Raw genomic sequence first — 113217 nt, 5'->3', positions numbered from 1 at the left:
CCGCCGTCGGCACCCAGGTCGAGGAGACGCTCCGGGCCGCGATGGCCGACCCGGAGGCCGGTGAGGCGCTGCTCTCCGGACGGCTGACCTCGCCCATGTCCTACAGCGGGATGGGGGAGCTGACCGGCCGGCCGAAGCTGCGCCTCGTACCGCCGCCCGCCTCGACGCCCGAGCGTGCCCCCGCGACGAAGAATGCGGCCGCCGACGACGGCTCCGCGGAGCGACGACGCCGCGAGCAGGAGGAGCGACGCCGGGCGGCGGAGGAGAAGCGCCGACGTGCCCTGGCCGCGGCCCAGGAGGCGGCCGACCAGGCGACCGCCGCGTCCGAGGAGGCCGAGGCGGCGCTGGACGAGCACCGCCGTGCGGTCGAGGAGCTCGCCGCCCGCAGGGACGAGCTGCAGGCGCGGGTCGAGGAGCTGGCCGACCAGCTGGCGGAGGCCGAACGGGAGGCCGCCGGTGCGGTCACGGCCCTCAAGCGGGAGGAACGCCGCACGGCCTCCGCCGAACGAGCGGTGACCGAGGCGGCGGAGGCGCGCGACCGCGCCCTGGCCCGGGTGGCCGAGCTGTCGGGGCCGGCGGCCGACTGAGACGCGTACCGCGCGCGCGAGGCGGGAGGGGGACGGGTCCTCATCCCATCGTCTTCTGACCGTCGAGGGACTCCCGCAGGATGTCGGCGTGCCCGGCGTGCTGCGCGGTCTCCGAGATCACGTGCAGCAGCACCCGCCGGGCCGAGCGCACGGCGCCGGGAGGGAACCAGGGCGCCTCCGGGAGCGGGTGCGAGACGTCGATGTCGGGCAGCGTGCGGACCAGCTCGTCGGTGCGGGCGGCGACCTCCTCGTACTCCGCGAGCACGCCTGCCAGGGTCTCGCCCGGTAGCAGCCGGAACTCCTCGGCCCACTTCTCGAAGCCCGCGGCATCGGTCGGGGTGGCCATCGCCTCGGTGCTCTCGACGATGAACCGCACCCAGTTGGCCTCCTGGTGGGCGACGTGCTTGATCAACCCGCCGAGGGTCAGCTCGCTGGCGGTGGGCCGCTGCCGGGCCTGCTCGTCGGTGAGCCCGCGGACGGTGAACCGCAGGAAGTGCCGGTGCGCGGCGAGCGACTCCAGGAGGTCCGCCCGCTCTGGGGGGAGCGCCGTCGTGCCGCTGGAGGTGAGGGTGCCGGTCGTCATGGTGCCGCCTTTCGCCGTCGGGTCCCCGTCGTGGCGCGGACGCTAGCCCCGGGGAACGACATGACGGCGGCTCCCGGGCGCGGGGCTGCGGTGGGGGCTGCCGGTCGCTAGCGTTCCGCCATGGGCGAGGGCGGCGGACGCGCGGCCGGCGGGCTCGGGCCCGAGCCCGCCGGCTCGACCGTCGGCGTCGAGGAGGAGTTCCACCTCGTCGACCCGGAGACGTTCGCGCTCACTCCCAGCCCCGGGCTCGCCGCCGCCGCGGTCCGCCGTGAGCTGGGGGAGCGGGTGCACGCCGAGATCACCACGACCCAGCTGGAGACGGCGACGGGTGTCTGCCGGTCGATGGCCGAGCTCCGGGCGGGGCTGGCCGTCACCCGTGCCGAGGCACGCGCCGCAGCCGCCGAGTCCGGCGTCGCGCTGCTGGCCGCCTCGACCCACCCCTCCGCGACGTGGCGCGAGCAGGTGATCACCCCGTTCCCGCGGTACGAGGACATGGTCGGCCGGTGGAAGGGGCTGGCCCTGCAGCAGGACATCTGCGGCTGCCACGTGCACGTGGGCGTCCCCGACCTGGAGACGGCGGTCGCGGTGCTGGACCGGGCCCGGCCGTACCTGCCGGTGCTGCTGGCGATGACCGGGAGCTCGCCCTTCCACGAGGGGGTGGACACCGGCTACGAGAGCTACCGGACCCTGTGGTGGTCGCGCTGGCCGAACACCGGACCGCCGGAGCCGCTGGGCTCGGCGGACGCCTTCCAGGAGCTGGTCGCGGGGCTGGTCGCCTCGGGGGTGGTGGCCGACGCCAGCCATCTCTACTGGGACCTGCGGCCCACCTCCCACCTCCCGACGGTCGAGTTCCGGCTGGCCGACGTCTGCACCGACGTCGAGGACGCCGTCCTGCACGCGACGGTCTGCGCCTCGCTGGTCCGCGTGCTGGCCGACCGGGCCGAGCGCGACGTCGCGCCCGCGTCCGCGCGGCCGGAGCTCCTGCGCGCGGCCCGTTGGCGCGCCGCGCGCGACGGCATCGGCGGGCTGCTGTTCGACCCGGTTTCCGGGAACCTGGTCGAGGCGCGGGAGGCGGTGGAGCGGCTGCTCCGGGAGCTGGCCGACGACCTGGCCGAGCGCGGGGAGGAGGACGAGGTGCGCGACCTGGTCGACCGGCTGTTCGCCCGCGGCACCTCGGCGGCACGGCAGCGCGTGGTCTGGCGGGAGACCGGAGACCTGCGCGCCGTGGCCGCTGCCGTGGTCCGGGAGGGGAGCGGTGCCTGACGGACACCGGGCCGGGCGCCTGTCCGCCCGTCCGGGCGCCCACCCTGCGGGTGCCCCGTGGCCGCCCGGCGTCCACGAGCTGGATCCGGGCGGTGGCGCCGAGGTGCTGCTGGCCGTCCCAGCGGGGGAGCCCGGGCCGAAGCCGCTGCTGGTGTTCTTCCACGGCGCCGGTGGCCGGCCGCGCCAGAGCCTGGAGGGAGTCGGCCGGGTCGCCGCGCAGCGGGGTGTCGCGGTGCTCGCCCCCCGCTCGGGAGCGGCGACCTGGGACCTGATCGCCGGGAGCGTCGGGCGGGACGTCGCGGTCCTCGACGCCGCTCTCGCGCAGGTGGCCGAGCGGCTGCCGGTCAGCGGCTGCGCCATCGGCGGCTTCTCGGACGGCGCGTCGTACGCGCTCTCGCTCGGCGCGGCCAACGGCGACCTGTTCGGGGCGGTGCTGGCCTTCTCGCCCGGGTTCGCGGCCCCACCGGCGAGGGTGGGCCGGCCTCGTGTCCGCATCGTCCACGGGACGGAGGACCGGGTGCTGCCGGTGGAGCCCTGTGGCCGCCGGGTCGCGGCGACCTTCCGGGCCGCGGGGTACGAGGTCGCCTACGAGGAGTTCGCCGGCGGGCACGTCGTGCGCCCCGAGGACGTCGTGGACGCGCTGGAGTGGTGGTCGGGCCCGGCCTGAGCGGACCGGGCCCGACCTCCTACGCCGAGTCGCGCTGGGTGATGTCCTCGTCGGTCGCCGCGAGGTCCTTGGGACCACCGGTCTTGGAGATCTCCCAGCCGGTGCCGAGGTGCTCCAGCGCCAGGCGGCCGTAGACCTGCTGCTGGGTGGCCACCCGCTCGGACCGGCCGCGGCCGAGGAAGCTCACCATCCAGTGCAGGACGGTGGTCAGCCGGCTCTTGAAGCCGACGATGTACATCAGGTGGACGACGAGCCACAGCAGCCAGGCGATGAAGCCCTCGAACTTCAGCTTGCCGATGTCGGCGACGGCGGAGAACCGCGAGATCGTCGCCATCGAGCCCTTGTCGAAGTAGGTGAAGGGCTTCTCCTGCGGTGACTTGCCGGTCACCCGTCGCTTGATCGTCTGCGCGGCGTAGCGGCCCCCCTGGATGGCCACCTGGGCGACACCCGGCAGCTTGTCGAGCGCCATCATGTCGCCGACCACGTGGATCTCGGGGTGGCCGGGCAGGGTGAGGTCCGACTGCACCGAGATGCGGCCCGCACGGTCGACCTCGGCCCCGGTCTGCTCGCCGAGCAGCCGGCCGAGACCGCTGGCCTGCACGCCGGCCGCCCAGATCTTGGTGGCGGCCTGGATGCGGCGCACCTGCCCGTCGCTGTCCTTCACGTCCAGCCCGTCGGCGTCGACGTTGGTCACCATGGCGCCGAGCTGGACCTCGACGCCGATCCGGTTGAGCTGGCGGCGCGCGCGGTCACCGAGCTTTTGCCCGAACGACGGCAGGACGGCGGGGGCGGCGTCGAGGAGGATGATCCGCGCGCTGCCCGGGTTGATCCGGCGGAAGTCGCGCCGCAGCGTGCGGCGGGCCAGCTCGGCGATCTGGCCGGCCATCTCCACGCCGGTGGGGCCGGCGCCGACGACGACGAAGGTCAGCAACCGGTCGATCTCGGCCTGGTCCTCGGCGAGCTCGGCCAGCTCGAACGCACCGAAGATGCGACCGCGCAGCTCCAGGGCGTCGTCGATGCTCTTCATGCCGGGGGCGAACTCGGCGAACTGGTCGTTGCCGAAGTACGACTGGCCGGCGCCGGCGGCGACGATGAGCTCGTCGTAGGGGAACACCGATCGGCGGCCCAGGATCTCGGAGGTGACCGTGCGCGCCGCGACGTCGATGTCGGTGACCTCGCCGAGCACGACGCGGGCGTTCTTCTGCCGGCGCAGGACCTCGCGGGTGGCCGGCGCGATCTCGCCCTCGGAGAGGATGCCGGTGGCCACCTGGTAGAGCAGCGGCTGGAACAGGTGCTGGGCCGTCTTGCCGATCAGCGTGATGTCGACCGGCGCCTTGGCGAGCGCCTTGGTGGCGAAGAGGCCGCCGAACCCGCTGCCGATCACGACGACGCGCGGCCTGCCGCCGGTCGGGTTGCTCCGGACGTCTGCGTGCGCTGGTGATGTCGTCATGATGATTCATCCTCCCACTCGGCCGGTGCGCGATCCGGTGCACCCCGGCGAGATGCAGGTCACAGGGCGTGCCCGCTCGGCTCGCGGGAGCCGCGGCGGGCCGGTAGACCCCTCGGAGTGCCCTCCCCGGTCTCCCTCGTGCTGGTTCCCGGTCTGGGCCTGGATGAACGTTCCGCGCGCGGGTTGGCGGAGAAACTCCCGGTGCGCGTCGTGGTCCTGCCCGGGATGGGTCGTCCGGCGCCGGTCCCGTCCCTCGACGAGCTGGCCGGGTGGCTGCGGGCCGCGCTGCCGTCGGGACCGGTGCTCCTGATCGGTCACTCGCAGAGCTGCCAGGTGGTGGCGGCCGCCGCGGACGATCCGCGGGTGACCGGGGTCGTCCTCTGCGGCCCCACCACCGACCCGCGGATGCGACCACTGCCCGTGCTGGCCTGGCGCTGGCTGCGCACGGCGCTGGCCGAGCCGTGGTGGCAGGTGCCGCTGGTCCTGCGGCAGTGGTGGCACACCGGCCCCCGGGCCATGACGGCGCTGTGGCGCGCCGCCTCGCCCGAGCGGATCGACCTGCGGCTGGCGACCGTGCGGGTACCCGTCGTCGTCGTGCGCGGCAGCCGGGACGCGCTGTGCCCCGCCGACTGGGCCCGGCAGGTCGCGGGGGCGGCGCCGCGCGGGGAGCTCGTCGAGCTACCCGGCGCGGCGCACATGACCCCGCAGACGCACCCCGCCGCGATCGCCCACGTCGTCGGCTCTCTCGGATGAGCCGGCCGATCGACCGTCGAGCCGTGGCGCGGCTCTGCTACTGGCCGTCGGTGCGGCCACGCACCTCCGCGTAGCGCTCCCGGACGTGCGCCGCGGCCGGCGCGTCGAACTCCTGCAGTCCCGGCTGCGCCCATTCCGGCGCGGCGTCGGCACCGGAGAGCACCCACGCGGCCTGGCGGGCCGCACCGTCGGCGACGTACTCGCCGGGCGGGGGCACCAGCACGGGCCGGCCGAAGATGCCCGGCGCGAGCTGCTGGACGGCGGGGGAGCGGGCCGCGCCACCGATGAGCAGCACCCGCTCCACGGCGACGCCCTGCGCGACGACGGCCTCGATGCCGTCGGCGAGCCCGCACAGCAGCCCCTCGACGGCCGCTCGCGCCCAGTGCGCCGGCGTCGAGCTGCGCAGCGTCAGGCCGTGCACCGAGCCGGTGGCGTGGGGCAGGTTCGGCGTCCGCTCGCCCTCCAGGTAGGGCACCAGGACGAGGCCGTCGGCGCCGGACGGCGCCGAGAGCGCGAGGTCCGACAGCGTGGCGTGGTCGACCCCGAGGAGGGTCGCTGCGGCGTCGAGCACGCGCGCGGCGTTCATGGTCGCCACCAGCGGCAGGTGGTTGCCGGTGGCGTCGGCGAACCCGGCGACGGTGCCGGTCACGTCGGCGACGGCGGTCGGCGTCACGGCGGAGACGACGCCGGAGGTGCCGATCGAGACGACGACGTCGCCGGGCCGCGCGGCCAGTCCGAGCGCCGCGGCCGCGTTGTCGCCCGTGCCCGGGCCCAGCACCGCGCGCCCGCCGGCCAGGGTGCCGACCTGCTCGGCGGGCCCGGCCACCCGAGGGACAGCGGGGCGCCGGCCGCGCATCGCCCGCTCCAGCAGATCGAGGCGGTACTCACCGGTGCGCGCCGACCAGTAGGCGGTGCCGCTGGCGTCGCCGCGGTCGGTCACCAGGCTGCCGAGCCCGCGGTCGGCCGAGAGCCGCCACGTCAGCCAGTCGTGAGGGAGGCAGACAACGGCGGTGCGGTCGGCGTTGTCCGGCTCGGCGTCGGCCAGCCAGCGCAGCTTCGTAGCGGTGAACGAGGCGACCGGGACCAGCCCCACGGCGTCGGCCCACGCGCGCCGGCCCGCCGCCTCGTCGCCGTCGCCCAGCTCGCGGGTCAGCTCGGCGGCAGCCGGTGCGGAGCGGACGTCGTTCCACAGCAGGGCGTCGCGGACGACCTCCCCGGCCGCGTCGAGGCAGACCATGCCGTGCTGCTGACCGCCGACGGCGAGCGCGTCGACGTCGGCGAGCCCGCCGGCCTGCTCGGCCGCGGCCCGGAACGCCTCCTCCCAGGCCTGGGGGGCGACCTCGGTGCCGGCGGGGTGCGAGGCGCGGCCGGAGCGGACCAGCTCCCCGGTTGCGGCGTCGCGCACCACGACCTTGCACGCCTGCGTCGAGGTGTCGACGCCTGCGACGAGGCTCATCGGACGGGACCGGCGGCGGCCCGGAGGGCGCGCGGCGAGGACGAGGGGGTCATGGGTCCGGGACCTTAGGCGGCCCGCGCCCGCCCCGCGAGGGCGACTCGTCTTGACCGGGTGCGGGGGTGCCCCTAATTTGTTTGCGCAACCGACAAATATTCGCCGGGGTGGAGGAGGTGGGCATGGCCGAGGAGCCGCCGCAGTACGACGCGACCTCCGAGCGGCGCGCGCCCGCCGACCAGGCGACCGTCCGCCGCGCCAACCTCGGGCTGGTGCTGCGCCACCTGCGCGACCACGGTCCGCGCTCGCGCGCCCGCATCGCCCAGGAGACCGGCCTGAACAAGGCCACCGTGTCGAGCCTCGTCGCCGAGCTCGCCGAGCGGCGCCTGGTCACCACCGGCGAGGTGGACCGAGCCGGGTCGGTCGGCCGCCCCGGCCTGATCGTGCACCTGGACGGTCGCTGCGTGTGCGGCATCGGTGTCGAGCTCAACGTCGACTACGTCGCCGTCCTGGTCCTCGACCTGCGTGGCGAGGTGCTGTACGAGCACCGGCTGGCGCTGGACATCCCCTCGCTCAGCGCCGAGGAGACCCTCGACGCGGTCGCCGGCTCGGTCAGCGAGGCGGTCGCGGCGGCCGCCGGGGCGGGAGCGCGGCCGGCGGGACTGACCGTGGCGGTGGCCGGACTGGTCCGCAGCGTCGACGGCGTCGTCACCCTGGCCCCCAACATCGGCTGGCGCGACGTCGCGGTGCTCGACGGCCTGCGCGCGCGGCTCGACGTCGACTTCCCGATCCGCGTGGAGAACGACGCCAACCTGTCGGCGATCGCCGAGTGGGCGATGGGCGCCGAGGCGCGCACGCCCGACATGGTCTACCTGACCGGTGAGGTCGGTGTCGGTGGCGGCGTGATCGTCGCCGGGCGGCTGCTCCGCGGGGCGGGCGGGCTCTCCGGCGAGGTGGGGCACACGTCGCTGGGCGACCCCGACGTCGTCTGCGGCTGCGGCCGGAAGGGGTGCTGGGAGACCGTCGTCGGACTGGCCGCGCTGCTGCGCGCCGCCGCCGACCCCGGTGACCCGGTGCGCGACCCGGGCCGCGACCTGGAGACCCGGCTGGCCGAGGTGGGCCGCCGGGCCCGGGCCGGTGACGAGCGCACCCTGGCCGCGCTGCGGCAGGTCGGCACGTCGCTCGGCACCGGGGCCGCCGTGCTGATCAACCTGTTCAACCCGCGGGTGGTGCTCCTCGGCGGGTACTTCGCCGTCCTCGCCGAGTACCTGATGGAGCCGCTCCTGGCGGAGCTGGAGTCGCGGGTGCTCGGTCCGGGCATGGCCGGCGCCCGGGTGGTGCTCTCCACCCTCGGCTTCACCGCCGCGGTCCGCGGCGGTGCGCACGTCGCCCTCGAGTCGGTCTTCGACGACCCGACGCTGGTCTCCGAGCCGGAGCTCGCGCCGGTGGCCGCCCGATGACGGCGCCGGACCGCCCCCGGCTGCGGGTCGGCATGGTGGGCCACGCGTTCATGGGTGCCGCCCACTCGCACGCCTGGCGCACGGCCCCGCGCTTCTTCGACCTGCCGATGGAGCCGGAGCTCGCCGTCGTCGCCGGCCGCCACGCCGCTCGCGTCGCCGACGCCGCGGGCCGGCTGGGCTGGGCGGACACCGAGACCGACTGGCGGCGGGTGGTCGAGCGCGACGACGTCGACCTGGTCGACATCTGCACGCCGGGCGACACGCACGCCGAGATCGCGATCGCCGCGCTCGAGGCCGGCAAGCACGTGCTCTGCGAGAAGCCGCTGGCCAACACGGTGGCCGAGGCCGAGGCGATGGCGGAGGCCGCCGAGCGTGCGGCTGCACGCGGCGTGTTCGCGATGGTCGGCTACTCCTACCGGCGGGTCCCGGCGGTCGCCCTCGCCCGCCGTCTGGTCGCCCAGGGGCGGGTCGGCAGCGTCCGGCACGTGCGGGTGCAGTACCTGCAGGACTGGCTGACCGACCCCGCGACGCCGATGAGCTGGCGGCTGCGCCGCGAGCAGGCCGGTTCCGGGGCGCTCGGCGACATCGGCGCGCACGCCGTCGATCTCGCGCAGTTCGTCACGGGGGAGCGGCTCACCGGCGTCAGCGCGCTGACCGAGACGTTCGTGGGGGAGCGCCCGCTGCCCGGGGGCGGCACCGACCGGGTGACCGTCGACGACGCGGTGGCCTTCCTCGGCCGGCTCGACGGCGGGGCGCTGGCCACCTTCGAGGCGACCCGCTTCGCCGCCGGCCGGCGCAACGCCATCCGCCTGGAGGTCAACGGTTCCGCGGGCAGCCTGGCCTTCGACTTCGAGGACATGAACGTCCTGCAGTTCTTCGACGGCACCGAGCCGCCGGAGACGGCGGGCTTCCGCCGGGTGCTGGTCACCGACCCGGCCCACCCGTACACCGGCGCCTGGTGGCCCCCCGGCCACGGGCTCGGCTACGACCACACGTTCGTCCACCAGGTCGCCGACCTGGTGTCCGCGCTCGCCGCAGGCGAGCAGCCGGCACCGTCCTTCGCCGACGGGCTCGCGATCCAGCGGGTCCTCGACGCGGTGGAACGCAGTGCCGGTCACCGATCGATCTGGACGGAGATCCCCGCATGACCGACCGCTACACGCCCACCAAGGACGACAAGTTCAGCTTCGGTCTCTGGACCGTGGGCTGGCAGGGCGTCGACGTCTTCGGTGGCGCCGTGCGCCCGCCGCTGGACCCGGTCGAGACCGTGCACCGGCTCGCCGAGCTCGGTGCCGCCGCCGTGACCTTCCACGACGACGACCTGGTGCCCGACGACGCCACCCGCGAGAAGACCCTCGAGCGGTTCAAGCAGGCGCTGTCGGAGACCGGCGTCGGCGTCGAGATGGCCACGACCAACCTGTTCGGCGCCCCGGTCTTCAAGGACGGCGGGTTCACCGCCAACGACCGCGCCGTCCGCCGGTACGCCGTCGCCAAGGTGCTGCGCAACATCGACCTGGCCGCCGAGCTGGGCGCGAAGACCTACGTCCTCTGGGGCGGCCGCGAGGGCGCGGAGTCCGGTGGCAGCAAGGACGTCGCCGCTGCGCTGGACCGGTACAAGGAGGGTCTCGACGTCCTCTGCGCCTACGTGCGCGAGAAGGGCTACGACATCCGGTTCGCCCTGGAGCCCAAGCCCAACGAGCCCCGCGGCGACATCCTGCTGCCGACGATCGGCCACGCCATCGCCTTCATCAACGAGCTCGAGGAGCCCACGCGCGTGGGTCTGAACCCCGAGGTCGGGCACGAGGAGATGGCCGGGCTGAACTTCGCCCAGGGCATCGCCCAGGCGCTGTGGCACGACAAGCTCTTCCACGTCGACCTCAACGGCCAGCACGGCCCGCGCTTCGACCAGGACCTGCGCTTCGGCGCCGGTAACCTGCGCGGCGCGTTCTGGACCGTCGACACCCTGCTGGGTGCCGGCTCCGGCAAGGCCTACGACGGCTACCTGCACTTCGACTACAAGCCGCCGCGGACCGAGGACATCGACGGTGTCTGGGAGACCGCCCGTGCGTGCATGCGCAACTACCTGATCCTCAAGGAGAAGGCGCAGGCGTTCCGCGCCGACCCGGAGGTGGCCGAGGCGCTGCAGGCCGCGCGCGTCGCCGAGCTCGCCGTCCCGACGCTCGGAGAGGGCGAGTCCCTCGACGCCCTGCGCAACGAGGCCCACGACCCGGAGACCCTGGGCGCCCGGGGCCTGCAGTTCGAGCGGCTGGACCAGCTGGCGATGGAGCACCTGCTCGGCGTCCGCTGAGCATGCCGTGACCGGGGCCGGGGGGCGCTGCTCCCCGGCCTCCGTCATGTCCGGGACCGGAACTCAGGCCACCTGGACGGTGACCTCCATGCCCATCGCCCGGTGGTTGCCGATGGAGCAGTACAGGACGTACTCGCCCGGCTCGAGCGTCGCGGTCACCGTGGTGGACTGCCCGGGCCGGATGCCGTCGGACGCCGCGACGTCCTTGCCGTCGCGTTCCACGACCAGGTCGTGGGTGGCGCCGCCCTCGTTGGTCAGCGTGAACGCGTAGGTCCCCGGGCGGAAGCCGTCCTCGTCGAGCCGGAAGGCGAAGTCGACCGCCGTCACCGCGACCTGCTCGGCCTCCGACGCGTCGGCCGCGGAGGAGGACGCCGCGGCGGACGACGGGCTCGCCGTGGAGACGGACGCCTCGTCGGCCCCGGTGCCCGGGTCCCCACCGCAGGCGGTGAGCACCGTCAGCAGCAGTGCGGCTCCGGCCAGTGCCCGGAGTGGGGTGCGGACCGCCATGGCGTGCTCCTCGCGTCTCGGCGGCCCGGGGGCGGACCGCCTGCGGCCGAGATCGTCCAACTCTCAAGCAGAGGACGGAAGAGGTACCGGCCCGGTCAGACGGGGAGCCGGGCGGCGATCTCGGCGGCGTCGTCGGCTCCGACCAGCAGGGTGTCGTACCGCTGGCCGGCCAGCCGGAGGCGCAGCGCCGGCTGGTTGCGCCGGACCGACACGTAGGTCTTCTCGCCGCGCCGACGCCAGGTGCCGATGGCCCGGAGCCCCGGGACGCCGAGGCCGGGGGCCCGGACGCCGCGGAGTGCGGAGAGCCCGGAGGGCACCGCCTCGGCGGAGGTGACCGCCGAGAGCGGGACCTCGATGTCGCGCAGCAGCCCGAACACCTTCTCGGGGCCCGTCAGGGAGACCCGCAGGGCTCCGGGACCGGTCTCGATCGTCGCCATGCCCCGACGTTCTCACACCGGTGGCGGGGGAGAGCTCAGCCGAGCCTGCGCGCCGCCTTCGCCGCCTTCTTGTTCGCCTTGGCCAGCACCGTGGCCGCCTTGCGCACCCGGCGCGGCTCCCGGTCCACGGTGCCGCGGACCAGCAGCCCGATGCCGATACCCAGCAGCCAGCTGTCCTTGGCGATGGCCAGCCCCTGCTCGGTGGGCGCCAGGCTGCCTTCCTTCCGCATGCCCGGCGTCTTCAGGTAGAGACCCAGCAGCCCGCCGGAGAAGGCGGTGAGGGCGGCGCCTGCGACGGCGGTCGGCACGAACGGGGTCAGCAGCGCGGCGCCGACGACGATCTCGGCGGTGGCCAGGCCCTTCGCGAACTGCTGCGGCGGCACGTTCGCCAGGAACGGGTAGGTGCCGGCGGCGAAGCCCTGCATGCCGGCCGCCGCCTGCTCGTCGGCACCGCGCTTGCCGAGGCCGCTGTTGAGGATGAAGGCGCCGGCGGAGAGCCGGGGCGCGATCTCGGACAGGGTGATGGGCAGTCCCACGGGGACACCTCTCTCGTCGACGGGGCTGGTGGAGTGCTCAACCAGTGCCCCCGGGCCGACGCCCCCAACCCTGCCGCCGTCGTGATGATGATCAGGTCACCTGATCACCAGGGGTCCTCCCTCACGGTCGACCGCGAGGGAGGACCCCTCATGGTGAGGGAGGACGGTCAGCGGCCGCGGCGGGAGCGCGCGCTGAACGAGGCGGCCGAGGAGGTCCCGGCGCGCGCGGCGAGCTCGGCGCGGGTGCGCGCCGGTCCCGACGCGCGGCCCGACCCCCCGGACTTCGCGCCCCCACCGGCACCGCCGCGGCCCCCGGACGCCGAGCCGCCGGAGGCACCGCCGCGACCGGAACCGCCACCGCTGCGACGGCGACCACCGCCGCCACTGCCCTGGGGCTGCTCGACGACGGGGGCCGGCTCCACGTACGGCGCGGCCGGACCGGTGAGCGCCTCGATCTCCGGGGAACCCGGACGCACGATCGCGACCTTCGGGGTGATGCCGGCCTGGCGGGCCAGCGTGCGGACCTCGGACGCCTGGTCCGGGGTGGAGACGGTGACGACCGCGCCCTCGGCGCCGGCGCGGGCGGTACGGCCCGAGCGGTGCAGGTAGGCCTTGTGCTCGGCCGGCGGGTCGACGTGCACGACGAGCGTGACCTCGTCGACGTGGATGCCGCGGGCGGCGATGTCGGTCGCGCACAGCACCCGGCTGGCGCCGCTGCTGAACGCCTCGAGGTTGCGCTCGCGGGCGTTCTGGCTGAGGTTGCCGTGCAGGTCGACGGCGGGGATGCCGGCCGCGGTGAGCTGCTTGGCCAGCTTCTTGGCCTGGTGCTTGGTGCGGGTGAACAGCACGCTGCGGCCGAGCCCGGAGGCCAGCTGCCGCACGACCTCGGCCTTGTCGCCGTTGCCCACCTGGAACACGTGGTGGGTCATGGTGGACACCGGCGCGACGGCCGGGTCGACCGAGTGGGTGACCGGCTCGGTCAGGTAGCGCTTGACCAGCACGTCGACGCCGTTGTCCAGCGTGGCCGAGAAGAGCAGCCGCTGGCCGGTCTTCGGCGTCTTGTCCATGATCCGCTTCACGCCGGGCAGGAAGCCGAGGTCGGCCATGTGGTCGGCCTCGTCGAGGATGGTGATCTCGACGGCGGAGAGGTCGCAGTGACCCTGGCTGATCAGGTCCTCGAGGCGGCCGGGGCAGGCGATGACGACGTCCACGCCGTGGGCGAGCGCCTGCACCTGCGGGTTCTGGCCGACGCCGCCGAAGATCGTCGTCGCGTTCATGCCGAGGGCCCGCGCGAGCGGGTCGACGACGGCGAACACCTGGTTGGCCAGCTCGCGGGTCGGCACCAGCACCAGCGCGCGGGGACGGCGGGCCTGGCGACGGCTGTCGGAGGCGGCGAGCCGGGCGACCAGCGGGATGGAGAAGGCGAGGGTCTTGCCCGACCCGGTGCGGCCGCGGCCGAGCACGTCACGACCGCCGAGGCTGTCGGGCAGCGTCGCGACCTGGATGGGGAACGGCGCGGTGATGCCGCTGGCGCTGAGCACCTCGACCATGGGCGCGGGGACCCCGAGCGCGGCGAACGTGGTGTCGGTGGGGAGCACGGTGGCGTCGGCCCCGACGGGGACGACGGGCGGCGCCGGGACGGCGGACACCGGAGCCTGGGGGGTGGTCTGCTCGCTTGCGGGGCGGGGGCCGTTGCCCCGGCCGCGACCGCCGCGGCGGCGACGGGGCCGCCCGTCGGAGGCGGGGGTGGACGGTGTGGCGTTCTGCGAAGTCATCGGTTCCTCGACACTCGAGTGGCCGCACGAGATCTCGGCGCGGGCGAGCGCGGGCGCTCCTGCGCACGGGCAGGGAGGGCTCACATCGTCGGCGAGACGTCGGTCAGCCTGGCGCGCCAAGGTGGCGCAGCCTGGGCCCGACGTCGATTCCTGCCGCTCCGGATGAGCGAGGGCGGCGCCGGTAGGACCCACTCAACCAGACGGCGGCCGTGTCCGGTCCGATTGCGGGGGAGTGACAGGTCACATCGGGTGAGGCGCGATCGCTGCGGATTGCGGCAGCCCGGCGGCTGTCCGGTGCAGCAGCGGTCGACCATGCTCGGACCGTGACGACGACCGCCGCGCCGCCGACCCACCGGATCCACCCTGCGTGGTGGGTCGCCGCCGTGACCTTCTTGGCGCTGGTCGGAGCGGCCGCCTTCCGCGCGGTGCCCGGCGTCCTGATCGACCCGCTGCGGGACGAGTTCGGCTGGTCGGTCTCGACCATCTCGGCGGCCGTCGCCGTGAACATGGCGCTCTACGGGCTGACCGCCCCGTTCGCGGCCGCGCTGATGGAGCGCTTCGGCGTTCGGCGGGTGGTCGTCGCCGCGCTGCTGCTCACCGCCCTCGGCAGCGGGCTGACCGTCTTCATGACGGCGAGCTGGCAGCTGGTGGCGCTCTGGGGGTTCGCGGTCGGCCTGGGCACCGGGTCGATGGCCCTGTCTCTGGTCGCCACCGTGACCGGGCGCTGGTTCGTGGCCCGGCGGGGGCTGGTCTCCGGCATCCTCACCGCCGGCGGAGCGACCGGGCAGCTCGTCTTCCTGCCGCTCGTGGCGTGGGCGGACCAGCACTGGGGGTGGCGGTCGGCGTCGCTCGGCACCACCGCCGCGGCGCTCGCCGTCGTCCCGCTGGTGGCCTGGCTGCTGCGCGACCGGCCCCGCGACCTGGGCGTCACCCCGTACGGAGGCACGGCGGCCGACGACGTCCAGCCGGTGCGCGCCGGGGCCGGGCGGACCGCCGTCCGCGGGCTGGCCGAGGCGGTGCGCCGTCGTCCGTTCTGGCTGCTGGCCGGGGGCTTCTTCATCTGCGGGCTGTCGACCAACGGGCTGGTGCAGCCGCACTTCATCCCCGCGGCGCACGACCACGGCATGCCGGTGACCACCGCCGCCGGGCTGCTCGCCGTCGTCGGGATCTTCGACATCGCCGGCACCGTGTTCTCCGGCTGGCTCACCGACCGGGTCGACCCGCGGCTGCTGCTGCTCGCCTACTACGGGCTGCGCGGCTTCTCGCTGTTCCTGCTGCCGCCGCTGTTCGGGCCGGACCTGCAGGCCAGCATGATCGCGTTCATCGTCTTCTACGGCCTGGACTGGGTGGCCACGGTGCCGCCGACCCTGGCGCTGTGCCGGGAGCACTTCGGGGCGCGGGCGCCGGTGGTCTTCGGCTGGGTGTTCGCCGCGCACCAGCTGGGGTCTGCGTTCGCCGCGTACGGCGGTGGCGTGATCCGCGACGTCACCGGCTCCTACGACCTGGCCTGGTACCTCGCCGCCGGGCTGTGCATGGCGGCGGCGGCCATGTCGATCTCCATCCGCCGGAACCGCACGACCCCGACGGCGACGACGCTGCCGACCGACCGGGTGACCGCCGCCGCCGACCAGGCCCACGGCTGAGGGACGGCGCTCGAGGCGCTGTCGGCGGACCCGGGCGGCGGGTCCGATGAGTTCACCGCCGCCCGGCCGTCTCCCCTGCAGGTCACGCACCACGAGCGGGAGGATCCCCATGCTGACGCAGATCGCCGACGACGTGCTCGTCCACCGGAGCGAGCTGCTCCGGAACAACACGGTCGTCGTGCTGGGTGGGGACGGCGCGCTGCTCGTCGACGCCGGGATCACCGGCGACGAGATGGCCTGCCTCGCGCACGACCTGTCGGAGATGGGCCGAACCGTCGTGGCCGGCTTCTCGACCCATCCCGACTGGGACCACGTGCTCTGGGCCCACGCACTCGGCGACGCAGCCCGCTACGGCACCGCCCGCTGCGCTGCCGTCATGCGCGAGTTCCTGTCGCAGGCGGACTGGAGGACCCGGGCCGAGGAGGAGCTTCCGCCGGAGATGGCCGGCGCCGTTCCCCTGGACCTGTTCGGACGCCTCACCGGTCTGCCCGCGGGAACGACGCGGATCCCGTGGAACGGCCCGTTGGTGCGGATCGTCGAGCATCCGGCGCACGCCCCCGGTCACGCGGCGCTGGTGATCGAGGACAGCGGCGTCCTCGTGGCCGGCGACATGCTCTCCGACGTCTTCGTCCCCATGCTCGACCTCCACAGGGGCGACAACGACCCCGTGGCGGACTACCTCCTGGGGTTGGAGCGGCTGGCGGCAGTGGCCGACGCCGTCGACGTCGTCGTCCCGGGGCACGGGGCCGTCGGGTGGGCGGGTGACGTCCGTGACCGCATCGCGCTGAACCGCGCGTACGTCGAAGCCCTGCGGAACGGCGGTGCCTCCGACGACCCGCGGATCGGTGCGTCGGCCGAGCCCGGGTGGGAGTGGGTCAGCGACATCCACGCCGGTCAGCTCGCGCGCTTCGCCTGACCCCGCCCCCCGGCACCGGGTGCACAGTGCCGAGGGGGCGGGGTCAGCGGGCGGCGGCCAGCTGCGCCGCGGAGGCGCGCCCGAGGATCAGGTCGGCGGCCCGCTCGGCGATCATGATCGTCGGGGCGTTGGTGTTGCCGCGGACGAGCGTCGGCATCACCGAGGCGTCGACGACCCGCAGGCCCTCGATGCCGCGCACCCGCAGCTGGGAGTCGACCACCGCCTGCTCGTCGGTGCCCATCCGGCAGGAGCTCACCGGGTGGTACAGCGACTCGAGGGTGTCGCGGACCTTCTCGCGCAGTGCCCCACGGCCGCTCGCGCTGCTGCCCGGGGACCACTCGTCGGCGAGGATGCCGGACAGCGGGGCGGCGGAGGCGATCTGCCGCGCCTGCTCCACGCCCGAGATCAGCGCGTCGAGGTCGCGGTCGTCGGTGAGGTAGCCGGCGTCGATCGCGGGTGCCCAGGTGGGGTCGGCCGAGCGGAGCCGCACCGAGCCACGCGAGTGCACGTGCACCAGCACCACCGCGGAGGTGAACGCCTCGGCGTCGGGGTCGATCTCGGCCTGCTTCCAGAACTTGACCGGCAGGAAGTGCATCTGCAGGTCCGGCTCCGCCAGCGACGGGTCCGACGTGGTGAACAGGCCGGCCTCGGCGAGGTTGGAGGTGAGCGGCCCGCGGCCGGCTGCCTTCCACATCGCCATGTTGAGCGGCGTCTCGGCCAGCCGCAGGGACTTGCCGGAGCGGACGTTCCAGATCACCGGGACCAGCGGGTGGTCCTGCAGACCGCCGCCGACGCCGGGGAGGTCCTGGACGACGTCGACGCCGACCTCGCGCAGGTGGTCGGCGGGGCCGATGCCCGAGAGCATGAGCAGCTGCGGGGAGTTCACCGCGCCCCCGGAGAGGACGACCTCGCGCGTGGCCCGCACGGTGTGCAGCGAGCCCCCGGCGCGGTACTCGACCCCGGTCGCGCGCCCGTTCTCGACGAGGACGCGGGTGGTCAGCGCCCCGGTCTTCACCGTCAGGTTGGGCCGCCCGGCGGCCGGGTGCAGGTAGGCGTCGGCGGCCGACCACCGGCGGCCGCGTCGCTGCGTCACCTGGTACTGGCCGACACCCTCCTGCGTGGCGCCGTTGAAGTCGGTGTTGCGCGGGTAACCGGCGGCCACCGCCGACTCGACGACCGCCGTCGTCCACGGGTGCGGGCTGCGCAGGTCCTCGACCCGCAGCGGGCCGCCGACGCCGTGGTACTCGTCGGCGCCGCGTGCGTTGTCCTCCATGCGCTTGAACAGGGGGAGGACCTGGTCGTAGGACCAGGACGGGTCCCCGGTCAGCTCGGCCCACTCGTCGTAGTCGGCGCGGGCGCCGCGGATGTAGATCATCGCGTTGATCGACGAGGACCCGCCCAGCAGCTTGCCGCGCGGCCAGAAGAGCTTGCGGCCGCCCAGGCCGGGCTGCTCGTCGGTGGTGTAGTTCCAGTCGTGCCGGGTTCGCCACACCTTGTAGAGAGCCGCCGGGATCTGCACCTCGAGCGGCCTGTCCGCGCCGCCGGCCTCGAGCACGAGCACCCGCAGCGACGGGTCCTCGGTGAGCCGCCCGGCGACCGCGCTGCCGGCCGAACCGGCACCGACGACGACGACGTCGTACTCCTCCACGGAACCCTGCTTCGCCGAGTTCTGCGCGCCGCTCACCGGTGCCGCCCGTGGACCATGCCCATGACGCGGGCGAGCGCGTCGGCGGCCGAGGCGGGCCGGGCGAAGCTCATGAGGTTGACCGGCAGCGCGTACTTCTGCCGCGTGATGGCCTTGGCGCGGGTGAACTCCTTGAGCCCGTCCTCGCCGTGGATGCGGCCGAAGCCGGAGTCGCCGACGCCGCCGAAGGGCAGGGCGGGCACCGAGGCGAAGGTCAGCACCGAGTTCACCGACGTCATGCCGCTCTTCATCCGGCGGGCGAGGTCCATGCCCTTGGCCCGGGACTTCGAGAACACCGATCCGGCCAGGCCGTAGGTCGTCGCGTTGGTCCGCGCGAGGGCGTCCTCCGCGTCGCGCACCTTGGTGATGGTGATCGTCGGGCCGAACGTCTCCTCGGTCACCGCGGAGGAGTCCTCGGGGACGTCGAGCAGCACGGTGGGGGCCACGTAGCCCTCGGCCGGGAAGGCGTCGGGGTCGGTGCCGCCGGTGATGACCTGCGCGCCGGCGGCGGTGGCGTCGGCGACGTGCCGCTTCACGATGTCGATCTGCGAAGGCATGGTCATCGGGCCGTAGGTGGCCTCGCCGTCGGCACCCGGGCGCAGGTTGCGCACCTGGTTGGTGACCTCGGCGACGAACCGGTCGTACACGGCCTCGGTGGCGTAGACCCGCTCGATGCCGATGCAGGTCTGCCCACCGTTGCTCATGGCTCCCCAGACGGCGGCGTCGGCGGCGGCGACCACGTCGGCGTCGTCGTCGACGATCATCGCGTCCTTGCCGCCGAGCTCCATGAGCACGGGGGTGAGGGTCTCGGCGCAGGTGGCCATGACCTTCTTGCCGGTGGCGGCCGAGCCGGTGAAGGCGATCTTGCCCACGTGCGCGCGGCACAGGGCAGCGCCGGTCTCGCCGTAGCCGGTGACCAGCTGGAACGCGTCGGCGCAGTCGGGCACGGCGGCCCGCCAGGCGGCGGCCAGCCATGCCCCGACGGCCGGGGTGTACTCCGACGGCTTGAAGACGACGGCGTTGCCCGCGGCGAGGGCGTAGGCGATCGAGCCCATCGGCGTGAACACCGGGTAGTTCCACGGGCCGATGACGCCGACGACGCCGAGCGGCTGGTACTCCAGGTACGCGGTGTGGTTCGCCGCGAGCAGGCCGGTGGGCACCGTGCGGGGACCGAGGGTCTTGCGGGCGTGCCCGGCGGCCCACGCGAGGTGGTCGACGGCCAGCGTGATCTCGAGGATCGCGTCGGCGTGCGGCTTGCCGTTCTCCCGGTGCACCAGGTCGGCCAGCTCGTGCATCCGCCGCGCGAGGTAGCCGCGGTAGGCCGAGAGGCGCTGCTTGCGCCCGTCGAAGCCCAGCGCCGCCCACTGCTCGGCGGCCGTGCGGGCCCGCGCCACGGTCTCCTCGACCGCGGCCGCGTCGTGGATCGGGAACACGCCGACCACCGCGCCGCTGGCGGGGGAGGTCGACTCGAAGGTCTCGGTGGTGCGGTGGCGGTCGACGGTCCCTGCGGTCCCGGCGTCGACGGCGTCCAACTGCTCGGCGAGCGACATGGCTGCACGTTACCCGCGCCACACAGGCGCCGGGCCAGGGGTCGCCCGGTCGGGGTCAGCCGGGCGGCCGCTCGCCGTCGACCACGGCCCACGCGGTCTTGGCGCCGGGCTCGGTGAACCAGCCGTGGGCCACGGAGAGGTCGGCGACGAGGTAGAGACCGAAGCCGCCCAGCCCGGGGTCCCGCCCCTGGGCGGGGGTGGGCGCGACGTCGGCGGCGGAGTCGCGGACGGCGATCAGCCACTGGGAGTCGTGCCGGCCCAGCACGGCGGCGACCGGCGCGCCGCCGTGCCGGAGGGCGTTCGAGGTGAGCTCGTCGGCGATGAGCACCAGCCGCTCCGACCAGTGGTCCTGCTCCGGGTCACGGACGGTGGGGCTGCCGGTCATGGAGGCGCGGAGCCGCGCGCGGAGGGCGGCGAGCTGCCCCAGCGTGTGCAGCTCCTGGCACCAGACCTCGGTGAACGCGTGCGCAGGACGCGCGCACTGCCAGAGCGCCACCACGACCTGCCTCTCCGCGTGCCGGCACTGCTCGCCGGTCCTGGGCCACCCCTGCCCGTTCGGCGGGGAGGTGAACCCTCGACTCACCCGTCGGGGTGCCCGGCCTACTGGCCCCAGCGCGGGATCGCGGTGGCGCCCGGGGCGTGGCCGTGGGTGGAGGGCCGGCCACCCCTCGACCGGCCACCGCGCGCGCGGCCCTCCGGAGCGGGCTGGACCGCTGTCCAGGTGGAGAACAGGGACAGCCACTGGTCGGCGGTCAGCGCCGTCGGGCGGGCAGTGGGCGAGAGCTCCTCCCGGTGGAGCCAGCGGACGCCGGCCGTGCCGGGCAGACAGGAGCGCAGCAGCGGGCCGAGCGGCGCCGAGGGCGAGGCCAGCAGCGCGTGCACGAGCCGGTCGAACGCGACCGCGTCGGTCTCCGGGAGCGAGCTCCTCGCGTCGGCGGCGGCGGGGAGGATCGGGGCAGGGCGTGACACGGGGCACCTCCGTGCGGTGGGTACGAGGCGTCGGCGGGCGAGGAGCCCCACAGGGACGCGAGGGAGCGGGCGCCCGGTGGTCGGGGCGCGGACGGCGGGCGGAGGAACCGGCCCGCGGCACGTCGGCTCAGGAGGTGCGCATCCGCACGGAGTACCGCATGGCGACGACGGTAGGGGCGCCGCAGACGCACGTCGACCGGTTTTACGCAGACCGGTGTTACGCGGACCCGTCCCGGGCGGCCTTGCGCGCCTGGTGGGCCTCCCAGCGCGCGCGGTCCCTGGCGCGCGCGTCGGCGTTCCGGTCCCACTTCTCCTGCCGTCGCCGGGCGCGGGCCAGCTCCCGCTCCTCGAAGGTCTCGTGGCGCTCCCAGTCGCGTGCCGCGACCGTCATCCCCAGCCCGACCACGACGACGATCGCCACGAAGGCCGCCAGGATCGGGTCCAGCACGAAGAAGACTCCGCCCGCGACGACGAGGCCCAGTACGAGGCCCATCACCAGCCGCGGGGAGAACCGGCCGGGGGCGGGGCTGGGCTGGGTCACGCGCCCAGTATCCGCCTCCGGTCACCGCGATCGCGGGCAGGCGCCCGTAACACCCGTCCCACCTGCGGTGTTCCCGCCCGGATCCGGCCCCTGCCTCCCTTGCTTTCCACCCCCGCGGTCCCTACGGTCAGGGGAACGGTTCAACAGCAGCCGTGTTCTGCCAGTGCTGGTCGTCGTGTCGTTCGCGCCCCGCAGGCTCTCGCTGGTCCGGCATCCGCCCGAGAGGGGCCACGCCCGTGACCGCTTCGTCGCTCGACCGACCCACCACCACCGTCCCCACCACTGCCGTCCCCACCACCGAGACGATCGATCTCGGGCTGGTCACGCTCACGCTGACCGGCGCCACCGCGATGCCCTCCCTGGCCGCGACCGGTGAGGTCGACTGCACCACCGCCCCCCAGGTACGTGCCCTCGTCGAGCAGCTGCTCGACGACGGTGCCCGCGATCTCACCCTCGACCTGACCGCGGTGACCTTCCTCGACTCCGCCGGCCTGCAGGTCCTCGCTCTCCTGCACCGCCGCGCGGCGGCCGACCAGGTCCGGCTCCGGGTGCTGGCCGCGACCCGCGCGGTCATCCGCCCCATGCAGATCACCGGGCTCTGGGACCTGCTCGGTGGCCAGCGCGTGGAGCCGCTCGCCTCCTGAGCCGCCGCCCCGAGGTCGGGTCTCCCCGTGCGGGGGACCACTGCGCGCGCCGTTCCCCGGCGCGGGGCAGACTCGGGTCCGCAGTCCGGCCCGTCCGGGGCCGAAGGCGGACTTACGAGGAGGACCACCGTGCGGGATGCGGTCATCTGCGAGCCCCTGCGGACGCCGGTCGGCGGGTTCGGGGGCTCGCTGCGCGACGTCCCCGTCCAGGAGCTCGCCGCCACGGTGATCCGGGCGCTGATGGAGCGTTCGGGTCTGCCGCCGGAGTCGGTCGACGACGTGCTGCTGGGCCACTGCTACCCGACGATGGACGCCCCGGCCATCGGCCGCGTGGCCGCGCTCGACGCGGGCCTGCCGGTGACGGCGTCCGGCCTGCAGATCGACCGCCGCTGCGGCTCGGGTCTGCAGGCCGTCCTCTACGCGGCCATGCAGGTGCAGTCCGGGACGTCCGACGTCGTCCTGGCCGGTGGCGCGGAGTCGATGAGCAACGCGCCCTTCTACTCGACGGCCATGCGCTGGGGCGTGAAGGCCGGCCCCGGCGTCCTGCTGCAGGACGGGCTGGCCCGCGGCCGGGTCACCGCCGGCGGCCAGAACCACCCGGTGCCCGGCGGCATGCTGGAGACCGCGGAGAACCTGCGCCGGGAGTACAGGATCTCGCGCGAGGCGCAGGACGAGTACGCGGTGCGCAGCCACCAGCGCGCGGCCGCGGCCACCGAGGCCGGCCGGTTCGCCGACGAGATCGTCCCGGTCACGGTGAAGCAGCGGAAGAGCGAGGTCGTCGTCGACCGCGACGAGCACATCCGCCCCGACTCGAACGTGGAGACGCTCGCCAAGCTGCGTCCGATCATGGGCAAGGACGACGACGGGGCCACGGTCACCGCCGGCAACGCGTCCGGCCAGAACGACGGCGCCGCCGTCGCGATCGTCACGACCCCGGAGAAGGCCGCCGAGCTGGGCCTGCGCCCGCTGGCCCGCCTGGTCTCCTGGGGCGTCGGCGGGGTGCCGCCGAAGACCATGGGCATCGGCCCGGTCCCGGCCACGGCCAAGGCGCTCGACCTCGCCGGCCTGAAGCTCGCCGACATCGACCTGATCGAGCTGAACGAGGCCTTCGCCAGCCAGGTGCTCGCCGTCGCCCAGGAGTGGGGCTTCGCCGACTCCGACTGGGAGCGCACCAACGTCAACGGCTCCGGCATCTCGCTGGGGCACCCGGTGGGCGCCACCGGCGGCCGCATCCTCGCCACGCTGCTGCGGGAGATGGACCGCCGGGAGGCCCGCTACGGGCTGGAGACCATGTGCATCGGCGGAGGCCAGGGTCTGGCCGCGATCTTCGAGCGGGTCGGCCGGTGAGCGCCCGCGTCGCGATCGTGACCGGTGCCGCGCGCGGCATCGGCGCGGCGACCGCGCTCCGGCTCGCGGCCGACGGGTTCGCCGTCGCCGTCGTCGACCTGGAGGAGGACGACGCCCGCGGCACCGTGGAGGCGATCGAGGCCGCCGGCGGCCGCGGTCTGGCCGTGGGCGCCGACGTCGGCGACAGCGAGCAGGTGGAGGCCGCCGTGCAGCGGATCGCCACGGAGCTCGGCCCGCCGGTGGTGCTGGTGAACAACGCCGGCGTCACCCGGGACAACATGCTGTTCAAGATGAGCGACGCCGACTGGGACGTCGTCATGCACGTGCACCTGCGCGGGTCGTTCCTCATGACCCGTGCGGCGCAGAAGCACATGATCGAGGCCGGTTTCGGCCGGATCGTGAACCTGTCGTCGACCTCGGCGCTGGGCAACCGCGGCCAGGCCAACTACGCGACGGCGAAGGCGGGGCTGCAGGGCTTCACCAAGACCCTCGCCATCGAACTGGGCAAGTTCGGGGTGACCGCGAACGCGATCGCGCCGGGCTTCATCCAGACCGAGATGACCAAGGCCACCGCCGAGCGGATCGGCGAGGAGTGGGAGTCCTACGTGGCCAAGCGCGCGGCGGCGATCCCGGTCGCACGCGCCGGGGTGCCGGAGGACATCGCGCACACCGTGTCGTTCCTCGTGAGCGAGGGCGCGGGCTTCGTCTCCGGTCAGGTCGTCTACGTCGCCGGCGGCCCGCGGAACTGACGCCTCAGGTGCGCTCGGGGTAGCGCGCGCGGACGAGGCAGAACGCCCCGAACGCGGCTATCCCGAGCGCCACCGCGGTGAGCAGCACCCGTCCGGCTGGTGCCTGCAGCAGCGTGTGCAGCGCGCCGTCGAGACCGGAGGCCTTGGCGGGGTCGAACGTGACCGCCGACCACACGAGCAGCCCGCCCACGAGCGCGAGTGCCACCCCCTTGCCCGGGAAGCCGGCCTGGCCGATCCGGGTGACCAGCCGCTCGGCGGCCGGCGGGCAGTCGGCGAGGTCGAGCTCCTTGAGGAAGCGCTTCGTCACGCCCTTGTAGACGTGGTAGACGCCGACCCCGACCAGGACCAGCCCGGCAGCGGCGACGAGCCACCGCCCGGCCGGCCAGCCGAACACTCCGGCAACGGTCTGCTGCTGGGAGGAGCTGCTGTTCTGCCCACCGCCGGTGGCGAACCGGATCGCCAGCACCCCCAGCCCGGCGTAGACGGCCGCCTTGACCACCGCCTTGCCCGTCTTGCGCAGCGCCTTGGTGCGCGCCGTGCCCGACGCCGACCAGCCGTGCCGCCAGCGGAGCACCTCGGCGGCCTGCCAGAGGGCGAGTGCGAGCAGGCCGAGCCCCAGGATCCACAGCAGCGGCGCACCGAGGGGCTGCTGCGCGAGGGTGGACAGCGCTCCGGACTGGTCGGCGGGCCGGGACGTGCCGCCCCAGGCCAGCTGCAGCGCCAGCCAGGCGACCAGCAGGTGGACGACGCCGTAGGCGATCAGCCCGACGCGGGCCAGGTGCTCCAGGGCGTCGCTGTTGCCGGCACGCCCGGCCAGGCCTCCGGCCGACCGCACGCTCATGGTGCCTCCTGGTCTCGGGGGAGAACTGGTCTCGGGGGAGAAGATGATCAGCGTGGCACGGCCGCGCTCCTGGTGCCTCCCCGGTCCCCGCCCTGGGTGAGGGACACTGGAGCCGTGGCGAACGCAACCGGAATCCTGTCCGCGACCACCGCGGGGATGGCGACCCCCGCCGTCGCGCGGCGCACCTGGCCCCGCTGGGCGGCGCTGGGCGTCGCGATGATCGCGGTCGCCGTCGTGGCGGTCGCCTGGGAGGCCGCCGGCGCCCGCCTCCTGCTCGGTGCGCTGGGCCTGTTCCTCGCCGTCCGGGGTGCGCTGCTGCTCCGCGGCGCCGGCGTCGTCGAGCCGGAGCTGGCCGCCCGGGCGCGCCCGCTGGGTACCGCCGCGGTCGTGGCAGGGATCGCCGGCCAGGTCGTGGCGCTGGTCTCCGCGTCGTCGAGCGCCACGGTCCTCCTCGTCGGCGTCCCGCTGGCGCTGCTGGTCGCCTCGGCCGGTCTGCTCGCCCGCGGCGGGACCGCCCGGCGGGGCGGTCAGGCGCTGCTGGTGTGGTCGCTGCTGGTGACCGCGCTGCTCGTCGTCACCGGGCTGGCGCAGGGCTGGGACCGGGCCGAGGGGCTCGCCACCGTCGTCGCCGCGCTCGGGGTCGCGGTCCTCGGACTGCCCCTGCTCATCGGTGCGGCGAACCTGCGCACGATCGGTGCCCAGCCCGACCCGGCGCCGGTGCGCTCGGGCTGCGGTGGCTGCGCCTGCGGCGCCGGCGGCTGCGGCTCCTGAGCCCGGCGCTCCCCAGCGGGGCATAGCGGGCGGGCCGTGGGTATGGGCTCGCCGTGAGCGGACACGTCTTCGTCGTCGGGGCGGACCTGACCCGGTTGTCGTGCGACGACGTCCTCGTGCCCACGGACCGGTCCCTGCGGGTGGCGCGCAGCTGGCGGCCGCTGCTGCCCGCCGGGCTGGTCACCGAGGAGCAGGCCGACGCCGACTGCGTCGGGTTGTCCTGGTCGGGCGAGGAGCGGGTGCTCGAGGTCCCCGGGGACGACGGGCGTCGCACCTGGCTGGTCGACACCGTGGACGACGGCGGCCGTGGTCTGCCGTGGCTGCTCGACGGTGCGCGCGAGGCGCTCGCCGCGGTGGCCCGCCGCGAGGTGACCGACCCGGTGCACGGCCGGGCCCGCCGGCTGGTGGGGCTGCCCGCCCTGGGAACCGGCTGGGGCGGTGCGGCGGGGGAGCGGGGTGCGCTCCTCCAGCAGCTGCTGCCGGTGCTGCGCGAGGCCGCCGGAGAGCACGGGTTCGACGTCGCCCTGGTGCTGCGGGGGCCGAGCGACCTGGCGGCCGCCCAGCGCATCCGGCGGGGCGAGGACGGCGGCTGGGACCTGCCCGGCCACCTGCGCGAGCTCGCGCAGGACATGGGCGAGCGGGCCCGTCGCGGGCAGCTCGCACTGTTCATCGGCGCCGGGGTGAGCGCGGCGGCGGGGCTGCCGACGTGGGAGCAGCTGGTCGACGAGCTGGCCGCGCGGTCGGGGCTGGACGACGCGCTGCGCGAGGGCCTGTCGCGGTTGCCGGCGCAGGACTCGGCGGCGCTGCTGGCCCGCGAGCTGGGCGCCGACGAGCTGGAGGCGTTCGTCGAGGAGAGGTTCGGCCCGGGGAGCTACGCCCTGGCCCATGCGCTGATCGCCGATCTGCCGGTGCAGGAGTTCGTGACCACCAACTACGACCCCCTGGTCGAGCTGGCCGCCGCCGACATCGGGCGCGAGGTGCGGGTGCTGCCGTTCGACGTGGCCGAACCGGGCGCGCCCTGGCTGCTCAAGCTGCACGGTGACGCCGCGCATCCGCAGAGCGTGGTGCTGACCCGCGAGGAGTACCTGCAGTTCGGCAGCACCGGGGCGGCGCTGGCCGGCGTGCTGCACTCGCTGCTGCTCACCCGGCACGTGCTGTTCGTCGGCACCTCGATGCTCGACGACGACCTGATCCGGATCGCCCACCAGGTGCGCACCGCGCTGCAGACGCGTGGATCGGGCACCGCGCGACGGACCGGCACGGTGCTGGCGCTGCGGGAGGACCCGGCCCGGGCCCGGCTGTGGGAGCGCGACGTCGAGACGGTGTCCATGGCGCCCGCGGGCGCCCCGTCGGCGGAGGCCGCTCGCCGGCTCGAGGTGCTGCTGGACCTGATCGGCTGCCTGTCGACCCCGCCCACCGGCTATCTGCTCGACCCGGCCTACCGCGGGATGCTCGACGACGAGGAGCGAGCGCTGGCCGAGGTGCTGTGCGGGGTGGCCGACGTGCTCCGGCACGACACGGAGAGCACGGCGGCGATGGAGGTCGCCGGCCTGCTCCGCCGGCTGGGCCACGGCGGCTCCGCGGGTGAGGGGGACGACCGGCCGGTGGACACGGCGACCCGCGACCGCGACGACCGCCCGCAGGAGCAGCGGCCGGGCTGAGCGTGATTGCCCGACGCGAGGGCTGGGCAGGGCAGCGGGCATGCCTCGCACGGAGAACGGCCTGAAGCTGCTGACCAAGGGCTACGCCTGGCTGCCCGACGAGCGCCGCCGGTCCGGGAAGCGGGCCGTCGGGATGCTGCTGGGCGGTCTGCCGGCGGTCGGCATCGAGGGCCCGGACGCCGCGCGGTTCCTCTACGACGAGCAGCACGTCCGGCGCTCGCACGCCCTCCCGGAACCGGTGCAGGCCACCCTCTTCGGCAAGGGCGCGGTGCACACCCTCGACGGCGAGCTGCACCGGGTGCGCAAGGCCATGTTCGTGGCGCTGCTCATGCGGGAGGAGGGCATCGAGTCGCTGGTCCGCCTCACGACCGCCGCCTGGGACGCCGCGGTGCCGGAGTGGACGCGCCGTCCCGAGATCGTGCTGTTCGACGAGGCGAGCCGGGTGCTGGCCGGCTCGGTGACCCGCTGGACCGGCGTCCCGGTGAGCGACGACGAGGTACCCGACCTCGCCCGTGACCTGGTTTCGATGATCGACGGCTTCGCCTCCGGGGGGCCGCGGCACCTGCGGGCACGGCTCGCCCGGCGTCGCCGCGAGCGGTGGCTGGCGCGGCTGGTCTCCGACGTGCGCAGCGGCGCCACCCGGGTGGCCGAGGGATCGGCGGTCGACGTCGTCGCCCACCACCGGGACGCCGACGGGGAGCGCCTGTCGCCACGGGTGGCCGCGGTGGAGCTGCTCAACATCATCCGGCCGACCACGGCGGTCGCCTGGTTCATGGCGTTCTCGGGGCACGCGCTGATCCGCTGGCCCGAGAACCGCGTGCGGCTGGCGAGCGGCGACCCGGCGTTCGCCGAGGCGTGGGCGCACGAGGTGCGCCGGTTCTACCCGTTCGCGCCGTTCATCGGCGGCCGGGCGCCGCAGCGGCTGGAGTTCGACGGCGAGTCGATCCCGGAGAACGCGATGGTGCTGCTGGACCTCTACGGGCAGAACCACGACCCGGCGCTCTGGGACACCCCGTACGCGTTCCGCCCGGAGCGCTTCGTGGACCGGGAGATCGGCGAGTTCGAGCTGGTCCCGCAGGGCGGCGGCGACCCGCGCACCAACCACCGCTGCCCGGGCGAGCAGATCACCGTCGCGCTGCTGGGCGCACTGGCCGTGCGGCTGGCGAGACTGCGGGTCGAGGTGCCCGAGCAGGACCTCGACATCGCGCTGCACCGCATCCCGGCCAAGCCCGCGAGCGGCGTCGTCCTGCAGGTGCGTGGCACCGCATGACTGCGATGCTGGCCGCATGCGCCCGACCGTGATCTCGCTGGAGTGGGACTACGGCTACCCGTCGATCGTCGCGGACCGCTCGCCCGGCGTGCTCGGCATCGACCTGCTCGACCCGGCCGAGCTGGGCCTCTCCGCGGAGCTGGTCGCGCGGCTCGAGGCGTGGCGGGATGCCAGGGAGAGGCTCTCGGCCGTCTGGATCCGCGACGACCCCCTGGAGACCGAAGAGGAACGGGTCCTGCGGGAGCAGCAGCGACAGGAGCTGCTCGCCCTCGCCCACGACGTGCAGCACGAGCTGGGCCGCGACGTCGAGGTACTCCTCGAGCGACGGCCGCTGCGGGAGGCGCACCGCCGGCGCTGATCAGCGCGGGTCGAGGCCCTTGAGCTCCGGCGGCAGCTCGCCGGAGTGGATGACGCCGAGCCGCTGGGTGGCGCGGGTCAGCGCCACGTAGAGGTCGTTGTGGCCGCGCACCCCCTCCTCGATGATCCCGGCCGGGTCGCCGACCAGGACGGAGTCGAACTCCAGGCCCTTGCTCCCCTCGGGGGTCAGCACCACCGCGCCGGTGGTGAGGTCGCCGTCGGCCGAGGCGCTCGGCACGATCGCCCGCACGACGGCGGTGACCTCCTGCAGCCGGCTGAACGGCACGATCACGGCGAGGGTGCCCTCCTCGGGATCCAGCTCGGCGGCGGCCTCGGCGATCGCCGAGGTCAGGTTCGCCTCGGGCACCTGCCACGACCACGGCAGCTCGCCGGTCGAGCGCACCGACTCCGAGGGAGCGGTGACGGCGCCGCCCGCGAGCAGCACCTCGGCGGCGACGGCCATGATCTCGGCCGGCGTCCGGTAGTTGACGGTCAGCTCCTCCAGGCGCCACGAGCTGCCCAGGTGCGGCTCGAGCACCTCCTTCCAGCTGCTCGCGCCGGCGAGGGTGGCGGTCTGCGCGACGTCGCCGACCAGGGTCATCGACCGGGTGGGGATGCGGCGCAGCAGCACCCGCCAGGCCATCGCGGAGAGCTCTTGCGCCTCGTCGACGATCACGTGCCCGTAGGTCCAGGTGCGGTCGGCGGCGGCGCGCTGGGCGGTGGAGCGGGTGTCGCGCTCCTCGTGCCGGCCTGCCAGGCCCTCGGCGTCGAGCAGGTCTCCGGCGGAGAGCTCCTCGGACTCGTCCTCGGTCTCCCAGTCGGTGGAGTGCGAGCCGTGGAGGAGGTCCAGCGTCTCCTGCGCGTGCCGCAGCCGGCGTTGCCGCTCGCGGCGCTCGCGGTTCCGCTCGGCGGAGTCGTCGACGCCGAGCAGCTCGTCGGCCTCCTCCAGCAGCGGGACGTCGGCCGGCGTCCAGGGGGCGTTCGGCGGGCGGAGCAGCAGCTCGCGGTCGGCGTCGGACCAGCCGCGGGTGGCCGACTCCAGCCGCCGCCGGTTCGAGAACAGCTCGCCGACGAGCCGCTCGGCGGTGAGCCGGGGCCAGAGCCGGTCGGCCAGCGAGTGCACGGCGGGCTCGGCGGCGATCTCCCGGCGCAGCGCGGCGACGTCGCCCTCGCCGAGCAGGTTGGCCCCGCCCAGGACGTTCTCGCCGAGCTTGTCGGCGTACTTGCGCGCGACCAGGTCGATGACCGCGCGCACGGCGGCGGGTCGGGCCTCGTTGTGCAGTCGCGAGGCGGCGCGGGCGCGGCTGCGCACCTTGGCGGCGTCGCCCTTGGCGAAGCGCACCGGCGTGCCGTCGATGGTCAGGGTGACCGGCTTGTCGAGCACCGCCTGACGGTCGCGGACGGCGGCGGTGACGACGCGGACCATGTCGAGCCGGCCCTTGAGCTCTGCGACCTTCGGGGCCTCGGGGGCGTGCGCCTCCAGGCCCGGCCGCAGCCCGCCGAGGTCGGTGAGGACGACGCCGGTCTCGCCGAGCGAGGGCAGCACGTCGGCGATGTAGCTCAGGAAGGTGGGGGAGGGGCCGACGATGAGCAGGCCGCTGCGGGCCAGCCGCTCGCGGTGGGTGTAGAGCAGGTAGGCCGCACGGTGCAGGGCGACGGCGGTCTTGCCGGTGCCCGGGCCGCCCTGGACGACGAGCACGCCGCGGGAGTCGGCGCGGATGATCCGGTCCTGCTCGGCCTGGATGGTGCGCACGATGTCGCTCATCCGGCCGGTGCGGGTGGCGTTGAGCGCGGCGAGCAGCACCGACTCCCCGGCGAGACCGGAGCGCTGCGCGAGGTCGGGGTCGGAGAGGTCGAGGGTCTCGTCGGTGACCTGCACGACGGTGCGGCCGCGGGTCTTCAGGTGGCGTCGGCGCCGGATGCCGAGGTCGTGCAACGGGGTCGCGGTGTAGAAGGGCTGGGCGGCGGGCGCCCGCCAGTCGACCAGCAGCGGCTCCTCGCGGCCGTCCTCGGCGTTCAGGCCGATCCGGCCGATGTAGCGGGGGACGTCGCTCTCGTGCCGGTCGAGGCGACCGAAGCACAGGCCGTGGTCGGCGGCGTCGAGGGCGACGATCCGCTGGGAGTGCAGCTCGACGGCGGCCTCCCGCTCACCGACGGCCTGCGGGTTGTGCGGGACGAGCGCCAGCGCGTCGGCGAGCCGGGTCACCGTGCGGGCTCGGACCTCGTCCAGCCGGCGGTAGAGATCACCGACGTACCGCTGCTCGGTGGCGAGCTCTGGGTCGGGTCCGTCCGGGTCTCGCACTGTCGACAACGGCCATCGCTTTCCTGGGTCCCGGGTGGAGCACGCACTGCGCGCCTGGGGCGCGACCGTCCATCTTGCGCCGATCTTCCCGACCGTGCCCAGCGCGACGCCCGTGGCACCGGCCACGTCACCGCGGGACGGTCAGCGCCTCGGCCAGCTCGGCGGGGTGGCCGAGCGCGAGGCAGTGACCGCCGGGGAGCTCCTCGACGTCGAGCCCCAGCCGGTCGTGGGCGACCCGCCGCTGGAACTCCAGCGGGAAGAGCCGGTCGTCGCGCCCGGCCAGGACCCGCGTCGGGACGTCGGGCCAGGCGGCGAGCGGCCAGGGATCGGCGAAGGGGCGGCCGGACTGGGCGAGCGGCTGGGCCATGGCTTGGTCGGCGACGTCGTCCGGGACGTCGTGGAAGTACACGGTCCGGTCATCGGGTTCCTGGCCCAGCCCGAGCGCGGCCAGGTGCGCCGTCTGGGCCGCGTGCTGGCCGGTCGCCGTCCACCACTCGCCGCCGGTCTCGCCCGGGCGCGGCACCATCGCGTTGAGGAGGACCAGCGCCTCGACGGGGTGCCGAGCGCAGACCAGCGGGGCGGTCAGCCCGCCCATCGACTGGGCGACCAGGGTGACCGGGCCGTGGTCCCGCACCGCCGCGACGACGGCGTCGGTGTACGCGGCCAGCCCGGCCGTGTCGTCGCCGGCCGGCAGTTCCACGGCGACCGGCGTGTGCCCGCGCTGCCGCAGCTCGGGCACGAGGCGGTGCCAGAACCAGGTGTCGCCACCGGCGCCGGGGATGAGCGCGAACGTCGTCATGCACGTCGGACCGGGCTCGGACGGGGAAGTCATCGATCGTCGCCCCGACGTGCAACTCCGACGTCACTCCCCGGACACATCGGCTCCCTAGCGTTCCTCCATGGCCCGATACGAGGGGGAGCGATGAGCACAGCGACGAAGGAACGGACCACCTGGGTCTGCGAGAACTGCACGCAGGAGGTGTCGGCGCACCGCAAGCGCTGCCGCGAGTGCGGGACCTCGCGCTACTGACCGCTCAGCCGGCCGGCGGGGCACCGCGCAGCCGGACGACGGCGGCGCGGTAGCGGCCGCCACCCCACAGCCGCCAGGCCATGCGGGTGCGGCGGGGCAGCCCGTCGAGCACCCGCGCCCGGTCCGCGGCGCAGCAGTCCTCCAGCGCGAGGCCGAGCACGATCAGCCGCTGGCGGGCCGGGAGTCCGCACCGGGCCGAGCGGCTGATCGCCGTCCAGCCGGCGTCGGTCAGGAAGGCGTCGAGCAAGGGCAGGAGCGTGGCCTCCTCGTGTGCCGTCTGGGTGTCGACGTCGTCGGCCAGGTCCCGGCAGGCGCGGGCGAAGGCGTCGCGGGCCGTGCGGGTCGCGGCGACGGCCCACTGGCGGGCGGCGGTGTCGAGGTCGCGCAGACGCGCGTCGATCCGCGAGCAGGCGACCGTCCAGTCGGCGACGCCGGCCGCGGCGGTGTCGCGGGTGTGCTCCGGTACCGCGCGCAGCAGGGCCGGCCAGACCGTCTCCCGCTCGACGGCGTGGTGGTGCAGCAGGACGCGCGCGAGCAGGGCGGCGTGGGAGGTGAGCGTGCCGGTGCGCGCGCACTCGCCGTCGGGCGCCCAGCTGACGACGTCGGCCAGGGTGCGCAGCTCGCGGCGGACGAGCTGGTGCAGCACCCGCTGGTAGGCGGCGGCCCGCCCGGGGGCGACGACGGCGTCCTCGTCGTCGACCGGTCTCCGCGGGGAGGGGACGACGACCGTGCTCAGTGCTGCGGGGGTCATGGCGGCACCTCGTTCGGGAGCGGGATGCGGCGCAGGGTAGGACCGCGGGCGGCCGTCCGGGTACCGGATCCGGGTCGGAGCGGACCGGAACGGCCCCCGGTCGGCGGTCCGCGGCGCCTCGTCGAGAACCTGTGACGGTGGGTCACGAGGTGGGCGCCGAATCGTCCCGTGGTCGTTCCGGAGGTCGGGGACGGCGGCGGCCGGAGCCACTACGGTCGGCCGCGTGAGCAGCGTCGTGCCGCGCAACCGGGTGACCGTCACCGGCTCGTCGTCCGGGCGGCCGATGGTGTTCGCCCACGGGTTCGGCTGCGACCAGACCATGTGGCGGCTGGTGGCGCCGGCGTTCGAGCCCGACCACCGGGTGGTGCTGTTCGACCACGTGGGTTCCGGAGGGTCGGACCTGGGCGCCTACGACCCGGAGAAGTACGGATCGCTGAACGGCTACGCCGCCGACATCGTCGAGGTGTGCCGGGAGCTGGAGCTCCGGGACGTGGTGCTCGTCGGGCACTCGGTCGCCTCGATGATGGCGGTGCTGGCCTACCACCGGGCGCCGGAGCTGTTCGGCGCCCTCGTGCTGATCGGGCCCAGCCCCCGGTACGTCGACGACGGCGACTACGTGGGCGGGTTCAGCCGCACCGACATCGCCGGGCTGCTCGACGCCCTGGACAGCAACCACCTGGGCTGGTCGGCGGACATGGCCCCGGTGATCATGGGCAACGCCGACCGGCCGGAGCTCGCCGCCGAGCTGACCAACAGCTTCTGCCGCACCGTGCCCGACATCGCCCGGCAGTTCGCGCGGGTCACGTTCCTGTCCGACAACCGGGCGGACCTGCACGGGATCGACGTGCCGACGCTGATCCTGCAGTGCAGCGAGGACGCGATCGCGCCGGAGGGGGTGGGGGAGTTCGTGCACCGGCAGATCCCCGGGAGCCGGCTGGTCCACCTGCGGGCGACCGGTCACGTGCCGCAGCTGTCCGCGCCCGAGGAGACCGTGGCGGCGATCCGGGCGTTCCTCGCCAGCGGCGCCTGATGGGCGGCACGGGCGCGGCGGAGCCCTCCGGGCAGCTGGACCGGCTGCTGGAGGAGGATCCGGCCGACCTCTACGAGAACGCGCCGATGGGGTACCTCTCGACGCTGCCCGACGGTCGGATCGTCAAGGTGAACCGGACGTTCTGCGCATGGACGGGGCGGCTGCCCGAGGACCTGCTGGGCACCCGGTTCCAGGAGCTGCTCAGCGTGGGCGGGCGGGTGTTCCACGAGACGCACCTCGTGCCCCTGCTGCGGATGCAGGGTGCGGTGCGGGAGATCGCGATCGACGTCCAACGGCTGGACGGCTCGCTGCTGCCGTGCCTGCTCAACGCCGTCGAGCTGCGGGGGCCCGACGGTGAGCCGCAGCTGGTGCGGGCCACCCTGTTCGAGGCGACCGGACGACGCCGGTACGAGCGCGAGCTGCTGGCCGCGCAGCGGCTGGCCGAGGAGTCGGAGGCGCGGTCGCGGACCGTGCAGAAGGTCGTGTTCGACCTGGCGGCGGCCACCAGCGAGGGGGACGTCGCCTCGGTGATCGTGCAGCGCAGCCGCGCGGCGATGCGGGCCCGAGGGGCCGCGCTGGTGCTGGTGCAGGGCGAGGCGGGGGATCCGCAGCCGCCGGCGCTGCGGCCGGCGCACTCGGAGGGGCTGTCCCGGGAGCTGCTGCGCCGGCTGCGCGAGGCCGCCGGCAGCCGGCTGGCGCTGGAGCTGGCGCAGGGCGTGCGGTCGATCGTGCTGGACGAGCGGTTGCGCGGTGACCAGCCGGAGCTCGCGACGGCGATGGCCGAGACGGGGCTCACCGAGCTGGTGATCGTGCCCGTGTCGGCGGACAGCAAGCGCCTGGGGGTGCTGGTGATCGCGCTGGGCGACGCGGCGCCGGGGCAGCTGATCAGCCTGGTCGAGCCGGGGGAGCGGCGGGAGATCCCGGCCTCGGAGATCGACCTGCTCTACACGCTGGGACGGCAGGCGGGACAGGCGCTGGAGCGGGTGCGGCTGCACGACGAGACGGTGCGGCAGGCCGAACGCGCCGCGTTCCTGCTGGACGCGGCGCGGTTGATGGCCGACGCCGCCGACGTCGAGGACATGGTGGCGCGGCTGGCGGAGCTGACCGTGGCGCGGCTGGCCGACGTCTGCGTCATCGACCTGGTCGCCGAGCACGGGACGGCGCGGGCGGCGGTGCGGCACCGCGACCCGGCACGGCAGGCGCTGCTGGACCGGCTGCGCGAGCAGCACCTGCCGGCGCAGGCCGCCCGGCACCCGGGGCTGCGGGCGCTGCGGGAGGGGCGGACGCAGTGGGTGCGGGACGTCGCGGAGGCCGACGTCCGGACGATGACGCTCGACGGCGCGCAGCGGGAGACGGTGCGGGAGCTGGAGCTGGTCGGGGTGATCAGCGTGCCGATCGGCATCGACGGGCGGCGGCTCGGCGTCCTCACCGTGGCCGCGGACCGCCACCGGCCGCCGTTCACCGCTGCCGACGTGGAGGTGGCCGAGCAGCTGGCGCTGCAGCTGTCGCAGGTCGTGGACAAGGCGCAGCGGTACGAGCTGGAGTCGCAGACCTCGCACACGCTCCAGGAGAGCCTGCTGCCCCCGGCCCCGCCGGCGGTCCCGGGCCTGCGGACGGCGGTGCGGTACGTGGCCGCGACGCAGGGTGTGTCGGTGGGAGGTGACTTCTACGACGTGGTGGAGCTGCCCGGGGGTCTGCTCGGGCTGGCGGTGGGCGACGTCGTCGGGCACGACATCACCGCGGCGGCGACGATGGGCCAGCTGCGGGCGGTGTGCCGGACCCACCTGGCCGATCGGCCGTCGCCGAGCGCGCTGATCGAGCGGCTGCAGGCGAGCTGGTCGCTGCTGGGGGTGCAGCGGATGGCGACGGCGCTGTTCGGCACGCTGGACCCGGTGTCGGGGGAGCTGCGGGTGGCCTCGGCAGGGCACCTGCCGCCGCTGCTGTGCACCGCGGGGACGGCGTCGTTCCTGCCGGTGCGGCCCACCCGGATGCTGGGTGCGCCGCGCGCCGCGACGCCGGCCCTGGAGTGGGCCGGGGTGCTGCCGGCGGGGTCGACGTTGGTGCTCTACACCGACGGGCTGGTGGAGAGCCGGGACGCCGACGTCGACGTCGGGATGGACCGGCTGCTCGACGTGGCCGGCCGGGCGTGCTCGGCGGACCCCGACGCGTTGTGCGACCGGCTGCTGGAGGAGATGGTCGGGGAGCACCGGCCCGACGACATCGCGCTGCTCGCACTCACCCGTGTCTGAGCCGGCTCCCGCTTTCCGGTGGCGCCCATCGGGTCCACCATGGAGGCGACCTCGGCAGGAGGCGGTCATGGACTCTTCGGCTCACGTGAACCCTGTCGCCGACGCGATCGACGGTGCCACCGGGGACTGGTCGATGTCGGGCGATGCCATGCGCTGGTCACCCGAGCTCGCCGAGCGAGCGCCGGCCAGCGGTGAGCTCGGTGGGGAGCTCGGCGGCCTGGAGGCGGGCTCGGGCATGGGGTCCGCTCTCGGGCTGGACATCTTCGGGGTGCGGCGGCTGGTCAGCGAGGCGCTCACCTCTCTGGGGACGGTGGCGACCGACGTCGTCACCGAGCTCCGGGCCCTGACCCGCGGCCCGTCCGAGGAGGACTCCGCGCCGGAATGAGGGGGCGGCACCCCGGGCTGGTCGCCCGCCCGCCGCGCGGCGTTTCCGCGGCGCCCTGTACAACGGCGGGGAGCACGGCCACGTCGATGTGGGGAGTCGCATGAGCAACTCGTTGGTCCTGGCGCCTGCGCCGCGGTCCGAGGCCGCCGAGCGGGTGCGGGCGGAGGTGCGCGAGTTCCTCGCCGCCGAGCTGGCCGCCGGCAGCTTCCGGACGCACGTGGACACCTGGCTGTCCGGCGTCGACCCGGAGTTCTCCCGGAAGCTGGGGGAGCGCGGGTGGCTGGGCATGACCTGGCCGAAGAAGTACGGCGGCCACGAGCGGACGGCGATGGAGCGCTACGCCGTCACCGAGGAGCTGCTCGCGGCCGGGGCGCCGGTGGCTGCGCACTGGATCGCCGACCGGCAGTCCGGCCCGAACCTGCTGCGGTACGGCACCGAGAAGCAGCGCGAGGAGATCCTGCCGAGGATCGTGCGGGGCGAGTGCTTCTTCGTGATCGGCATGAGCGAGCCGGACTCGGGCTCCGACCTGGCCTCGATCCGGACCCGCGCGTCGCGCAACGAGTCCGGTGACTGGGTGGTCAACGGGGCGAAGGTGTGGACGTCGAACGCGCACGCCTCGCACTACGGGATCGTGCTGGTGCGTACCTCGCCGGCCGACCCGGCGAACCGGCACGCCGGGCTGTCGCAGCTCCTGGTCGACCTCTCGCTGCCGGGCATCACGGTGAACCCGATCCGCATCCTGGACGGCGGGCACCACTTCAACGAGGTGGTGTTCGAGGACGTCGTCGTCCCGGGCGACATGCTGCTGGGGACCGAGGGCGACGGTTGGCACCAGGTGACCGCGGAGCTCGCCTTCGAGCGGTCGGGGCCGGAGCGGTTCCTGTCGACATATCCACTGATCGCCGAGTTCGGACGTCGAGTCGTCGACACCGGCGACGCCGCGCAGCTGGCCGCGCTGGGGCGGTTGTCCGCGCGGGTGCTGGCGCTGCGGCAGATGTCGCTTCGCATCGCGGCGGCGCTGGACCGGGGGGAGCTGCCCAACATCCCGGCGGCACTGGTCAAGGACGTGGGGACGACCTTCGAGGCGGACGTGATCGAGGAGGTGCGGCGGGTGGTCGACGTGACGCCGTCGCTGGACTCGCCGGACACACTGGCACGGGCGCTGGCGGAGGCACAGCTGCACCAGCCGGGCTTCACGCTGCGGGGCGGGACGAACGAGATCCTTCGCGGGATCGTGGCGCGTGGACTGGGGCTGCGATGAGTGACCAGGACCTGGTGGTCGAGACCGTCCGGGACATCCTCTCCGGCTTCGAGCCGTTCGTGCTGACTGCCGAGCGGCGCTGGGACGCGGGTCTGTGGTCGGCGCTGGCCTCCTCCGGTCTGACCGGGGTGGGTCTGCCGGAGTCCGCGGGCGGCTCCGGTGGCGAGCTGGCCGACGCGGTGGCGATCGTGCGGACGCTGGCCGCGGGTGCGGCGGCGGTGCCGGTGGCCGAGCAGCTGCTGGTGGCCGGTCCCGCGGTGGTCGCGGCCGGTCTGCCGCTGCCGCCGGTGGAGGAGCCGCTGACGTTCGCCGTCGCCGACTCGGTCTCGGCGGTTCCGGCCGGTGAGGGCTTCACGCTGACCGGTTCCGTGGCCGACGTGCCGTGGGCGGGAGCGGCCGAGCACGCGGCGCTGCTCCTGCCGGGGCCTGCGCTGGCGTTGGTGTCGCTGGAGGGCGTGGCCGCGGGTGATGCCTTCAACCTGGCGGGGGAGCCGCGGGGCTCGCTGGCACTGGGCGGCGTCTCCGCGCTGGTGGCACCGCTGACAGAGGGGCAGGCGGAGGAGCTGCGGGCGGGGTTCGCGCTGGCGCGGTCGGTGCAGCTGGCGGCGGCGCTGGAGCGGGTGCTCGACTGGACGGTGCAGTACGCCGGGGAGCGGCACCAGTTCGGTCGTCCGTTGGGCAAGTTCCAGGCGATCCAGATGGAGCTGGCCGAGATGGCCGGCGAGGTGGTCGCGGTGACGGCGCTGGTCGACGCGGCCGTGCAGGCGCTGGCGCACGGTTCGTCGGACGTGGTGCTGGCTGCTGCGGCGGCGAAGGTGCGGGCCGGCGCGGCGGTGGAGGTCGTGGCGCGGCTGGCGCACCAGGTGCACGGGGCGATCGGGTTCACCCAGGAGCACAAGCTGCACCACCTGACGCGGCGGCTGTGGTCGTGGCGGGACGAGGCGGGGTCGGAGCTCGTGTGGTCGCGCGTGCTGGCGGCGGGGCTGCTGGCCGACGGCGGCGACGGCTTGTGGCCGGCGCTGACGCGGGTGGTCTGAGGGTTCCGCTCTGGGGACGGCGCCGGCCGGTGAGCTGTCGCCGTCCCCTTCGCTCGAGTCAGACGGTCTCGGGGACGCGCAGCTGGGCGACCACCAGGTCGTAGGTGGCGACCTCGACGACCTCGGCCCCGACGGCGCGGGTGAAGTCGCGGCGCAGTTCGGTGACCTGGTCGAGCGAGGCCTGCATGGCGTCGCGGGTGTCGTAGGTGACGGCGGCGGTGCTGCGGCCGTCGTCGTGGTTGGTGAGCATGCTGACGGCGCAGAAGCCGGGCAGGTCGGCGAGGCGCGGGACGATGCTCATCCCGAAGGCGTCGATCATGCCGTCGAGGTGCTGAGGGCGGTTGCGCATCCAGGTGACCCGGGTGCAGGCGCCGGGCCGGGTGGGGTGCAGCCGGTGGAGGACGTCGATGGTCCAGGCGTCGACGGTGGCCGGTCCGCCGAGGATGTCGGCGGCGCGGGCGCGCATGGCCTTCACCTCGGTGGCGCTCCGGTGGAGCGCGGCAGTGTCTTCCCACGCGCTGGTGATGATGCAGCGACCGGTGTGCCGGTCGGCGAGCATCGAGAGGCCGATGAAGCCGTCCATGCCCATGACGGCGGGCAGAACCCGGTCACTGACGTAGCGGATGCCCTTGTCCAGGTTCTTCGGGTCGCCCTGGACGGTGGTGGAGCGCGCACGCATAACGAGTCCCCCTCGCGAGCGGGCGAGCCACGGGCGGCGTCGCCGCAGCCATGACTGTCCTCGCTGTCGGACGATTTGGGAACCGGATCGGTCGCGGTGGTCGGCTCAGCAGCGCATCGGGTCGGGTGGGGCGGTCTCGTCGAGCCATGGTGGGTCGGGTTCGGCGTCGAGGTACCAGGCGGGTGGGTCGGTGTGGCGGGTGACTCCGGTGGGGGTGCGGACGATGAGTCGTCCGTCGTCGAGGAGCTCGAAGTGCCAGCCGGCGGCGAAGGTCTTGATGCGGTGGTGCTTTCGGCACAGGCAGCAGAGGTTGTCGCAGGAGGTCGCGCCGCCGTCGGCGTACGCGTCGGCGTGGTCGATGTCGAGGCGGCCGGGGCGGCGCCGGCAGCCGGGCATGCGGCAGTGGCGGTCGCGGACCTGGATGAAGCGACGGAGTTCGGCGGTGGGGCGGTAGCCGGGTGTGGCGCGGGGTGCGCGCAGTCCGGGGCCCTTGCAGTCGCAGCGGGCGGCGGCTCGGCGGAGTTCGCGGGGTGTGGCGAGCGCGCGCAGCCGGCCGGTGGTGGGGTCTTCGATGGCGAGGTGGACGGAGCCGCCCGTCGGGCCGTCGGCCACGCCGAGGAAGTCCAGTTCCTCGAGCAGTTCGCGGCATTCGGCGGCGGTGACGATCTCACCGTCGATCTCCGCACCGGGCTGCGGGGTGGTGCCGCGCTCGTGAAGGGAGGCCAGTGGTGCGTGGATGACCAGCTTCGCGGTGACCGGCGGTCGGGTGGTGTCCCAGGGGCGGAGGATGAGGTCTGCGGCCACGGCGGCGCGGATGACGCCGATGGGCCGGGTGTCGCCGTCGGCGCGGAGCATCTGCGCGTACTGGTCGATGGCGTCGACGCAGGCGGCGGATCGGGCGACGGGGAGGTCGATGACGACCTGACCGAGCCCGTCGCCGGTCGGGCGGTGGGTGACGTTGGCGGAGCGGGCGGCTTCCTCGCGGCGCTTGTCGAGGGCGTCGGCGTCGAGCTTGGCGAGCAGGCGGCGGACCCGCTGGCGCAGCAGGGGGACGGTGAGCGTCTCGGCGGCGGGCAGCACCTGCTGCTCGATCTGGTCGATGATCTCCTGGCGGACCCCGGCGAGCAGGTCGACCATGGCGCGCATCTTGCGGACGTCGAGGCGGCCCTCGTAGAGGGCGGTCCACGTGCCGCGGAGCTTGTTGACCAGCACGATCGACTCCGCGGCGAGGTTCTCGGCTTCGACCTCGGTGCAGTTGCGGACCAGGGCGAGCTCGGGGACGAAGGTCTCCGACACCTCCGCCAGCGCCTGGTGCCTCCGCAGACGCGAGTCGAGGCCGGGGCCGCCACGCGGACGGAACTCGGCGTCGCGCTGGATGTGCCGGCGGCGGGCGAAAGCGGCCACGGAGACCGCGAGTTCGGCGGCGTGGCGGGCGGCGTGGGAGTCGGCGGCCCAGATGTCGGCGACCAGCTCGATGTCGCTGCACGAGGGTGCGAGGTCCTCGGCGGTCACCAGCAGCGGCTCGCCCACGCTCGGCAGCTGCTCGATGTCCATAACCGCAGGCTAGAGGTGGGGTACGACAGTTTCGGATCAGTCGTAGGGGTTGGTGAGGACGGTCCTTGCTTGGCGGACGTCGAAGGTGACGGGTGGTCCGTCGGTGGTGGTGGTGCCTGGGACGTCGGCAGGGGCGCTGCCGTTGACGGTGAAGGTCGCGCCCCAGGTGACGGTGAGGTAGGCGGTGTAGGTGCCGGACCGGTAGTCGTGCTCGATGGTCTGGGCGGGGTAGGGCTGGCCGGGGTCGGTGGTGACGATCTGGCCGGTGGGGTCGCCGGTGTGCCAGGTGAACTGTTGTGCGGTGGCCTGGATGACGACGGTGAAGCCGCGGATGTCGACGGTGAAGGTCTGGGTGGTGGGGGAGTCGGTGTAGAAGATGACCGGCAGTCCGGCCAGGCCGTCACCCGGTGGCTGGTGCTGGGTGGTCAGTGTCGGCAGCGGGAGTCGCTGGAAGTAGCTGAACACCTCAGCCGGCGACGGCGGCGGATTCAGCGCCGTGATGTCGATGCATTGGCGTGCGCCAACAATCCATGGGCCGACAGGCGTGCCGACGGCGGCTCCGTTGGTGGGAAATCCGTCGATGGTTCGAGTTGTGCCGTCGGGGGTCGGGAGTGCTAATCGCCGGCGTTCCGGGACGAGGTCCTCGACAACTCGACCTGGGAAAGCCGGGCACTGCCGAAAGTCGCTGCTACGACACCCACCGTTTTCCCGATCATCCACGACGCAGGGGTGTGACAACTGATACGTGTACGGATGATCGACCGGAGCGGCGTTCGAGGCGATCATTAATCCACCCGACGCCTGCTCTAGGTATGCGGCAGTGAGCGACCCCTGGCCAATCGTGACGTCGGGACCGTCGCAGTCCAGTCCAACGCACGCCTGAGCCGGGACGATGCTCACCGCCATCCATGCCAGCAGAACGCTCATGATGACAAGCAACCTGCGCACTTCAACCCACCGTTAACCCGGTAATCACCCAGCTTTGGATGGAGTCTTTCCAAATCAAGGAGGCCCCGGATTGCAGCTCCGTGGGGGTGGCTGCCGACCGATCCGGCACAACCTGCCCAGCCGAGTCGACCGCGATGATGGGCCCCTGCACATACGCGAATCCGACCTCTGCCGTATCGCCGTGAATCAGGGCAGGGCCGTACTCCTCGAACTCGTACTCGTACTCCTGGTATGTGTAATTGGCCGCGAGGTCGGAGTCGAACGACTGGGCGACGCGTACACACGTGCGGCACTCGTCGCTCAGCTCGAGCAACGGATCGGGAGGAGTGGAAGTAACCGCTAGGTGCTGCGTAAGAGCTACGTAGTAGCGGACGAACTCGACCGCACCTTCGGGCGTTCTTTCGCGCGCTTCGTCGGGGACGGGGAAGTCGGCCGGACCGAGCTGTGGCCGTGACTCCGTCGTCAAGGACGCCGTCGTCGGCAGGGACTCGTTCGCTTCCTGCTTCTCCGAGCAGCCGCTCAGCACAACCGTCGCGAGGACGGCAGCGACCACGGTGCGACGGAGCCCACGAAGATCACGCACCGCCGCAGACTACTGATACGCGGCCACCAACCGTTCCGTATCTGTGGACAGCGGACGCCCGGTTCCCGGATCGGGTGAACGGCACCGGAGACCCCAGGCGCAGAATGCGGAACAGGTGACCGAACTGTGGCCGCCGGGACGGGGGAGTAGTGAGCGCGTCGGAGCAGGGTCCGTTCGACACCAGCGGCATCGAGGTCGGCGCGGACGGCATCAAGTGCTATACGGGCCTGACCGCGAACGCCGTCACGCTGCTGCAGGGGACCGTCGAGCGTCACGGCGACCGGACGGCGATCGTCGAGCTCGGCGGCCCGTCGACCACCTACACCGACCTGTGGGACCGCGCCCGCAGGGTCGCCGGCGGGCTCCGCGCGAACGGCGTCCGCCCCGGGGACCGCGTGGCGATCAACCTGCCCAACGGGCTGGACTGGGTCCTCGCCTTCTGGGGCGGCCACCTCGCCGGCGCCGTCGTCGTCCCGATGAACACCCGGCTGTCGGAGACCGAGGCCGAGTACATCCTCGGCGACTGCGGAGCCGCGTACGTCGTGAAGCCCGGGGAGCCGCTGCCCGACGACGACCCGGTCGAGCTGCCGAACCCGCACCGGACCGACGTCGCCGCGCTCTTCTACACATCCGGCACCACCGGCCGGCCGAAGGGCGCGATGGTCACCCACGAGAACCTCGTGACGACGGTCGAGAGCGTCATCCGCTGCCGCGAGCTGCCCCGGAGCCCCGAGCAGGCCACGCTGATCTCGGTGCCGCTGTTCCACGTCACCGGCTGCTGCTCGCAGTTCATGACGCAGATCGCCGTCGGCGGGACGTCGGTGATCATGCCGCGCTTCGAGGCGGCGGCCTTCCTCGCCGCGATCCCCGAGTACGGCATCACGCTGGTCACCAGCGTGCCGACCATCTACGAGCTCGTGCTACGCAATCCCGCCTTCGCGACGACGGACGTGAGCAGCATCCGCACCCTCAGCTACGGCGGTGCGCCCATCGCCCCCGAGCTGGTGCACCGTCTTCTCCAGGCCTTCCCGGGGGCTCGGCTCGGCAACGGGTTCGGTCTGTCGGAGACGACGGCGCTGGCCACCTTCCTCCCGCACGAGTACGCCGCCACGCACTCCGACGCGGTCGGCTTCCCGGCACCGGTGAACGACGTCCGCCTGCACCGCCCCGACCCGGAGACCGGCGTCGGCGAGCTGCTGGTGCGGGGGCCGAACGTCGTCGCCGGCTACTGGGGCGCCCCGGAGAAGACGGCGGAGACGATCGTCGACGGCTGGCTGCACACCGGCGACCTCGCGACCATCACCGACGGCATCGTGCGCATCGTCGACCGCGCCAAGGACATGATCAACCGCGGCGGCGAGAACGTGTACTCGGTCGAGGTCGAGAACGCACTCGCCGCGCACCCCGACATCGTCGAGGTCGCCGTCGTCGGCGTCCCGGACCCGGTGATGGGGGAGAAGGTGGGCGCGGTGATCCTGCCGCGGCCGGGCGCCGACCTCGAGGGCCTGGTCCCGTCGCTGTGCGACTTCGCCCGCGCGCGGCTGGCCGACTTCAAGACGCCGCAGTTCATCCGGCTCGTCGACGGCCCGCTGCCGCGCAACGCCGGCGGCAAGGTCCTGAAGACGGCGCTGCGCGACGCCGGGGGCTGGACCGAGGTGCCGCGACTGCGCTGACGGGCCGCCGACTTCGCTAGGTTGCGACGAACGTCCTCTCGGCGACTGGAGCCTCCGTGCGCATCGGCATGCCGATCTCCTACAGCAGCGGCTTCGCGGAGACCGCCGCGGTCATCGCCGAGTACGAGAGCGTGGGCCTGGACACGGTGTTCGTCGCCGAGGCCTACTCCTTCGACGCCGTCAGCCAGCTCGGCTACCTCGCCGCGCGCACGACGACGATCGAGATCGCCTCGGGGATCCTCAACATCTACTCGCGCACGCCGGCCCTGCTGGCCATGACCGCCGCCGGCCTGGACTTCGTCTCCGGCGGCCGGTTCACCCTGGGGATCGGTGCCTCCGGCCCGCAGGTGGTCGAGGGTTTCCACGGCATGCCCTACACCGCGCCGCTGGCCCGCACCCGCGAGGTCGTCGAGGTCTGCCGCACCGTGTGGCGCCGCGAGCGGCTGGACCACCACGGGACGTACATCGACGTCCCGCTCACCGCCGAGCGTGGGGGCAGCGGGCTCGGCAAGCCGCTCAAGCTGATCAACCAGCCGGTGCGGGAGCGCGTGCCGATGGTGCTGGCCGCGATCGGGCCCAAGAACGTCGCGCTCGCCGCCGAGCTCTTCGAGGGCTGGCAGCCGACCTTCTTCCTCCCCGAGGGCAGCGCGAAGGTGTTCGGGGAGCCGCTCGCCGAGGGCACGGCGCGGCGGGACCCGGAGCTGGGACAGCTCCAGATCGTCGTCGACACCCAGCTGCTCATCAGCGAGGACGCCGACGAGCAGGCCGCCGCACTCGACCGGGTGCGGGCGCAGCTGGCGCTGTACGTCGGCGGCATGGGCGCCCGCGGCAAGAACTTCTACAACGACCTCGCCGTCCGGTACGGCTACGAGGATGCCGCCACCACGGTGCAGGACCTCTACCTCGCCGGCCGCAAGGACGAGGCCGCCGCGGCGCTGCCCGACGATTTCGTGCGCGGGGTGTCGCTGATCGGCCCGCGGGGGCACGTCGCCGAGCGGGTGGCCGCCTTCCGCGAGGCCGGCGTCACCACGCTCAACGCCACGCCGCTGGCCGCCGAGCACGGCGACCGGCTGCGCTCGATCGAGGTGCTCAAGAGCCTCGGCTGATCGGCACCAGCGGCACGACGCTGCCGTCGGCGGCCAGGTGCAGGCTCCACGAGACGTCCTCCAGGAGACCGGAGAGCGCCTCCGCCCAGGCCTCGTCGTCCGCGGTGGGGACGGCGGAACCCGGTCGGCACAGCGCCAGCGCGAGGTGCCCCCGGCCGCCGAGCTGGTCGGCGAGCAGCGACTCGTGCACCTGACGGAGCCCTACCAGCAGCTGGAGATCCGGCACACGGGGCACGTCGTCGACCGGGATGACGATCGGAAGCTGGCGGCCGTAGGCGTCGAGCCAGAGCAGCCACAGGTGACGTTTGGCGAACTCCGGCGGGTCCAGCACCAGTTCCCAGCGGGCGGTGAGGTCGGCGTCCGAGCGGACGGGGGCGTCGGTCAGCGGGGGAGTGGTCATGCCCGGAACCGTGTCAGTTCCCGCCGACGCGCGTGAGCGTTGTCCACAGGCCGCTCATCCCAGGAGCTGGAGCACCCGCCGGGCAACCTCGCCGCGGTCGGAGTCCGGCTGGCGGAGCTGTTCGGACGCGAGCGCAGACCGGACGGCGTCCCTCAGCGTGTCCGTACCGGGCGGCGCAGGCTTCTGCTCCGCCAGCGCCTCGGCGGCACGAAGTGCGTAGTACTGCTCGAAGGCCGAGCGTGATGAGGTGATCGCCTCGGCGACGGTTCCCGGGTCGGCGAGGGCAGGATCGGCGTACATCATCCCGAGGGCCACGATGCGATAGCCGTCGTCGCCCGCCCTGAAGAGGCCACGCACGGCTTCGGGGGAGCTGAACGCCGTGGATAGGGCGCGCGACTCCTGCCGTACCAGGGCGTCGAGCTCCTCGGTCCGCCGCCAGCTCGAGGCCTGGCTGGCGCGGATCGTCTCGTACCGAGTGGCCACCGTGCGCGCGGCCTCGAGCAGTCGTGCCGCCTCGCCGCGCAGTCGTTGCGCCCCCTGCAGGTCGCCGGCGGCCTCGGCCTGCGTGGCCGCCTCCAGCTGAGACGCCGCCGCCTGCTGCAGCTGAATCTTGAGGCCTGCGCCCTCCATCGTCTCGATGCGGTCGCCGAAACTCGCGATCGCGACGAGAACGAGCCCGGCGGCGATGAGGGCACCGGTACCGGTCGCGTTGGTGGAGACGAAGACTGCGACCGCGCCGGTGACGAGCAGTGCGACCCCGGCCGCGGCGAGAGGCGCCCTCGGCAAGCCGTGCGACCCCGTCGGAGGACGCAGTCGCGAGAGCAACGCCATGGTCGACCCCCGTGCCGAGGTTCAGGAGCGACGACTATAGGACCGCTGCGCGTCCGGTGGGGTGGAGCGCGTCGTCACAGCCGGCTGGTCGTGGCGTCGTCCTCCTCGCCGCCGAAGTAGTGGTCGAGCACCTCGCGGAAGACAGGCTCATCAGAAGCACGCGCGAACAGGGTCATCGACGAGCGCAGCTTCACCGCGTCGATCGAACCCATGACGGCGACCGGGTCGTCGACGTCCAGGGCGGTGAGCGCGCGGGCGCACTCGACCAGCCGCCGGCCGAGCACCGGATGCGCCAGGTAGGCGCGGGCCTCGTCGAGGTCGGCGATCGCGAACCGCTGCGCCATGCCGCTGCGCCCGAGCCCGGCGATCTGCGGGAACACGAACCACATCCAGTGCGTGCGCTTCTGCCCTGCGCGCAGCTCGGAGAGGGCCTGGTCGTAGGTGTCGCGCTGGGCGTCGACGAACCGCTGCAGGGGATCGCTCACCGGTCGAGGCTCGGCGCTGAGCGGCGCGGCGGCAACCCGGTGTGAGATCCCGCACTACCCCGATCCGCCCCCGGACTGCCGATGAGGCAAGGGAGGCGACGGACCCTTCGCTACTCCCGTCGCCGGGGGGGATCGGAACGGCATGGCTCGACATCAGCGGATCGGCAACGCCCTGGCGGTGCTCGGTGGCGCTCGCCCCGACCTGTTGGCGGCGACGCCGGGAGCCCGTCCCAAGTTCGTGGCACTGGGCGGCGTCCTGCTGAGCACCGGCGGCCTCGCCGTCCTCTCCGCGGCCTTCGCCGTGCACATGGCCATCGGCGTCTGGTGGCCGTTCGCGCTGCTGCTGGGCATCGGCTGGGGCGCGGTCATCGTGAACCTGGACCGGATGCTGCTGGTCGGCATGGCGCACGACGCCTCGCTGAAGCGGAACATCGCCCTCGCCGTGCCGCGCGTCGGGCTCGCGCTGATCCTCGGCGTCGTCGTCGCCACCCCCCTGACGCTGCAGATCTTCCACAAGGAGATCGACACCGAGATCGTGACCATGCAGGCCGAGGCGGCCGACCAGTATCGGACGTCGCTGGCCTCCGACGCCCGGTTCGCCGGCATGCCGGAGCTCGAGGAGAGGATCGCCACCGAGCGGTCGATCGTCGCCAGCGGTGGGCGCACCGACCCCCAGCTCGCCGTCGTTCAGGGCACGGTGGCGGCCAAGCAGGCCGCCTACGAGCAGGCCGCGGCCACGGCGCGCGACCTCGAGACGCGCGCCCAGTGCGAGCTCGACGGCACCTGCGGCACCGGTGACGCCGGCCCCGGCACGGCCTACCAGTCCGCGCGGGCCAATGCCGACGCGCAGACCACCGCCGTCGCCGCCGCCAAGGCGGAGCTCGACGCCGCCCTGGACCAGGCCGCGAACGCGCAGGAGCGCAGCGCCGCCCAGGCGACGGGCGCACTGGCGACCGACGAGGCGGAATTCGAGCGGCTGACCGCGGAGCAGGACCGGCTGCAGGCCGCGTTCGACTCCGCCAACGAGGGCTCCGGCGGCATCCTGCTGAGACTGGAGGCGCTCGACCGGCTCAGCGACAAGAACGGCACCCTCTGGGCCGCGAAGACGATGCTCTCGCTGATGTTCATGTGCATCGAGCTGCTGCCCGTGATCATGAAGCTCCTGCTGAACTTCGGCCCGCCGAGCGCCTACGACAAGCTCGCCGCGATCCGGGACGCCAGCGACGTCGCGGTCGAGGAGCTGCAGCAGGAGTCGCGGCGCACCGTCGTCGAGGCGCAGGAGGAGCTGCTGGTCCTCGCCGAGAAGGAGCGCGTCGACCGGCAGAAGGAGGCCATCCTGGCCCGCCGCCGGGCGGCGCTGGCCGCGGCCGCCGCGCAGACGCTGGCCCCGCAGGTCGAGACGCCGGCCGAGGCGGTCGAGCGGCGCCCGGGCTGGGACACCGGTCCGATCATCGGCCTCGCCCGTGAGGCGGCGGCGCGGACCGTCCGCACGGTGCGCCGTCGCCCGACCGACCGGATGCCGACCGGCGTCTGACCCCGCCTCACCCCCGGGCGGTCGGCTCCTCGCAGAGGAACCCGAGGGCGTCCTGCGCGTCCCGGCGCGCGCTCTCCGGCAGGGCCAGCCACGCAGGGGCGGTCGGGTCGGCCAGGTGCCGCTTCAGGTGCAGCAGCCGGGAGCGGTCACTCGACGAGCGGGCCCGCTCCTCGAACGGGTCGACGCAGGCGAGCAGGACGGCGGCGTCGGTCAGGTGCCGGTCGGGGTCGCGCGTGTCCGTCCTGTGCGCGGCCGCCTTGAGGATCAGCGCGCCGAAGGCGTCGGGCACGCTCAGCCGGGTCGGACCGCCGTCGCCGATCTGCAGCTCCGTCGCGACCGTGCGCCGGCGTGCCTGGGTGCCGCCGGGCACCGTCACCAGTTCGTAGCCGCGGAACCGCTCGAGCGTGCGGGCCGGCGCGTGGTCGGGGGCGACCATGTCGACGACGGAGCGCGGTGAGCCCACCAGGTCGACGGTCGCCGACCCCCGGACGAACCGGTGCGCGGTGCCCACGCGGGAGTCGATGCTCGGGGCCAGCTCGTAGCCCAGCTGCTCCAGCCCACGGGCCACCTGGGCGGCCCGACCGCGCTCGGTCTCCACGTGCAGCAGGACGTCGACGTCGTTCGTGGGGCGGACCACCGGCAGTCCGGCCGCGACGGCGTGCAGCTGCACCATCAGCCCGCCGATCAGCGTCCAGGACGACGCGGGGACGACGGCGGCCAGCTCGGCGACGTCGGGCCATGGGCGGCCCCAGCCGCCCGGCGGGGTGCCCGGCCGCAGGGGCTCAGCCACGCAGGGCCGCGACGGCGCGGTCCAGGATGCGGCGGCCGGCCGAGCGCTCCCGGGGGTCGGTGGAGGCGGCGAGGTCGAGGCCGGCCAGCGCGTGGCGGTCGCCGTCGGCCAGCTCCCGGACGACGTCCATGGGCATGTGGGTGCCGCGCAGGGTGATGTCGCCGCCCGGGTCGATCTCCATGCGGTAGCGGATGACCAGGTCGAGGATCTCGGCCTCGGCGATGTAGCCGTCGGGCCGGTCGGGCATCGGGGTCAGCCCGCCGATGCCCAGGTTGATCCCCGAGGGGGCGAGGGCACGGAGGAGGTGCATCCCGGCGCGCGGGTGGGCGCGGTAGCGGCGGACCGTGGCGCGGTTGCGGGTGCGGGCCACCAGCTCGTCTGCGGTGGCGGCGGCCAGTGCCGAGCGCAGGCGCGACCGCTGGGCCTGGCCGAGCCACGGCGCCGGCCGCCCCTCCAGCAGGGCGACGGCGGCCCAGGCTGTCGGCTCCTCCCACGCGCGCAGGCGGCTGCCGTCGCGCTGGGCCATCCACTGGGCGACGGACTCGGCGTCGATGCGGTCGGGCCCGATCGCGACCAGCTGACCACCCGAGACCAGCCGCTGGACGTGGCGGAGCGAGACCCCGATCCGGTCGGCGGCCTGCTGGTTGCTCAGAAGAGCCATACAGACAGTGTCGCCAGCGCGACACTGTCCATCAAGCCGAATCGGCGACGTTACCGACCCGATCGGACGGGAACGGAGTCTGATCGGTTAGACAGTCCCCATGACCGAGGTGACGACGGCGACCGGTGGGGGCTGGCTGGCCCGCGAGGAGATGGACGCGGCCCGCGAGCGGCTGCCCATCCTGTACGTGGACGTGATCCCCGTGCGGGTGGACGAGCAGGGCGTCGTCACCGCGGTCGGGCTGCTGCTGCGCGCCGGCGAGGACGGGCAGATCAAGCGCGCCCTGGTCTCGGGCCGCGTGCTGTACCACGAGCGGATCCGCACGGCCCTGCTCCGGCACATGGAGAAGGACCTCGGCCCGCTCGCGCTGCCGCGGGTACCACCGGCGCCGCAGCCGTTCACCGTGGCCGAGTACTTCCCCACTCCGGGGGTGACGCCGTTCCACGACCCGCGGCAGCACGCGGTGTCGCTGGCCTACGTCGTCCCGGTCGAGGGCGACTGCGCCCCGCAGCAGGACGCGCTGGAGCTGACCTGGTTCTCGCCGCTCGAGGCGCGGGACCCGGCAGTGCTGGGTGAGCTGATGAACGGCCAGGCGACGCTGCTGCTCCAGGCACTGGCGCACCTCGGCGTCTAGGCCTGGATCAGCCGGTCGGGCGCTGCCGGTCGTCAGCCGTCGAACCCCGGGGGCCTCGGGTCCCCGTCACGTCGGTGCCGGTACTGGTGGCGCCGGGTGCGTGCGAGTGCCCGCTCGGTCGTCGTCCCCGGGTGGGTGAGGGCCGCGATGGCGACGAGGAGCACCGCGAGCACGCCGACCGCCGTCCATCCTTGGCCGGTGTTGTTCAGGAAGTACCCCAGCGTGGCCGTCCAGGCGATGGCGAGCGCGACGTAGAACCAGCGCCAGGGCGGGGTGAGGCCGTCGCCCCAGTACCGGCGAGACCTGGCAGCGGCCCTCTTCGGCACGGGCTCTCCTCTTTGGATCAGCCCGCGACGTCGTCAACAACGCTCATGGGCACTACAGCTAGGCGATGAATCGAGCGATCAGGTAGGCGACGCAGCCGACGAACAAGGCATACGCCCCAGCCCAGGCGACAGCCACGGAGCGGAACGTCCGCTGCGTATCGACGTCGCCCGACTGCCAGGCTCTGGGCGTCGAGAGATCCTGGCCCAGGAACTCCTCGATGGTGCGGATCGCCCGCCTGGCGCTTGGGTAACGGGCGATCGTGCCGATGAGGGACGTGGCGATCGCCGAGGAGCTCTCTTTTCGACCTGATCGCAGGACGACTTGGAATCCGTCCTCGGCCGACAGGTGGGACACGTCCTCCCAGGGGATGGTCACAGCCACCCAGAGATTGACCAAGGTGAGGTAGCCGTCCCGTCCCACCACGATGGCGGTGGTGCCGAGCAGAAGTGCCGGGGCCGCCAGCACTCCCGTCAGCGTGGCCACCAGAGCACACCGGAGGCTCGACTGCTCCGCGAACGGTGCGGCCAACCAGCCCCACATCAACATGAAGAGCAGGTACAACACCAGGGCGACGCGCAGGCCCGGATTCGCCCGGATGACCAGTCTCGACGAGCTCGTCGGCATCGGCCTCACCTCCTGCGCTTGACGTGCCAGGCGTTGCTGTAGCCCATCAGGGCGAGCGAGCCGTTCGTCAACATGTTGAAGCCGATCTGTTGCGCTCGCGGCTGGCGGGCGAGACCGCCGGCCGCGTGCCTGCCCATCCTCGCGAAGGCACTGTTGCGCCAGGCTCCGCTGATCGCTCGGCCCGCACCCCCGCCGACCAGAGCCAGGCCGGCGTTGAAGGCGAACGCCTTCCCGTCGAACGGCCGTTCAGTCGAACCCACGGACAATCACTGCGTAGTCGCAGGCGCATCAGAGGTATCGCTCTACACCATTTGATCTTGCACAACGCGTCTCTTCATCGTGAGAAGTCCAGGAGGTGAGATCTGCACTATCGGGGAGCAGGGGCGCGCGACGGCGCCGTCGGGTGTCGCCGTTCTGACGGCGTCAGACCAGCTCGGGGACGCGGAGCTGGTGCAGGACGAGGTCGAACTCGGCCACCTCGGTGGCCGACATGTGCAGCGCCCGGCGGAACTCGTCGCGGATGTACATGGCCCGCTGCCGCGAGGCCTCCAGCGCTCGGCGGTCGGCGTAGACGGCGGTGAGCGAGTTGTCACCGCTCCGCGGGTCGAGCAGCAGGCTGAGGCTGCAGAAGCCCGGCATCTCGTCCATGCGCGGGATGAGGTCGGTGCGGAAGACCTCGAGCACGCGCTCGATCGTCGCGGGGTCGACGCGGGACCAGGTGACCCGGGCGCAGGCGTCGTCCCCGGCGGGGTGCAGCCGGTGCACGGCACCGATCTCCCACTCGCGGACCTCGGCGTCGGTGGCGCCGAACTGCCGCGTCGCCCGGTCGCGCAGCGCACGCACCCGCTCGCGGGTGCCGGCGATCGCGTCCTCGGACTGCCAGGCGGTGGTGACGATGACGCGCCCGGAGTCGCGGTCGCAGAGCATCGACAGGCCGATGCAGCCGTCCATGTCGCTCACCGCGGGAAGCACGCTGTCGCGGACGTCGGCGATGCCGTCGTCCATCCGCGTCGGGTCGGCCGTGATCGTGGTGGTCCGGGCGTGCATGACGCCCTCCCTTCCGCGAGGACTCGCGACGTCTCGCGGCGACCATGCTGCTCGGCTGCCGCCCGCTGTCAACGGGTGTGCGCGCGGCTCCGCGTCAGGCGGGGACGAGCTCCCGGTCGGAGTCGTGACGGCGGGTCGAGACGGCGTACGCCACCGCGGCGGCGACCACGAGGCCCGCACAGAGGGCGGGGGCGGCCAGCGCGGTCGTGACGCCCAGCCGGTCGACGACGAGCCCGGTCAGCGCCGACGTGACGGACTGGCCGACGACGATCGCGGACCCGAGCATCGTCATGACGGTCGCGGAGCGGCCGGTGGGGCTGAGTTGCGCGGCGAGGCTGTAGAGGGTCACCAGGGTCGGGCCGATGCCGAGGCCGAGGACCGCCAGGGCGACGACGAGGCCGGTGACCGACCGCGCGCCGGCGAAGGCGATGGCGGCGGCGAGCAGCAGGGAGCCGAAGGTGAGCCAGCGGGCTTTGAGCGTGAACCGGGCCGGCAGGGCCGCCGAGCCGAGCGCCAGCGCGGCGGAGCCGATGCCCATGACGCCGTAGAGCAGGCCCGCGCGGTCGCCGTCGCCGTCGGCGGCGAGGAAGCCGGTGAGGCTGGTCAGGGTGGCGCCGAAGAAGAAGCCGACGCCGAGCGTGCCGATGACGACCGACATCAGCGGGACGCGGAGGAGGTCGCGGACGGGCGCCGGCTCGACCGGAGTGGAGTCGGTGCCCGGATCGACCTGCCCGGTGTGGTGCAGGGCGAACGCGGTGACGAAGACGAACGTGAGCGCCGAGGCGCCGGCGATCGCCACCCAGGGCGCGACGGCGCTGGCGAGGATGCCGACGAGGAACGGGCCGACGATGAAGACCGTCTCGTCGGCGGCGGACTCGTAGGCCATGGTGCCGCTGAGGGTCTTCTCGCGGCGGTCCGGCTCCACCCAGCGCTTGATGATGGCGACCAGGCGGGTGCGGGAGAGCGGGGCGACCTGCGGCGCGCTGGCGCCGATCAGGACCGACAGCGCGAGGACGACGACGTCGGCAGCGCTGCTGGAGACGACGAGGATGAAGGCACCGAGCAGGGTGGCGTTGAGCAGCCCGACGGGGACCAGGACCCGGCGCTGGCCCCACCGGTCGACGGCGGCACCGAGCAGCGGGCCGGCGAGGGCGGTGCCGAGGCCGGCGGCGGCGGAGTTCAGCCCGCCGAGGGTGACCGAGCCGCGCTCGGCGACGACGAGCGTGAGGACGCCGACGACCATCATCGCGAACGGCAGGCGCGCGACGAAGGCGAGCGGGAAGTAGGAGAGCCCGGCGTGCCGGAGAACAGGGGACTGCGTCATGACCTCGGTGCTTATACGGATCAGGCGTGCCGCCTTGATCCGTCAGCAGGGCCGACGGCAGGTAGTTACACACGGAACGTTCAGGAACGGCGTCGATCCTATCCCGCCGAGAACCACTGTTCGCAGCCGTCGATCAAGCGTGGCGTGTGTTCCGATGATTCCGGCGCTGATGAGCGTGCCCGCCCCGGGGCAGCGGTGGGGCGGGGCTCCCGATCACAATCCGGTCGGACGACTGGGTAACGGAACCGAGCTCACCTAGTGTGCGGGCGTGGCCTTTCCACCGGATCCTGACCACGGGCGACCGCCGAAGCAGATCGCTGCCGTGATGCGGCTCTTCGACAAGCCACTGCACCGTGACGGGTTCGCCTGGTGGACCGGCGTGTGGGCGCTCATCGCAGCGCTCTCGCAGATCTTCCCGTCGGAGGGCGTCAAGCCTGCGACGGCGATGCCGGTGTGGGCGAACGCCATCCTGAGCGCTGCCCTCATCGGCTTTCTCCTGGGTCTGGTCCCCGCATATTTCCGTCTTCTCGCGAGGCGGAGGCGCTTTCGGAGACATGCGGCGGCGAACGGGGTTCCCGCCCCGACAGCCACAGGCCCGCAGCAGCGAGTGACGGTCGCGAGCGGGCCGGCCGCACCCCAAGGCCACGCCGAAGCCTCGAGACGTACTGCGGCGTCACCCCCGCCGGAACCTCCCTTCGAGCGCCAGGACCCGCCACCGGACCGCAGCAAGGGCGACGCCGGCGCCAGCCGCGCTGAGCCATCCAGGGGCGCCACGCCGATCAGTGCCCTCGACCTCGCCGTCCTCCGCGAGGAACCGACGCTGCAGCAGGCGCGGAAGGTGCTGCCCTACCCGATCGCGAGGTCCATCCGAGGGATCCAGCAGTCCGGCGACCTGAAGGACGCGTACGAGAACGTCCTCCGTGCCGCCGAGACGTTGTCTACGGTGCTCGGCATCGTCTCGACGATCTGGGCCCGCCAGCACCAGGTGCGCACGCCCGAACTCGACAACCTCCAGAAGGGCTTCGCTCGGGGCCTCACCTGGGGGCACTGGCTCGACGTCGTGCGGTCCATGGATCGCGTCATGGCGACACACCCGTCCGCGCTCATCGGTATGCCCGACGCCCTGAAGCTCAAGAAGGGCAACACCGGTCTCGAGCCGGACCTCCGCCGGCCGCTGAAGGAGTGCAACCAGTGGGCGCACGGAGCCGGCCCCCGGAACAACCTGGAGGCGTCAGAGCGGCTGGCAGAGGTCGTTCCGCCGTTCCTGCGGGCCGTCGAGGCTGCGGGCTTCCTGGCCGACATGCCCTGGTTGCTCGTGCACGACGTGAAGTTCCGCCGCCGGGAGGGTGACTTCCTCATCTCGGCGTCGGAGGCCATGGGAGATCATCCCGACTTCGAGCACCGGAGCCTCAACAGCCCGACCGCGCTGGCCGAGGACGTCTTCTACCTGCAGACCCCCGAGGGTGCGCTCGACCTCACTCCACTGGTCGTGATGCGACCTTGCCCAACGTGCCACCAGCGAGAAGTGGCCTTCTCGGACCGTCTCGACGGAAGGCAGCGGGTCGCGCTCAAGACCTTCGACCGGGGGCATGTGCTCTTCGACGACACGCTCGCGGACGAGGTGTGGACTCTGGTGGCGCCGCCGCCGACGGTGAAGGCGGACGAGGCGGACTGAGTTGCGCCGGGTGAGTGCGCTGTGCCCGGTAGGGGAGTCGGCGACGGCGGTCTGACCGCGCTGCGCGGGCGCGTCGGACGCATGGTCTGATGCCTGTCAGGAGTGCGGCGACTGGCGCTAGGGCTGGTCCGCTCGGCAGGAAGGTGGGCTCGTGGCCGGTACTGGTGAGGTTCAGCTCGATGTGGACGGCGCCGTCGCGATCGTGACGCTGAATGCCCCGGACCGGCGCAATGCGCTGACCCCGGGGATGGCCGACGAGCTGATCGCCACGTTCGACGAGGTGGACGCGAAGCCGGAGGTCGGCGCGCTGGTCGTGCGCGGTGTCGGCAAGTCGTTCTGCGCCGGTGGCGACGTCGCGACGCTGACCTCGGCGGGCAAGGATCCGGCGGCGCCGGATGCCTACGAGGGCATGGGCAAGATCTACGACTCCTTCTACCGGCTGGGTCAGGTCCGCGTGCCCACGGTGGCGGCGGTGCGCGGTTCGGCCGTGGGCGCCGGAATGAACATGCTCCTGGCGGCGGACCTTCGGATCGTTGCCAAGGATGTCCGGCTGCTGGCCGGCTTCCTCAAGCGAGGCATGCACCCGGGCGGCGGGCACTTCGTCATCCTGTCCCGGCTGATCGGCCGTGAGGCGGCGGCTGCGATGGCGCTGTTCGGCGAAGTGATCAATGGTGACAAGGCCGTGGAGCTCGGGCTGGCCTGGGAGGCGCTGGACGACGCCGCGGTCGAGGCGCGGGCCGTCGAGCTGGCTCAGCGGGTGGCCGCAGATCCGGAGCTGGCGCGCGTGGCGGTGGGCAACTTCCGTATGGAGGTCATCAACGGCGCAGTTCCGTGGGATGTAGCGATGCAGTCGGAGCGCCCGGCTCAGATGTGGTCTATGCGCCGCTCGGCTCAGTAGCCGGGCAGCCACCGCGGTAGCTCCCCATCCTTGCTGGATCGCCGATATCACGTCGTCACAGGTCAAGGCGATGCCGGCGTCGAGGTTCGGGGTCGGCGTTGATGGTGGTGGATCGAGCGTGCATGCCACCGCACCTTCCCGGTTGGCCAGGCCGTCCGGGCGCGCGCACCAGCAGCTAACCCGGCCGCTGCTGGAGGGCTGATACCACCTCGGCGTCTGTCCCGCCGCCCCTGCCCGCCGGCCACGGACACGGCACTGGGGACCGTGGCGGCGTCCGGATAGCACCTCACAGGGTCTGGCACAGTCGCACGTCCGTGACGTGCTCTATTCGACGGGCAGTTCCTTCAGAGCTCTACCCAGCTCTCTGTCGTCCTGGGCACCACGCCAGCGGACCACACGAACCTGGTCCTCGCGATGCTGCACATTCGACGACGGGACGTCCCGGTCAACCACAAGAAGCCCGTAGCCACCAACCCGTCGTGCGTACTCGCGCAACTGGTCGACAACTCCCTTGACCTGCGACTCGTTCGCGGGTCCGCGCCAGGTCTTTGCCTCTACGAGCATCACCCGGCCGTCAGCTAGTTCCACAACCACATCGGCATGCATCTTGCTGAGTGAAGGGCTCCTTTCAACCCGCCTGACGGATGCGCCAGCCAACCGACTGATGGCGGCTGATACGGCCTGCTCGTAGCGAACGTGATGGGCCCATGGGGATGTCGCCGACTCGGAGGGGGTGATGGTTTGCGCCGGAACGGTCACTGTTGCCGCTTCCTCGCCGACTTGTCCCGGGTCGATCTCGACGAGAACTCGAGGACGAGGCCCAGAGAAGACCTCGACTACGTGACCTTGGACGCTCTCGAGACCCCAATCGACCTCGACCGGCTCACCGGGCGGGGGAAGTTCGTCAGCAGCAAGTGCGTTGGTTACCACGGCGTACCCCCACCGGTGAGTCTGCTGATGTTATGGCCTACAACCGCATCAAGGGCTCCAGTTAGAGACCGCATGCTTGCGTCCCAGGCGCGCACTTGAGCGAGAGTTAGATTTGCACCGGAAGTTGCGCGCGAAATCTTGGAGGCATCACTGTGGGCAATCCCATTGCGCGCTTCGTTGATCTTATCCATCGTTGTCAGCCACGCTGCTCCGCGAGTGTATTGAGACTTTACGTCACTCAAGACGTTGAAGCCGAACCTCGAGAAGTCATCCTGTAGGGATCCGGTGAACGCATTCCCCTTGTCTAGGCGCCGGTCCCTTGTGAAAAGGTTCCGCAGAACCACAGCGTAGGCCTTCGACAAGGGGGGCGTTCGGTTGACAACCGCGTCCACTGCCTCACTGTGAAGGTCGCGCGCATACCCCTGGAATTCTGCGGCCAGACGTAGGACCAGCGACCAGTTCAGCTGTTCAGTCGCGGTGCGCCGTCCGGGTCCAGGTCCACCTACTGTGGCGTGGGCGCTGTAAAGCTCCGTAAGCCGCTCCCGACGTTCGGATCTCCAAGTCAGGAGGGCGTTGGATACCACGATGAGGATGTTAGTGGCGAGCGGCTCGGACAGGCCCGCTTGTCGCCCGAATAGTCCCCTCGGGTTCATTCGTCTCAGCTACCGTCTCGGTCGATGATCGCGCCGGCACCCGACTTGCGGGTCTTGAATCCGATGCGTCCGCTCGGGGCGGCCCCGTAGGGTAGGGCATACGAAAAGAGGCTCGCGACATTTGTCGCAGGCACAGCGGCGCCGGGCGGCAACAACTGAGGTGAGGCGCCCTCATCCTCGCTATCGAGCCCAAGGGTGAGCAGGAATCCGCCACGCGTTGGCGTGCGCAAGCTGGCCGCGAGAGGTCCCCCGGTGTCATCGAGCCGCAATGGCGACCCAATGCGCTTTCCGGCGATCGTCTCGATCGCGGCTCGCTGCCGGAAGGAGCTTCCGGAGAAGCCCCCACGTCCGCCCCCTCGACGTGCACGCTTGAGGATGGGAAGGGCCTCTCCCCGGTCGCCGATCGGGCGCTCAACGCTGTTCTTGAGGATCGGCATCAGCACGACGAAGTCGGTCAGTGCCCCCTCCGCAATGGCGGTCTTCATAAACTCGACATGAGGTTCGAACTTGTAGTTCGGCGTCCACTCGAAAGCGCTGACGGCTTCGAGCAGCGTCTCCGCGTCAATGGTTCCGTAGCGCCCGTCGTACTGCCGCACCACATTCGTGGTCGGGTCGATGTACTCGAACGTGCCCCGCGCCTCCAGGGTGTCCAGGAGGGGCTGAACGAGCTCAAAGTGCTTCTCGTTGTGCCGACCGTCCTGACGGTCCGGCTGGCGCGGAAAGTCCTGAAGCTGCCCGCCGATTCCCTGAGTCGTTAGTTCGGCGTTGTACATCTTGTTGGTGGCCGTCGGCTTGAGCCAAGGAAGCTGCTGGAACACCATCGGCGGGACGTCCTCAGGACGCACCTGAGGATGTCCCGTTCCGTCGTTGATGGCGGCGTAGCGGGCGAGTTCCGCTCGGAAGTCCTCTTCGTCCCTGACCACAGCCTCGAACGCCTCGTAGAGGTCGATCGTCTTGTTGCCAGGGGCGGGGACGTTCCGGCCGATGTAGAGGCGGACGAGATCTCGGTACCCCCCGCGGAAGCCGAACCAGCGACCCATCTGCATGAGTGTGTCCGCTTGCTGGGTCCTGCGGGTGTAGTAGGAGATCGTCAAGCCCTCGACGGTGAACCCGCGGCTCAGCTTCGTTCCACCTACCAGGATCTTCCAGACGTTCGATGTCTGGAAGTCCAAGGCGTCCTGTTCGTAGTCCTTCTCCGCCGCGCCGTTCACCACGATGACGGGAGATGTTCCCGCGTCGATGAGGTCGAGCGCCTTGCCGATCCATCCGCCGGAGATCAGTTCTTCGAAGGTCTGCGTCATAGGCGGAACGGGCGGAGCGGGATCGCCAGCGGCTTCCGCCGTCAGGACGGCCCTCTCGTGAAGAGCGTCGGTCACAGGCTGCACGTCCGTCTCGAAGAGCAGCTGCAGCCGCTTCAACCCCACAGTGGTGTCGTAGCCGGCCTGCCTCCAAAGCTCACGGATCTCGTCGGCAAGTGCCGCGTGGTCCGCCATCTTGACCGATTCGTGGACCAGCATGGTGTGGTGCCGGAACGGCTCCTGGCACGGCTCCCGACGGTAGAGCTTGATCGCGCCGGTGAGCACGAAAGCGTCGATCGCTTCCTGTAGCTCCGCGACTCTCTTCTCGGGGCTCGTGGAGATCAGGTCTCGGACGAACGCCTTCTCGTTCGAGTTGTGGATGGTCTTCGGTTCTCCGGCGAAGTCCACGTCGAGATCATGAAAGTCGGATGCACCCATGTATCCGTGCGGTCGCTCGAGGGTGACGATGAAGTCTTTGGGGAAGATGTCCTCGGAGTCGTCTGGGTCCACGAAAACGTTCGCGAAGGGTGTCGCGGTGTACCCCACGTATTGCGCACGCTTCAGGACCTTGAGCAGGTCCGCGATGCGTTGGTTGACGGCCGTCCGTTCCTTCTCTTCGGCCGTCGGGTTCTTCTGCTTCTTCGTGTTGACCGAGGCCTGGTCGGCTTCGTCGTCGATGATCAGCGTCGGAATCTCCCCGAGCTCGGCGTGGATTTCGCCGAGGTCGTCGACCAGGCGCTTGAGCACGGTGCTGTTCTTCTTCACGATCGCGAGTCGCACATCGCTTCGGAAGAGGTTGATGGGGTCGTACAGCGGGCGCTGCTTGTCTGCCAGCTCGTGTCCTGCGCGGAAGTCCAGCGCGGCGAGGCCCTGCTTGAGTCGCTTGTAGTCCCCGGAGTACGTGCTCAGCCGACGGATCGTGGGTGCGTCGTCCAGTGTCCAGATGGGCACGTTGTGGCGGAGGAACTTCCCGTCCAACCAGTCCTGGTCCTGGTGGTAGTCGGTCTCCGCAACCTTCGCCGAGTCCGCCTCGTCGATGCCGCCGAGGATGTTCTCGACGCCGACGAGTTCCATATCAAGGCGACGCTGAGTTTGACGCCTCAGGATCTCGACCGTGCCTGTCAGGACGATGATCAAGCGGTAGCCCGCATCGATCGCCTTGGCCAGTACTCCGGTGAAGTTCGCTGTCTTGCCGCTCTGCACGTAGCCGACGACCAGTCCCTTGGACTGATAGCGATCCGACCATGTGGGGTCGGCCAGGCGGCGCACGACAGACGTCGTTGCAGTGTCGAGGCGGCCGAGGGCCTGGGCGTTCCATCCGCTCTTCGCGAGAAGGCCGGAGTAGGCGTTCCAGTAGAAGTCGCGCTCTGACTGGCGTCCGGCGTCGTACCAGGGATCCCAGTCCCCATCTCCGCCCTCGATAACGATGGCTCCGGGGTCTCGTGGATACACCTCGTCCAGGCGCGCTCGGGACTCGGCGCTGATCTCAAGGAGGTCGTAGATGGATGAGCGACGGTCCGCGCTGTGGGCGGCCGTCTTGCTAGCCCAGCTACTCGATGAATCAGCGTCCCACCGGCTGATCAGCAACTGGAAGCGAACGCGGGCTTGGTTGTTGACGTCCGGCGTGGCCAGTGCTTCGACCAAGGCGGATTCATCGAGCTTGTCGACACCGGCCTTCTTCAGGAAGAAGTTGACGGTGTCGAGCAGGCCCGACGGCGCCTCTCCGTCCAAACTCTTCAACGCCGGGACAAGGCCCGCGGCTTCACTCACTGCTGCCTCCAACGAACTGTGCGAGTGCGCCCGGAGGCGATCCGGGAACAAGGCTCGAGACGTCGACACGGTAGGAGACCGTGGTGACAAGTTCCGGTTGCGGAACGACTCCGTCGATCCGTCGACGGGTCAGCGCGGGGAACGCATCGTCGACGAAGTAAGCGGCCGGCCGGCTGCGGAGCAGATACCGCTCTCTGTACAAGTCAGCGTCGCTGTCCCGCCATCCGACGCTGCGGAGATGCCCTGCGAAGGCATCGGTCTGAGCTTGCACGCGCGTCCGTACGCGGCCGACGACGTCGGAGAGGCCGAAACCGTCGACGGCGTCACCGGCGCGAGTGAGCTGGATGGAGACCAGCCACAGCGGCCGGCCGAGGCTCGGTTGGAGTTGAGTCTCGGTGCCGATCCGGTGGATTCGCCGCTCGCTGAGCGTCGTCTTGACCTCCGCGTCCACGTCGGCCAGGACGAAGTCGTGTTCCTCCGAGTCGGGCCCGACCCACGCGAGAACTGCTGAAGTCTCGCCCAACTGGTCGATCAGGGATTCCAGGAGCAGGAGCTCCCCGATGAGCCCGATCGTCTTCTCCTCGCTCAGCCGTTGACGATTGGCGAGCAGCTCCTTGAAGCTTTCGACCGATCTGGCCATTGCGACGTGCAGCAGACGGCTCGCGGTCAGATCGTCTACGACAGCCGCGATGAGTGAGTAGGCCTCGTAGTGCGAGCCCTCCGCGTCCACTTCCAGCACGAACCAGGTGCCGCGATCCACCTGCTCCGTGGTGACCGAGACGCGATCCATGGCGGTGACGTCCGGTTCTGGTCCGGCGGCCGGGGTCCAGAGTTGCAGGCGCTGCACAGTGGGGTCGATACGCAGATGACATTCAGGCTCGTCCGCCAGACGTAGGTTCACGACGACGTTCGCGCCGAAGTACGTCTCGAGCGTTTCCGCGGTCAGGTGTTCACGGTTGTCATCACGCACGTCCCTGCTCCTGTTCGGTCTGGGCGGTGACAGCCGCGAGCAGGAGGGTTTGCCACGCCTCGATCTCCCGCCGTTCCTTGATGCCCATGAACGAGCCGTCGAAGTATCGGTTGAGCAGCAGGTGCAGGAGTGTCTTGAGCACGGGAGCGTCGTCCGTGTCGAGACTAGGACCGCCCACCAGCACCTTCCGATACCGGAGGTTCAGCGCGAGGACGTCGTCATCCCTATCGATCTCGAAGACCTGATCCGGCGGCAGGGTTCGCCACACGATGTCCACCGCGGACGTGTCCTGCTGGAACTCGACGGCGTTCTGATAGGCGTCGAGCACGCCGGGGGGGAGCCCTCCTCGGGGTTCGACGACGGTGATGGGCCGGCGTTGCCGCTGGCGGCTGCGCTTGTCCTCCCCGGCGGCGCGCTGCAGGTACTCCGTGAACGTGAGACCCGTGCTGGCACAGGTAGCTTTTTCCAATGCGCGACGCAGGTCGCTCGAAAACGTGATCCCGGACTTCTCCGGGTTGATCGTGACGTGCGCATCCGCGGTCGGACCCAGATCCAACTCGACACGCGCGAGGCCCCATTCGGGCCGGGGACCCCAGAGGTCGCACCAGCCTCCCGCTTGGAGCAGTCGGTTGCGCCGGTAGACGAAGAGTCCCTGCGCGTCCTCCCCGGGGCGTCCTCCGAGCTTGAAGCCCGGGTCCTGTGACCGTGGCGGCCAGACGTGAGCGCGCGCTGACACAGGCTCCGATCCGTCGGGCAGTTCCAGGCGGAGTTCGGCGGGGAACCCGGGGTCACCTGAGTGCCGGTATCCGAACGGATCGATCGGACCGACGGCTCGAGCTGCACTCAGTTCCCCGGTACGGATGTTCTGCGAGTCGACGAAGACCTGCGGTCCCTCGGCGTCCAGCAGACGGTGGAGGACCAGCCCCAGGTGGTTCCGGACGTCGCGCACGGCTCCGTCCAGCCAGCGCACCTGTTCACCGTTGTCCGTGGTGGCCGGAAATGTCCGGACGTCCCGCCACTCGACGATTGTCCCGGTGCCGCCGGCGAAGTCGAAGCGGGCCTCGGCGAGCCTCGCCTCGGCGTCGCCGGCAGACAGTTCGCCGACGCGAGGGGAGGACATGTCGCCCTCTCGGACCAGCACCCGGCCGACAGCACTGGCTCCGTAGGCGCGGGAGTAGACGAGCACCGTGTTGGCCTGGCTCAGCGACGCCGCCTTGAGGCCTACGCCGAAGTGCCCGAGGTTGGTGTCGTGGTAGTCCCGGCGTCCCGCATAGGTCATCGCCTTGTCGATGGTCAGGCTGTCCATGCCGTAGCCGTCGTCGATGACCTGCAGTGCGATAGGCGCCACGCCGTCGAGCAGGAATCGGACCCGGATCGCGCCGGCCGTGGCGTCCAAGGAGTTGTCCACCAGGTCGGCGACCGCAGTAGCGAGCGAGTGGTGCAGACCGATGCTGTTGACCAGCGCGAGGTCCATCTCCACCGGCCGGAGACTGCTCGCACGCGGAGCCGACAGTGCAGACATCACCCGTCCTCGAAGCGATTCCCGACGAACCCGAGCTGGGCGCCGTTCTCCGTCACCGTCCGGACCGTGCGCTGGTCGAAGCCCTCGATGCGTTCGGCCCGGACCGTCAGGGTGATGTCCAGCGCATCTGGGCCGGCCGCCACGAGGTGGGCGAGCATCTCTTCGGCCACCTCGCGCAGCTGGGCGGCGATGTCTCCGTCCGGCTTGACGGAGAGGCGCGCCTCGTAGCGGACGTTCGGAGTGAATACGGGCTGCTTCTTCGCAGGTTTCGGAGGAAGTGGGTGCCCGTCCCCGCCGGGCAGCGGCGCCGGCGCATCTCCGCCCCCCGGAAGCTCTGGCTCGGACTTCCTCGACTCGCGTTCGCGCTGCGCTGATGCCAGATGTGGAGCAACCAGGAGAGTGGTGTCGGTGATGGTGGCGATGTGCGCGTCCGGGCCCGGCAGGACCAACCCGCCGAAGTCGCCGGTCTCCTTGTCGTAGCTCTCGGCGATGGCGAAGGCTGCACCTTCCCAGTCCAGCTCATCGAGCGCGGATCGGATGCCTTCCTCGAGCACCCTCCGATTCCGGAGCCGGTCGAGATACGGGTGGCGCTGGTAGAACTCCCAGAGCTCGTGGACCGAGATTCGACCGTCATTCCAGGTGCGGCGCAGCGGGTGGTCCAGCGCGAGGCGGATGTTCTGCGCGCCGATGGCGGTCAGGAGAAGCTGCTCCTTGATCAGCCGCGCCGAGGTGCGAACGGCGAGACGTAGCTCCGCTCCCTCGACCTTCAGGGCTCGGACGGCCAGCGGCTTCGCCCCGTCGGGCTGCTCCGGATACATCACCCAGATGTAGGTCGTAGGGACCCGCTGGTCGACGACGCGGTTCGTCTCTTCCGAGCGTCGCCGGACCACCGCCGCCTGCTGTTGGGTCAGATCGAGTTCGGTGATACGACCGACGAGGTGGCGCCACGCCAGGTGGTTCCGGACCGCGGACTCGAGCTCGGCGTAGCGCTGTGTGTCGGCGGCCAGGGCCACGATCAGGTTCCGGCGTTCCCGTGGTGCCGCGCCTCGTGAGGCGATGAGTTCGTCTACGAACCGGTACGCGGCGGAGTCCGTTCCCTTGCCGGAGTGCGTGTAGCGGGGATGCAGGACGACGAGGCGGACGCCCTCCGGCTCGGCCACTTCCGTGGAGCTCTCGGGGGCAACCTCCACGGCAGTGAACTGGCCCGGCTGGGTCTTCTCGGTCCGGGCGATGCGGGCGACGACCTCCTCCCAGACGTCTTCCGGGGTGAGTCCGGCCGCGTACTCGGCGGCCTTCCGGTTCAGCGACGGCTGGACGTCGTACCAGTACCGCTCGCTGTCGCTGTAGAGGTACGTCGCGTTGTCGGTCAGCAGCTGGAGGGCGGACCCAAAGTTGCCGACCGTGTCGCCGGGCTGCGCCACGCCCAGGAAGAGGCGTTGGCGCTCGATCCCCTTGTGCGCGCTGCGTAGGGTGGCCGCGGACCCGAGGAAGAGAGCGCGCGCGATGCGGCGCGTGAGTGCACGCTTGCCGAACAGGGGACGGTCGGCGTCGATGCGTACAGGAGTAGACATCTCCCCGTCGACGTCGGCGTCAAGAATCGGCGCCCAGTTGTCCTCGAGGTACTTCGAGACCTCGTTCCGGACACCGCCCGAGTCGAGGGGAACGGTGCCCGGCATGATTAGCGGTGAGGGATCATCGCTGCTGCTCAGTGTGTGTACGACAGCGCTCATCAGCCGGAGGACGCCGCGCGTTCGTTGGAAGCGCTCGAGGCTGGACCAGTCTTCGTAGAGGCGGTCGAACAGCTCGGGGTGAATGGGATACGCGGACTTGATGCGTCCGACGTAGTCGTTGTCCGTCGTCTCCTTCGGAAACTCCCCGTGGTGAGACCGGTAGAACTCGACGAAGCGCTGCGCCGTGACCGCGATCTTCGTCCTGCTGTCGCCGTCCGGGTCGACGAACAGCCGGCGGCGGACGATCTCGAAGGACTCCTGCGCGGACGCCGGCCGCCATTCGTACGAGGTGCGTCCGATGACGTTCTGCAGGCGCTCGAGTGCCTCGCGCCCGTGGGCGCCACCGATCTCGAGGTCGGAGGCGTCGCGGCCGTCGTGATCGGCCCGGACGTCGGACGCCGGGATCGACACCAAAAGAAGCGCGCCCGGGGTGGCGGCGACAGCACCCGTGAGGGTCTGAGTGAAGGTGAACTGCGTGTCGAACGTGCCGCCGCGGAGGTCGTCGCGGGTGTACAGGCCGCGCGCGTAGGCGACCCACTCGTCGATGAGGATGACGCAGGGGGAGTGAGCGGCGAGCAGCTTCTTCAGCGCCGCGCCCGGGTTCGTACTGGTCCTGTCGGCATCGGCCAGCATGTCGTAGGCGTCGCGACCGCCGAGCTGCCAGGCCAGCTCACCCCACAGCGTGTTGACCTCGACGCCGCCCTCCGTGCGGATGGGCAGGTTCGGGGCGATCTCATTGCCAGCAAGTGCCACCCGGCCGACCTTCCGCCCGCCGGCGACGGCGGCCCCCTCGAGCAGCTCCTGGACGTCCTGCGGGTAGTCAGCGATCGGATGGCCGGACACCAGATGCCAGACGGCGAGCATCGAGTGCGTCTTGCCACCGCCGAAGTTGGTCTGCAGGTTGATGACCGGATCGGCGTCCATGTCACCGGAGAGACGTGCGGCCGCGCGCCGAAGCAGATCCTTCAAACCGTCGGTCAGATACGTCCGACGGAAGAATTCGACGGGGTTCCGGTACTCCTCCCCGGCACCTTCAGTTCCGTCGTCGTTGCCGAACGCGACCTGATGCAGGTCCGCGGCGAACTCCGACGTCGCATAACGGCCGGCGGCAACGTCCGGATGCGGGATCAGCACGTCGCGCCACGGCGGCAGCCCCTGCGACTCGAAACCCGCGACGGCGGTGTGCGTACGGGCCGCGCGGGCGACCTCCGTGTCGTACTCCCGCCGCTGAAGGTCCACCCGAAGCGAACGGGTTTCGTCCGCCTGGGGTACCGCGCCGGCGGCTCGGAGCAACCGCTCCGCGGTGTCCAGCGCTCTATAGGTGTCATCGGCCGAGAACGGCTTCTGGTGCGCCCACTTGTCGCGGACGTCGCGCAGCTCGCTGGCGAGCGACTTCTCCGCTCGAGAGAGGTAGGCATCGAACGGGAACCAACCGGGGACCACCGTCTCCGTGAGGATGCGGAGCTGGTTCTGGACATCGGCTTGCTCGTAGATCTTGCCGCCGATCCCCTTACCGGAGTCCTTGGCAGCGAGCAGCGACGTCCAGTCCCCGCCCGCAGGGACTCGTTCGGCGACCGCTCGAGCGATGAACGCGTCGAGACCGGCGGACAAGAGTTCCAGGGCATGCCCGACTCGATCGCGATTACTTGTTGCCATCGTGCTTCGTTGCTCCCTGTCAGTACGCCGTGTCGAGCACGAGCTGCTCACCGGACGCGTCGGGCGCACTGCGGGCAGCGTCCAGAACGTCCGCCCAGGACGCTGCGAGCATGTTGAACCGCTGGGCCACGCCGGACCAGCGGTTCCTTTCGGCGATCGAGAACAGCAGATACGCCAACTCCTTGGCCGCATCGAGGTCGATACGTGCAGCCGCCCTCGCCATCAGCAAACCGGCAGCATCGAGTCCCTGTTCGTCCAGCGCCTTGGCCAAATGGACGACGATCTCCCAGAGCGTGATGTGATCATCGGCGCGGGGGTCGTAACCCACCCTCAAGGCGGCAGGATCGAAGAGCTGGACCTTGCCCGCTCGCGCGGTCAACGCTCCTGAGCGATCGAGACCTCCCACAGATGTGTTGAACGCCGACGCGATCGTCTCGGCTTCGCCATATGGGCCAGCGTCAAAACCATAGGACTCGAACCATTTGACGCACCAGCGGGTCCCTGAATCGAAATCGCCCTCCTGGGCTGACAAAACCTCACCAAGAATCTGATTTACAATTTGCAAGGCAGCCCGAACCGTCATGGCTTGGCCGTCAGCTTCAACCACCTTGACATATCGCGAGAACACTGCCATGCCCGGGCCAATAGCGGCCTGGGGGAGATCAACGGGGGCGATCGACCCCTGCTGTAGTTCGCGAAGCCGGATTGGCAGCTCGTCGCGGAGTTGTGCCGTGAAGGTGCGCCTATCTACGACGGTAGCCTCGTCGGCGCGTGGCCGAAGAGCGAGAACAATGGAGGAGGCCAGAGTGTTCGACCCAACACTCGTCATCCGACCGCCGCGTTCCGATCTCATCGGCCAAGTTCCAGTGATTTGCCACCCGCTCGCCATCATGGCAGACAGTAGTGTTTCCCAGCCCGTCGAGGACTCGCCGTCCTGGTCCGTCTCTGTTTGCTTGAACGCGTAGTAAACAGTTATGGGATAGTCTGCGGACGCAGTGAAGCGAGCAGTGGAAAAGAAGCTGCGGAAGCCGGATTCGAAGAAGTCTTGAGCGCCGTCGCGTCCGCCATGCCGGAAGGGATTTGCAACCAATTCCTGCGCTTTAGGTACAAGAAGCGTGCCCAGGGCGTCCGGGTGAACTTCGCGCAAGGCTCGGCGCAGCCAGATGTAAAAGAAATCGGAGAGATCGGAGTATCCAATGTTGTCGTAGTACGGCGGGTCGGTGGATATCACCAGTCCGGCATCGATATTAGCTGCGGCATCGCCTTGCAGGACGACGGGTGCGACGCCAGCGGGAAGGAGGTCAACCACGCGCGCCACCGCGCGTGTCATGATGTTTAAGCTGCCTGAAGAGTCGGCGAAGGGGTTACCTTCCGCGAAGTCCCAGGTCATGGGCACCGCTTGCCGAGCGAAAGCATTGCGCAGGATCTCCATCTGCGGATTGCTGGCCCAGGTCGTGATGTAGGACTGGTAGTCGCTCAAGCGGCTCACGACGAACGCCAGATATGTGGAAATGGCATCACCGTATGCTTCTGCTCCGTTGCCTCCCTGGCTCAGAGGGGCACCCAGTGGCATGCCGGCCGATACTGCGTCCGCAACAACTTTGCTTCGAACTTCGATCACGAGGTCGGTGAAGCAAATTAGGGAGGATAGCTGGCGATTACTGAACAAATCTGCAAACTTTTTCATGCCGTATGCCTGAACCCTGAAGCCCAGAGCCTGGGTCGGCAGGTCCCCGCTCGGGCCATTGGCAGGTCGCGGGACCGCGCCAGCCGCCTGCTGAGTGCTATCCGGCTCGACGTAAATGCGCCGCCTTCGTCCTTCCACCACCGTGGCTAGTAGCGTTTCTCCCATTCTGTCGCCCTTGGCTTCTTCTCGGATATATGGCAGATCTGCCGTAGACCCACATGCAACGCATACCGCGCCGTTTCGAGTAACGGTGCCTTCTTGGGCGAATGGCAGCTTCGGGGGGGCCGTTCCGATCTTGAAGCGGACCTCGCCGCCAGTTACTTCGGGTTGCACATAGGCTTCCTTGCCCTTCTTGCGGCCGAGTGACCACTTGTTCGTGAGTGGCATAGTCACGCTGCAAGCGGGATTAGGACAGCGAACCGTCCGTGCCCAAACCCATGCCATGGCGGTTCCTCGGGAGCCGTCGGGCAAGCTGACCTCTGGGTAGAGGTGGCCGATCCGCTTCTGAGCTTGATCTCGAAGGTAGCCGCCATATCGACGGATGTCCTCGGCAATCCCGGTGGCTCGCGGCCAGGTGCCCATCCGGGAGTCGGCCGCGCCGGGAAAGACCGGGGGAACATCCTGGAATCGAGATGGGATATCCATCAATGCAGTGTTAATGAGGACGGAGACAGGGTTCAGGTCAGACGCGTGAGCGCGGAGGCCAAGCCGCTGTGCCTCGAGCGGGATTGATCCTCCTCCTGCGAAGGGGTCGAGAATCGCCGGTGGTGAGTCGCCTGTCGAGCGCCGAATCTCGGCGCGTGCCGCAGCGAGCAGTCCCTCGTCTTGCAGATTCTCCCAGACGGACAGTCGCTCCATGAGCCGAAAGAGGCGTGCACGCTCAGCGCTAATCCACGCTTCCCTTTCCCTCGCATCGGTGAAAGCGTCCGCGTGTGGGGTCGAAGCGGGGTCGTCCACCAGCTGCGCAAACAGCACTGCTCGGGCGGTAGCGAGTGGCTTACGGGACCACCACAGGTGGAGGCTCGAGGGATGCCCCTGCCTTACTGACTTCTCGCGTGCCGACTCCCTGTTGATCGCTTCGAGGGGCAGAGCGACCTCGATGAGCTTTCGGCGCTGCGTCACTATGGCTCGATCCTGTCCCTTGCTGTTTCGCTACTGCTCGTGACCTTCGTAGCAGGCGGCGGCGCTGCATGGCAGCTGGCTCGCCCGCTGGGATGACCCGTACTTCCCGAGGGGCGGGCGGCTCCCTCAACTACATGAGCTGCCGCGAGTGGGTCTTGGTGCTCCCAGAAACGGAGCACAGTCCAACCGAGCGCGGTCAGGTGCTGGTCGGTGTCCCGATCCCGGCTGACGTTCGCCTCGAGCTTGGCTGCCCACCACGCCTTGTTCGCCACAGGGGCGGTTCGGTGCTCCGGGCAGGAGTGCCAGAAACACCCGTCGACGAAGACGGCTACTCGGCTGCGGGTGAAGGCGATGTCCGCTCGTCGTCGTGGCATCCCGGGGAGGGGCCAGTCGACCCGGAACCGTAGACCTCTTCGATGGAGTTCGCGCCGGAGTGCCACCTCCGGCGCTGTGTCCCGTCGGGCCTGGCGAGACATCCGCGAGGTAACCGACGAATCCGACGGCGGGGGTCGGCTGCTGTGACTCAAAGCTTTGATCATCGTCGGTCTGTCGGCTCGGGATCGTCGGTGGGGCCGGCTAGCCTCCGCCCGTGCATCTTGCGTCGTCCTCGCCATCCCGTGTCCCTGCCGAGGAGGACCCGACACCACGGGCGACGGTACTGGACCTCTTCAGTGGGGCTGGCGGCATGACCGAAGGGTTTCACGCGTCCGGTCCGTTCGAGACCGTGCAAGCCGTCGAGATGGATGCAGCGGCCGCAGCCAGCTATGCCGCCACGTTTGGCGATATCGTGCATGTCGGACCGATCGGAGACTGGCTGGCGACCTGGGAGGTGCCCTCCGTCGACGTCGTCATCGGCGGGCCCCCGTGCCAGGGCTTTTCGACCCTCGGGAAGCAAAACGCGGAGGACATCCGCAACGCGCTCTGGCGCGACTACGCGCAGACCATCGTCCGGGCCGCGCCCAAGTACTTCGTGCTCGAGAACGTGGGCGCCTTCCTCGCGTCCAGGCAGTTCGGAGATCTCCGAGCGGCCACGGAGCCGGGCGGGCTCCTCGCCGACTACTCGTTCCAGGCTGACGTGCTCAACGCGGCCGACTTCGGCGCCGCGCAGGCCCGCCGGCGAACCATCCTCATCGGACACCATCGAGACCTGCCTGCCCCAGGCCTGCCGGCGGCGACACATGCCGGTCGGCAAGTGTCTCTGAAGGCGGTTCTGAAGGGCGTTCGAGCCCGGGTGGAGGCAACCGAGCTTCCCGAGCGGAGCACGACCGTTGACGGGCGGGCGCGGCCTGGTGCTTTCAGAACGACGGAGCTTCACGTGGGCCGTACGTATACGTCCACGTCGATGGCCCGTATCCGGTCCATCCCTCCTGGCGGGAACCGGTTCGACATCCCGAAGGGCCTCCTGCCCCCGTGCTGGCAGAAGCACACGAGCGGCTCGGCGGACGTCATGGGGCGCCTCCACTGGGATAAGCCTTCCGTCACCATCCGGACCGAGTTCTTCAAGCCGGAGAAGGGGCGCTACCTGCACCCCAGCGAGGACCGCGCCCTCACGCACTACGAGGCCGCGCTCATCCAGGGGTTCCCGAAGACGCACCGCTGGGTGGGATCCAAGACCGCGATCGCCCGCCAAATCGGGAACGCCGTCCCCATTCCCTTGGGGCGAGCGATCGCGAACCACCTCGCGGACGCCTTGGGGCTTCGCCGGTCCGACGTCGTCGAGGACGCGCCGGGACGGGTCGCCTAAGTCATCTCTGTGCCAGCGACGCTTTGTCGTCGCTGGGTGTCTCGTGGTTACATGCGATCTCACGGGGACTCGGAGCCGGGGCTCGCTATAACGGCCCCACTCACGTCCATGCCCGCGCGTGGCTCGATGCTGGCTGGGCCGTCGATGCCTTCGATCAGCGCGCGTAGCGGGTGAGGTTCCGCCGAGCGAGGTGAGGGACCGCCGCTGACGTCGACGTAACCATCCGACTCTTTCGCCGGCTGCAGCCAACGGGCTCGGGCCGGGCGGTCCGGCGGCAGGTGGTTGAACCTCCGGCTAGTGTCCGTTCTCGCCGCCCGCCGTCGGACCTGGAGGTTTGGTGTCCTTGCCCGACCGCATGCCGCTGTTTTCCCCCAGGCCGCTGTCGCGCCCGGCCCGCCTGGCAGCCGCCGCGCTCGATCGCCGCTGGAAGCTCCCGGCCGCGACCGCGCCGGTGGGAGTGCTTCGCAACGTCGACGTGCCGATGCGCGACGGCGCCGTCCTCAAGGCCACCGTCTACCTGCCCCACACCCCCGGACCGCACCCGACCGTGCTCATGCGTTCGCCGTACGGCCGGGCCGGCGGCTTCGCCCTGACCATGGCCCTGCCGTACGCGGCCCGCGGCTACGCGGTCGTGCTGCAGAGCGTGCGCGGTACCTTCGGCTCCGGCGGTGAGTTCACCCCGGTCGTCAATGAGGCGCAGGACGCGCAGGACACCGTCGTCTGGCTGCGGGAGCAGCCGTGGTTCGACGGACGGCTGGCCACCCTCGGCCCCAGCTACCTCGCCTACACGCAGTGGGCGCTGGCGCTCGACCCGCCGCCCGAGCTCAAGGCCATGGTTCTGCACATCGGGCCGCACGACCTCGCCCAGGCCGGCCTGGTCGACGGCGCCTTTCAGCTCACCAACCTGGCGATCTGGACCGAGCTGATCGCCCACCAGGAGTTGGTCAGCCCGTGGCGCGGCCTCCTGCGCCTGCTGACCGCCGAGCGCCGACTCGCGCCCTATCTGACCGAGCTGCCGCTGCAGGGCCTGGCCGAGCGCCTCGGCGGCAACCCGGCACCGTGGTTCGACGAGTGGCTCGACCACCCCGACCTCAGCGACCCGTACTGGGACCGCTACCGCGCGACCCCCGCCGTCCACTCCAGCACCGTCCCCACGCTGCTCATCGGTGGCTGGCAGGACTGGTTCGTCGAGCAGACGCTCGAGCAGTACGCCGTGCTGCGCGACCGCGGGGTCGACGTCGGCCTCACCGTCGGCGCCTGGGCGCACCTCACCATCGACCCGGCCGTGTCGGCGCTGGAGAGCCTCGGCTGGCTCAACACGTACCTACCGGTGAAGGGCGCCAACCCGGTGCCCCCGCGGGACAGCCGCGTGCGGGTCCTCGTCACCGGCGCGCACACCTGGCGCAAGCTGCCCGACTGGCCGCGGCCCACCACCGACCGCACCTGGTACCTCGCCGCCGCCGGCCACCTGGACGACGACGTCCCGGTCCCGGGCGTGACCACGTTCCGCTACGACCCGATGGACCCCACGCCGTCGGTCGGCGGGCGGGTGCTCGCCGGGAGCGCGGGTCAGCGCGACAACCGCGAGCTCGAGGCCCGCGACGACGTCCGCACCTTCACCACCCCGGTGCTCCGCCAGCCGGTCGAGGTCGCCGGCGGCGTGCGGGTGCGGCTCGTCGTCGAGTCCGACAACCCGTACGCCGACCTCTTCCTCCGGCTCTGCGACGTCGAGCCCAACGGGAAGTCGATCAACGTGACCGACCGGCTCGTGCGGCTCGACCCGGCGCCGGGGGAGGAGCCGGCGGCCGGCCCACGGGTCGTGGAGACGACGCTGCCCGACACCGCCCACCGGTTCCGCGCCGGGCACCGGATCCGGCTGCAGGTCTCCGGCGGTGCGCACCCGCGCTACGCCCGGAACATGGGCACCGGCGAGCCGGTGGGTCAGGCGAACCGCGGAGTGCCGACCACCCACCGGATCTGCCTCGGCGGCGCGACGCCCTCGTCGGTCACCCTGCCGACGGCCTGATCCCAGGACGGTTTGTCGACAGGTCGACTCGGCGACATCTCGACCCATGCGTCACAGCCGTCCCACCCGCCCGGGACGCCTCGCGAGCGTCTGCGGGAAGTCGGAATCGGTTCGTACCGTGAGTTCGTGGCCAAGCACTTCACCGACGAGACCGCCGAGTTGGCGATGCCCCGCATCGGCCGGCACGCCGCCCCCGACACCACCCCGGAGATGGAGCCGACCCAGCGCTTCGTCCCCGACTTCACCCCCGCCCGCCCCAGCCGCCCGGCCGTTCCGCCGCGGGACGTCCGCACCCGCTGAACCGGCTCAGGTCCGCGGGTCGAGGCGCTCCAACGCCTCGGTGAAGCTCGCATTCCACAGGCCCAGGTGCGGCCAGCGCGCCGCGACGTGCTCGGTCGCCTCCTGGGCCGACATGCCCTGGGTGCGCATCAGCCAGCCGCGCAGCACCAGGCCGGTGCGCGACGCCCCGCCGTGGCAGTGCACCAGCAGTCGGTGCCCTTCGGCGAGCAGCGCCTCCATGTCGTCCAGGACGTCGGCCAGCACCTCGTCCAGGCCCGGGTTGTGCTCGTTGTCCGCGATGTGGGCGATCCGGTGCACCGGGTGGGCGAACGGTGAGCCGAGCTTGCACAACGAGATGACGGCGAAGTCGTCGTCGCTCAGCCGTGCGCCGTCGAGGTTCGCCGCCCAGATGCCCGGCAGCACCTCGACCGGGCCGATCCGCGAGATGACGCCCGGGTCGTTGGGCACCCACTGCTTGCCGTCGAGCAGCGTCGCCAGCTCCTGCAGCTCCGACAGCCGCCACACCTGATCGCCGAACCCGGGCACCCGCCCGTGCACCGCCGACGCCCAGCGCATCGGGATGCCGCCCATCCCGAACACCGCGCCCGCCAGCGCGCCGGCGACGCAGGCCACCGTGTCGGTGTCGCCACCGAGGTCGATCGCCAGCCGCAGCACCTCGGCGAAGTCGCGTCCGTGGCGCAGCGCCCACACCGCCGCCCCGAGCGTCGGCCACACCGACCCGTCCACCTGCCCGGGCTCCCGGTCCGGAGCCAGCACGGCGGCCCAGCGGGAACGCTGTTCCGGCAGCACCAGCTCCAGGGCTGACGGAACAGCGGCCACGACGTCGCCGCCGTCCAGTGCGACCCGCAACAGCTCCGCGAACAGCACGCAGCCCTCGCCGGCCGCCGGGTCGCCGTGCGTCAGCGCCGAGAGCCGCCGTGCGGCATCCGCCGAGGCGGCGGCGCCGAACCGCGAGAACCAGATCGCTGCCGTCGTCGCCCGCATCAGCGAGCCGTTGCCGGCCGCCCGGCCGGTCGCCGCGTAGTGCTCGCCAGCGGCCGCCGACCACGGGCGACCGGACCGGAGCACCGCCGCCGTCTGCCGGCCGATGTCCGGAGGCGATGCCTCCGCCCAGCGCACGAACCGGTCGAAGACGTCGGCCTCGTCCAGCCCGTCGCGCTCCAGCAGCGCCCGGCCGACGAGCAGCGCCATCTGGGTGTCGTCGGTGAACTCGCCCGGTGCCTTGTCGTTCGGTCCGCCTCCGCACATCTCCGTCCGGGCTCCGCGGGCCGGTGCCGCGAAGCGAGCGGAGAACGCACCGGCCGGACCGAACTCGAACGGCGCTCCCAGGGCGTCGCCGACCGCCGAGCCGACCAGCGCACCCATCACCCGGTGCGAGCGGTGCATCGACGGCACGGCGACTCCAAGACGGCCAACAGGGGAGGGGAGCCGATCATCACCCACCGCTCTGCCACGCTGGCGGAGTGCCTCCCGTCCGCAGCTCCGGCGTCCTCCTGTACCGCCGCACCGACGCCGGCGTCGAGGTGCTGCTCGGGCACATGGGTGGGCCGTTCTGGGCGAAGAAGGACGACGGCGCGTGGTCGATCCCCAAGGGCGAGCACGACCCGGACGAGGACGCCGAAGCCGCCGCGCGCCGCGAGTTCGCCGAGGAGCTGGGCGCGTCGGCACCCACGGACCTGCAACCCCTGGGCGAGGTGCGAGGCCGCAAGCTGCTCGCCGTCTGGGCGGGGGAGGGCGACCTGGACGCCGGCGCGATCACCAGCAACACCTTCGAGATCGAGTGGCCGCCGCGGTCGGGCCGGATGCAGAGCTTCCCCGAGATCGACCGGGCCGCCTGGTTCGACCTCGACACCGCCCGCAGCAAGATCGTCAAGGCGCAGCTGCCCTTCCTCGACCGGCTGGCCGCCTCCCTCGCGGACGCCTGAGCGACGATGGAGCCGACGTCCGACCCGAGGAGCCGAGCATGCCCGCCCCTGGTACCCCGCTGGAGAAGCTCGGCTTCCTGACCATCGGCCTCTTCGACCGCGACGACCCGCGCGCCGGCCACGAGACGACGCTCGACGTCATCGCCCTCGGCGAGCAGCTCGGCTTCGACAGCGCCTACCTCCGGCACCGCCACCTCCAGTACGGCATCTCCTCGCCGATCGCCGTCCTCGGCGCCGCCACCCAGCGCACCTCCCGCATCGAGCTGGGCACCGCCGTCATCCCGCTCGGCTGGGAGAACCCGCTGCGGCTGGCCGAGGACCTCGCCACCGTCGACCTGCTCTCCGGCGGCCGGCTCAACCCCGGGGTGAGCGTCGGCCCGCCGATGCGCTGGGACGCCGTCAAGGAATCGCTGTACCCGGACACCGCCGACGCCGAGGACTTCAGCTACGAGCGGGTCGAGCGGCTGCTGCGGTTCGTCGGTGGCGAGCAGGCCGGCACCGTCCGCGGCCGCGAGGGCATCGAGGAGTGGTCCGACCGGGTCGAGCCGCACTCACCCGGCCTGCGGCAGCGCCTCTGGTACGGCGGCGGCAGCACCCGGTCGGCGACGTGGGCCGGCGAGCACGGCATGAACTTCCTGACCAGCAGCGTGGTCAGCGCGGAGAACGACTCGGTCGACTTCGCCGAGATCCAGGCCGCGCAGGTCCGTGCCTTCCGCGCGGCCTCGCCGGCGGGGGAGGCGGCCCGCGTCTCGCAGGGCCTCGTCGTCATCCCCACCGACTCGGCCACCGACGGGCAGCGCGCGAAGTACGCCGCCTACGTCGAGTCGCGCCTGCCGCGGGTCGGCACCCCGCAGGGGCCCGGCCGGCTGCTGTTCGCCCCCGATCTGCTCGGCACCTCCGAGCAGATCGCCGAGCAGCTCTACGCGCACGCGGGCTTCCGCGAGGTGCGCGAGGTGGTCTTCGCGCTGCCGTTCAGCTTCGAGCACGAGGACTACGCGCAGATCCTCACCGACATCGCCACCCGCCTCGGCCCCGCGCTCGGCTGGGCCCCCGCCGGCCAGTGACTCTGACCACGGGAGGCCCGCCCGGGCGCTGAGAACGTCACTCCGGTGGGTAGTAATGAAGCGTGCGAGCACTGGAACGGGTCAAGAACCGGGCCCGAGCGACCGACGTACGCAAGGTGAGCCGCTCCGACGCGCCCGAGGTGGCGACCATCCGCGTGATGGCGCGGACGCTGGCCACCTTCTACGCGTTCGGCGGCACGGCCGGGCTGCTCATCTCCTCCAGCGCCGAGTCCGGCTTCCGCACCGGGGTGCTCTTCCTGCTCTCGGGGATGGCGCTGGTCGCCGCGGCCGTCGTCGCCACCTTCGGTTCCGAGTGGCCCCGCGAGTTCTTCCACGTCGCCGTCGGCGCCGCGACCGGGCTGATCACCACCGCCACCCTCGCCGCCCCCGACCACACCACCTCGCTCGCCGCCGCGATGCTCATCGCGTTCGTGGTCGTCGACGCGCACTTCTTCTTCGCCGGCCGCCAGGCGTTCGTGCACCTGGCCGTTGCCGTCCTCGGTGTCACCGTCGCTCTGCTGCTCAGCGGCCTCGCGCTCGGGGTGGTCCTCGGCCTGGATCTCGTGCTGGTCGGGATCGGCCTGGTCATCCAGCGGCTCGTCGTGCTGGCCTCCAGCGCCAGCCGCGACCCGCTCACCGGCCTGAGCAACCGCCGAGGCTTCGACCAGGCGCTCGACGAGCTCATGTCCGAGGCCGGCCGCACCCGCGGGGCGCTCTCGGCCGTGCTCATCGACGTCGACCACTTCAAGGCGGTCAACGACACCCACGGTCACGAGGCGGGCGACCGCGTGCTGTGCCGGGTGGCCGACGTCTGGCGGCGCGAGCTCCCCGACGGCGCGTTCCTCGCCCGGCACGGAGGCGACGAGTTCTCGCTGCTCCTCCCCGGGGTGCCCGGACGGGAGGCCCTCGCCGAGGTGCGGCGGATCTGCTCGCTGCACCCCGACATCTCACTGTCCTGCGGCGTGGCCCAGTACCGCTTCGGCGACAGCGCCTCGCAGCTGATGCGCACCGCCGACCGCGCCCTCTACGACGCCAAGATCCTCGGGCGCGGGCGGGCGGAGCTCTTCGGCGGCGGCGTGGCCCGCACCAGCTCCTCGCTGCGGACCCACCTGCGCTGACCCCCGCCGGTCACGGCCTCCCGGCGTGCGGGACGGCGACGTCCGTGGACACCAGCACCGCCTCGCGCACCGGCGCCCGCGTGTGCTCGTAGAAATCCGGGGCGCAGCACATCAGCAGCGTCCGGCCGTCGTCTCCGCCGAGCGCGCAGGCGAACACGCCCATGTCCTCCGGTGCGGTGATCTCCTCGACGATCCCGCCGCCGGGAGCCACCCGCAGCACTCGTGAGCCGAACCCGTCGGCCACCCAGATGTGGCCCTCGGCGTCCAGGGTGCACCCGTCGGGGGCGACGACGACCTGGCCCAGCAGCTGCTCGATCGAGTCGCCCACCGGCTCCTCGCCGAAGGCGCCCCACACCCGGCGGTTGCCCAGCGACCCGTCGGTGGCGATGTCGAACGCGGTGAAGCGGTTGCCCCACGTCTCGCCGACGATCAGCGTGCCGCCGTCCGGGGTGATCACCGACCCGTTCGGGAAGCGCAGCCCCTCGGCGGTGACGGTGACCGTGCCGTCGGGGTCCACCCGCTTCACCGACGCCGGGGCGGGGGCGCCGCCGCCCATCAGGTCGAAGCCGAAGTCGCCCACGAACGCCCGACCCGCGGCGTCGACCACCATGTCGTTGAGGTGCCCGCCGCAGTGCTCGGACAGGTCGGCGTGCGTGGTCACCTCGCCGTCGGTCACGCGCAGCAGCCGGTGGTCCTTCATCGAGACGACGAGCAGCGACCCGTCCGGGAGCCAGCCCAGGCCCGAGGGCTGGTTCTCGACCTCGAGGACCACGGTCTCGCCGCCCCCGGGTTCCACCCGGCTGACCGTGTGCCGGTAGAAGTCCGACGCCCACCACGCGCCGTCGTGCCACCGCGGCCCCTCGAAGTACGAACCACCCTCGAGCACCGTCCGGAACTCTCGCTCAGCCATGAGCGGACCGTACGGCTACAGGTAGCCGCCGGCACTGCTTGCGCGGCTGACGGTCCCGGCACGCTCCTCGCGCAGCGCGTAGAGCTCGGCGAGCGTGAGCGGCCGGTCCGGCGCGGTGGCCCCCGCGCCGAGCCAGCTCTGCGCCTCCGCGCGAGACAGCGGTTCGAACTCCACCTGGCTCAGGCAGCGGCCGGGCCGGGTGATCGCGGGGTGCAGCAGCCCGACGTCCTCGTTCGTCGTCAGCAGGACCAGCACCTTGAGCCCGTGTCCGAGGATGCCGTCGCACAGGTTCAGCAGCCGGCCCAGCGAGGCGCCGGCGCGCAGCTTGGCGTCCGAGCGCAGGTACTCGTCGCAGTCCTCGGCGACCACGAGCCGCCAGCGGGCGCCGTCCCCGTGCAGGTCGTCCTGGTCCGCCCCGGCGACGTCCAGCAGGTACGCCGGCTCGCCGAACAACCGCTCGGGGTCCATCACGTAGTGCACACCGCACCAGTCGGCCCACTCCCGGCTCAGCGCCCGCACCGCGGTCGTCTTCCCGGTGCCGGGTGCGCCGTGCCAGAGGATCAGCCGCCCCGCCCGGCCAGTCATGTCCGTCGTCGTCATGAGCGAGGCCAGTGACTCCCGGGTGCGCCCGCCGTAGTTGCCCGCCACCTCCCCCCAATGTGGAGCGGTCACCTGGCGGGAGGACCGGTCGCCGGACCCGTCGCTGAACGACCAGAACCCCATGCGCACCTGGCCGTCCGGGGCGATCGTGACCTCCTCCGCCCGGGCGACGAGCTGCGCGACCAGTCGCTCGACCACGGGCAGCTCGGTACCGACCACGTCGATCGAGGTCACCCGGCTCTCGACGCTGATCCGCAGGAGTGCGCCCGGCACCGAGAGAACGACGGTGCGGTCGTTGCGGTCCTTCTGGTCCAGCCGGAGGACGGCCTCCTCCGGGGCGATGCCGCACGGGTCGTCGACCGCTCCCGGCACGCTCCCCTTCCGGTAGTAGGGCATGGAGCCGTCCCACTGGGGCTGCAGGAGCATGCCGGTGCTCACCTCGTCGAGGCGGTCGAGCCACATCGAGGCGTTCAGCGGTTCGCCGGCGGTCAGCCGGACGACGGGATCGGTCACGGATCTCCCATGTTCGGGGCGTTGCTCGCTAGGCACGGTAGGGGCAGGTGCCGACAGCCGGGAAACGGATATCGGCGCCGCGTGCGAGCATCGCGCGGTGGCTCGCCTGCTGATCGCCAACCGCGGCGAGATCGCCGTCCGCATCGCCCGCGCCGCGGCCGCCGAGGGGTTGGTCTCGGTCGCCATCACCGCAGCCGACGAGCCCGACGCCCCGCACCTCTCCGCTGCGGACGAGAGCTACCTCCTCCCCGGCCGCGGGCCGGCCGCCTACCTCGACGCGGCGGCGGTCGCGCGGGCCGCCGCGGACACTGGCTGCACCCTGGTCCACCCCGGTTACGGGTTCCTCTCCGAGACCCCCGAGCTGAGCGAGGCCTGTGCCGACGCCGGCATCACCGTCGTGGGCCCGGGAGCCGCCGCGCTCGCCACCCTCGGCGACAAGGTGCTCGCCCGGCAGGCGGCCGAGGTCGCCGGCGTCCCGGTCCTGCGCACCGCCGACGGCGACGTCGCGGGCGTCACCGCGCTGCTGGAGGAGACCGGCGCGGTCATGCTCAAGGCCCGGTTCGGTGGAGGCGGTCGGGCCACGCACATCCTCCGGCGCGGGGACGACGTCGCGGCCGCTGTCGAGCAGCTGGGCACCGCCGCCCGGGTCGCCTTCGGCAGCGAGGCCCTCCTGGCCGAGGAGCTGATCGAGCGGGCCCGGCACATCGAGGTGCAGGTGCTCGGCGACGGTCGGCACGTGACCGCCCTCGGCGACCGGGACTGCTCGCTGCAGCGCAACCGGCAGAAGATCGTCGAGATCGCACCCGCCCCGGACCTGCCGGACGACGTCCGCGCCCGGCTGGCCGAGGCCGCGGTCGCCGTCGTCGGCCCGGAGTTCTCCGGGCTCGGCACCGTGGAGTTCCTCGTCCCCGCGGACGCGCCACACCGGTTCGCCTTCCTGGAGTGCAACCCGCGGCTGCAGGTCGAGCACACGGTCACCGAGGAGACGCTCGGCCTGGACCTCGTGCGGCTGCAGCTGCGCGTCGCCGCGGGCGCCACGCTGGCCGAGGTGGACCTCGACCCCGTGCCGGTCGGGTTCGCCGTGCAGGCGCGGATCAACGCCGAGACCGTCACCGCGGGCGGCGTCGTCCCCAGCGCGGGCACGATCACCACGCTGGCGCTGCCCGGCGGCCCCGGGGTGCGGGTCGACACCGCCGCCCGCCCCGGCGCCGAGCAGAGCCCGCGCTACGACCCGCTGCTGGCCAAGGTCGTCGTCCACGAGCGGTCCGGCGGCCTCGACGCCGCCCTGGCGCACCTGCACCGGGCGCTGGGCGAGGTGCAGGTCGGGGGCGTCGCCACCAACACCGGCTTCCTGCGTGCCCTGCTCCGGCACCCGGAGATCACCCGGGCCACCACCACGTTCGTCGACGACCACCTGGCCGAGCTGGCGGGAGAGACCCCGCTCCACCCGCAGGACGGCGACGGGCTGCGCGCACCGGTCCCCGGCACGGTCGTCGCCGTCGAGGCGCGGGCCGGGACGACGGTCCGGCCCGGGGGAGCGGTCGTGGTGCTCGAGGCGATGAAGATGGAGCACGTCGTCGCACTGCCCGCCGGCGGCACCGTGCTCCGGCTCGCCGTGCAGGTGGGCGACACCGTCGCGCAGGGGCAGCTGCTGGCCGACGTCGCGCACGCCTCCGGGGGCACCGAGCAGGAGGCCGCCCAGCTCGACCTGGACGCCGACCGGCCCGACCTCGCCGAGGTGCGCCGCCGGCACGAGATCGGGCTGGACGAGTTCCGCCCCGAGGCGGTCGCCAAGCGGCACGCCCAGGGCCGGCGCACAGCCCGGGAGAACCTCGCCGGCCTCGTCGACGAGGGGAGCTTCCTCGAGTACGGGCCGCTGGTCTTCGCCGCGCAGGAGCGCCGCCGCAGCAGGGAGGAGCTGCAGGAGCGCACCCCGGCCGACGGCGTGGTCGGCGGGCTAGCCGACATCGACGGCGGGGCGACCGTCGTCGTCTCCTACGACTACACCGTGCTCGCCGGCACCCAGGGCATGCGCGGCCACCTGAAGAAGGACCGCCTCTTCGAGCTGGCCGAGAAGCGCCGCCTGCCCGTCGTCCTCTTCGCCGAGGGCGGGGGAGGGCGGCCCGGCGACGTCGACCACCCGGTCGTCTCCGCGCTCGACACCGCCGCCTTCACGCTGTTCGGCCGGCTCTCCGGTCTCGTGCCCACCGTCGGCATCGCCAGTGGCCGCTGCTTCGCCGGCAACGCGGCCCTGCTCGGCACCTGCGACGTCGTCATCGCCACCGAGGACGCGAACATCGGCATGGGTGGCCCGGCGATGATCGAGGGTGGCGGGCTCGGCGTCGTCAAGCCGGAGGAGATCGGGCCGATCGACGTCCAGCACGCCAACGGCGTCGTCGACCTCCGGGTGGCCGACGACGCCGCCGCCGTCGCCGCGGCCAGGAAGTACCTCTCCTACTTCCAGGGCCCGGTCGCCGACTGGGCCGCCCCCGACCAGCGCGCGCTGCGGCACCTGGTGCCCGAGAACCGCAAGCGCGTCTACGACATGCGCGCGGTGCTGCGGGCCCTGTTCGACGAGGACTCGGTGCTCGAGCTCCGCGACGGCTGGGGTGCCGGCATGATCACCGCGCTGGCCCGCGTCGAGGGCGCGCCGGTCGGCGTGATCGCGAACGTCCCCACCCACCTCGGCGGCGCGATCGACTCCGACGCCGCGGACAAGGCCGCCCGCTTCCTCCAGCTCTGCGACGCCCACGGGCTGCCGGTCGTCTCGCTGTGCGACACCCCCGGCTTCATGGTCGGCGTCGAGTCGGAGAAGACCGCGACCGTGCGGCACTTCTCCCGGTTGTTCGTCATCGGCGCGAACCTGTCGGTGCCGATCGGGACCGTCGTCGTCCGCAAGGCCTACGGCCTCGGCGCGCAGGCGATGGCCGGCGGCAGCACCAAGGTGCCGCGCTTCACCGTCGGCTGGCCCACCAGCGAGTTCGGCCCGATGGGCCTCGAGGGGGCGGTGCGGCTCGGTATGAAGCGCGAGCTCGCCGCCATCGAGGACGACGAGGAGCGCGAGGCGGCGTTCCAAGCGGCGGTGGCCCACTCCTACGAGAACGGGCGCGGGCTGAACGTGGCCGCGCACTGGGAGATCGACGACGTCATCGACCCCGTCGACACCCGCCGCTGGATCAGCACGCTGACCCGCGAGGTGGCCGAGAACCCGCGGCCGGCAGGGCGGGCGCGCCCGCACGTCGACACCTGGTGACGCCGCCCGACCGGGTGGAGAAGCCGGGCACGTGGTTGGCGGCCCGTTCGTCAGGGCAGGAGAGGGTCCGACGATCGAAGGAGGAAGACCATGGCAGGCATGTTCAGGAAGCTGATCGCTTCGGGGATCGCGGCGAAGGTGGTCCAGGAGGCCCGCAAGCCCGAGAACCAGGCGAAGATCAAGAAGGCCATCGCGGACTTCCAGAAGAGCCGCAGCGGCAAGACCGGCCGTCGCTGACCTCAGCGCACGACGGCGCCCCCTCTCCTCGGCCGAGGAGAGGGGGCGTCCTCGTTCACCAGGTCACGTGGTTGGACTCGCGTCCACCTGCCCGGACCCAGTGATCAGGTCCGTCGCCGGAGTAGCACTGGTTCTGGGTGAAGGCGTTGCCGGCTCCGTCGGTGGTCATGGTGAAGGTGAAGAACCCGCCGGGGTCGGCGCTGTCGTGGCAGGTGACGGTCACCGCCGCCCCGGGTGAGAAGCCGCTGAGCGACACCGCGTACCGGTAGCCCGCAGGCGCGCCCGGTCCGCGCCCCAGGGAGACCACCGGATTCGCGGCCGGAGGCGGAGGAGGCGGCGCTGCCGCGGACCAGGCGACGTGGTTGGACTCGCGTCCACCTGCCCGGACCCAGTGATCGGGTCCGTCGCCGGAGTAGCACTGGTTCTGGGTGAAGGCGTTGCCGGCTCCGTCGGTGGTCATGGTGAAGGTGAAGAACCCGCCGGGGTCGGCGCTGTCGTGGCAGGTGACGGTCACCGCCGCCCCGGGCGAGAAGCCGCTGAGCGACACCGCGTACCGGTAGCCCGCAGGGGCGGACGGTCCCTGCGCCAGGGAGACCACCGGATTCCTGCTCGGTGGGGCGGGCGGAGGCGGAGCGGGCGGGGGCGGGGCTGCGCCGGTCCCACCAGAAGCGGCCCACGAGACGTGGTTCGATTCCCGTCCGCCGGCGACCACCCAGTGGTCCGGTCCGTCTCCCGAATAGCACCGGTTCGACGCGGCGGCTTCGCCCGCGGCGTCGGTCGCCAGGGTGAAGGTCAGGAAACCCCCGGGGTCCGCGCTGTCGCGGCAGGACACCTGGACTGTCGTCCCGGGGGCGAAACCGGCCAGCCGGACGTCGTAGTAGGAGCCCTGCGGAGCCGCTCCGCCGCGCGACAACCGAACCTCGCTCACGGGAGCTGCTGCCGGGGGCGCCGCGCCGGATGGTGGCGTGCCCTGCTGCTCCTTGCGTCGCCGTTCCTCCTCGGCCTTCTGCCAGGCGTCTATCTCCTCCTGCGTCTCACCGGCGTGGCATGCCTCCTCGCCGGTGAACCAGCCGACGACGTCCAGCACGTCGCCGCACGCCAGCGGGTCGGTGGCCTTCTTCCCGCCCTGGTTCAGGGCCTCCTTCTTGAGTTCCTTGTAACCGTCCTTCGCCAGGCACTTCAGGGCGTTCGTCGGTGGGATCGAGCACTTGAGCAGCTCGATCACCGACAGCGACTCGAGGCGGGCCACCAGGTGGTCGCCGACCACGACCGCCGGTTCGAGCACCTGCCCCTCGGCTGCGTGGTGCAGGAGAACCGGTTCGGTGTCCTCGGGGAGGTCACCGATCGGCATCAGCACCATCACGAAGCCGTCCCACGCACCGTCGATGTGCACGTCGTATCCGTCCGGGAGCTCCCGTACGTGCGCGGCGGTGGGCTCCTGCACGGTGCCGGGCGGAACGATCAACGTCACGCCGTCGGGACCCTCGATGTAGGAACCCGCCGGAGTGACCGTGCCCTCGGCGAGCTCGGGTGACGGCGTGGTCGTGGGTGAACCAGGCAGGGGCGCGGCCGTGGCCAGAGGAGCGGGCGCCTCCTCCGTGTCCGCCGAGCAGCCCGCGGATACGACCAGAGCAGCGAGCAGCAGTACCGCGGCCCGGCGCGTGTGTGCCATGAGGGCTCCCTCGTCCCAGGTGTGCAGCACATCCAGGCCGCGGGCGCCCCGTCGTGTCAACCCTGGACCAGGACTTGCGCGGATGTGCGCCACCCTGCGTGCGCTTTCTGCGGACTGACGGTGGGACCAGTCACGCACCGGTGCCGTTCCGCGGCCGCTCGGCCGATAACCACTGCGGCGACGCTTCGGTGTCGCCGAGGCCGCTCGCCGGGCGGACCCACGCCCGCCGACGCAGGAGCCCGCCCCGTGCACCGACTCCGCCGGACCTCCCGCGCCGTCGCGGCCCTCGCCGTCGCCGCCGGACTCGCCTCGTCGACCGGCTGTGCCCCGCACGCCACCACGCCGCAGGCCGCGCCCACGACCAGGCCCGCGCCGCCGCCACCCCCGCCGACGTTCCCCTGGCCGCTCACCGGTGTGGAGACCACCCAGCCGGTCGAGCGCCCGGCGCTGGCGGTGAAGATCGAGAACTCGCCCGAGTCCCGCCCGCAGTCCGGCCTCAACTCGGCCGACCTCGTGTGGGAAGAGGTCGTCGAGGGCGGCATCACCCGCTTCGTCGCCGTCTTCCACTCCACGCTGCCGCCGGAGATCGGGCCGATCCGCTCGGTCCGGCCGATGGACGCCGCGATCGCCGCCCCCTTGCACGGCCTGTTCGCCTTCTCCGGCGGCCAGCGACCGTTCGTGGAGGCGGTCGAGGACGCCGGCCTGCAGGTGGTCAGCCACGACGGCGGCGCGGGGGGCTTCTACCGGATCGACGGGCGCAGCGCGCCGCACAACGTGTACGCGAACCCCGCCGACTTCCTGGCCCAGGCCGACCCCGCGCACACCAGCGACCCGATCGAGCAGTTCAGCATGGCCAGCTCGGCCGACCAGCCGAGCGCGCTCGGCACCGGGACACCGGCCGGCGCGCTGCGGCTGGAGCTCTCCGGCATGAGTGCACCGAGCTGGCAATGGGACCCCACCCTGCAGGTGTGGTTGCGCAGCGAGGGCAACGCCCCGGCGATGCAGGCCGACGGGCAGACGCTCAAGGCCACGAACGTCGTCGTGCTGCGGGTCGACATCGCGAACACGCGGTACACCGACCCCGCCGGGAACCCCGTGCCCGAGACCGACATGGTGGGCGGGGGAGAGGCGCTCGTCGCCAGCGCCGGACACACGCTGCCGGCCCGCTGGTCCAAGGGCTCCGACAGCGACCGCGTGGTCCTCACCGACCTCCACGGCACGCCGATCCTGCTCGCCGCAGGCACCACCTGGATCGAGCTCGTGCCCACCCGCAGCGGTTCGGTCACCGTCGGATGAGACGCGCGCGGCCGCCCCGGTCGCGCACCGCGGGACCGCACGCGGGACGGCGGCAGGACTAGCGTCGCGCGCGCTCGAGACGGCCCGCACACCGCGGACCCAGCGGCTCGCGGAGGCGGCCATGCGGTACCCGGCCAACCACGTGCTCGGCGCGCAGCGCAACGGCGTCAACCACGTGTCCATGAACATCGGCACCGTGCCGCCCGGGGGTCCGGTGCGCGGCACGCACTACCCGACCTACCCCGACGCGCTCCTCGACTGGTACGACTCGGCCGGGGCGAACCCGATGGGGATGACGTCGGTGCGCGTGATGTTCACCTGGGAGGCGGTGCAGGCGACCGCGGGCGGGCCCGTCCCGCCACCGGGGGCGAACTACGCCAACTACTGGACCGACCTGATGGGCGTGGTCACCCGCTGCCGGGCCCGGGGGATGGTCGTCGTCCTCGCGCCCTGGCAGTACAACCCGGCGTCGGGGAACACCGACATCGTCTACCAGGGCCAGGCGATCGCACCCGCGACGTTCGCCGACTTCTGGGCGCGCTTCGCCACCGCGGTCAACGCGGCCACGGGCAACGACGAGCGCGTCGCCTACGACCTGATCAACGAGCCGCACACCGACCAGGAGAGCGGCCTGCCCGGCGACATCGGCATCAGCCTGGACGACTGGTTCACCTGCGCCCAGGCAGCGATCACCGCTATCCGCACCGCCGGGCACGTCAACACCATCCTGGTGCCCGGAATGACGTGGACGTCGGCTCAGGCGTTCACCACCAACGGCAGCGCGGTGAAGTGGGCGGCGCTCAACGACCCGCTGCGCAACCTCGGCGTCACCGTGCACTGCTACTCGGGTGTGGAGGGAGCCGGCGCCGCGAGCCCGACCGTCCTCCCCGACGCGTGCACCGCTCTCGTCGCCTGGGCCCGCAGCGCCGGCGCGAAGGTGCACGTCGGCGAGATCGCCATCGACGCCGGCGACAACGGGCTCCCGCCCTTCGGCAGCACCTTCGCCTTCGCGCAGACCCAGTGGGCCAACTGGCAGCAGTTCTGCCTGGCCAACGACGACGTCCTCGTCGGCTGGAACTGGTGGGGCAACTCCGCCGCCGGTTGGTGGAACGCCGGCGACTCGAAGAACCCGCAGGGCTACCACTGGGGACTGACCCTCGACGAGGGCGCCACCCGCACCGTCTACGCGAACCTGGTCGCGAGCTCCGTCCGCACTCCGCGGCTGGCCCTGCACGACAACCCCGCCGACCCGGGGAACGGGGAGAACAAGACGACGACGGTGGCCTGGGAGAGCCCCGACATCTGGGTGCGGCAGAACCCCGACGGGGGTCTGGCCACCGAGCCGGTGCAGGGTGCCCGGCCCTGCACGGTCTACGTCCGCGTCACCAACCGCGGGAGCGGCACCTGGCCGGGGACCGGCACCGACGTCGTCACCCTGCGGTGGGCCAAGGCCTCGGCGGGGCTCTCCTGGCCGGCGCCCTGGGACGGGTCGAACCCGGCCCTCGGCGGAACCATCGCCGCGGGGGTCGCTTTCGGAGCGCCGATCGCCCCGGGGGCCTCGACGGTCCTCGCGATCCCGTGGAACTCCCCGCCGGACCCGCTGGCCCATCCCGACAAGGACGGCCACTTCTGCCTGCTCGCCGCCGTGATCAAGCCCGGGCAGCCCTGGTACGACGGGTTCACCGGCACGAACCTCAACACGAACATCCTGCGGATGAGCCACGTCGCCTCGCGCAACATCCACGTGGACCCGGCCGGGCGGAACGCCTTCCATCACCTCGTCGTCGCCAACCCGCACGGCTGGGCCGAGGAGGTCGAGATCGGCTTCGAGCCGCTGGACCGGTGGCGGGAGCTGGTGGACCCCTTCGACGGTCGGCTGTTCCTCGTCCCGCACCGCGAGCTGCGCGGGCGGCTCGGCCGGCTGGAGAACCTGGTGGACGCCGGCCACGGGCGGCTCGCGGTGCTGGAGCCCGCGCGGGGGATCCGGGGGCTGGTGCTCGAACCGGGGGAGCGGCTCTCGCTCGCGGTGGAGTGGGAGAGCGAGCGCACGCCCGCGCTCCGGACGGTGCAGTACGCCGTCGAGGAGGGGCGGCGGGTGCCGGCCGGCGGGCAGACGTTCGTGCTGGGCGAGGTCGAGGGCTGGACGACCGAGGACCGCGCCGCCCTGGTCTGACTCGTCGGCGACCCCCGCATCCGGTAGACCGTCGGCATGACCCGTATCGCCGTCCTGGACGACTACCAGTCGATCGCCGCCGAGTTCTGCGACTGGTCCCGGGTGCCGGGAGAGGTGGAGGTCGTCGCGTTCACCGAGCACCTCGGGGACGAGGACGCGGTCGCCGCGGCGCTGCAGGGCTTCCAGGTCGTCGTCGCCATGCGGGAGCGCACGGAGTTCCGCCGCAGCCTGCTCGAGCGGCTGCCGGACCTGCGGCTGCTGGTCACCACCGGCATGCGCAACAAGTCCATCGACGTGGCGGCCGCGGCCGAGCACGGCATCACCGTGTGCGGGACGGGGTCGAACGCCACGGCCACCGTCGAGCTGGCCTGGGCGCTGATCCTGGCGGCGGTGCGACACATCCCGGCCGAGGACGCCGCCGTGCGCGCCGGGGGGTGGCAGCAGACCATCGGCACCGACCTCGCCGGCGCGCGGCTCGGGGTCGTCGGCCTGGGCCGGCTCGGCAGCCGGGTGGCCGCGATCGGGCAGGCGTTCGGGATGGACGTCGTCGCGTGGAGCCAGAACCTCACCGACGGGCGGGCTGCCGAGGTGGGAGTGCGGCGGGTCGAGCGGGACGAGCTGTTCGCGACCGCCGACGTCATCACCATCCACCTGTTGCTGTCGAAGCGGACCCGCGGGCTGATCGGTGCCGACGACCTCGCCCTGATGAAGCACACCGCGGTGCTGGTCAACACCAGTCGCGGACCGATCGTGCAGCAGCAGCCGCTGCTCGACGCGCTGACCGACGGCCGCATCGGCGGGGCGGCGCTCGACGTCTACGACTCCGAGCCGCTGCCGGCCGACTCCCCGCTGCGGACCGCGCCGCGGACCGTGCTCACCCCGCATCTGGGCTACGTCACCCGCGGCACCTACGGGGTGTTCTACGGCGAGGCGGTGGACGACGTCGCCGCCTGGGTCGCCGGCAGCCCCGTCCGAGTCATCGCCGATTGACGCAGCCGCTGCACGGTGCTGGACCGTGGCGGGTCGTCACACCTGCCCCGCCTGCCCCATCCGTCCCATGCGAACCATCATGTATCGAAACTATGGACTTCTGTAACCATGTTCGTCAGGGTGTGACCTGTCCGACACGCGAGGTCATCGGGGACCTTGTGAGTGGTCATCGTGAGGAGATGGTTCTCATGCGCATCAAGAACATGCTCGGCGCCGCTGCGGCGGTCACTGCCGCCCTGGTGGCGACGGTGCCGGCGACGGCGCAGGCGGCCGAGACGAGCTGCGTCAACGGCACGTCCACCGGTCACTACCAGTACATCGGTGGAAACGGTGGCGCCTACGTCAACGACAACACGGCGTGGCGCTTCCGCGCGCAGCAGATGACGCAGACCGGCGTCTTCTACGTGGGCGTCTTCTCCGGTGACAACGCCACCGGCTTCATCGCCCAGCGCAGCAACGACCCCGACGCCTCGGTCGGCTGGGTCGGCTGGTGGAGCAGCGGCAACATCCCCTCGCTGGCCAACAGCGAGAAGGTCACCAACTACGGGGCCGGTCAGAACTTCTACTACGACCGCTCGTGCACGCGCGTCTGACGATGGGAACCAGAACCACGAACGGTGCCAGGGCGGCCACGTGCCGCCCTGGCACCACCCGTCGCGCCCTGGTCCTCCTGGCCGCCGCGCTCACCGTGGCCGGGTGCACGTCCGGAGAAGAAGCTGACCCGCCCTCCGCCTCGTCCGGGGACACGGCGCAGTACGACTACTCGCCCGCCGGCTTCCAGGAGTGCCTGGACGACCGAGGCGTCCGGTACCGCCAGGGCGACGACGGCAGCCTGACCCTGGTCGACCAGACCGATCCGGAGGCCCAGGGTGCCGCCGACGAGTGCCAGCGTCTGACCACGCGCCCGGTCGCCGACGGTGAGTCCGCCCGCATCAACCGCATCTCCCAGGCGATCATCGACTGCCTGGGTGACAGGGACTACCACGTCACCGGCGAGACCAGCGGGCACTTCGTCGACGGGACACCGTCGCTCGGCTACTCCGTCCCGCAGGCCGAGCAGGAGTCCCCGTCGTTCAAGGACGACCTGAACGACTGCACGCGCCTCGCGGAGCAGGCCAACCCCGAGAAGTGACGCGCAGCCGGCCGGCCCGAGCAGGAGGACCCACGATGACCAGGACGCCCACCGGGTTCCCGGGCCGGTTGCTGTGCGCCACCGGCCTGCTGCTGGGCGTCCTGGTCGCCGGCTGCTCCGCCGACGGCGGTGACCCCGGGCCGGGCGCGGCGGCGGCCCGTGCCTCCTTCGGAGGGTGGACAGCGGCCGAGGTCTCCGACGTCACCGAGGTGGCGCCGTACGACGGCACGGTCGTCGCCCGTACCGCGTCGGGGCTGTCCTCGTCGGCCTCCGGCACCATCACCCGGGGGGCGGCGGTCGGCGACACGTTGACCCCCGGGCAGCTGTGGCTGCACGTCGACGAGAAGCCGGTCACGGTGATGCCCGGTGCCATCCCGATGTACCGCGACCTGCTCGCGCCCGCGCCCGGCCAGCCCCCGCTGAAGGGCGAGGACGTCCGTCAGCTCCAGCAGTTCCTCGCCGGGACGGGCGACTTCACCGGGGCGGTGAACGGCACCTTCGGGGACTCCCTGGGACGGGCGGCCGCCCGCTGGCGGAACCATCACGGGATGGGGAGCACCCCGGGCTTCGCCCGCGCGGAGCTGTCCTTCCTGGACGGTCCCGGACCCTGGACCGTGACCGAGGTGACGGCCGACGTCGGCGAGGGGTTCAGCGGCGGCGAGGTGCTCACCGTCAGCTCCGGAGACCTGGCGGTCACCGTGGAACTGGACCGGACCCCGCCGGAGGGGGCCGTGTACGTCCTCGTCCCCGTCGCAGGGGACGACGACGCGGAGGTACCGCTCACGCCGACGGGATCGGCCACGCTCACGGCGGAGAACAAGTACGCCCTCCAGCTGGTGCCGCCCGCCGGCCAGGGCGGGCTCGCCCCGGGCACGTCGGTCATCGTCGAGCAGCGGGTCGTCCTCGCCACCGGCTCGGTGACCGTCCCGGTCGCCGCGATCCGGGTCGACGCCGCCGGCCAGACCTACGTCGAGTGCCGCGAGCCCGGTGCCGCGCCGCAGCGTTGCCCGGTCTCGCTCGGTCCCACCGACGGGACCGAGGTCGCGGTGACCGACGGGCTCTCCGCCGGCACCGAGGTGGCGACCACGCCGTGAACGGCGCACCCGACGAGGCACTGGTCGAGCTGGATGCCGTGACGGTCCGCTACCGCGACGAGGCCATCCTCGAGGGGGTCACCCACAGCGTCCACCGCGGCGACTACGTCACCGTCACCGGCAGGTCGGGGGCGGGGAAGAGCACGCTGCTCAACGTCATCGCCGGGACCGTCTTCCCGTCGGCCGGCACGGTGCGCGTCTGCGGCCACGACCTCGGTCGGAGTGGTCCCCGCACACAGGCCCACCGGTATGCGATCGGCTACCTGTTCCAGTCCGCGCACCTCGTCTCCTGGATGTCGGTCGCCGAGAACGTGCTGCTCGGTATGCGGTACCAACGGGTCGACCGGGCCGAGGGTCGTCGCCGCACCGGTGAGGCGCTCGAGGCCGTAGGCCTGGCGCACCGGATGGACCACCGCCCGACACAGCTGTCCGGCGGTGAGCGGCAGCGGGCGGCACTGGCTCGGGCCATCGCCCGTGACCCCCAGGTCATCCTGGCCGACGAGCCGACCGGGAACCTCGACGCTGCGACCGGGTCCAGCATCATCGAGCTCATCGAGAGCCTCAGCGCAGGCCGCTGCCTCATCGTGGTCACCCACGACGAGGCCCTCGCCGCGCGCGGGACCAGGCGCTGGACCGTGGGCGAGCTCGGGGTCCACGAGCTCACCCGGACCGCTCCGTGACCGAGGCGCTGCGCTCGCTCCTGGCCCGCCCTCGCGTGCTGGTCACCGGCGTCGCCATGGTCGTCGTCGCGGTGACGGCCATGACCCTCATCCCCAGCCTGACCCACTCGGCGGGAGCCAAGCTGCTGGCCGACCTCGACGCGCTGGGATCCGACGCCTGGCTGGTCGAGCCGCAACCCGCGCCGGACGGGCTGCCGGGTCGACTCCCCGACGGGGCCCTCGCGCGCGCTGCCGGTCTGCCCCAGGTGTCCGCCGCGCTGAGGGAGGTCACCACGGAGGTCCCGGTGCGGCCCAATGCGCAGGAGCTCTCCGACAGCGGTGTGCACGTGATCGGCCTGGACGCGTCGGGGAAGTCCTCGCCCTACCCCGTGCTCTCCGGCACCGCCCGCCCGGTGCCTGGGCTGCCGTTCGCGGTCCTCGGCGAGCGGGCCGCCGAGGAGCTGGGCGTCCTCGACCTGCCGGCGACGGTCGTCGCCGGTGGTCGCCGCTTCGTCGCCACCGGCGTGATCGCCGGGGACCCGTTGCTGCCGGAGCTGGCCGACGCGCTCGTCGTCGACGCCGACACTGCGCTGGCGCTGGCCGGCGCCACCGCCTCCGATCGCCTGGTGATCCGGACCGCCGCCGCGCTCGACGCTGCCGGGATCCGCCGCTCGATCGATCCGCTCGCCCACAGCGCTCTGGCGGTCAGCCAGCCCCAGGCGCTGGTGACGGCCAAGCAGCAGTCGACGTCGACCCTCGACGGGCTCGCCGTCTACGCGAGCGTGGCGGCGTTCGTCATCGCCGGGCTCGGGATCGCGATCATGCTCGCCGCCGCCGTCCGGCAGCGGACCGCCGAGATCGCCATCCGGCGTGTCCACGGCGCCCCGCGCCGCGCCGTCTTCGGTCTCGTGGCGGCGGAGGGGCTCGGGCTCGGGGTCCTCGGGGGAGCCCTCGGCATCGTGGTGAGCGCCGTGGCGATGTATGCGGTCGCCGCCGTCAACCACTGGCCGGTCCAGCCGCAGTTCGCGCTGTTCGCCGCCGCCATGGGCGCGGCGATCGTGATGTGCGAGCTCGCCGCGGCGGTTCCCGCATGGCTGGCGGTACGCATCGAACCGGCGACCGCCTTCGCCGTCGAGTGAGCCGGTCGGTCCCGGTGCCCGACGGCCGCCCGCCCCTGAGGGCGCCGACTACACGAGGAAGCGGTAGGCGGTCGTGCCGGGCGCCACGTGCTGGATCCGCAGTGGGCTCGCCTCGATCCTCTGCAGCAGCTCCGGCAGCCCGTCGGCGGAGCCCAGCTCGATGCCGGTGAGCGCCGCACCGGTCTCGCGGTTGTCGCGCTTCACGTACTCGAACAGCACGATGTCGTCGTCCGGGCCGAGCACCTCGTCCAGGAACCGGCGCAACGCCCCGGGCTCCTGCGGGAACTCCACCAGGAAGTAGTGCTTGAGCCCCCGGTGCACCAGCGAGCGCTCGACCACCTCGGCGTACCGGCTCACGTCGTTGTTGCCGCCCGAGAGCAGGCACACCACGGTCTGCCCGGGCCGCACGCCCACCAGCCCGCCGCTGAGAGCCGAGGTGGCCAGCGCCCCCGCGGGCTCGGCGATGACACCGTCGGCCTGGTACAGGTCCAGCATCTCGGTGCAGATCTGGCCCTCGGGGACCGCGACCAGCTCCGCCCCCGCGTCGCGGACCAGCGGAAAGGTCACCGCGCCGGCCCGGCGCACCGCCGCGCCGTCGACGAACGTGTCCATCTCCGGCAGGTCCACCGGCTGACCGGCGGCCAGCGCAGCGGCCATGTTCGCCGCGCCCGCCGGCTCCACCCCGACCAGCCGGACCGAGGGCGCCACCGCCCGCAACCACGTCGCGCAGCCGGCCAGCAGCCCACCTCCGCCGACCGGCAGGACGACGACGTCGGGCTCCCGGCCCAGCTGCTCGAGGATCTCCACCGCCACGGTCGCCTGACCGGTGACGGTGGACAGCGCGTCGAAGGCGGGGACCAGCGTCGCGCCGGTGTCCGCCGCGTGGGCCGCGGCTGCCGCGGCCGCCTCGTCGTAGGAGTCGCCCACGACCACCAGCTGCACCATGTCACCGCCGAGCGCGGCGATGCGCTCCCGCTTCTGCCGCGGTGTCGTCCCCGGCACGAAGACGTGCCCGTGCACCTGCAGCGCCCGGCAGGCATAGGCCACGCCCTGCCCGTGGTTGCCGGCGCTGGCGCACACGACGCCGGCGGAGCGCTCGCCGGCCGACAGGCGGCTGATCGTGTTGTAGGCGCCGCGGATCTTGTACGACCGGCCGACCTGCAGGTCCTCCCGCTTGACCCACACGTCGGCGCCGGTCAGCGCCGAGAGCCGGGCGTTGCGCTGCAGTGGCGTCCGCTCGACCACGTCCGCCAGCCGGTCGACCGCCGCGCGCACCTCGGTGGGGAAGCTCTCCTCGGTCACCCGCTCATCGTGGTCGACGCCGCCGCCACCGCGAGCGGCGGGTCAGTCCGGCAGCAGCCGGAGGTGTGGCTGGGACTGCGCCTCGGAGGACAGGCGCTTCTCCAGCGTCACGCGGTGCCGGCCGTCCTCGGCCTTCACGAACTGCAGCCGGTCCACCAGCGCCTGCATGAGGATCAGCCCGCGGCCGTGGTCCTCCAGCGGCGAGCGGCTGGAGGCGTGCGAGTCCGGATCGAACTCGAAGCCCTGGCCGTCGTCGAGCACGCTGATCACGCACAGCTCGTCGGTGATCGCGACGTCGACCTGGTACTCCTCGTGCTCGCCGGCGTGGTCGATGACGTTGGCACAGGCCTCGGTCAGCGCCAGCACGATCTCCTCGATGCGCACCTCGGCGACGCCGAGGTGCTCGAGCGCCTGACGGAGCAGTCCACGCATCAGCGGAACGCTCTCGGCGTCAGCCGGCAACCGGACGCTGAACTCGATGTTCACGTCGGCTCACCCCCTCGGATCCTCGTGGCCTACCCTCGTCACGCACGTATCACGTAACCGAGGGAGGGAAACGGTGCTGTTCGACATCGCGCGGACGACGATCGCCGGCCGTCCTGCCCTCACGGTACGGGGTGAGCTGGACCTGGCCACGGCCCCTCGGCTCGCGGCCGCGGCGGAGCCCCTGCTGACCGGCTCGTCCGACCAGCTCGTCGTGGACCTCGGCCCCACGAAGTTCCTCGACTCCTCCGGCGCCCGCACCCTCATGGCTCTGGCCCGTCAGGCCCGCGAGTCCGGCGCCGAGCTGCACGTCCTCGTGCCCCTCGGCAACCGCCCCGTGCGGCTGCCCATCGACCTGCTCGACCTGGGTGCCGCGGTGCCGGTGGTCGCCTCGACCGCGGAGATCGGCACGGCTGTCGCCCGCAAGGACGCCGGCACGTAACGTCGCGGCGTGACCGCCCCCCGCGCCGACGAGGACGCCCTGCTCCGCTGCGCGGAGGAGCCGATCGCCATCCCCGGCGCGATCCAGCCGCACGGCGCGCTGCTCGCCGTCACCGAGCCCGACCTCGCCGTCGTCGTCGCCTCCGCCGACGCCGCGACGCTGCTCGGTCGGTCCGGGGGCACCCTGCTCGACTACCTGACCGATGACGACGCCGACCGGCTGCGCGCGGCGCTGGCGGGGGATCTCGCCGAGGCCAACCCGCTGCGCGTGCAGGTGGACGGCGCCGACGTCGACCTCGTCCTGCACCGGGCGGACGGTCTGCTGATCAGCGAGTGGGAGCCGGTCGCCGGCGCCGAGGAGGCCGGCGCGGCCTGGCACCGCCGCCTGCCCAGCGTGCTCCAGCGGCTCTCGGCCAGCGCCACCCTCGACGAGCTGACCGAGGTGCTGGCCCGCGACGTGCGCACCCTCACCGGCTTCGACCGCGTGATGGTCTACCGCTTCGACGAGGCCTGGAACGGCGAGGTGATCGCCGAGGACCGCCGCGAGGACCTCGAGCCCTTCCTCGGTCTCCGATACCCGGCCAGCGACATCCCCGCCCAGGCCCGTGCCCTCTACACGACCAACTGGATGCGGATCATCCCCGACGCCGGCTACCAGCGGGTGCCGCTCGACCCACCGGCCAACCCGCTCACCGGACGCCCGCTGGACCTCTCCGGCTCGATGCTGCGCAGCGTCTCGCCGGTGCACCTCGAGTACCTGGCCAACATGGGCGTGGTCTCCTCGATGTCGGTCTCGCTGATCGACCGCGGGAAGCTGTGGGGCCTCATCTCCTGCCACCACTACGCCGGCCCGCACCGCCCGTCCTACCCCGACCGCGTCGCCGCGGAGTTCCTCGGCCGGACCGCGTCGCTGCTGCTGCCCACCGTGGTGGGGGCGGGGGAGACCGACGGCCTGGTCGAGGTGGCCCGCCGCACCGCCGAGCTCACCGCGGCCGTCGGCCGCACCCCGCGCACCCCGCGCGCCCTGGCGACCGCGCTCACCGAGCAGGACCTCACCGTGCTCGACCTGCTGCCCGCCACCGGTGCCGCCGTCCGGCTGGACGGGCAGCTGCGACTGCTCGGGACCACCCCGCCCGCTGAGCGGGTCGTGCTGCTGGTCCGCGCCCTGCTCGACGCCGGTGCCGGGGCCACCGACTCCGCGTCCCGCCTGGTCCCGGAGGGCGAGGGCCTCGCCCACACCGCGAGCGGTGTCCTCGCCGTCCCCGTGGCTGGGGAGGACTTCCTCGCCTGGTTCCGCCCGGAGACGCTGCGGGAGGTCACGTGGGGCGGCAACCCGTACCAGTCGAAGACGGCGCAGACCGACGACGGCCCGCGGCTCAGCCCCCGCCGGTCGTTCGCCGCCTGGAGCGAGACGGTCCGGGAGACCTCGCGGCCGTGGCGCGAGCACGAGATCGCCGCCGCGCAGGCACTGGCCGGCCACCTGGCCGCCGCCACGCTCGCCCGGGCCGAGGAGGACAACCGCCTCGCCGGGGCACTGCAGCGCACGCTGCTCCTGGAGGAGCTGCCGAAGGTCCCGGGGGTGGCGCTCGCCGCCCGCTACCGGCCCAGCGAGGACGACGTCGTCGGCGGGGACTGGTACGACCTCGTGCCCCTGCCCAGCGGGCGGGTCTCCATCGTGCTGGGCGACGTCGCCGGCCACGGGCTGGCCGCCGCCGCGGTGACCGCCCAGCTCCGGCACGCGCTGCGGGCGAACCTGCTCCGCGCCGACGGTCCGGCCGCTGCCCTCGACGGGCTGAACGAGGTCATCGGCGCCCTGCTGCCCGGGGAGATGGCCACGGTCGTGATCGCCGAGCTCGACCCGGAGACCGGTGGCGTCGTCGTCGCCAGTGCCGGTCACCTCCCGGTGCTGCACGCCGGGTCCGGTGGCGCGGAGTACGTGATGGAGGGGCGCGGCCCGGCGCTCGGCGTCCTCGACGCGCCGTCCTACACCGAGACCCGGCTGGCCCTGGCCGGGGACGACCGGCTGCTGCTGTTCAGCGACGGCCTGGTCGAACGCTCGGTGGCAGGCCTGGCCGCCGGGCTGGACGCCCTCCGCCAGGCCGTCGACGCCGGCCCGGCCGACCCGCAGCAGCTGCTGGACTCGGTGCTGGGCGAGCTGAACCCGCCGAGCACCGACGACGTCACCGTCCTCGGGGTCGCCCGGACCTGAGGTCAGCCGCCGCGCTTGTGCACCTGCGCGTGCACCCACCCGGCCAGGCAGTACAGCGCCGCGTGCCCCTCGGCGGAGGCGTAGTCCTGCTCGAACCGGATCGCCTCGAGCATCTCGGTGCTGTCGACGTCGCCACCCCGGTAGAAGCGCTGCATGAGCTGGCCGGAGTCGGTCGCGCTCACGAAGATGCCGGCGATGCCGACGGCGACGTTGTCGGGGACGGTGAGGCTCACCGGGGCATGGGCCATCGACCCGCGCCGGTCCAGCAGTTGCTGGACCGCGGCGGCGATCTCCAGATCGCTGGCGGGTATCGAGGTTCGGCAGCTGATGCGCACGGTTGTCGGCTCCCGAGTCAGTTGTTCGTTGTCAGGTGAAACCTTCGGTCGTTCGGTGGGTGAACTGAAGCCGGGGCTCTCCTCCCTCCGATGAGACGGGTCACCCGCGCCGGAGGTTCCCGCTGGTGGGCGGCTCAGGCGGTGAACAGACCCGAACCCTGCTCGGTGAGCCGCCCGCCGTCCAGGGCGAACGCCAGCGCCTTCTCCAGCGCAGGGGTGACCGAGGCGGCCCGCCGCTTGTAGCCGAAGACGCCGGCCGTGGCCGTGAGCAGTTCCTCGCGGCGCATCCCGGCCGCGGCCCGGCACAGCGCCACCATGGCGTTGGCGATCTCCTCCGGGGCCACGTGCTCGATCGGCCGGTCGGTGCTCGACACCTGACGGCGGAAACCGGTCCAGGTCGCGCGGTCGACGCCGTCGGGCCACAGGTGGTCGCCGTCCACCGCCGAGGGCGGGAGCAGCGAGTACAGCACCTGCTTGCGCGACTCGGTCACGCGGTTGAGCCCGAACGCGCCCACGGTCAGCTTGGCCAGCCGGTCGACGTGGATCGGGCCCTCGGCCTTGACGCCGGCCAGCATCACCCGGCGGACGGCGCGGGCCGCCTTGGACGCCGGCAGCTCATCGAGGACCGACTTCTCCCCGGCGGTCTTGGGGATCCACGGCACGAACGGCGACTCGTCCTCCAGCGCCGCGGGCTTCGCCGGCTTCTTCGGGGCGGCGGGCTTCGCGGTCGCACGGGCCGGGCCGGCCGGCACCGCGACCGACGCGGTGACCGCCGAGCGCAGCGCCGCCACGCCCTTGAACGACTCGACAGCGGCCGTCGGCAGCTGCACCGGCTCCGGCGCGCGCGCGGCCACCACGGGGGCGGCGTCCACCGCGGCGACCAGCCGGTCCACGACAGCGGCCGGGTCGGCCAGCCAGCTCGGCAGCCACACCCGCTCGACGACGGGCCAGCGCAGCATGTGGCCGAGCACCTCGACCGGCACGGCGTCGCGGTCCCCGACGGTGCCGCGGCGTGCCCAGGCCGGGCCGTCGAGCAGGACCGCCATCAGCGGCGTCTCGCGGTCGGCGGCGCGGGAGACCGAGAGGTCCACCCGGAACTCCGACAGCCCGACGTCGGTGCGCACGACCAGTCCGCGCTCCCGCAGCGCCGCCGCGATCTGCTCCCGGTGGCGGTCGACGGCGGTGGCCGAGCGCGCCGACCGCGGCAGGACGTCGGTGCCCTGCTCGGCCATGTCGAGGTAGGCGCGCAGGTGCTTGATGCCGACCGACGACGTCTCCTCCGCGCGGAGCTGCTCGGGGTCGAAGGAGGAGAAGACGACGACCTGGCGGCGGGCGCGGGTGATCGCCACGTTGAGCCGGCGCTCGCCGCCGACCCGGTTCAGGGGCCCGAAGTTCAGCGGCAGGCTGCCCGAGGCGTCGGGGGAGAACCCGGTGGAGAAGAAGATGACGTCGCGCTCGTCGCCCTGGACGTTCTCCAGGTTCTTGACGAACAGTCCCTCGCCGTCGGCGCGGTCGAGCGCCGCGGCGAGGCGGTCGTCGTCGGCGTCGCGCAGCAGCGCCTCGATGTAGGAGCGCTGCTGGGCGTTGAAGGTGACCACGCCGATGGAGGGAACGGTGCTCATGCCCTCCCACGTGGGCTGGGCGTCGAACCGGCGGCGGATCTCGGCGACGATCGCCTTGGCCTCGATCGGGTTGGTGCGCAGCAGGCGACCGGCCCCCGAGCGGTGGAAGGTGCCCGGCACCCGCACCAACGAGACCCCGCGGCCGTCGGGCTCCGACGACGCCCGCCCGTGCGTGGGCGCCGGGAACGACGACAGCCGGTTCCCGTAGTACTGGGCGTTGGAGAAGGCGATGAGCGACTCGTCCTGGCTGCGGTAGTGCCAGGACAGCCAGTGCCGCGGCACCCGGGCCTGCACGCACTCGCTGAGGATCGACTCCTCGTCCTCGACCGCGGTCTCGACCTCGACCGAGTCGTCGGTGGAGGCGGTGGTCGGCTCGAGGAACGACGTCGGCGGCATCTGCTTGGAGTCACCGACGACGACGGCGGCCTTCGCCCGGCCGAGGGCACCCACCGCGTCGGCCACCCGGATCTGCGAGGCCTCGTCGAAGACGACCAGGTCGAACTGCCCGGCGGCGGCGGGGAAGAACCGGGCCACGGAGTCCGGCGAGACCAGCACGCACGGCATGACGGCGGTGATCAGCTCGCCGTACCGGGCCAGCAGCTGGCGCACCCCCAGGCCGCGGCGCTGCTTGGCCAGCTCGCGCTGCAGCGCGCCCACCTGGCCGGTGCCCATGGTGGCGTCGAAGGGCCGGGCGGCGAGCACCGCGGCCGGCAGCGCGGCGGTGAGGTGCTCGCGCACCGCCGCCGACGCCGCGGTGAACCGTTCGATCGCCACCTCGTGCGCCTCGGCGTCGAAGGTGTCCAGGCCGGTGGCGTCCAGCCGCTCGGCGACCGACGCGACGGCCAGGCCGCGGTCCAGCGCGCGCACCGCGTCGTCGGCGGCGATCTCGCCGGTCACGAGCATGCGGCGGGCGTCGAACAGGCCCGCGTACCGCAGCGGCTCGAGCGTGTCGAGGAAGGAGACCCAGCGCCGCAGCGACATGAGCACCGTGCCCTCCCCGCCGGACCCGGGCGAGGTGATGAGGCCGCGCTCGGGCCGGGTCATCGACCAGCGCAGCGCGAAGCCGTCGTCGCCGGCCCAGGCGGCGAGCTGGTCGGTGGAGCTGCCGCAGAGCTCGAGCAGGGCCACGACGGCATCGCGCAGCCGGCCGACCGCGCCGGCGGTCTGCGGGCTGGAGGGCGTCCCGGCGACGATCAGCTTGCGGAGGGCGACGTGGAAGGGGGACCGGCCGTCGACGGCGGTGCCCGCCCCGCGCAGCCAGGCCACCTCGCGCTCGAGCAGGCCGGGGTCGGTGAACGGGTTCCAGCCCTCCGGCGCGGAGAGCCCGGGCACGGAGTCCACCCGCGCCGCCATCGCCTGCACCGCCGTCTGCACCCGCCACAGGTTCTCCACCAGGGCCGGGACGTCCTTGGGCTTCACCTTGGCGCCGGGCCTGAGGCAGGAGGCGATCTCGTCGCGGACCGCGACCAGCCGCTTGCGCCGCCCCCACCAGCCCGACGCCGCGGCGGTCTGCGCGCGGACGTACACGTCGGCGAGCGGCAGGGTCAGCGCCTGCGGGGTGGCGACGTCCAGGCCCGGGTGCCGGAAGGCGGTGAACGCGGCGACCTCGCCGAGCACCGCCCCGGTCGCGGTCGTCCAGCGGTGGCTGAACGTCTCGTCGAGGACGTCGATGCCGACCGGCGGGCCGGAGAGCAGGTGGGCCAGGGCGTCGAGGTCCTCGGGCGTGCGGGCGTGCCGCATCACCCCGCCCAGCTCGGGCACGGCGGCGACCTCGCGCAGGGCGGCGTCGACGGCGGCGGTCGCCTCGCGGGCGGCGGTGAGGTCGATCTCCGGGGTGTCGACGAAGGCCCACGGGTGGCGCGGGGACGGGCGGGTGAGGTCGGCGATGTCGGGGAGCAGCGCCAGCGCCCGTCGCACCGCCGTCAGCACCTCCTCGGGCGCGTTGGCCACGAACGGCAGCGGGATCGGCAGCGGCGCCACGTCGGTGCCGGCCGCCAGCTCGGCGGTACGTGCCGAGTACAGCGACAACCCGACGGCGTTCCCCGCGTGCAGCCGGTCGGCGTAACGGGCCAGCTGCCGGCGGGCCGAGCGGAGCGTCTCGGACTCCGCGGCCAGGCCCTGTTCGTCGACGGCGAGCGCGTGCTCCATCGCCAGCCGGATCTGGGCGCGCACCATCGAGGCGCGGCTGCCCTTGTCGTGCAGGTCCAGGGCGAACATGCCCATGCCGACGGCGTCCAGCCGCCGGGCGACGACGTCGAGCGCCGCCCGCTTCTCCGCGACGAACAGCACCCGCTTGCCGTCGGCCACCGCGCGGGTCAGCAGGTTGGTGATCGTCTGCGACTTGCCGGTGCCGGGTGGGCCCTCCAGGACGAAGGTGCGCCCGGCTCCGGCCTCAGCGATGGCCCGCAGCTGCGAGGCGTCGGCGGGCACGGGCAGCTCGGCGGCGAGAGCGTCGAGGTCGGTGAACGCGCCGGACTCCCGCGCGGGGTCGCTGAACGGCTCGGTCGGCTCGTGCACGAGGTGGTGCACCAGGGGGTTCTGGGCGAAGTCGGCCCAGTGCTCGTCGAGGTCCTTCCACAACCGGTACCTGGCGAACTGCAGGATCGCCAGATCCGCCGTCGCCTCGACCCGGTAGGGCAGCCCGTGCCCGACCAGGGCCACGCGGACGGCCTCCAGCGCGCCCTCCACGTCGAGGGTCGACTCGGCCGACTCGGCCAGCGAGGGCACGACCAGGCCGTGCACCTGGCGCAGCTTCTCCAGCAGGCAGTAGTTCGGGGTGCTGGACCCCGACTCGTCCAGCGCCAGCCGGTAGGAGCCGGTGCGCCCGACCGGGGTGAGCGTCACCGGGACGAGCACCAGCGGGGAGCGCAGCGGCCGGCCGTCCAGCTCCCACACCAGCGAGCCCAGCGCCAGGTACAGGTTGTTCGCCCCGGTCTCCTCCTGCACCGTCTTCGCCCGGTAGGCGAGGTTGCGCAGCCGGGGCAGGTAGCCGCCGGTGGTGACGTCGGCGTGCACCTCGCGGCGCTCGACGAGGAGCTCGGTCAGCTGCTCGGGCGGCAGGTCCTTGGCGGAGGTGAGCCCGCGCTCGGCCTGGACGGCGGCCAGCTGGTCCCCGGGCAGCAGGGTGACCGGGGTGCCGTCGTGCACGAAGTTGTCGAGGATCGGCAGCGCGGCGACCGGCAGCGTGAGCGGGAGACCGGTCCGCTCGCTGTAGTTGATCAGCCGGTTGCGGAGGCTGAGGTCCAGCAGCGAGTTCTTCCACTGCTGCACCCGGGCCGGGGCCTCGGGGCGGTTGCCGAGCTGGACCGTCGTCCCGACCGGGAACGCGGCCACGCTGTGCTCGGCGGGCCGGTACTCGACGACCTGGAGGATGCCCTCGGGCGTGCGCGCGCGGGCGGGCAGCGGCACGATGCCGTCCCGGCGGGCCCGGTGGACGTCGGTGACGCCGAGGATGCGGTCCAGCTCGCCGCTGAGCCAGGTCGCGTAGGCGGGGGTGTGCAGGTCGGCACCCGGCTCGCCCTGGCTGGTGAGCAGCGTGGTCTCGACCAGCCCGATCAGGCCGAGGTCGACGAGGTTGACCAGCGACGAGGCGTCGGTGGTGGCGGCGCTCTCCGAACTGCGCTCCTCACGCCAGTACCCCAGGAACGAGTGCCCGTCGGCGAGCCAGAGCAGCGGCCGGATGCCGGCCTGCTCCAGGGCGGCGGCGAGCACCACCACGAGGTCCAGCGGGGTCGCCACGCGCCAGGTGAGGACGTCGCCGGGGGAGCGCACCTGCTGGCCGAGGTCGGCCCAGCTGACCGGCGGCTCGGAGTAGCGGATGCCGCGACGCTGCAGGGCGGCGGCGAGCGCGGCCACGACCTCGTCCACGCGCTCGGCGGTCGCGGCGTAGCCGACCATCGCGCCGCTGCCGGTGCGCTCCTCGAGCAGCTCGGAGGCCTCCGCGACCAGCCCGGTGACCGCCGGGTGGTTGGGCATGACGTGCGCGGCCAGCATCTCCAGCGCCAGGGGCAGGGGAGTGGCCAGCCACTGGTTGGCCGCGAGCACCTGCACCGGGGAGCCGGCCTCGCCGACGAGGGTGTCGTCGGCCCAGACCTCGACGTCGACGACGCCGGGCCGCTGCTCCTCGACGTGCAGCATCGCCGCGGGGTCCATGACCAGGCCCAGGTCGGTGAGCACCGTCGTCCGGCCGGCGTCGACGTCGGCCAGCAGATCGACCGTCTGCGCGATCGGGCCCTCGGCGTCGCGCACCGACAGGCGCACGGTGACCCCGCGCAGCGTGGCCTCGCTGGTCAGCGCCAGCCGGGAGACCACGGGGATCCGGTTGTGCGCGAGGGCGTAGCTCAGGACCGGGGTGGAGGTGAGCTCGATGGAGACCGTCGCCGCCGGCGCGACGGCCTCGCCGCGCTGGATGTCGGCAGTGCTCTCCATGTCACCTGTCTACCGGGTCGGACGGACTGGTCCGCCCATCGTCCCCGACGGGAGGGGCGCATGTGACGGGAGGGCAAGATCGTTAACGCGGATCACAGCGAATCCTCCCGGGAGCGGTTCCGGTCCGCCCGGGTCCTGCCGATCGGGGGTGCCGGCCCGGCTTGCCCGGCGGTCCGCTCCCGGGACAGGGTGCCGGCATGGGAGATGCGCGTCGGCAGGAGTCCGGGCTGGTCGTCGAGGACCGGGGGCACGTGCGGGTGCTCACCCTCGACCGCCCCGCGCAGCGCAACGCGCTCTCGTCGGCGCTGCAGGCCGACCTCGTCGAGCAGCTCCTGCGCGTACCGGAGGACGACGTCCGCGCGGTGGTGCTGACCGGCAACGGGCCGGCCTTCTGCGCCGGCTTCGACCTGAAGGAGATCCGGGCCGCCGACGAGCGGGGTGAGCGCTTCCGCCCGCCCATGGGTCGGTCCGCCCGCGCGGTGTTCGAGGTGGTGACCGAGGTGCCCGTGCCCGTGATCGCCGCGCTCAACGGGCCGGCGGTCGCGGGCGGCTTCGAGCTGGCGCTCGCCTGCGACCTGCGGGTGGCCTCGGCGGGGGTGCACTTCGCGCTCCCGGAGGCCGCGATCGGCATGGGTGCCAACTTCGGCTCCGTCGTGCTGCCCAAGCGCATCCCGATGGGCATCGCGCTGGAACTGCTCTTCACCGGCGACCGGCTCACCGCCGAGGACGCGCAGCGGTGGGGCCTGCTCAACCGCCTCGTGCACCCCGACGCCGTTCTCGCGACCGCCCTGGAGCTCGCCGAGCGCATCGCGGGGAACGCGCCGATCTCGGTCCGTCGGATGAAGGAGACCGCGGTCAAGGCGCTGGAGCTGCCGCTCTGGCAGGGGCTCCGGCTCGACGTCGGCCCGAATCCCTATCTGAGCGAGGACCGCAAGGAGGGCATCGCCGCGCGGCTGGAGAAGCGGGCACCGCGGTGGTCCGGTCGCTGAACGCTCAACCGGAACCACCCAGTTCCTCACGGTCGGATAACGGCTCGTCACACCAGGGCACACCGCATGCCGATCATGCGCCGGAGCTGCCATCGTCCGGTCGTCCGCCCCGCACCGGGGCGCGCCGAGGGAGTCGACATGAACTGTGCGCACTGCGGAGCCGAGCACCAGCGCGGCCGCTACTGCATCGGCTGCGGCAAGCTCATGCCTCCGTCGCCCCTGCCGCCGCGCCGGGTCCGGCTCGCGCCGCGCCCGTCGTACGAGATCACCGAGGACATGACCCAGCCGGTGCTGCGCTTCGACGTCCGCCCGCGGCGTCCCGTCGTGCCGTCGCGGGTGTCGACGCCCGCCGGCTGATCCCCGGAGCTCTCCCGAGGGCGCCGCTCCCGCGTGGAGCGGCGCCCTCGCGCGTTCCCTCGACCGAGTGACCAGGCTCACTGCTAGCAATCTGCTTGCAGGAGTTAGCACTCCGGGGATCCGGGGCATGACAGAGACCGTCAGGTCATCCCCAATCCCTGGAGTTGTTCTTCGTCATGGCCGACAACGCCAAGATCATCAACCAGCTGCGCGCTCTCGTACTGCTCACGCAGACCGAGGAGCAGGTCGCACGGACGCGGATCTCGCAGGCTCGCACCGACGCCGTCCGTCGGGAGCTCACGCAGAACGCCGACAACGCCGCCTCGCGGACCCTCGAGATCACCGAGCAGCTGCGCGCTCTCGGTGGCGTCCCGGACGTCGTCACCCCCGCCATCGGCCGGCTCTCCGCCGTCCTCAAGGCCACCTTCGAGCAGGCCGCGCCGCTCGAGGAGGCCCTGCTGACCGACCTGCAGCTCGAGCACCAGCTGCTCGACCGCGCCACCTACGTCAAGGTTCTCGCGCAGACCGCGGGTGAGACCAAGACCCAGCGCCTGGCCGAGAAGCTGATCGACGCCCACAAGGCGACCGTCGAGTGGCTGACCGTCGTCCTGGCAGAGGAGGCCCTGGGTGGCCCCGCCGCCCTCGTGCCGACCCCGGTGCAGCGTGTCGCCGGCAACGTGGCCCGCGCGGTCAACGCCCCGGTCCGCTTCCTCGCCAACACGGTCAACAACGCCGTGGACACCGTGCAGCACGCCGGTGAGGAGACCACCGAGCGCTTCGGTGCCGTGGCCGACCGCGCCGCCGCCCTGACCGGTGCGGTGCGCGAGACCCTCACCGTCAGCCGCGCCGCCGGCCTGCGTCGCGCCGAGCGGATCGCTCAGCGCGAGGGCAACAAGGACGCCGCCGAGGTCGCCCGCGAGGCCCGCGAGGAGCTCGGCGACGTGTCCGCCGACGAGCTGCCCATCAAGGGCTACGACTCGCTGTCGGTCCAGGACGCCGTGAAGGCCGTCAAGCAGCTGAAGACGCCGCACGACATCAACGTGATCATCCGCTACGAGGAGACCCACAAGGCCCGCGCGAACGTGGCCAGCGCCGCGCAGACCCAGCTGGCCGCCCTCGCCAAGGAGGCCGTGGGCGTCACCAACTGACACCCACAGCCACGCACGGAGGGCCCGCACCCCGCAGGGGGTGCGGGCCCTCCGCGTGCCTGCGAGATGGGACTCCTCGGGTTTGCCACGCCCGGGCGAACGGGGAAGCCCCAGGCATGAGCATCACACCCGAGGCCCTCGAGGCGGAGTTCTCGCTGACGACGGCCGCCACCCGCCTGGACTTCCTCAGCCGCCGCGACAACGGCGACACCGCGCTGAACACCGTCCGGGACGACGACGCCGACTCCTGGACCGCGCTCCTGCACGACCAGACGCAGCTCGACGTCCACGAGTCGCTGGAGCTGCTCGCGCTCGGCGAGGTGATCGCCCGCAAGGCGCACGACAGCCAGCTCGTCGGCATCCGCGCTGCGCTGCGCGGCGGCGCCGGGTGGGACGAGATCGCCGCCGCCCTCGGCGTCACCCCGCAGCAGGCCTGGGACTCCTACACCGAGTCGGTCGGCCGCCAGCTCGACGCCGAGGCCGCCGCCACCGCACGCGAGCTCGCCGGGACCCGCCCGGGCCGCTGAGCGACCCGGCTCAGCGGACCTCGACGCCCTTCCAGAAGGCCACCCGGTCGGTGATCTCCTTCGCGGCGTCCTTCGGCTCCGGGTAGAACCAGGCGGCGTCGGTGTTGACCTGCCCGTCGACCTCCAGGCTGAGGTAGGAGGCGGTGCCCTTCCAGGGGCAGACGGTGTGGGTCCCCGACGGGCGCAGGACGTCCTCCCGCACCGAAGCGCGCGGGAAGTAGGCGTTGCCCTCCACGGTCACGATGTCGTCGGACTCGGCGATCACGGTGCCGTTCCACGTAGCGGTGGTCATGGACCGATGGTCCTCCGCCGCGATCAGTGCTGCAGCAGGGCGAACGTGGCGACCGCGTGCACCAGCGACTTCCCCTCCTGCTCGACATCGGCCTCGCACACGGTGAGGTGCTCCCCGCGGGTGCGCAGCCGCGCCGTCACCTCCACCGTCCCCGGTCGGCCGGGGCGCAGGTAGGTCACGGTGAGCTGGCTGGTGGCGGGCACCTCGCCGTCGTCGGTGGTGGTGCGCACGGCGAGACCCATCGCGGTGTCGACCAGCGTGGCGAGGACGCCGCCGTGCAGCGTGCCCGCCGGGTTGAGGTGCTCCTCGGTGGCCTCGAAGGTCAGCCGGGCGGAACCGTCGTCGGCCGCCTCCGGTCGCGCCCCCAGCCGCTCCGCGAACCCGCCCGTCACCACGTCGTCAGCCATGCGATCCCCGCTACCCCGGCGAGCCGGGACGCACGCGTGAGCTGCGCGGATGCCGGTGTGACCGGTGGTGCCAGCGGAGCCGTTCGTTATGTCCCCGACGCAGTTCTTCTGTGGAACCGTCCCCGAAGCGGCACCGCATGAGACAGGATCCGGGGGAACGCACGACTCCCAGCGATCTCTCAGGAGCCCTCATGAGCCACCCCGGATCCGGACCGGAGAACCAGTTCGGCCAGCAGCCGGGTCAGCCCGGACAGCCCTTCGAGCAGGGCCAGCCCGGCCAGCCGTACCAGCCGCTCGGTCAGCAGCCGGGCCAGCCGGCCGGCGCCTGGACCCCGCCCGGCGGTGCCACCCCCGCCGGCGAGCCGGCCAAGAAGCCCTCCGCGGCGAAGAAGATCCTCCCGGCCGTCGGCGCGGTCGCGATTGCCGGCGTGCTCTTCGCCGGCAACAACAGCGACTGGTTCGGCCTCACCGGGATCAAGGTCGACGACTGCGTCACCGGTGGCACCGAGATCGAGGAGGTCGACTGCGACTCCGACGATGCCGAGGCGAAGGTCGTCGGCATCGAGGACGAGGAGATGTCCTTCGACGATGCGCAGCAGAGCGAGGAGACCTGCCTCGACTTCGAGACCGCCGACTCCTTCCTGTGGGAGGGCGCCGAGGACGACTCCACCTCCGAGCCCGGCAAGATCTACTGCGTCGAGACGCTGCCCTGACCCGACCGTGGTCCCGCGAGTGCCCCGTCGGTCCGCCGGCGGGGCACTCGTCGTCTCAGGGGCCCTCCGGTGCGTGCGGGAGCCGTCCGAGCAGCACCCGGGCGAGGGCGAGGGCCGAGCGGTCCGGCCGGCCGGAGTCGGCGGTCGCGCGCAGCCAGGAGACCAGCGGGCCGGCCACCGCGGGGGAGAGCGCGGTGATCCACGCGGCCGTCGCGGCGCGGGCCTCCGCCACGTGCTCGGTGCCGCCGTCGGGGGCGTGCGCCACCACCTCGGGCCGGCTGGCCAACAGGCCGCCCACCCGCCAGTCACCGACCGTCGTCCGGGCGGCGAGCCGCTCCAGCCGGTCGGCCGCGGTGCGCAGCGTCGACGCGTCGTCGGAGGTCACGCCGGCTCCCGGCGCATCGGCACGTGCGGGATGCCGTCCTCGTCGTAGCCAGGTCCGCTGCGGCGGAAGCCGAACCGCTCGTACCAGCCCTCCAGGTGGGCCTGCGCTCCGAGCGTGAGCGTGCCGCCTCCGTAGCTCTCCAGGGCCGTCTCGATGAGCCGTGCGGCCAGCCCTCGCCCGCGTGCGGTCGCTGCGGTCGCCACCCGGCCGATCGCGCGGGTGGAACCGTCGTCGAGCACCCGGATCGTGGCCAGCACCTCGGCGTCGTCCTCGAACCAGAGGTGCTCTGTGGCCGGTTCGACGTCCCGGCCGTCGAGCTCCGGGTAGGCGCACTCCTGCTCGACGACGAAGACGTCGACCCGGAGCCGGCACAGCCGGTACACCTCGAACGGCGTGAGGTCGGCGAACGCGGCGCGGCGCAGCTTCGGTCCGGGATCGGTCACGCAGGACTTTCTAGCCCACGGCCGTCGGACCGGTCGCTCAGAGTCCCAGCGCGGACGTCGCCTTGTCGACCAGCCCGAAGTGGCCGACCGCCCAGAACGCGATCCCCGCCGCGGCCAGGCCGCCCACGGTCACCGCGATCGAGCTCACCGGGTGCTGCTTGGCGTGCCGCCAGGCGGCGACCGCCTTGCGCTTGAAGGAGGAGAAGAACCGGCGGGCCCAGTCGAACTCCGTGGACCAGACCCACAGGCCGGCGAGGACCGGAGGGATGGTCAGCGGGCCGGGGAGCACGGTGAGCGCGACCCCGAGCGCGACCAGCAGCAGGCCGGCGGTGAAGACCGCGACCCGCCAGGCCAGCGCGATGCCGGGGTTGGCGTGCACCCGGGCGCGGAACGAGCCGGGCTCCAGCTCGCGCGGCTTGCCGAGGCCGTCGGTGCAGTGCGCGCAGACGGTCGAGCCACCGGCGGGGCGCTCGTCGGTCGGCCGGTCGGCGGCACGGTTCCCGGTGACGCGGTACTCGGCGGTGCGGGTGGTGTGAGGGGCGGCCATGCTGGCGGCACTACCCGCCACCGGTGCCCGTCATTCCGGTGGTGTGCAATCGAACTCGGGTCAGCTGCCGTAGCGCGCGGCGGCCCGGGCCCGGGCCTTGGCGGCCTCCACCTCGCGGTCCTTGGGCGGGGCGGTGGTCACCAGGGCCTCGAGCAACCGGGCCGACGCGGCGGCCACCTCGGCCACCGCCCGGTCGAACGCCTCGGCGTTCGCCCGGGACGGCTTGACCGTTCCGCTGATCTTGCGGACGTACTGCAGCGCGGCGGCCTGGATCTCCTCGCTGGCGGCGGGCGGCTCGAAGTTCGCCAGGGGGCGGATGTTGCGGCACATGCCCCGCAGCCTAGGAGCCGGACGCCGGATCAGACGACGTCGAAGCCCGCGCGGTCGACCTTGCGGTGGTAGCGCTCGCCCAGCTTGCCGCCGAGGATCGCGCCGAGCAGGGTGACGAGCAGGATCGCGACCAGCGTGACGATGCCCGCGGTGGTGGCGGTGCCCTCGTCGACCGGGATCCGCGGCAGGTTGAGCTGCTGCAGCACGTTGTACTGCGACCCGAGGATCGCGCCGGCCGCGGCGAGCGCCAGCACGACCAGCAGGCCGATCACCCACACCGCGATGCCCTGCCGGACGCCGTCGAAGCGGGCCATGCGCCCGGCCACGTAGCCGCCGGCCAGGTAGGCCAGGAAGAGGATCACCAGGACGGCGATGCCCCCGCCGATGCCGATCCCGGTGGTGACCTCGTCGGCCGCCTCGTCCGCGGAGTCCAGGCCCTGGGAGAGCCCGAGCGCGACGCCGGCCGCCGAGAGCAGGGCGATGAGGATGACCGCCAGCCCGTTCGCCGACAGCCAGCCGAAGAAGGCGGCGCCCCACTTGATGCCGCCGAAACGGGCGTGCTGGGCGCTCACCGCGTCGCGCGCGGCGCCCCGGGTGACCGAGGCGCCCTCGGTCGTGACCGTCGCGTCGTGGTCGTGCCTGGTGTGCTCGTTCCCGGCCATGGTGGTTCCCTTCGTCCGAACGGAGCCGCCGACAGATTCCCCCGGGCGGTGATCAGGTTCCATGCCCGAGCGGTCCGACGGGGAAACGGGCGGTCGGGCCCCACCCACGGCAGGAGGACCCGTGACGGTGCTGGTGGTCGACGTCGCCAACGTCGTCGGCTCGCGGCCGGACGGCTGGTGGCGCGACCGCGCCGGGGCCGCCACCCGGTTGCTCGGTGAACTGGCCTCGATCCCGGGGGAGCTGTCCGGTCCGGACGGACGGCCGGTGCACGTCGAGGCGGTCGTCGCCGTCGTCGAGGGTGCCGCCCGCGACGTCCCCGCACCCCACGGCGTCCGGGTGGTGCGCGCGTCCGGCAGCGGGGACGACGCGCTGGTCTGCGTCGTCGCGGAGATGGCCGGGGACGCGGTCGTGGTCGTGACGGCCGACCGCGGACTGCGGGCACGGCTGCCCGCGGCGACGCCCACCGCGGGCCCCCGCTGGTTGCGCGACCGGCTCGACGAGGTGGGCGGCATGGGACCGGGCGGCACCGGGTAGCCCACCGCCGACACCGGGTGGCTCGAGGAGCCGCCCGCACCCACTGGCGAGGAGAGCCCGTGCCGCTACCCGAGGGACCCGGACCCATGACGGCGCTGGTGACCGGCGCCTCCAGCGGCATCGGCCGGGCCACCGCCGTCCAGCTCGGCGAACGGGGCGCCCGCGTGGTGCTCGTGGCGCGTGGTCGCGAGTCGCTGGAGGAGGCCGCCGCCGAGGTCCGCGCGGCCGGAGCCGCCGACGCCGTCGTCTGCCCGGCCGACGTGCTCGACGACGAGGCGATCGCCGCCGTGGTGCGCTCGACCGCTGAGCGGTTCGGCCGGCTCGACACGGTGGTGCACGCCGCGCAGGTCATGGCCTACGGCACGGTGGAGGAGGTGCCGAAGGAGGTGTACGAGCGGGTCGTCGACACCGCCGTCCACGGCACCGCGAACCTCGCCCGGCACGTGCTGCCGCTCTTCCGCCGCCAGGGAGCCGGCCACCTGGTCATCGTCAACTCGCTGCTGGGCAACGTGGCCACTCCGCTGATGGGCAGCTACGTGACCGCGAAGTGGGGCCAGCTGGGCCTGGCGCGGGTGCTGCAGCAGGAGACCCGCGACGTCCCCGGGATCTCGGTCTCCATCGTGCAGCCCGGGGGAGTGGACACCCCGATCTACATGCAGGGCGCGTCGTGGGCCGGCAGCACCGGCCGGCCGCCACCGCCGGTCTACTCGCCGCAGCGGGTCGCCGCGCGGGTGCTGTCCACCCTGGACAGCCCCCGCCGGGTGGTGCAGGCGGGCTTCCTGAACCCGCTGATCACCGCCGGTTTCCGGCTGCTGCCCGGCGTCTACGACCTGCTGGTCGGGCCGCTGCTCCAGCGGCTGGCGATCGCGAACGACGAGGTCCCGCCGACCGAGGGCAACGTCTTCGAGTCCAAGCCGGAGGGGAACGCCACCGAGGGTCGCTGGCGCAGCATCTGACCCGGCGCCCGGTCGCCACGACGAGGCCCCGCGTCCCGGTCCGCCTGTGGAGGCGGAGCGGGAGCGCGGGGCCCGGTCGTGCGGGGTGCGGTCAGAGGCCGCTGCTGTCGGAGTCGTGCGCCCCGTCGAAGCCCTGCCGGGCCCGAGCCGTGCCGGACACCGACACCGAGTCGGTGAGCCCGTGGGGGGAGTGCGCCTCCTCGATCTCGTGCGTCGCCTCCTCGAGGACCCCGGGCACGACCTTGCGGGGCATGAACCGGCGGACCAGCGGCCACAGCAGGATCAGGCCCACGATCACGTAGACCACGATCGAGATGGGCTCGAAGAGACCGCCGACGTCGCCGTTGCTCAGCTGCAGTGCCCGCCGCAGCTCCTTCTCGGCGTAG

General features: G+C 72.6%; 105 protein-coding genes and 1 pseudogene (2 of these 106 cut by a window edge). 52 read left to right on the top strand and 54 right to left on the bottom strand.

Annotated elements, in window-relative coordinates; genetic code table 11:
- Nucleotides 1-587: the 3' portion of a hypothetical protein gene (locus DQ237_RS03705; protein WP_113797157.1), read on the top strand. Its footprint begins 352 nt before the window's first position; the window shows 587 of its 939 coding nt (coding positions 353-939); the start codon falls outside the window, past its left edge; it ends in the stop codon at nt 585-587.
- A 40-nt stretch (nt 588-627) separates the two neighbouring features.
- On the opposite strand, the gene DQ237_RS03700 is transcribed toward DQ237_RS03705, so the two are convergent.
- Nucleotides 628-1170, bottom strand: coding sequence for a DinB family protein (locus tag DQ237_RS03700; protein ID WP_113797155.1), 543 nt, complete (start codon nt 1168-1170; stop codon nt 628-630).
- Between the two features lie 120 nt (nt 1171-1290).
- Between DQ237_RS03700 and DQ237_RS03695 the strand changes: the two genes are divergently transcribed.
- Nucleotides 1291-2433, top strand: a complete 1143-nt coding sequence (locus DQ237_RS03695; RefSeq protein ID WP_113797153.1) for a glutamate--cysteine ligase — start codon at nt 1291-1293, stop codon at nt 2431-2433.
- Complete coding sequence (locus DQ237_RS03690; RefSeq protein WP_113797151.1) at nt 2426-3100, top strand: alpha/beta hydrolase; 675 nt, start codon at nt 2426-2428, stop codon at nt 3098-3100. The genes DQ237_RS03695 and DQ237_RS03690 overlap by 8 nt, the downstream gene beginning before the upstream one ends.
- A gap of 19 nt (nt 3101-3119) precedes the next feature.
- Here DQ237_RS03690 and DQ237_RS03685 read toward each other — a convergent pair whose 3' ends face one another.
- On the bottom strand, nt 3120-4550 hold the full coding sequence (locus DQ237_RS03685; RefSeq protein ID WP_113797149.1) for an NAD(P)/FAD-dependent oxidoreductase: 1431 nt from the start codon (nt 4548-4550) through the stop codon (nt 3120-3122).
- A 117-nt stretch (nt 4551-4667) separates the two neighbouring features.
- On the opposite strand from DQ237_RS03685, the gene DQ237_RS03680 reads away from it, so the two are divergent.
- Nucleotides 4668-5303 (top strand): alpha/beta fold hydrolase, encoded by a 636-nt coding sequence (locus DQ237_RS03680; protein ID WP_113797147.1) that lies wholly within the window; start codon nt 4668-4670, stop codon nt 5301-5303.
- Between the two features lie 37 nt (nt 5304-5340).
- On the opposite strand, the gene DQ237_RS03675 is transcribed toward DQ237_RS03680, so the two are convergent.
- Nucleotides 5341-6759 (bottom strand): xylulokinase, encoded by a 1419-nt coding sequence (locus tag DQ237_RS03675; RefSeq protein WP_113797145.1) that lies wholly within the window; start codon nt 6757-6759, stop codon nt 5341-5343.
- A gap of 176 nt (nt 6760-6935) precedes the next feature.
- Here DQ237_RS03675 and DQ237_RS03670 point away from each other — a divergent pair, with 176 nt between their 5' ends.
- From DQ237_RS03670 to xylA, 3 genes are read left to right on the top strand one after another with little or no spacing between them, the layout of a single operon-like run.
- Nucleotides 6936-8213, top strand: coding sequence for an ROK family transcriptional regulator (locus DQ237_RS03670; RefSeq protein WP_113797143.1), 1278 nt, complete (start codon nt 6936-6938; stop codon nt 8211-8213).
- A complete protein-coding gene (locus tag DQ237_RS03665; protein WP_113797141.1) occupies nt 8210-9361 on the top strand; it encodes a Gfo/Idh/MocA family protein in 1152 nt (383 codons plus the stop codon). The genes DQ237_RS03670 and DQ237_RS03665 overlap by 4 nt, the downstream gene beginning before the upstream one ends.
- Nucleotides 9358-10521, top strand: coding sequence for a xylose isomerase (xylA, locus tag DQ237_RS03660; RefSeq protein WP_113797139.1), 1164 nt, complete (start codon nt 9358-9360; stop codon nt 10519-10521). Before DQ237_RS03665 ends, xylA begins: the two co-directional genes overlap by 4 nt.
- 63 nt (nt 10522-10584) lie before the next feature.
- Here the strand turns inward: xylA and DQ237_RS03655 are convergent, their stop codons facing one another.
- The 4 genes from DQ237_RS03655 to DQ237_RS03640 form a co-directional block, all read right to left on the bottom strand.
- On the bottom strand, nt 10585-11028 hold the full coding sequence (locus tag DQ237_RS03655) for a plastocyanin/azurin family copper-binding protein (protein WP_113797137.1): 444 nt from the start codon (nt 11026-11028) through the stop codon (nt 10585-10587).
- A gap of 95 nt (nt 11029-11123) precedes the next feature.
- Nucleotides 11124-11465 (bottom strand): hypothetical protein, encoded by a 342-nt coding sequence (locus tag DQ237_RS03650; protein WP_113797135.1) that lies wholly within the window; start codon nt 11463-11465, stop codon nt 11124-11126.
- A gap of 35 nt (nt 11466-11500) precedes the next feature.
- Nucleotides 11501-12001: a hypothetical protein gene (locus tag DQ237_RS03645; RefSeq protein ID WP_113797133.1), complete on the bottom strand. Its 501-nt coding sequence runs from the start codon at nt 11999-12001 to the stop codon at nt 11501-11503.
- 167 nt (nt 12002-12168) lie between these two features.
- Nucleotides 12169-13776 (bottom strand): DEAD/DEAH box helicase, encoded by a 1608-nt coding sequence (locus DQ237_RS03640; RefSeq protein WP_113797131.1) that lies wholly within the window; start codon nt 13774-13776, stop codon nt 12169-12171.
- 323 nt (nt 13777-14099) lie between these two features.
- Here DQ237_RS03640 and DQ237_RS03635 point away from each other — a divergent pair, with 323 nt between their 5' ends.
- Together DQ237_RS03635 and DQ237_RS03630 are read left to right on the top strand one after the other, a co-directional pair.
- The gene (locus DQ237_RS03635) at nt 14100-15419 is read left to right on the top strand and encodes an MFS transporter (RefSeq protein ID WP_113797129.1); all 1320 of its coding nucleotides are present in this window, start codon (nt 14100-14102) and stop codon (nt 15417-15419) included.
- A 109-nt stretch (nt 15420-15528) separates the two neighbouring features.
- On the top strand, nt 15529-16335 hold the full coding sequence (locus DQ237_RS03630; RefSeq protein WP_113797127.1) for an MBL fold metallo-hydrolase: 807 nt from the start codon (nt 15529-15531) through the stop codon (nt 16333-16335).
- A 43-nt stretch (nt 16336-16378) separates the two neighbouring features.
- Here DQ237_RS03630 and DQ237_RS03625 read toward each other — a convergent pair whose 3' ends face one another.
- The 5 genes from DQ237_RS03625 to DQ237_RS03605 form a co-directional block, all read right to left on the bottom strand.
- A complete protein-coding gene (locus tag DQ237_RS03625) occupies nt 16379-18019 on the bottom strand; it encodes a GMC family oxidoreductase (protein ID WP_113797125.1) in 1641 nt (546 codons plus the stop codon).
- Nucleotides 18016-19569: an aldehyde dehydrogenase family protein gene (locus DQ237_RS03620; RefSeq protein ID WP_113797124.1), complete on the bottom strand. Its 1554-nt coding sequence runs from the start codon at nt 19567-19569 to the stop codon at nt 18016-18018. The genes DQ237_RS03625 and DQ237_RS03620 overlap by 4 nt, the downstream gene beginning before the upstream one ends.
- A gap of 55 nt (nt 19570-19624) precedes the next feature.
- The gene (locus DQ237_RS03615) at nt 19625-20065 is read right to left on the bottom strand and encodes an ATP-binding protein (RefSeq protein ID WP_147251732.1); all 441 of its coding nucleotides are present in this window, start codon (nt 20063-20065) and stop codon (nt 19625-19627) included.
- Between the two features lie 104 nt (nt 20066-20169).
- Nucleotides 20170-20538 carry a hypothetical protein gene (locus tag DQ237_RS03610; protein ID WP_113797120.1) on the bottom strand — a complete coding sequence of 123 codons (369 nt, stop codon included), beginning with the start codon at nt 20536-20538 and terminating at the stop codon, nt 20170-20172.
- Nucleotides 20539-20755: 217 nt separating this feature from the next.
- Nucleotides 20756-21079 carry a hypothetical protein gene (locus DQ237_RS03605; protein ID WP_113797118.1) on the bottom strand — a complete coding sequence of 108 codons (324 nt, stop codon included), beginning with the start codon at nt 21077-21079 and terminating at the stop codon, nt 20756-20758.
- 236 nt (nt 21080-21315) lie between these two features.
- Here DQ237_RS03605 and DQ237_RS03600 point away from each other — a divergent pair, with 236 nt between their 5' ends.
- The 3 genes from DQ237_RS03600 to fabG all read left to right on the top strand — a co-directional run bounded on the left by DQ237_RS03600 (nt 21316) and on the right by fabG (nt 23819).
- Entirely contained in the window at nt 21316-21723 is a 408-nt protein-coding gene (locus DQ237_RS03600; RefSeq protein ID WP_113797116.1) for an STAS domain-containing protein, read from the top strand.
- A 129-nt stretch (nt 21724-21852) separates the two neighbouring features.
- Nucleotides 21853-23070, top strand: coding sequence for an acetyl-CoA C-acetyltransferase (locus DQ237_RS03595; RefSeq protein WP_113797114.1), 1218 nt, complete (start codon nt 21853-21855; stop codon nt 23068-23070).
- The gene (fabG, locus tag DQ237_RS03590; RefSeq protein ID WP_113797112.1) at nt 23067-23819 is read left to right on the top strand and encodes a 3-oxoacyl-ACP reductase FabG; all 753 of its coding nucleotides are present in this window, start codon (nt 23067-23069) and stop codon (nt 23817-23819) included. Before DQ237_RS03595 ends, fabG begins: the two co-directional genes overlap by 4 nt.
- A 4-nt stretch (nt 23820-23823) precedes the next feature.
- Here fabG and DQ237_RS03585 read toward each other — a convergent pair whose 3' ends face one another.
- Nucleotides 23824-24660, bottom strand: coding sequence for a DUF1206 domain-containing protein (locus DQ237_RS03585; protein WP_113797110.1), 837 nt, complete (start codon nt 24658-24660; stop codon nt 23824-23826).
- 114 nt (nt 24661-24774) lie between these two features.
- Here DQ237_RS03585 and DQ237_RS03580 point away from each other — a divergent pair, with 114 nt between their 5' ends.
- From DQ237_RS03580 to DQ237_RS03565, 4 genes are read left to right on the top strand one after another with little or no spacing between them, the layout of a single operon-like run.
- Nucleotides 24775-25431, top strand: a complete 657-nt coding sequence (locus DQ237_RS03580; protein ID WP_113797108.1) for a hypothetical protein — start codon at nt 24775-24777, stop codon at nt 25429-25431.
- A gap of 53 nt (nt 25432-25484) precedes the next feature.
- Nucleotides 25485-27092 carry an SIR2 family protein gene (locus DQ237_RS03575; protein ID WP_113797106.1) on the top strand — a complete coding sequence of 536 codons (1608 nt, stop codon included), beginning with the start codon at nt 25485-25487 and terminating at the stop codon, nt 27090-27092.
- A gap of 40 nt (nt 27093-27132) precedes the next feature.
- Entirely contained in the window at nt 27133-28362 is a 1230-nt protein-coding gene (locus tag DQ237_RS03570; protein ID WP_113797104.1) for a cytochrome P450, read from the top strand.
- A 16-nt stretch (nt 28363-28378) separates the two neighbouring features.
- Complete coding sequence (locus DQ237_RS03565; protein ID WP_113797102.1) at nt 28379-28720, top strand: hypothetical protein; 342 nt, start codon at nt 28379-28381, stop codon at nt 28718-28720.
- On the opposite strand, the gene DQ237_RS03560 is transcribed toward DQ237_RS03565, so the two are convergent.
- From DQ237_RS03560 to DQ237_RS03550, 3 genes are all read right to left on the bottom strand, one after another.
- Complete coding sequence (locus tag DQ237_RS03560) at nt 28721-31021, bottom strand: helicase (protein WP_113797100.1); 2301 nt, start codon at nt 31019-31021, stop codon at nt 28721-28723.
- Between the two features lie 127 nt (nt 31022-31148).
- On the bottom strand, nt 31149-31820 hold the full coding sequence (locus DQ237_RS03555; protein ID WP_113797099.1) for an alpha/beta fold hydrolase: 672 nt from the start codon (nt 31818-31820) through the stop codon (nt 31149-31151).
- A gap of 235 nt (nt 31821-32055) precedes the next feature.
- Nucleotides 32056-32802 (bottom strand): hemerythrin domain-containing protein, encoded by a 747-nt coding sequence (locus DQ237_RS03550; protein WP_113797097.1) that lies wholly within the window; start codon nt 32800-32802, stop codon nt 32056-32058.
- Between the two features lie 223 nt (nt 32803-33025).
- Here DQ237_RS03550 and DQ237_RS03545 point away from each other — a divergent pair, with 223 nt between their 5' ends.
- The 5 genes from DQ237_RS03545 (at nt 33026) to DQ237_RS03525 (ending at nt 38764) form a co-directional block, all read left to right on the top strand.
- Nucleotides 33026-33832 carry an alpha/beta fold hydrolase gene (locus DQ237_RS03545; protein ID WP_240619368.1) on the top strand — a complete coding sequence of 269 codons (807 nt, stop codon included), beginning with the start codon at nt 33026-33028 and terminating at the stop codon, nt 33830-33832.
- A complete protein-coding gene (locus DQ237_RS20495) occupies nt 33832-36081 on the top strand; it encodes a SpoIIE family protein phosphatase (RefSeq protein ID WP_113797095.1) in 2250 nt (749 codons plus the stop codon). The genes DQ237_RS03545 and DQ237_RS20495 overlap by 1 nt, the downstream gene beginning before the upstream one ends.
- Before the next feature lie 67 nt (nt 36082-36148).
- Complete coding sequence (locus DQ237_RS03535; protein ID WP_113797093.1) at nt 36149-36466, top strand: hypothetical protein; 318 nt, start codon at nt 36149-36151, stop codon at nt 36464-36466.
- A gap of 100 nt (nt 36467-36566) precedes the next feature.
- Entirely contained in the window at nt 36567-37727 is a 1161-nt protein-coding gene (locus DQ237_RS03530; RefSeq protein WP_113797091.1) for an acyl-CoA dehydrogenase family protein, read from the top strand.
- Nucleotides 37724-38764 (top strand): acyl-CoA dehydrogenase family protein, encoded by a 1041-nt coding sequence (locus DQ237_RS03525; RefSeq protein ID WP_113797089.1) that lies wholly within the window; start codon nt 37724-37726, stop codon nt 38762-38764. Before DQ237_RS03530 ends, DQ237_RS03525 begins: the two co-directional genes overlap by 4 nt.
- Before the next feature lie 58 nt (nt 38765-38822).
- Here the strand turns inward: DQ237_RS03525 and DQ237_RS03520 are convergent, their stop codons facing one another.
- The 4 genes from DQ237_RS03520 to DQ237_RS03505 form a co-directional block, all read right to left on the bottom strand.
- Complete coding sequence (locus tag DQ237_RS03520; protein WP_113797087.1) at nt 38823-39443, bottom strand: hypothetical protein; 621 nt, start codon at nt 39441-39443, stop codon at nt 38823-38825.
- A gap of 105 nt (nt 39444-39548) precedes the next feature.
- On the bottom strand, nt 39549-40997 hold the full coding sequence (locus tag DQ237_RS03515; RefSeq protein ID WP_113797085.1) for an HNH endonuclease signature motif containing protein: 1449 nt from the start codon (nt 40995-40997) through the stop codon (nt 39549-39551).
- A 36-nt stretch (nt 40998-41033) separates the two neighbouring features.
- A complete protein-coding gene (locus tag DQ237_RS03510; RefSeq protein ID WP_240619367.1) occupies nt 41034-41924 on the bottom strand; it encodes a hypothetical protein in 891 nt (296 codons plus the stop codon).
- A gap of 22 nt (nt 41925-41946) precedes the next feature.
- On the bottom strand, nt 41947-42528 hold the full coding sequence (locus DQ237_RS03505) for a DUF6318 family protein (protein ID WP_166509468.1): 582 nt from the start codon (nt 42526-42528) through the stop codon (nt 41947-41949).
- A 149-nt stretch (nt 42529-42677) separates the two neighbouring features.
- Here DQ237_RS03505 and DQ237_RS03500 point away from each other — a divergent pair, with 149 nt between their 5' ends.
- Together DQ237_RS03500 and DQ237_RS03495 are read left to right on the top strand one after the other, a co-directional pair.
- On the top strand, nt 42678-44201 hold the full coding sequence (locus DQ237_RS03500; RefSeq protein WP_113797079.1) for a class I adenylate-forming enzyme family protein: 1524 nt from the start codon (nt 42678-42680) through the stop codon (nt 44199-44201).
- A gap of 56 nt (nt 44202-44257) precedes the next feature.
- Complete coding sequence (locus DQ237_RS03495; protein WP_113797077.1) at nt 44258-45307, top strand: LLM class F420-dependent oxidoreductase; 1050 nt, start codon at nt 44258-44260, stop codon at nt 45305-45307.
- Here the strand turns inward: DQ237_RS03495 and DQ237_RS03490 are convergent.
- The 3 genes from DQ237_RS03490 to DQ237_RS03480 form a co-directional block, all read right to left on the bottom strand.
- Nucleotides 45291-45707: a hypothetical protein gene (locus tag DQ237_RS03490; protein WP_113797075.1), complete on the bottom strand. Its 417-nt coding sequence runs from the start codon at nt 45705-45707 to the stop codon at nt 45291-45293. The two genes, DQ237_RS03495 and DQ237_RS03490, sit on opposite strands and share 17 nt — an antisense overlap.
- Before the next feature lie 54 nt (nt 45708-45761).
- Nucleotides 45762-46493, bottom strand: a complete 732-nt coding sequence (locus tag DQ237_RS03485) for a hypothetical protein (protein ID WP_147251731.1) — start codon at nt 46491-46493, stop codon at nt 45762-45764.
- A gap of 119 nt (nt 46494-46612) precedes the next feature.
- Entirely contained in the window at nt 46613-47023 is a 411-nt protein-coding gene (locus tag DQ237_RS03480) for a DUF1810 domain-containing protein (protein WP_113797071.1), read from the bottom strand.
- A gap of 142 nt (nt 47024-47165) precedes the next feature.
- Here DQ237_RS03480 and DQ237_RS03475 point away from each other — a divergent pair, with 142 nt between their 5' ends.
- Nucleotides 47166-48557, top strand: coding sequence for a DUF4407 domain-containing protein (locus DQ237_RS03475; RefSeq protein ID WP_113797069.1), 1392 nt, complete (start codon nt 47166-47168; stop codon nt 48555-48557).
- Between the two features lie 7 nt (nt 48558-48564).
- On the opposite strand, the gene DQ237_RS03470 is transcribed toward DQ237_RS03475, so the two are convergent.
- Both DQ237_RS03470 and DQ237_RS03465 read right to left on the bottom strand, forming a co-directional pair.
- A complete protein-coding gene (locus DQ237_RS03470) occupies nt 48565-49347 on the bottom strand; it encodes a hypothetical protein (RefSeq protein ID WP_113797067.1) in 783 nt (260 codons plus the stop codon).
- On the bottom strand, nt 49340-50008 hold the full coding sequence (locus DQ237_RS03465; protein ID WP_113797065.1) for a hypothetical protein: 669 nt from the start codon (nt 50006-50008) through the stop codon (nt 49340-49342). The genes DQ237_RS03470 and DQ237_RS03465 overlap by 8 nt, the downstream gene beginning before the upstream one ends.
- A gap of 100 nt (nt 50009-50108) precedes the next feature.
- Here DQ237_RS03465 and DQ237_RS03460 point away from each other — a divergent pair, with 100 nt between their 5' ends.
- Nucleotides 50109-50642, top strand: a complete 534-nt coding sequence (locus tag DQ237_RS03460) for an NUDIX hydrolase family protein (protein ID WP_113797063.1) — start codon at nt 50109-50111, stop codon at nt 50640-50642.
- 32 nt (nt 50643-50674) lie between these two features.
- Here DQ237_RS03460 and DQ237_RS03455 read toward each other — a convergent pair whose 3' ends face one another.
- The 5 genes from DQ237_RS03455 to DQ237_RS03435 all read right to left on the bottom strand — a co-directional run bounded on the left by DQ237_RS03455 (nt 50675) and on the right by DQ237_RS03435 (nt 53964).
- Nucleotides 50675-50968 (bottom strand): hypothetical protein, encoded by a 294-nt coding sequence (locus DQ237_RS03455; protein ID WP_113797061.1) that lies wholly within the window; start codon nt 50966-50968, stop codon nt 50675-50677.
- Nucleotides 50969-51026: 58 nt separating this feature from the next.
- Nucleotides 51027-51593 (bottom strand): hypothetical protein, encoded by a 567-nt coding sequence (locus DQ237_RS03450; protein ID WP_113797059.1) that lies wholly within the window; start codon nt 51591-51593, stop codon nt 51027-51029.
- A 5-nt stretch (nt 51594-51598) separates the two neighbouring features.
- On the bottom strand, nt 51599-51853 hold the full coding sequence (locus DQ237_RS03445; protein ID WP_113797057.1) for a hypothetical protein: 255 nt from the start codon (nt 51851-51853) through the stop codon (nt 51599-51601).
- A gap of 163 nt (nt 51854-52016) precedes the next feature.
- Nucleotides 52017-52640: an antibiotic biosynthesis monooxygenase gene (locus DQ237_RS03440; RefSeq protein ID WP_113797055.1), complete on the bottom strand. Its 624-nt coding sequence runs from the start codon at nt 52638-52640 to the stop codon at nt 52017-52019.
- Between the two features lie 94 nt (nt 52641-52734).
- Nucleotides 52735-53964 carry an MFS transporter gene (locus DQ237_RS03435; protein WP_113797053.1) on the bottom strand — a complete coding sequence of 410 codons (1230 nt, stop codon included), beginning with the start codon at nt 53962-53964 and terminating at the stop codon, nt 52735-52737.
- 838 nt (nt 53965-54802) lie between these two features.
- Between DQ237_RS03435 and DQ237_RS19395 the strand changes: the two genes are divergently transcribed.
- Together DQ237_RS19395 and DQ237_RS03425 are read left to right on the top strand one after the other, a co-directional pair.
- The gene (locus tag DQ237_RS19395) at nt 54803-55639 is read left to right on the top strand and encodes a hypothetical protein (RefSeq protein WP_147251730.1); all 837 of its coding nucleotides are present in this window, start codon (nt 54803-54805) and stop codon (nt 55637-55639) included.
- A 151-nt stretch (nt 55640-55790) separates the two neighbouring features.
- Nucleotides 55791-56537: an enoyl-CoA hydratase/isomerase family protein gene (locus DQ237_RS03425; protein ID WP_113797049.1), complete on the top strand. Its 747-nt coding sequence runs from the start codon at nt 55791-55793 to the stop codon at nt 56535-56537.
- A 324-nt stretch (nt 56538-56861) separates the two neighbouring features.
- Here the strand turns inward: DQ237_RS03425 and DQ237_RS19390 are convergent, their stop codons facing one another.
- From DQ237_RS19390 to DQ237_RS03395, 8 genes and pseudogenes are all read right to left on the bottom strand, one after another.
- Complete coding sequence (locus DQ237_RS19390) at nt 56862-57467, bottom strand: hypothetical protein (RefSeq protein WP_147251729.1); 606 nt, start codon at nt 57465-57467, stop codon at nt 56862-56864.
- Nucleotides 57468-58125: 658 nt separating this feature from the next.
- A complete protein-coding gene (locus tag DQ237_RS03420; RefSeq protein WP_205730047.1) occupies nt 58126-61188 on the bottom strand; it encodes a Z1 domain-containing protein in 3063 nt (1020 codons plus the stop codon).
- On the bottom strand, nt 61181-62158 hold the full coding sequence (locus tag DQ237_RS03415; RefSeq protein WP_113797045.1) for a PD-(D/E)XK motif protein: 978 nt from the start codon (nt 62156-62158) through the stop codon (nt 61181-61183). Before DQ237_RS03415 ends, DQ237_RS03420 begins: the two co-directional genes overlap by 8 nt.
- A complete protein-coding gene (locus tag DQ237_RS03410; protein WP_205730046.1) occupies nt 62151-63632 on the bottom strand; it encodes an ATP-binding protein in 1482 nt (493 codons plus the stop codon). Before DQ237_RS03410 ends, DQ237_RS03415 begins: the two co-directional genes overlap by 8 nt.
- Nucleotides 63633-63679: 47 nt before the next feature.
- Nucleotides 63680-67021: a Swt1 family HEPN domain-containing protein gene (locus DQ237_RS03405; RefSeq protein WP_205730045.1), complete on the bottom strand. Its 3342-nt coding sequence runs from the start codon at nt 67019-67021 to the stop codon at nt 63680-63682.
- 64 nt (nt 67022-67085) lie between these two features.
- Entirely contained in the window at nt 67086-69611 is a 2526-nt protein-coding gene (locus DQ237_RS03400) for a DUF1156 domain-containing protein (RefSeq protein WP_240619366.1), read from the bottom strand.
- A gap of 51 nt (nt 69612-69662) precedes the next feature.
- A pseudogene (locus DQ237_RS20580) lies at nt 69663-69875 on the bottom strand (DUF1156 domain-containing protein); the annotation flags it as partial.
- Nucleotides 69875-70351 (bottom strand): very short patch repair endonuclease, encoded by a 477-nt coding sequence (locus DQ237_RS03395; RefSeq protein WP_113797037.1) that lies wholly within the window; start codon nt 70349-70351, stop codon nt 69875-69877. The pseudogene DQ237_RS20580 and the gene DQ237_RS03395, both read right to left, overlap by 1 nt.
- 113 nt (nt 70352-70464) lie before the next feature.
- Between DQ237_RS03395 and DQ237_RS03390 the strand changes: the two genes are divergently transcribed.
- The 3 genes from DQ237_RS03390 to DQ237_RS19580 all read left to right on the top strand — a co-directional run bounded on the left by DQ237_RS03390 (nt 70465) and on the right by DQ237_RS19580 (nt 73945).
- On the top strand, nt 70465-71619 hold the full coding sequence (locus DQ237_RS03390) for a DNA cytosine methyltransferase (RefSeq protein WP_369832186.1): 1155 nt from the start codon (nt 70465-70467) through the stop codon (nt 71617-71619).
- A 337-nt stretch (nt 71620-71956) separates the two neighbouring features.
- A complete protein-coding gene (locus DQ237_RS03385) occupies nt 71957-73645 on the top strand; it encodes a CocE/NonD family hydrolase (RefSeq protein ID WP_113797033.1) in 1689 nt (562 codons plus the stop codon).
- Nucleotides 73646-73771: 126 nt separating this feature from the next.
- Entirely contained in the window at nt 73772-73945 is a 174-nt protein-coding gene (locus DQ237_RS19580) for a hypothetical protein (protein ID WP_166509467.1), read from the top strand.
- A 6-nt stretch (nt 73946-73951) separates the two neighbouring features.
- Here the strand turns inward: DQ237_RS19580 and DQ237_RS03380 are convergent, their stop codons facing one another.
- Nucleotides 73952-75331 carry an ADP-ribosylglycohydrolase family protein gene (locus tag DQ237_RS03380; protein WP_113797495.1) on the bottom strand — a complete coding sequence of 460 codons (1380 nt, stop codon included), beginning with the start codon at nt 75329-75331 and terminating at the stop codon, nt 73952-73954.
- A 77-nt stretch (nt 75332-75408) separates the two neighbouring features.
- Here DQ237_RS03380 and DQ237_RS03375 point away from each other — a divergent pair, with 77 nt between their 5' ends.
- The 3 genes from DQ237_RS03375 (at nt 75409) to DQ237_RS03365 (ending at nt 78052) form a co-directional block, all read left to right on the top strand.
- Nucleotides 75409-75870: an NUDIX domain-containing protein gene (locus tag DQ237_RS03375; RefSeq protein WP_113797031.1), complete on the top strand. Its 462-nt coding sequence runs from the start codon at nt 75409-75411 to the stop codon at nt 75868-75870.
- 38 nt (nt 75871-75908) lie between these two features.
- On the top strand, nt 75909-76934 hold the full coding sequence (locus tag DQ237_RS03370) for an LLM class flavin-dependent oxidoreductase (RefSeq protein WP_113797029.1): 1026 nt from the start codon (nt 75909-75911) through the stop codon (nt 76932-76934).
- A 62-nt stretch (nt 76935-76996) separates the two neighbouring features.
- On the top strand, nt 76997-78052 hold the full coding sequence (locus DQ237_RS03365; protein ID WP_113797028.1) for a diguanylate cyclase: 1056 nt from the start codon (nt 76997-76999) through the stop codon (nt 78050-78052).
- A 10-nt stretch (nt 78053-78062) separates the two neighbouring features.
- On the opposite strand, the gene DQ237_RS03360 is transcribed toward DQ237_RS03365, so the two are convergent.
- Both DQ237_RS03360 and DQ237_RS03355 read right to left on the bottom strand, forming a co-directional pair.
- Nucleotides 78063-78962 carry an SMP-30/gluconolactonase/LRE family protein gene (locus tag DQ237_RS03360; RefSeq protein WP_113797026.1) on the bottom strand — a complete coding sequence of 300 codons (900 nt, stop codon included), beginning with the start codon at nt 78960-78962 and terminating at the stop codon, nt 78063-78065.
- A gap of 15 nt (nt 78963-78977) precedes the next feature.
- Complete coding sequence (locus DQ237_RS03355) at nt 78978-80075, bottom strand: DUF5925 domain-containing protein (RefSeq protein ID WP_240619365.1); 1098 nt, start codon at nt 80073-80075, stop codon at nt 78978-78980.
- Nucleotides 80076-80172: 97 nt separating this feature from the next.
- On the opposite strand from DQ237_RS03355, the gene DQ237_RS03350 reads away from it, so the two are divergent.
- Together DQ237_RS03350 and DQ237_RS19575 are read left to right on the top strand one after the other, a co-directional pair.
- Complete coding sequence (locus DQ237_RS03350; RefSeq protein WP_113797024.1) at nt 80173-83328, top strand: carboxyl transferase domain-containing protein; 3156 nt, start codon at nt 80173-80175, stop codon at nt 83326-83328.
- Between the two features lie 90 nt (nt 83329-83418).
- Nucleotides 83419-83565 carry a hypothetical protein gene (locus DQ237_RS19575; RefSeq protein WP_166509466.1) on the top strand — a complete coding sequence of 49 codons (147 nt, stop codon included), beginning with the start codon at nt 83419-83421 and terminating at the stop codon, nt 83563-83565.
- A 55-nt stretch (nt 83566-83620) separates the two neighbouring features.
- On the opposite strand, the gene DQ237_RS03345 is transcribed toward DQ237_RS19575, so the two are convergent.
- Nucleotides 83621-85237 (bottom strand): hypothetical protein, encoded by a 1617-nt coding sequence (locus tag DQ237_RS03345; protein ID WP_147251727.1) that lies wholly within the window; start codon nt 85235-85237, stop codon nt 83621-83623.
- Between the two features lie 246 nt (nt 85238-85483).
- Here DQ237_RS03345 and DQ237_RS03340 point away from each other — a divergent pair, with 246 nt between their 5' ends.
- From DQ237_RS03340 to DQ237_RS03310, 8 genes are all read left to right on the top strand, one after another.
- Nucleotides 85484-86533: a DUF3048 domain-containing protein gene (locus DQ237_RS03340; RefSeq protein ID WP_240619364.1), complete on the top strand. Its 1050-nt coding sequence runs from the start codon at nt 85484-85486 to the stop codon at nt 86531-86533.
- Between the two features lie 121 nt (nt 86534-86654).
- A complete protein-coding gene (locus DQ237_RS03335; protein WP_113797020.1) occupies nt 86655-88706 on the top strand; it encodes a glycoside hydrolase family 5 protein in 2052 nt (683 codons plus the stop codon).
- A gap of 36 nt (nt 88707-88742) precedes the next feature.
- Nucleotides 88743-89696, top strand: a complete 954-nt coding sequence (locus DQ237_RS03330) for a D-2-hydroxyacid dehydrogenase family protein (RefSeq protein WP_113797018.1) — start codon at nt 88743-88745, stop codon at nt 89694-89696.
- A gap of 188 nt (nt 89697-89884) precedes the next feature.
- Nucleotides 89885-90289: a hypothetical protein gene (locus tag DQ237_RS03325; protein ID WP_113797016.1), complete on the top strand. Its 405-nt coding sequence runs from the start codon at nt 89885-89887 to the stop codon at nt 90287-90289.
- Between the two features lie 2 nt (nt 90290-90291).
- Nucleotides 90292-90828, top strand: a complete 537-nt coding sequence (locus DQ237_RS03320; RefSeq protein WP_147251726.1) for a hypothetical protein — start codon at nt 90292-90294, stop codon at nt 90826-90828.
- Nucleotides 90829-90863: 35 nt separating this feature from the next.
- Entirely contained in the window at nt 90864-91922 is a 1059-nt protein-coding gene (locus tag DQ237_RS19570) for a hypothetical protein (protein WP_166509465.1), read from the top strand.
- The gene (locus tag DQ237_RS03315; RefSeq protein WP_166509464.1) at nt 91919-92602 is read left to right on the top strand and encodes an ABC transporter ATP-binding protein; all 684 of its coding nucleotides are present in this window, start codon (nt 91919-91921) and stop codon (nt 92600-92602) included. Before DQ237_RS19570 ends, DQ237_RS03315 begins: the two co-directional genes overlap by 4 nt.
- On the top strand, nt 92599-93720 hold the full coding sequence (locus DQ237_RS03310) for an ABC transporter permease (protein ID WP_113797010.1): 1122 nt from the start codon (nt 92599-92601) through the stop codon (nt 93718-93720). Before DQ237_RS03315 ends, DQ237_RS03310 begins: the two co-directional genes overlap by 4 nt.
- Before the next feature lie 48 nt (nt 93721-93768).
- Here DQ237_RS03310 and ilvA read toward each other — a convergent pair whose 3' ends face one another.
- Both ilvA and DQ237_RS03300 read right to left on the bottom strand, forming a co-directional pair.
- Entirely contained in the window at nt 93769-95022 is a 1254-nt protein-coding gene (gene ilvA, locus DQ237_RS03305; RefSeq protein ID WP_113797008.1) for a threonine ammonia-lyase IlvA, read from the bottom strand.
- A 42-nt stretch (nt 95023-95064) separates the two neighbouring features.
- On the bottom strand, nt 95065-95508 hold the full coding sequence (locus tag DQ237_RS03300; protein ID WP_147251725.1) for an ATP-binding protein: 444 nt from the start codon (nt 95506-95508) through the stop codon (nt 95065-95067).
- A gap of 73 nt (nt 95509-95581) precedes the next feature.
- Here DQ237_RS03300 and DQ237_RS03295 point away from each other — a divergent pair, with 73 nt between their 5' ends.
- Together DQ237_RS03295 and DQ237_RS03290 are read left to right on the top strand one after the other, a co-directional pair.
- Nucleotides 95582-95947 carry an STAS domain-containing protein gene (locus DQ237_RS03295; RefSeq protein ID WP_166509463.1) on the top strand — a complete coding sequence of 122 codons (366 nt, stop codon included), beginning with the start codon at nt 95582-95584 and terminating at the stop codon, nt 95945-95947.
- 9 nt (nt 95948-95956) lie between these two features.
- Entirely contained in the window at nt 95957-98155 is a 2199-nt protein-coding gene (locus DQ237_RS03290; RefSeq protein ID WP_113797002.1) for a SpoIIE family protein phosphatase, read from the top strand.
- Between the two features lie 2 nt (nt 98156-98157).
- Here DQ237_RS03290 and DQ237_RS03285 read toward each other — a convergent pair whose 3' ends face one another.
- Nucleotides 98158-98490, bottom strand: coding sequence for a hypothetical protein (locus DQ237_RS03285; protein ID WP_113797000.1), 333 nt, complete (start codon nt 98488-98490; stop codon nt 98158-98160).
- Between the two features lie 134 nt (nt 98491-98624).
- The gene (locus tag DQ237_RS03280; protein ID WP_113796998.1) at nt 98625-104540 is read right to left on the bottom strand and encodes a DUF4011 domain-containing protein; all 5916 of its coding nucleotides are present in this window, start codon (nt 104538-104540) and stop codon (nt 98625-98627) included.
- A 197-nt stretch (nt 104541-104737) separates the two neighbouring features.
- Between DQ237_RS03280 and DQ237_RS03275 the strand changes: the two genes are divergently transcribed.
- The 4 genes from DQ237_RS03275 to DQ237_RS03260 all read left to right on the top strand — a co-directional run bounded on the left by DQ237_RS03275 (nt 104738) and on the right by DQ237_RS03260 (nt 107561).
- Nucleotides 104738-105529: an enoyl-CoA hydratase/isomerase family protein gene (locus tag DQ237_RS03275; RefSeq protein WP_113796996.1), complete on the top strand. Its 792-nt coding sequence runs from the start codon at nt 104738-104740 to the stop codon at nt 105527-105529.
- A 138-nt stretch (nt 105530-105667) separates the two neighbouring features.
- Nucleotides 105668-105886 (top strand): hypothetical protein, encoded by a 219-nt coding sequence (locus DQ237_RS03270; protein ID WP_113796994.1) that lies wholly within the window; start codon nt 105668-105670, stop codon nt 105884-105886.
- 176 nt (nt 105887-106062) lie between these two features.
- Nucleotides 106063-107034 (top strand): ferritin-like domain-containing protein, encoded by a 972-nt coding sequence (locus DQ237_RS03265; protein WP_113797489.1) that lies wholly within the window; start codon nt 106063-106065, stop codon nt 107032-107034.
- 116 nt (nt 107035-107150) lie between these two features.
- The gene (locus tag DQ237_RS03260; protein ID WP_113796992.1) at nt 107151-107561 is read left to right on the top strand and encodes a hypothetical protein; all 411 of its coding nucleotides are present in this window, start codon (nt 107151-107153) and stop codon (nt 107559-107561) included.
- A gap of 10 nt (nt 107562-107571) precedes the next feature.
- Here the strand turns inward: DQ237_RS03260 and DQ237_RS03255 are convergent, their stop codons facing one another.
- Both DQ237_RS03255 and DQ237_RS03250 read right to left on the bottom strand, forming a co-directional pair.
- On the bottom strand, nt 107572-107853 hold the full coding sequence (locus tag DQ237_RS03255; RefSeq protein ID WP_113796990.1) for a DUF427 domain-containing protein: 282 nt from the start codon (nt 107851-107853) through the stop codon (nt 107572-107574).
- Nucleotides 107854-107876: 23 nt separating this feature from the next.
- Nucleotides 107877-108260 (bottom strand): PaaI family thioesterase, encoded by a 384-nt coding sequence (locus tag DQ237_RS03250; RefSeq protein ID WP_113796988.1) that lies wholly within the window; start codon nt 108258-108260, stop codon nt 107877-107879.
- Nucleotides 108261-108451: 191 nt separating this feature from the next.
- Between DQ237_RS03250 and DQ237_RS03245 the strand changes: the two genes are divergently transcribed.
- The gene (locus DQ237_RS03245; protein ID WP_113796986.1) at nt 108452-108973 is read left to right on the top strand and encodes a hypothetical protein; all 522 of its coding nucleotides are present in this window, start codon (nt 108452-108454) and stop codon (nt 108971-108973) included.
- A gap of 55 nt (nt 108974-109028) precedes the next feature.
- On the opposite strand, the gene DQ237_RS03240 is transcribed toward DQ237_RS03245, so the two are convergent.
- Genes DQ237_RS03240 through DQ237_RS03220 form a run of 5 tightly spaced genes read right to left on the bottom strand, consistent with a single transcriptional unit; the run spans nt 109029 to nt 111340 of the window.
- Complete coding sequence (locus DQ237_RS03240) at nt 109029-109358, bottom strand: hypothetical protein (protein ID WP_113796984.1); 330 nt, start codon at nt 109356-109358, stop codon at nt 109029-109031.
- On the bottom strand, nt 109355-109801 hold the full coding sequence (locus DQ237_RS03235; protein ID WP_113796982.1) for a GNAT family N-acetyltransferase: 447 nt from the start codon (nt 109799-109801) through the stop codon (nt 109355-109357). The genes DQ237_RS03240 and DQ237_RS03235 overlap by 4 nt, the downstream gene beginning before the upstream one ends.
- A gap of 37 nt (nt 109802-109838) precedes the next feature.
- Nucleotides 109839-110348 carry a PGPGW domain-containing protein gene (locus DQ237_RS03230; RefSeq protein ID WP_113796980.1) on the bottom strand — a complete coding sequence of 170 codons (510 nt, stop codon included), beginning with the start codon at nt 110346-110348 and terminating at the stop codon, nt 109839-109841.
- 60 nt (nt 110349-110408) lie between these two features.
- Nucleotides 110409-110678 carry a DUF2277 domain-containing protein gene (locus DQ237_RS03225; protein WP_113796978.1) on the bottom strand — a complete coding sequence of 90 codons (270 nt, stop codon included), beginning with the start codon at nt 110676-110678 and terminating at the stop codon, nt 110409-110411.
- 29 nt (nt 110679-110707) lie between these two features.
- A complete protein-coding gene (locus tag DQ237_RS03220; protein ID WP_113796976.1) occupies nt 110708-111340 on the bottom strand; it encodes a hypothetical protein in 633 nt (210 codons plus the stop codon).
- A gap of 121 nt (nt 111341-111461) precedes the next feature.
- Here DQ237_RS03220 and DQ237_RS03215 point away from each other — a divergent pair, with 121 nt between their 5' ends.
- The gene (locus DQ237_RS03215; protein ID WP_113796974.1) at nt 111462-111875 is read left to right on the top strand and encodes a hypothetical protein; all 414 of its coding nucleotides are present in this window, start codon (nt 111462-111464) and stop codon (nt 111873-111875) included.
- Nucleotides 111876-111961: 86 nt separating this feature from the next.
- Nucleotides 111962-112831: an SDR family oxidoreductase gene (locus tag DQ237_RS03210; protein ID WP_166509462.1), complete on the top strand. Its 870-nt coding sequence runs from the start codon at nt 111962-111964 to the stop codon at nt 112829-112831.
- Between the two features lie 91 nt (nt 112832-112922).
- Here the strand turns inward: DQ237_RS03210 and DQ237_RS03205 are convergent, their stop codons facing one another.
- A protein-coding gene (locus DQ237_RS03205; protein ID WP_113796969.1) for a tripartite tricarboxylate transporter permease crosses the window boundary here: on the bottom strand, nt 112923-113217 show its 3' portion. Its footprint extends 1331 nt past the window's final position; 295 of the gene's 1626 nt are visible here — the last part of the coding sequence; the start codon falls outside the window, past its right edge; the stop codon is at nt 112923-112925.

The sequence above is a fragment of the Blastococcus sp. TF02-8 genome, from assembly GCF_003319175.1.
In the GTDB taxonomy this organism is placed as follows: Bacteria; Actinomycetota; Actinomycetes; order Mycobacteriales; family Geodermatophilaceae; genus Blastococcus.
This window is presented reverse-complemented; position numbering and strand designations above follow the sequence as displayed.

Coding starts and splice junctions, on each gene's coding strand:
- DQ237_RS03700 (WP_113797155.1), bottom strand. CDS start 1,170: ATGACGACCGGCACCCTCACCTCCAGCGGCACGACGGCGCTCCCCCCA.
- DQ237_RS03695 (WP_113797153.1), top strand. CDS start 1,291: ATGGGCGAGGGCGGCGGACGCGCGGCCGGCGGGCTCGGGCCCGAGCCC.
- DQ237_RS03685 (WP_113797149.1), bottom strand. CDS start 4,550: ATGACGACATCACCAGCGCACGCAGACGTCCGGAGCAACCCGACCGGC.
- DQ237_RS03675 (WP_113797145.1), bottom strand. CDS start 6,759: ATGAGCCTCGTCGCAGGCGTCGACACCTCGACGCAGGCGTGCAAGGTC.
- DQ237_RS03670 (WP_113797143.1), top strand. CDS start 6,936: ATGGCCGAGGAGCCGCCGCAGTACGACGCGACCTCCGAGCGGCGCGCG.
- DQ237_RS03665 (WP_113797141.1), top strand. CDS start 8,210: ATGACGGCGCCGGACCGCCCCCGGCTGCGGGTCGGCATGGTGGGCCAC.
- xylA (WP_113797139.1), top strand. CDS start 9,358: ATGACCGACCGCTACACGCCCACCAAGGACGACAAGTTCAGCTTCGGT.
- DQ237_RS03655 (WP_113797137.1), bottom strand. CDS start 11,028: ATGGCGGTCCGCACCCCACTCCGGGCACTGGCCGGAGCCGCACTGCTG.
- DQ237_RS03650 (WP_113797135.1), bottom strand. CDS start 11,465: ATGGCGACGATCGAGACCGGTCCCGGAGCCCTGCGGGTCTCCCTGACG.
- DQ237_RS03640 (WP_113797131.1), bottom strand. CDS start 13,776: ATGACTTCGCAGAACGCCACACCGTCCACCCCCGCCTCCGACGGGCGG.
- DQ237_RS03630 (WP_113797127.1), top strand. CDS start 15,529: ATGCTGACGCAGATCGCCGACGACGTGCTCGTCCACCGGAGCGAGCTG.
- DQ237_RS03620 (WP_113797124.1), bottom strand. CDS start 19,569: ATGTCGCTCGCCGAGCAGTTGGACGCCGTCGACGCCGGGACCGCAGGG.
- DQ237_RS03585 (WP_113797110.1), bottom strand. CDS start 24,660: ATGAGCGTGCGGTCGGCCGGAGGCCTGGCCGGGCGTGCCGGCAACAGC.
- DQ237_RS03570 (WP_113797104.1), top strand. CDS start 27,133: ATGCCTCGCACGGAGAACGGCCTGAAGCTGCTGACCAAGGGCTACGCC.
- DQ237_RS03565 (WP_113797102.1), top strand. CDS start 28,379: ATGCGCCCGACCGTGATCTCGCTGGAGTGGGACTACGGCTACCCGTCG.
- DQ237_RS03555 (WP_113797099.1), bottom strand. CDS start 31,820: ATGACGACGTTCGCGCTCATCCCCGGCGCCGGTGGCGACACCTGGTTC.
- DQ237_RS03550 (WP_113797097.1), bottom strand. CDS start 32,802: ATGACCCCCGCAGCACTGAGCACGGTCGTCGTCCCCTCCCCGCGGAGA.
- DQ237_RS20495 (WP_113797095.1), top strand. CDS start 33,832: ATGGGCGGCACGGGCGCGGCGGAGCCCTCCGGGCAGCTGGACCGGCTG.
- DQ237_RS03535 (WP_113797093.1), top strand. CDS start 36,149: ATGGACTCTTCGGCTCACGTGAACCCTGTCGCCGACGCGATCGACGGT.
- DQ237_RS03530 (WP_113797091.1), top strand. CDS start 36,567: ATGAGCAACTCGTTGGTCCTGGCGCCTGCGCCGCGGTCCGAGGCCGCC.
- DQ237_RS03525 (WP_113797089.1), top strand. CDS start 37,724: ATGAGTGACCAGGACCTGGTGGTCGAGACCGTCCGGGACATCCTCTCC.
- DQ237_RS03520 (WP_113797087.1), bottom strand. CDS start 39,443: ATGCGTGCGCGCTCCACCACCGTCCAGGGCGACCCGAAGAACCTGGAC.
- DQ237_RS03515 (WP_113797085.1), bottom strand. CDS start 40,997: ATGGACATCGAGCAGCTGCCGAGCGTGGGCGAGCCGCTGCTGGTGACC.
- DQ237_RS03510 (WP_240619367.1), bottom strand. CDS start 41,924: ATGAGCGTTCTGCTGGCATGGATGGCGGTGAGCATCGTCCCGGCTCAG.
- DQ237_RS03490 (WP_113797075.1), bottom strand. CDS start 45,707: ATGACCACTCCCCCGCTGACCGACGCCCCCGTCCGCTCGGACGCCGAC.
- DQ237_RS03475 (WP_113797069.1), top strand. CDS start 47,166: ATGGCTCGACATCAGCGGATCGGCAACGCCCTGGCGGTGCTCGGTGGC.
- DQ237_RS03465 (WP_113797065.1), bottom strand. CDS start 50,008: ATGGCTCTTCTGAGCAACCAGCAGGCCGCCGACCGGATCGGGGTCTCG.
- DQ237_RS03460 (WP_113797063.1), top strand. CDS start 50,109: ATGACCGAGGTGACGACGGCGACCGGTGGGGGCTGGCTGGCCCGCGAG.
- DQ237_RS03450 (WP_113797059.1), bottom strand. CDS start 51,593: ATGCCGACGAGCTCGTCGAGACTGGTCATCCGGGCGAATCCGGGCCTG.
- DQ237_RS03440 (WP_113797055.1), bottom strand. CDS start 52,640: ATGCACGCCCGGACCACCACGATCACGGCCGACCCGACGCGGATGGAC.
- DQ237_RS03435 (WP_113797053.1), bottom strand. CDS start 53,964: ATGACGCAGTCCCCTGTTCTCCGGCACGCCGGGCTCTCCTACTTCCCG.
- DQ237_RS03410 (WP_205730046.1), bottom strand. CDS start 63,632: ATGGACCTCGCGCTGGTCAACAGCATCGGTCTGCACCACTCGCTCGCT.
- DQ237_RS03400 (WP_240619366.1), bottom strand. CDS start 69,611: ATGGAGCGACTGTCCGTCTGGGAGAATCTGCAAGACGAGGGACTGCTC.
- DQ237_RS03395 (WP_113797037.1), bottom strand. CDS start 70,351: ATGTCTCGCCAGGCCCGACGGGACACAGCGCCGGAGGTGGCACTCCGG.
- DQ237_RS03380 (WP_113797495.1), bottom strand. CDS start 75,331: ATGCACCGCTCGCACCGGGTGATGGGTGCGCTGGTCGGCTCGGCGGTC.
- DQ237_RS03370 (WP_113797029.1), top strand. CDS start 75,909: ATGCCCGCCCCTGGTACCCCGCTGGAGAAGCTCGGCTTCCTGACCATC.
- DQ237_RS03360 (WP_113797026.1), bottom strand. CDS start 78,962: ATGGCTGAGCGAGAGTTCCGGACGGTGCTCGAGGGTGGTTCGTACTTC.
- DQ237_RS19575 (WP_166509466.1), top strand. CDS start 83,419: ATGGCAGGCATGTTCAGGAAGCTGATCGCTTCGGGGATCGCGGCGAAG.
- DQ237_RS03345 (WP_147251727.1), bottom strand. CDS start 85,237: ATGGCACACACGCGCCGGGCCGCGGTACTGCTGCTCGCTGCTCTGGTC.
- DQ237_RS03335 (WP_113797020.1), top strand. CDS start 86,655: ATGCGGTACCCGGCCAACCACGTGCTCGGCGCGCAGCGCAACGGCGTC.
- DQ237_RS03330 (WP_113797018.1), top strand. CDS start 88,743: ATGACCCGTATCGCCGTCCTGGACGACTACCAGTCGATCGCCGCCGAG.
- DQ237_RS03325 (WP_113797016.1), top strand. CDS start 89,885: ATGCGCATCAAGAACATGCTCGGCGCCGCTGCGGCGGTCACTGCCGCC.
- DQ237_RS03320 (WP_147251726.1), top strand. CDS start 90,292: ATGGGAACCAGAACCACGAACGGTGCCAGGGCGGCCACGTGCCGCCCT.
- DQ237_RS19570 (WP_166509465.1), top strand. CDS start 90,864: ATGACCAGGACGCCCACCGGGTTCCCGGGCCGGTTGCTGTGCGCCACC.
- DQ237_RS03280 (WP_113796998.1), bottom strand. CDS start 104,540: ATGGAGAGCACTGCCGACATCCAGCGCGGCGAGGCCGTCGCGCCGGCG.
- DQ237_RS03275 (WP_113796996.1), top strand. CDS start 104,738: ATGGGAGATGCGCGTCGGCAGGAGTCCGGGCTGGTCGTCGAGGACCGG.
- DQ237_RS03270 (WP_113796994.1), top strand. CDS start 105,668: ATGAACTGTGCGCACTGCGGAGCCGAGCACCAGCGCGGCCGCTACTGC.
- DQ237_RS03265 (WP_113797489.1), top strand. CDS start 106,063: ATGGCCGACAACGCCAAGATCATCAACCAGCTGCGCGCTCTCGTACTG.
- DQ237_RS03260 (WP_113796992.1), top strand. CDS start 107,151: ATGAGCATCACACCCGAGGCCCTCGAGGCGGAGTTCTCGCTGACGACG.
- DQ237_RS03255 (WP_113796990.1), bottom strand. CDS start 107,853: ATGACCACCGCTACGTGGAACGGCACCGTGATCGCCGAGTCCGACGAC.
- DQ237_RS03250 (WP_113796988.1), bottom strand. CDS start 108,260: ATGGCTGACGACGTGGTGACGGGCGGGTTCGCGGAGCGGCTGGGGGCG.
- DQ237_RS03245 (WP_113796986.1), top strand. CDS start 108,452: ATGAGCCACCCCGGATCCGGACCGGAGAACCAGTTCGGCCAGCAGCCG.
- DQ237_RS03230 (WP_113796980.1), bottom strand. CDS start 110,348: ATGGCCGCCCCTCACACCACCCGCACCGCCGAGTACCGCGTCACCGGG.
- DQ237_RS03225 (WP_113796978.1), bottom strand. CDS start 110,678: ATGTGCCGCAACATCCGCCCCCTGGCGAACTTCGAGCCGCCCGCCGCC.
- DQ237_RS03220 (WP_113796976.1), bottom strand. CDS start 111,340: ATGGCCGGGAACGAGCACACCAGGCACGACCACGACGCGACGGTCACG.
- DQ237_RS03210 (WP_166509462.1), top strand. CDS start 111,962: ATGACGGCGCTGGTGACCGGCGCCTCCAGCGGCATCGGCCGGGCCACC.